Annotated in this window: 90 protein-coding genes and 4 tRNA genes; 70 read left to right on the top strand and 24 right to left on the bottom strand. The window is 57.8% G+C overall.

Annotation, left to right across the window (positions count from 1 at the left end):
• Positions 1 to 173 precede the first annotated feature (173 nt).
• The 50 genes from birA (at position 174) to bfr (ending at position 36,760) form a co-directional block, all read left to right on the top strand.
• Positions 174 to 1,133, top strand: a complete 960-nt coding sequence (gene birA, locus BZL43_RS01150; protein ID WP_095630598.1) for a bifunctional biotin--[acetyl-CoA-carboxylase] ligase/biotin operon repressor BirA — start codon at positions 174 to 176, stop codon at positions 1,131 to 1,133.
• The gene (locus BZL43_RS01145; RefSeq protein WP_095630597.1) at positions 1,123 to 1,872 is read left to right on the top strand and encodes a pantothenate kinase; all 750 of its coding nucleotides are present in this window, start codon (positions 1,123 to 1,125) and stop codon (positions 1,870 to 1,872) included. Before birA ends, BZL43_RS01145 begins: the two co-directional genes overlap by 11 nt.
• Before the next feature lie 7 nt (positions 1,873 to 1,879).
• Positions 1,880 to 2,317, top strand: coding sequence for a hypothetical protein (locus BZL43_RS01140; RefSeq protein ID WP_095630596.1), 438 nt, complete (start codon positions 1,880 to 1,882; stop codon positions 2,315 to 2,317).
• Positions 2,318 to 2,459: 142 nt separating this feature from the next.
• A tRNA-Tyr gene (locus tag BZL43_RS01135) sits at positions 2,460 to 2,544 on the top strand.
• Between the two features lie 24 nt (positions 2,545 to 2,568).
• Positions 2,569 to 2,642, top strand: a tRNA-Gly gene (locus BZL43_RS01130).
• Positions 2,643 to 2,668: 26 nt separating this feature from the next.
• A tRNA-Thr gene (locus BZL43_RS01125) sits at positions 2,669 to 2,744 on the top strand.
• Between the two features lie 84 nt (positions 2,745 to 2,828).
• Positions 2,829 to 4,022 carry an elongation factor Tu gene (tuf, locus tag BZL43_RS01120; RefSeq protein ID WP_007896619.1) on the top strand — a complete coding sequence of 398 codons (1,194 nt, stop codon included), beginning with the start codon at positions 2,829 to 2,831 and terminating at the stop codon, positions 4,020 to 4,022.
• 53 nt (positions 4,023 to 4,075) lie between these two features.
• Positions 4,076 to 4,151: transfer RNA gene (locus BZL43_RS01115), tRNA-Trp, on the top strand.
• Between the two features lie 45 nt (positions 4,152 to 4,196).
• Positions 4,197 to 4,565 (top strand): preprotein translocase subunit SecE, encoded by a 369-nt coding sequence (secE, locus tag BZL43_RS01110; RefSeq protein ID WP_007896620.1) that lies wholly within the window; start codon positions 4,197 to 4,199, stop codon positions 4,563 to 4,565.
• Between the two features lie 9 nt (positions 4,566 to 4,574).
• Positions 4,575 to 5,108 (top strand): transcription termination/antitermination protein NusG, encoded by a 534-nt coding sequence (gene nusG, locus BZL43_RS01105; RefSeq protein WP_007933727.1) that lies wholly within the window; start codon positions 4,575 to 4,577, stop codon positions 5,106 to 5,108.
• A 117-nt stretch (positions 5,109 to 5,225) separates the two neighbouring features.
• Positions 5,226 to 5,657, top strand: a complete 432-nt coding sequence (gene rplK, locus BZL43_RS01100; protein WP_008008888.1) for a 50S ribosomal protein L11 — start codon at positions 5,226 to 5,228, stop codon at positions 5,655 to 5,657.
• Positions 5,657 to 6,352 (top strand): 50S ribosomal protein L1, encoded by a 696-nt coding sequence (gene rplA / locus BZL43_RS01095; RefSeq protein ID WP_007896626.1) that lies wholly within the window; start codon positions 5,657 to 5,659, stop codon positions 6,350 to 6,352. Before rplK ends, rplA begins: the two co-directional genes overlap by 1 nt.
• Positions 6,353 to 6,549: 197 nt before the next feature.
• Positions 6,550 to 7,050: a 50S ribosomal protein L10 gene (rplJ, locus tag BZL43_RS01090; RefSeq protein ID WP_007896629.1), complete on the top strand. Its 501-nt coding sequence runs from the start codon at positions 6,550 to 6,552 to the stop codon at positions 7,048 to 7,050.
• A gap of 80 nt (positions 7,051 to 7,130) precedes the next feature.
• Positions 7,131 to 7,496: a 50S ribosomal protein L7/L12 gene (gene rplL, locus BZL43_RS01085; protein ID WP_084319630.1), complete on the top strand. Its 366-nt coding sequence runs from the start codon at positions 7,131 to 7,133 to the stop codon at positions 7,494 to 7,496.
• 220 nt (positions 7,497 to 7,716) lie between these two features.
• Positions 7,717 to 11,790 carry a DNA-directed RNA polymerase subunit beta gene (rpoB, locus tag BZL43_RS01080; RefSeq protein WP_095630595.1) on the top strand — a complete coding sequence of 1,358 codons (4,074 nt, stop codon included), beginning with the start codon at positions 7,717 to 7,719 and terminating at the stop codon, positions 11,788 to 11,790.
• 64 nt (positions 11,791 to 11,854) lie between these two features.
• The gene (rpoC, locus tag BZL43_RS01075) at positions 11,855 to 16,054 is read left to right on the top strand and encodes a DNA-directed RNA polymerase subunit beta' (RefSeq protein WP_095630594.1); all 4,200 of its coding nucleotides are present in this window, start codon (positions 11,855 to 11,857) and stop codon (positions 16,052 to 16,054) included.
• Positions 16,055 to 16,270: 216 nt separating this feature from the next.
• The gene (gene rpsL, locus BZL43_RS01070) at positions 16,271 to 16,642 is read left to right on the top strand and encodes a 30S ribosomal protein S12 (RefSeq protein WP_003186084.1); all 372 of its coding nucleotides are present in this window, start codon (positions 16,271 to 16,273) and stop codon (positions 16,640 to 16,642) included.
• Positions 16,643 to 16,759: 117 nt separating this feature from the next.
• A complete protein-coding gene (gene rpsG / locus BZL43_RS01065; protein WP_002555493.1) occupies positions 16,760 to 17,230 on the top strand; it encodes a 30S ribosomal protein S7 in 471 nt (156 codons plus the stop codon).
• Between the two features lie 30 nt (positions 17,231 to 17,260).
• Positions 17,261 to 19,366 carry an elongation factor G gene (gene fusA / locus BZL43_RS01060; RefSeq protein ID WP_095630593.1) on the top strand — a complete coding sequence of 702 codons (2,106 nt, stop codon included), beginning with the start codon at positions 17,261 to 17,263 and terminating at the stop codon, positions 19,364 to 19,366.
• Between the two features lie 31 nt (positions 19,367 to 19,397).
• The gene (tuf, locus tag BZL43_RS01055; RefSeq protein ID WP_095630592.1) at positions 19,398 to 20,591 is read left to right on the top strand and encodes an elongation factor Tu; all 1,194 of its coding nucleotides are present in this window, start codon (positions 19,398 to 19,400) and stop codon (positions 20,589 to 20,591) included.
• Between the two features lie 156 nt (positions 20,592 to 20,747).
• Complete coding sequence (gene rpsJ / locus BZL43_RS01050; protein ID WP_003186070.1) at positions 20,748 to 21,059, top strand: 30S ribosomal protein S10; 312 nt, start codon at positions 20,748 to 20,750, stop codon at positions 21,057 to 21,059.
• A gap of 80 nt (positions 21,060 to 21,139) precedes the next feature.
• Positions 21,140 to 21,775, top strand: coding sequence for a 50S ribosomal protein L3 (gene rplC, locus BZL43_RS01045; RefSeq protein WP_003186059.1), 636 nt, complete (start codon positions 21,140 to 21,142; stop codon positions 21,773 to 21,775).
• A 12-nt stretch (positions 21,776 to 21,787) separates the two neighbouring features.
• On the top strand, positions 21,788 to 22,390 hold the full coding sequence (gene rplD / locus BZL43_RS01040) for a 50S ribosomal protein L4 (protein ID WP_095630591.1): 603 nt from the start codon (positions 21,788 to 21,790) through the stop codon (positions 22,388 to 22,390).
• The gene (rplW, locus tag BZL43_RS01035; protein WP_002555488.1) at positions 22,387 to 22,686 is read left to right on the top strand and encodes a 50S ribosomal protein L23; all 300 of its coding nucleotides are present in this window, start codon (positions 22,387 to 22,389) and stop codon (positions 22,684 to 22,686) included. The genes rplD and rplW overlap by 4 nt, the downstream gene beginning before the upstream one ends.
• A 14-nt stretch (positions 22,687 to 22,700) precedes the next feature.
• The gene (gene rplB / locus BZL43_RS01030; RefSeq protein ID WP_095630590.1) at positions 22,701 to 23,525 is read left to right on the top strand and encodes a 50S ribosomal protein L2; all 825 of its coding nucleotides are present in this window, start codon (positions 22,701 to 22,703) and stop codon (positions 23,523 to 23,525) included.
• 16 nt (positions 23,526 to 23,541) lie between these two features.
• Complete coding sequence (gene rpsS / locus BZL43_RS01025; protein ID WP_002555486.1) at positions 23,542 to 23,817, top strand: 30S ribosomal protein S19; 276 nt, start codon at positions 23,542 to 23,544, stop codon at positions 23,815 to 23,817.
• 11 nt (positions 23,818 to 23,828) lie between these two features.
• A complete protein-coding gene (gene rplV / locus BZL43_RS01020) occupies positions 23,829 to 24,161 on the top strand; it encodes a 50S ribosomal protein L22 (protein WP_003103908.1) in 333 nt (110 codons plus the stop codon).
• A gap of 13 nt (positions 24,162 to 24,174) precedes the next feature.
• Positions 24,175 to 24,861, top strand: a complete 687-nt coding sequence (gene rpsC, locus BZL43_RS01015) for a 30S ribosomal protein S3 (RefSeq protein WP_003176422.1) — start codon at positions 24,175 to 24,177, stop codon at positions 24,859 to 24,861.
• Between the two features lie 12 nt (positions 24,862 to 24,873).
• A complete protein-coding gene (gene rplP / locus BZL43_RS01010) occupies positions 24,874 to 25,287 on the top strand; it encodes a 50S ribosomal protein L16 (RefSeq protein ID WP_007896757.1) in 414 nt (137 codons plus the stop codon).
• The gene (gene rpmC / locus BZL43_RS01005; protein ID WP_002555481.1) at positions 25,287 to 25,478 is read left to right on the top strand and encodes a 50S ribosomal protein L29; all 192 of its coding nucleotides are present in this window, start codon (positions 25,287 to 25,289) and stop codon (positions 25,476 to 25,478) included. Before rplP ends, rpmC begins: the two co-directional genes overlap by 1 nt.
• 2 nt (positions 25,479 to 25,480) lie before the next feature.
• The gene (gene rpsQ, locus BZL43_RS01000; protein ID WP_003176419.1) at positions 25,481 to 25,747 is read left to right on the top strand and encodes a 30S ribosomal protein S17; all 267 of its coding nucleotides are present in this window, start codon (positions 25,481 to 25,483) and stop codon (positions 25,745 to 25,747) included.
• Between the two features lie 23 nt (positions 25,748 to 25,770).
• Positions 25,771 to 26,139: a 50S ribosomal protein L14 gene (gene rplN / locus BZL43_RS00995; protein ID WP_002555479.1), complete on the top strand. Its 369-nt coding sequence runs from the start codon at positions 25,771 to 25,773 to the stop codon at positions 26,137 to 26,139.
• Positions 26,140 to 26,150: 11 nt separating this feature from the next.
• Positions 26,151 to 26,465 carry a 50S ribosomal protein L24 gene (gene rplX, locus BZL43_RS00990; protein WP_003186046.1) on the top strand — a complete coding sequence of 105 codons (315 nt, stop codon included), beginning with the start codon at positions 26,151 to 26,153 and terminating at the stop codon, positions 26,463 to 26,465.
• 20 nt (positions 26,466 to 26,485) lie between these two features.
• A complete protein-coding gene (rplE, locus tag BZL43_RS00985; protein WP_003176415.1) occupies positions 26,486 to 27,025 on the top strand; it encodes a 50S ribosomal protein L5 in 540 nt (179 codons plus the stop codon).
• A 13-nt stretch (positions 27,026 to 27,038) separates the two neighbouring features.
• Entirely contained in the window at positions 27,039 to 27,344 is a 306-nt protein-coding gene (gene rpsN, locus BZL43_RS00980; RefSeq protein WP_003176414.1) for a 30S ribosomal protein S14, read from the top strand.
• Between the two features lie 210 nt (positions 27,345 to 27,554).
• A complete protein-coding gene (rpsH, locus tag BZL43_RS00975; RefSeq protein WP_095630589.1) occupies positions 27,555 to 27,947 on the top strand; it encodes a 30S ribosomal protein S8 in 393 nt (130 codons plus the stop codon).
• Between the two features lie 12 nt (positions 27,948 to 27,959).
• Positions 27,960 to 28,493, top strand: coding sequence for a 50S ribosomal protein L6 (gene rplF / locus BZL43_RS00970; RefSeq protein ID WP_003176412.1), 534 nt, complete (start codon positions 27,960 to 27,962; stop codon positions 28,491 to 28,493).
• Positions 28,494 to 28,503: 10 nt separating this feature from the next.
• Positions 28,504 to 28,854 carry a 50S ribosomal protein L18 gene (gene rplR / locus BZL43_RS00965; protein WP_003186037.1) on the top strand — a complete coding sequence of 117 codons (351 nt, stop codon included), beginning with the start codon at positions 28,504 to 28,506 and terminating at the stop codon, positions 28,852 to 28,854.
• A gap of 3 nt (positions 28,855 to 28,857) precedes the next feature.
• A complete protein-coding gene (gene rpsE / locus BZL43_RS00960; RefSeq protein WP_003186035.1) occupies positions 28,858 to 29,358 on the top strand; it encodes a 30S ribosomal protein S5 in 501 nt (166 codons plus the stop codon).
• 2 nt (positions 29,359 to 29,360) lie between these two features.
• Positions 29,361 to 29,537 carry a 50S ribosomal protein L30 gene (rpmD, locus tag BZL43_RS00955; protein ID WP_003186033.1) on the top strand — a complete coding sequence of 59 codons (177 nt, stop codon included), beginning with the start codon at positions 29,361 to 29,363 and terminating at the stop codon, positions 29,535 to 29,537.
• Positions 29,538 to 29,540: 3 nt separating this feature from the next.
• Positions 29,541 to 29,978: a 50S ribosomal protein L15 gene (gene rplO / locus BZL43_RS00950; protein ID WP_011336169.1), complete on the top strand. Its 438-nt coding sequence runs from the start codon at positions 29,541 to 29,543 to the stop codon at positions 29,976 to 29,978.
• Positions 29,979 to 31,307: a preprotein translocase subunit SecY gene (gene secY / locus BZL43_RS00945; protein WP_007896784.1), complete on the top strand. Its 1,329-nt coding sequence runs from the start codon at positions 29,979 to 29,981 to the stop codon at positions 31,305 to 31,307.
• Positions 31,308 to 31,334: 27 nt separating this feature from the next.
• On the top strand, positions 31,335 to 31,451 hold the full coding sequence (rpmJ, locus tag BZL43_RS00940; RefSeq protein WP_002555468.1) for a 50S ribosomal protein L36: 117 nt from the start codon (positions 31,335 to 31,337) through the stop codon (positions 31,449 to 31,451).
• 130 nt (positions 31,452 to 31,581) lie between these two features.
• A complete protein-coding gene (rpsM, locus tag BZL43_RS00935; protein WP_003186020.1) occupies positions 31,582 to 31,938 on the top strand; it encodes a 30S ribosomal protein S13 in 357 nt (118 codons plus the stop codon).
• A gap of 30 nt (positions 31,939 to 31,968) precedes the next feature.
• Positions 31,969 to 32,358 carry a 30S ribosomal protein S11 gene (gene rpsK / locus BZL43_RS00930; protein ID WP_002555466.1) on the top strand — a complete coding sequence of 130 codons (390 nt, stop codon included), beginning with the start codon at positions 31,969 to 31,971 and terminating at the stop codon, positions 32,356 to 32,358.
• 18 nt (positions 32,359 to 32,376) lie between these two features.
• Positions 32,377 to 32,997 (top strand): 30S ribosomal protein S4, encoded by a 621-nt coding sequence (rpsD, locus tag BZL43_RS00925; protein ID WP_003176404.1) that lies wholly within the window; start codon positions 32,377 to 32,379, stop codon positions 32,995 to 32,997.
• Between the two features lie 22 nt (positions 32,998 to 33,019).
• The gene (rpoA, locus tag BZL43_RS00920; protein WP_003186012.1) at positions 33,020 to 34,021 is read left to right on the top strand and encodes a DNA-directed RNA polymerase subunit alpha; all 1,002 of its coding nucleotides are present in this window, start codon (positions 33,020 to 33,022) and stop codon (positions 34,019 to 34,021) included.
• 42 nt (positions 34,022 to 34,063) lie between these two features.
• Entirely contained in the window at positions 34,064 to 34,450 is a 387-nt protein-coding gene (gene rplQ / locus BZL43_RS00915) for a 50S ribosomal protein L17 (RefSeq protein WP_095630588.1), read from the top strand.
• 240 nt (positions 34,451 to 34,690) lie between these two features.
• Positions 34,691 to 36,139: a catalase gene (locus tag BZL43_RS00910; protein WP_095630587.1), complete on the top strand. Its 1,449-nt coding sequence runs from the start codon at positions 34,691 to 34,693 to the stop codon at positions 36,137 to 36,139.
• 156 nt (positions 36,140 to 36,295) lie between these two features.
• Complete coding sequence (gene bfr, locus BZL43_RS00905) at positions 36,296 to 36,760, top strand: bacterioferritin (protein ID WP_007896795.1); 465 nt, start codon at positions 36,296 to 36,298, stop codon at positions 36,758 to 36,760.
• 64 nt (positions 36,761 to 36,824) lie between these two features.
• Here bfr and uvrA read toward each other — a convergent pair whose 3' ends face one another.
• Positions 36,825 to 39,659 carry an excinuclease ABC subunit UvrA gene (gene uvrA / locus BZL43_RS00900; RefSeq protein ID WP_095630586.1) on the bottom strand — a complete coding sequence of 945 codons (2,835 nt, stop codon included), beginning with the start codon at positions 39,657 to 39,659 and terminating at the stop codon, positions 36,825 to 36,827.
• A 191-nt stretch (positions 39,660 to 39,850) separates the two neighbouring features.
• Here uvrA and BZL43_RS00895 point away from each other — a divergent pair, with 191 nt between their 5' ends.
• Entirely contained in the window at positions 39,851 to 41,248 is a 1,398-nt protein-coding gene (locus BZL43_RS00895) for an MFS transporter (RefSeq protein ID WP_095630585.1), read from the top strand.
• A 9-nt stretch (positions 41,249 to 41,257) separates the two neighbouring features.
• Positions 41,258 to 41,779 carry a single-stranded DNA-binding protein gene (locus BZL43_RS00890; RefSeq protein ID WP_063342384.1) on the top strand — a complete coding sequence of 174 codons (522 nt, stop codon included), beginning with the start codon at positions 41,258 to 41,260 and terminating at the stop codon, positions 41,777 to 41,779.
• A gap of 63 nt (positions 41,780 to 41,842) precedes the next feature.
• Here the strand turns inward: BZL43_RS00890 and BZL43_RS00885 are convergent, their stop codons facing one another.
• From BZL43_RS00885 to BZL43_RS00845, 9 genes are all read right to left on the bottom strand, one after another.
• Positions 41,843 to 44,047 (bottom strand): OsmC domain/YcaO domain-containing protein, encoded by a 2,205-nt coding sequence (locus BZL43_RS00885; RefSeq protein ID WP_095630584.1) that lies wholly within the window; start codon positions 44,045 to 44,047, stop codon positions 41,843 to 41,845.
• A gap of 107 nt (positions 44,048 to 44,154) precedes the next feature.
• The gene (locus tag BZL43_RS00880) at positions 44,155 to 45,312 is read right to left on the bottom strand and encodes a glutathionylspermidine synthase family protein (protein WP_095630583.1); all 1,158 of its coding nucleotides are present in this window, start codon (positions 45,310 to 45,312) and stop codon (positions 44,155 to 44,157) included.
• Between the two features lie 12 nt (positions 45,313 to 45,324).
• On the bottom strand, positions 45,325 to 46,050 hold the full coding sequence (locus BZL43_RS00875; protein WP_095630582.1) for a DUF1190 domain-containing protein: 726 nt from the start codon (positions 46,048 to 46,050) through the stop codon (positions 45,325 to 45,327).
• Positions 46,051 to 46,069: 19 nt separating this feature from the next.
• The gene (locus BZL43_RS00870) at positions 46,070 to 46,498 is read right to left on the bottom strand and encodes a DUF350 domain-containing protein (protein ID WP_095630581.1); all 429 of its coding nucleotides are present in this window, start codon (positions 46,496 to 46,498) and stop codon (positions 46,070 to 46,072) included.
• 14 nt (positions 46,499 to 46,512) lie between these two features.
• On the bottom strand, positions 46,513 to 47,187 hold the full coding sequence (locus BZL43_RS00865; RefSeq protein WP_095630580.1) for a DUF2491 family protein: 675 nt from the start codon (positions 47,185 to 47,187) through the stop codon (positions 46,513 to 46,515).
• Positions 47,174 to 48,208, bottom strand: a complete 1,035-nt coding sequence (locus BZL43_RS00860; RefSeq protein WP_095630579.1) for an ion channel — start codon at positions 48,206 to 48,208, stop codon at positions 47,174 to 47,176. Before BZL43_RS00860 ends, BZL43_RS00865 begins: the two co-directional genes overlap by 14 nt.
• A 419-nt stretch (positions 48,209 to 48,627) precedes the next feature.
• Positions 48,628 to 49,326 carry a PspA/IM30 family protein gene (locus BZL43_RS00855; protein WP_095630578.1) on the bottom strand — a complete coding sequence of 233 codons (699 nt, stop codon included), beginning with the start codon at positions 49,324 to 49,326 and terminating at the stop codon, positions 48,628 to 48,630.
• 24 nt (positions 49,327 to 49,350) lie between these two features.
• Complete coding sequence (locus tag BZL43_RS00850) at positions 49,351 to 49,932, bottom strand: YjfI family protein (RefSeq protein ID WP_177409303.1); 582 nt, start codon at positions 49,930 to 49,932, stop codon at positions 49,351 to 49,353.
• Positions 49,933 to 50,255: 323 nt separating this feature from the next.
• A complete protein-coding gene (locus tag BZL43_RS00845; RefSeq protein WP_095630576.1) occupies positions 50,256 to 50,804 on the bottom strand; it encodes a cysteine hydrolase family protein in 549 nt (182 codons plus the stop codon).
• A gap of 101 nt (positions 50,805 to 50,905) precedes the next feature.
• Here BZL43_RS00845 and BZL43_RS00840 point away from each other — a divergent pair, with 101 nt between their 5' ends.
• The 3 genes from BZL43_RS00840 to BZL43_RS00830 all read left to right on the top strand — a co-directional run bounded on the left by BZL43_RS00840 (position 50,906) and on the right by BZL43_RS00830 (position 53,973).
• A complete protein-coding gene (locus BZL43_RS00840) occupies positions 50,906 to 51,901 on the top strand; it encodes a GlxA family transcriptional regulator (RefSeq protein ID WP_095630575.1) in 996 nt (331 codons plus the stop codon).
• A gap of 214 nt (positions 51,902 to 52,115) precedes the next feature.
• Positions 52,116 to 53,225, top strand: coding sequence for a DUF3182 family protein (locus BZL43_RS00835; RefSeq protein WP_095630574.1), 1,110 nt, complete (start codon positions 52,116 to 52,118; stop codon positions 53,223 to 53,225).
• Entirely contained in the window at positions 53,215 to 53,973 is a 759-nt protein-coding gene (locus BZL43_RS00830) for a S9 family peptidase (protein WP_095630573.1), read from the top strand. The genes BZL43_RS00835 and BZL43_RS00830 overlap by 11 nt, the downstream gene beginning before the upstream one ends.
• A 112-nt stretch (positions 53,974 to 54,085) precedes the next feature.
• Here BZL43_RS00830 and BZL43_RS00820 read toward each other — a convergent pair whose 3' ends face one another.
• The 5 genes from BZL43_RS00820 to BZL43_RS00800 form a co-directional block, all read right to left on the bottom strand.
• Positions 54,086 to 55,072 carry a lysylphosphatidylglycerol synthase domain-containing protein gene (locus BZL43_RS00820; protein ID WP_095630571.1) on the bottom strand — a complete coding sequence of 329 codons (987 nt, stop codon included), beginning with the start codon at positions 55,070 to 55,072 and terminating at the stop codon, positions 54,086 to 54,088.
• Between the two features lie 2 nt (positions 55,073 to 55,074).
• Entirely contained in the window at positions 55,075 to 56,355 is a 1,281-nt protein-coding gene (gene clsB / locus BZL43_RS00815; protein ID WP_095630570.1) for a cardiolipin synthase ClsB, read from the bottom strand.
• Positions 56,352 to 57,149 (bottom strand): endonuclease/exonuclease/phosphatase family protein, encoded by a 798-nt coding sequence (locus BZL43_RS00810; protein WP_095630569.1) that lies wholly within the window; start codon positions 57,147 to 57,149, stop codon positions 56,352 to 56,354. The genes clsB and BZL43_RS00810 overlap by 4 nt, the downstream gene beginning before the upstream one ends.
• The gene (locus tag BZL43_RS00805) at positions 57,146 to 58,072 is read right to left on the bottom strand and encodes a DUF72 domain-containing protein (RefSeq protein WP_095630568.1); all 927 of its coding nucleotides are present in this window, start codon (positions 58,070 to 58,072) and stop codon (positions 57,146 to 57,148) included. Before BZL43_RS00805 ends, BZL43_RS00810 begins: the two co-directional genes overlap by 4 nt.
• Before the next feature lie 396 nt (positions 58,073 to 58,468).
• Positions 58,469 to 62,794: a DNA glycosylase AlkZ-like family protein gene (locus BZL43_RS00800; RefSeq protein WP_095630567.1), complete on the bottom strand. Its 4,326-nt coding sequence runs from the start codon at positions 62,792 to 62,794 to the stop codon at positions 58,469 to 58,471.
• 300 nt (positions 62,795 to 63,094) lie between these two features.
• On the opposite strand from BZL43_RS00800, the gene BZL43_RS00795 reads away from it, so the two are divergent.
• Together BZL43_RS00795 and BZL43_RS00790 are read left to right on the top strand one after the other, a co-directional pair.
• Entirely contained in the window at positions 63,095 to 63,979 is an 885-nt protein-coding gene (locus tag BZL43_RS00795; RefSeq protein ID WP_095630566.1) for a sugar nucleotide-binding protein, read from the top strand.
• Positions 63,972 to 64,901, top strand: a complete 930-nt coding sequence (locus BZL43_RS00790; protein ID WP_095630565.1) for an NAD-dependent epimerase/dehydratase family protein — start codon at positions 63,972 to 63,974, stop codon at positions 64,899 to 64,901. Before BZL43_RS00795 ends, BZL43_RS00790 begins: the two co-directional genes overlap by 8 nt.
• A gap of 156 nt (positions 64,902 to 65,057) precedes the next feature.
• Here the strand turns inward: BZL43_RS00790 and BZL43_RS00785 are convergent, their stop codons facing one another.
• The 5 genes from BZL43_RS00785 to BZL43_RS00765 form a co-directional block, all read right to left on the bottom strand.
• Entirely contained in the window at positions 65,058 to 65,756 is a 699-nt protein-coding gene (locus BZL43_RS00785) for an OmpW family protein (protein WP_095630564.1), read from the bottom strand.
• A 184-nt stretch (positions 65,757 to 65,940) separates the two neighbouring features.
• Positions 65,941 to 66,459, bottom strand: coding sequence for a DUF3299 domain-containing protein (locus BZL43_RS00780; RefSeq protein ID WP_095630599.1), 519 nt, complete (start codon positions 66,457 to 66,459; stop codon positions 65,941 to 65,943).
• A gap of 11 nt (positions 66,460 to 66,470) precedes the next feature.
• Positions 66,471 to 67,736, bottom strand: a complete 1,266-nt coding sequence (locus BZL43_RS00775; protein ID WP_095630563.1) for an ABC transporter permease — start codon at positions 67,734 to 67,736, stop codon at positions 66,471 to 66,473.
• Position 67,737: 1 nt separating this feature from the next.
• The gene (locus BZL43_RS00770) at positions 67,738 to 68,448 is read right to left on the bottom strand and encodes an ABC transporter ATP-binding protein (RefSeq protein ID WP_095630562.1); all 711 of its coding nucleotides are present in this window, start codon (positions 68,446 to 68,448) and stop codon (positions 67,738 to 67,740) included.
• Positions 68,449 to 68,604: 156 nt separating this feature from the next.
• On the bottom strand, positions 68,605 to 69,201 hold the full coding sequence (locus BZL43_RS00765) for a DUF2796 domain-containing protein (protein WP_095630561.1): 597 nt from the start codon (positions 69,199 to 69,201) through the stop codon (positions 68,605 to 68,607).
• A 135-nt stretch (positions 69,202 to 69,336) separates the two neighbouring features.
• On the opposite strand from BZL43_RS00765, the gene BZL43_RS00760 reads away from it, so the two are divergent.
• Positions 69,337 to 69,678 (top strand): hypothetical protein, encoded by a 342-nt coding sequence (locus tag BZL43_RS00760; protein ID WP_095630560.1) that lies wholly within the window; start codon positions 69,337 to 69,339, stop codon positions 69,676 to 69,678.
• Between the two features lie 88 nt (positions 69,679 to 69,766).
• Here the strand turns inward: BZL43_RS00760 and trxA are convergent, their stop codons facing one another.
• The 3 genes from trxA to BZL43_RS00745 all read right to left on the bottom strand — a co-directional run bounded on the left by trxA (position 69,767) and on the right by BZL43_RS00745 (position 71,931).
• Positions 69,767 to 70,639, bottom strand: coding sequence for a thioredoxin (trxA, locus tag BZL43_RS00755; RefSeq protein WP_095630559.1), 873 nt, complete (start codon positions 70,637 to 70,639; stop codon positions 69,767 to 69,769).
• Between the two features lie 174 nt (positions 70,640 to 70,813).
• Entirely contained in the window at positions 70,814 to 71,470 is a 657-nt protein-coding gene (locus BZL43_RS00750; protein WP_095630558.1) for a methyltransferase, read from the bottom strand.
• Positions 71,467 to 71,931: a YbaY family lipoprotein gene (locus BZL43_RS00745; protein WP_095630557.1), complete on the bottom strand. Its 465-nt coding sequence runs from the start codon at positions 71,929 to 71,931 to the stop codon at positions 71,467 to 71,469. Before BZL43_RS00745 ends, BZL43_RS00750 begins: the two co-directional genes overlap by 4 nt.
• 117 nt (positions 71,932 to 72,048) lie before the next feature.
• Between BZL43_RS00745 and nrdR the strand changes: the two genes are divergently transcribed.
• From nrdR to BZL43_RS00685, 12 genes are all read left to right on the top strand, one after another.
• A complete protein-coding gene (gene nrdR, locus BZL43_RS00740) occupies positions 72,049 to 72,513 on the top strand; it encodes a transcriptional regulator NrdR (protein ID WP_007906838.1) in 465 nt (154 codons plus the stop codon).
• A complete protein-coding gene (gene ribD / locus BZL43_RS00735) occupies positions 72,510 to 73,643 on the top strand; it encodes a bifunctional diaminohydroxyphosphoribosylaminopyrimidine deaminase/5-amino-6-(5-phosphoribosylamino)uracil reductase RibD (protein WP_095630556.1) in 1,134 nt (377 codons plus the stop codon). The genes nrdR and ribD overlap by 4 nt, the downstream gene beginning before the upstream one ends.
• 47 nt (positions 73,644 to 73,690) lie before the next feature.
• Positions 73,691 to 74,356 carry a riboflavin synthase gene (locus tag BZL43_RS00730; protein WP_095630555.1) on the top strand — a complete coding sequence of 222 codons (666 nt, stop codon included), beginning with the start codon at positions 73,691 to 73,693 and terminating at the stop codon, positions 74,354 to 74,356.
• A 31-nt stretch (positions 74,357 to 74,387) separates the two neighbouring features.
• Entirely contained in the window at positions 74,388 to 75,479 is a 1,092-nt protein-coding gene (gene ribBA / locus BZL43_RS00725) for a bifunctional 3,4-dihydroxy-2-butanone-4-phosphate synthase/GTP cyclohydrolase II (protein ID WP_007906834.1), read from the top strand.
• Positions 75,480 to 75,570: 91 nt separating this feature from the next.
• Positions 75,571 to 76,047, top strand: a complete 477-nt coding sequence (gene ribE / locus BZL43_RS00720; protein WP_003228649.1) for a 6,7-dimethyl-8-ribityllumazine synthase — start codon at positions 75,571 to 75,573, stop codon at positions 76,045 to 76,047.
• On the top strand, positions 76,044 to 76,544 hold the full coding sequence (gene nusB / locus BZL43_RS00715; RefSeq protein WP_007970164.1) for a transcription antitermination factor NusB: 501 nt from the start codon (positions 76,044 to 76,046) through the stop codon (positions 76,542 to 76,544). The genes ribE and nusB overlap by 4 nt, the downstream gene beginning before the upstream one ends.
• A gap of 28 nt (positions 76,545 to 76,572) precedes the next feature.
• Positions 76,573 to 77,538: a thiamine-phosphate kinase gene (thiL, locus tag BZL43_RS00710; protein ID WP_095630554.1), complete on the top strand. Its 966-nt coding sequence runs from the start codon at positions 76,573 to 76,575 to the stop codon at positions 77,536 to 77,538.
• Positions 77,535 to 78,038 carry a phosphatidylglycerophosphatase A gene (locus BZL43_RS00705; protein ID WP_095630553.1) on the top strand — a complete coding sequence of 168 codons (504 nt, stop codon included), beginning with the start codon at positions 77,535 to 77,537 and terminating at the stop codon, positions 78,036 to 78,038. Before thiL ends, BZL43_RS00705 begins: the two co-directional genes overlap by 4 nt.
• A 23-nt stretch (positions 78,039 to 78,061) precedes the next feature.
• Entirely contained in the window at positions 78,062 to 78,796 is a 735-nt protein-coding gene (locus BZL43_RS00700) for an ABC transporter substrate-binding protein (protein ID WP_095630552.1), read from the top strand.
• A 298-nt stretch (positions 78,797 to 79,094) separates the two neighbouring features.
• Positions 79,095 to 79,712 (top strand): GTP cyclohydrolase II, encoded by a 618-nt coding sequence (gene ribA, locus BZL43_RS00695; RefSeq protein WP_052967080.1) that lies wholly within the window; start codon positions 79,095 to 79,097, stop codon positions 79,710 to 79,712.
• Positions 79,709 to 80,128: an MFS transporter gene (locus tag BZL43_RS00690; RefSeq protein WP_095630551.1), complete on the top strand. Its 420-nt coding sequence runs from the start codon at positions 79,709 to 79,711 to the stop codon at positions 80,126 to 80,128. Before ribA ends, BZL43_RS00690 begins: the two co-directional genes overlap by 4 nt.
• Complete coding sequence (locus BZL43_RS00685) at positions 80,128 to 80,964, top strand: cobalamin-binding protein (protein ID WP_095630550.1); 837 nt, start codon at positions 80,128 to 80,130, stop codon at positions 80,962 to 80,964. The genes BZL43_RS00690 and BZL43_RS00685 overlap by 1 nt, the downstream gene beginning before the upstream one ends.
• A gap of 103 nt (positions 80,965 to 81,067) precedes the next feature.
• Here BZL43_RS00685 and BZL43_RS00680 read toward each other — a convergent pair.
• Positions 81,068 to 82,499, bottom strand: a 1,432-nt coding sequence (locus tag BZL43_RS00680) for a TonB-dependent receptor domain-containing protein (RefSeq protein ID WP_143517819.1), incomplete at its 5' end; no start/stop codon positions are given.

The following is an 82,499-nucleotide window of genomic DNA, read 5'->3' as shown; positions in this document are numbered from 1 at the left end:
GTGGGGTTTCCCCATGTGAGAGTAGGTCATCGTCAAGATCAAATTCCGAAACCCCTATCTGCATCTGCAGGTAGGGGTTTTGTTTTGTCCGCAGGAAAATCTCGCTTGTGGGTTTCTATGCAACAGCCTGGGGCATGGCTATCATGCGGGCCTCATTGTGAGGCGAGACTTGCATGCTGACGTTGTTAAAGCTTCTTAAGGATGGTCGATTCCATTCGGGCCAAGCCCTCGGCACTGCCTTGGGGGTCAGTCGTAGCGCTGTATGGAAGCAGCTTCAGCACTTGGAAGCTGAACTCGGCTTATCCATACACAAAGTACGCGGTCGCGGCTATCAATTGGCTGCGCCGTTGACACTGCTTGATCCTGCGCAAATAAGCGCGCGGGCGCCTTCTTGTGAGTGGCCCATTCTAGTCTTCGATTCAATTGATTCTACAAATGCTGAGGCTTTGCGTGCTATTGAGCGTGGTCAGTCGGCACCCTTTCTGGTGCTGGCTGAGCGGCAAACGGCCGGTCGCGGGCGGCGAGGACGCAAATGGGTGAGCCCATTCGCGGAAAACATCTATTACAGCCTGGTGCTGCGCATTGATGGTGGGATGCGCCAGCTGGAGGGCTTGAGTCTTGTCGTCGGGCTTGCCGTGATGCAAGCCTTGCGGCAGCTTGGTGTTTCAGGCGTTGGGTTGAAGTGGCCAAATGACGTTCTTGTGGGGCAGCAGAAGATCGCCGGGATACTGCTTGAGTTAGTGGGGGATCCTGCTGATGTATGTCATGTGGTGATTGGGGTCGGAATTAATGTGAACATGCAGATGACCGATGAGGTTGATCAGCAGTGGACATCCATGAGGCTCGAGTCAGGTAAGGCGGTTGATCGCAATCATCTGGTTGCGGAGCTAGGGCTAATGCTTAAGACCTACTTAAATCGTCATCAGGCGGGCGGATTTTCGGCTATCCAGGCTGAGTGGGAGCAAAATCATCTATGGCAGGGCCGGGCGGTGTCATTGATTGCCGGTGTTCATCAGATAGATGGGGAAGTTCTGGGTATCGACAGTCAAGGTGCCTTGCGCTTAAAGGTGGATGGTGTGGAAAAGGTTTTTAGCGGTGGCGAGCTCAGTCTGAGGTTGCGTGATGATTCTTGAGCTCGATTGTGGAAACAGTTTCATCAAATGGCGCGTGCTCGGCGAGGATGTCCGGCGGGTAGTTGGCGAGGGGGTCGTTGATTCGAATTTCGCATTACTGGAGAGCTTGAAAGGGCTTAAGGGTCTCGCTCTCATGCATTGTCGTTTGGTCAGTGTCAGAACCTCCGAAGAAACCAATGCGCTGATATCACTGCTGACCGACGCTTTTGGCGTTTCCGTGGTGTGCGCGGCACCGGCTCGTGAGATGTCCGGGGTTCGAAATGGCTATGAGGAGTTCGAGCGGCTAGGGCTTGATCGGTGGCTTGCAATGCTCGGGGGCTTTCATCTGGCTTCGGGTGCTTGTTTGGTGCTCGACTTCGGTACGGCTGTTACGGCTGATTATATTGCAAAGGATGGTGAGCATCTCGGAGGATTTATCTGTCCGGGAATGCCTTTGATGCGCAACCAATTGCGCACCCATACCCGTAGAATTCGCTATGGAGATCTTGCTGCCGAGCGCGCGTTGGAGAGTCTTGTTCCAGGGCGCACAACCGTTGAAGCGGTCGAGCGAGGTTGTTTGCTAATGTTGAGGGGGTTTGTCCTGACTCAGCTAGAGTTGGCGCGCAATTATTGGGGAGAGGATTTCGCAGTCTTTCTGACTGGAGGAGATGCTGAGCTGGTCTCCGAAATTGTGCCCGAGGCCAGAGTGGTTCCAGACCTGGTATTTGTAGGTTTGGCGATGGCGTGTCCCTTATCCTGAGGTTTTTATGCGTTGGTTGTTCCTGCTGTTGCTTGTTCTCAATGTGTTCTATTACGTCTGGCACCAGCAGGAGGCTCCACTTCGCGCGAAAGATGTAACCCCCTTGAGTTTATATCGTGGTTCGCAGCAGGATATTCGTTTATTGAGCGAGGCAGCCGAGGCTCGAGACAAAGGAAAATCTGCGCAGACGGATAGCAATTGTTTCTATCTGGGAGGGGTTGCTCGACAGGATGTCGCCCAGGTGATTGAGCGTCGATTGAGTGACATGGATATCAAGTTCCAGCCCCTGCCGAAGGATCGCCCCGAATATCCTGGTTACTGGGTGCGTATATCCCCGGAAAGCGGGCGTTTGCTGGGTGACTCGCAGTTGCAAAACCTTTCTAGAGAATTCAATGAGTTAAAACATAAAATAATGCCATGCGAGGGGGTTGCACCCGTCGAATAGTTTGCATAGAATGGCGCCCGCTCCGCAGTGAAGACCTTTAACGGTCAGCAGTGCGAAGCGAGGTCAACGCAGCTAACCTCAGGTTTTTAATGAGAAAATGCTTGACAGAAGGCTGGCATGATATAGAATGCCGGCTCGCTTAGGAGGGGTTCCCGAGCGGCCAAAGGGATCAGACTGTAAATCTGACGTCTACGACTTCGAAGGTTCGAATCCTTCCCCCTCCACCATTTTTAGCGAGAGCTGCAAGCTCCGCGGGTATAGTTTAGTGGTAGAACCTCAGCCTTCCAAGCTGATGATGCGGGTTCGATTCCCGCTACCCGCTCCAAGTTTGCAGGTCCTGCAAAGTGTTACGCTCTTGTAGCTCAGTTGGTAGAGCACACCCTTGGTAAGGGTGAGGTCAGCGGTTCAAATCCGCTCAAGAGCTCCATATAACAAGGCAGATATGAAAATATCTGCCTTTGTTTTAATGGCTGATAGTACTTGCTTAATTCTTCTGCTAGGGGTGATTTCGATGGCTAAGGAAAAGTTCGAGCGTAACAAGCCGCACGTCAACGTTGGAACCATTGGTCACGTAGACCACGGCAAGACAACTTTGACCGCCGCTCTGACTCGAGTCTGTTCCGAAGTGTTCGGTTCGGCAAAGGTTGACTTCGACAAGATCGATAGCGCCCCGGAAGAAAAGGCTCGTGGTATTACCATTAACACTGCTCATGTTGAGTACGATTCGGCTGTGCGTCACTATGCGCACGTTGACTGCCCAGGCCACGCTGACTATGTGAAGAACATGATCACCGGTGCTGCGCAGATGGACGGTGCGATCCTGGTTTGCTCGGCTGCTGATGGCCCAATGCCGCAAACTCGTGAGCATATCCTGTTGTCCCGTCAGGTTGGCGTTCCATACATCGTTGTCTTCCTGAACAAGGCTGACATGGTTGATGATGCTGAGCTGTTGGAGCTGGTTGAAATGGAAGTGCGCGATCTGCTGAGCACTTACGATTTCCCGGGTGACGACACTCCGATTATTATTGGTTCGGCGCTGATGGCGTTGAATGGTCAAGACGACAACGAGATGGGCACCACCGCCGTCAAGAAGTTGGTCGAGACTCTGGATAGCTATATTCCGCAGCCTGAACGTGCTATCGATAAGCCGTTCCTGATGCCGATCGAGGATGTGTTCTCGATCTCTGGTCGCGGTACTGTTGTGACTGGTCGTGTTGAGCGTGGCATTGTTCGCATTCAGGAAGAAGTTGAGATTGTTGGTCTTCGTGACACTGTCAAAACTACTTGCACTGGTGTTGAGATGTTTCGCAAGCTGCTCGACGAGGGTCGTGCGGGTGAGAACTGCGGCGTTCTGCTGCGTGGCACCAAGCGTGATGATGTTGAGCGTGGCCAGGTTCTGGTCAAGCCGGGCACCGTCAAGCCGCACACCAAGTTCACTGCTGAGGTTTACGTTCTGAGCAAGGAGGAGGGTGGTCGTCATACGCCATTCTTCAAAGGCTACCGTCCACAGTTCTACTTCCGTACGACTGACGTGACTGGTAACTGCGAGCTGCCAGAAGGTGTTGAGATGGTGATGCCGGGTGATAACGTTCAGATGACCGTTACCCTGATCAAAACCATCGCGATGGAAGATGGTCTGCGTTTCGCTATCCGTGAAGGCGGTCGTACCGTCGGCGCTGGTGTCGTTGCAAAAGTCATCGAGTAAGTTGTTGTAATGTCTTTTTCGGGCCGGCATAATGGTCGGCCTGATTTTGTTTTAGGTCAGTAGCTCAATTGGCAGAGCGACGGTCTCCAAAACCGTAGGTTGGGGGTTCGATTCCCTCCTGACCTGCCAGATTCACTCGGTGTGTCTGGCTTTCTTTTCACAGGATCTTCATAGATGACTCCTAAAGCTGAAGCTCAAGGCTCTCGCTTCGATCTGCTCAAGTGGCTAGTAGTAGTCGCTTTGGTGGTTGTTGGCGTTGTTGGCAATCAGTATTACTCTGCTTCGCCGATCCTGTACCGCGTACTCGCTTTGCTTGTCATTGCTGCTGTAGCTGCCTTTGTAGGCCTGCAGACAGTCAAGGGCAAGTCTTTCTTTGTACTGGTTAAGGAAGCTCGCACCGAGATTCGTAAAGTCGTTTGGCCAACTCGCCAAGAAACCACGCAGACCACGCTGATCGTTGTGGCTGTTGTTCTGGTTATGGCGTTGCTGTTGTGGGGGCTTGATTCCCTGCTCGGTTGGCTTGTTTCCTTGATTGTCGGCTAAGGGTGTCCCGTGGCTAAGCGTTGGTACGTTGTGCATGCTTACTCCGGTTACGAGAAGCATGTCATGCGCTCGTTGATAGAGCGCGTAAAGCTGGCTGGCATGGAAGATGGCTTTGGCGAAATTCTGGTTCCCACTGAAGAAGTGGTTGAAATGCGTAATGGCCAGAAGCGCAAAAGCGAGCGTAAGTTCTTCCCAGGTTACGTGCTGGTTCAGATGGACATGAATGAGGGGACTTGGCACTTGGTCAAGGATACTCCTCGGGTGATGGGTTTTATCGGCGGTACTGCTGATAAGCCTGCGCCAATCACAGATAAAGAGGCAGAAGCGATTCTGCGTCGCGTTGCTGATGGTAGCGACAAGCCGAAGCCGAAGACGCTGTTCGAGCCAGGTGAGTCGGTACGCGTCAATGACGGGCCGTTTGCTGATTTTACTGGCACGGTTGAAGAAGTTAACTACGAGAAGAGCCGGATCCAAGTGGCAGTGCTCATTTTCGGTCGCTCTACTCCGGTAGAGCTAGAGTTCAGCCAGGTCGAAAAGGTCTAGCTGAGCAAGCATCCCAACCCCACAGCCCCAGGCTGTGGGGTTTTGTCGTCACTGGGATAAACGCGCAAGTAACCGGGGAGCCTTTCGAGGCGTTCGAACCCGTAATTGGAGTGCCTCATGGCCAAGAAGATTACCGCTTACATCAAGCTGCAAGTGAAGGCCGCTCAGGCTAACCCAAGCCCACCCGTTGGTCCTGCTCTGGGTCAGCACGGCGTGAACATCATGGAGTTCTGCAAGGCTTTCAACGCCCGTACTCAGGGTATTGAGCCAGGTCTGCCGACTCCAGTGATCATCACTGTCTATAGCGACCGTAGCTTCACTTTTGAAACCAAATCCACACCTGCTTCGGTTCTGCTGAAGAAGGCTGCTGGTCTGACTAGCGGCTCCGCTCGTCCGAACACCGTTAAGGTTGGCACCGTGACCCGTGCTCAGCTGGAAGAGATCGCGAAAACCAAAAACGCGGATCTGACTGCAGCTGATATGGAAGCAGCCGTGCGTACTATCGCCGGTTCTGCTCGTAGCATGGGCCTTAACGTGGAGGGTGTGTAATGGCTAAGTTGACCAAGCGTCAAAAGGCTATCGCCGGCAAAATCGAAGCAGGCAAGTCCTACAATTTTGTAGACGCTGCCGCTCTGCTGGCTGAGCTGTCGACTGTCAAGTTCAGCGAGTCGTTCGACGTTGCTGTAAACCTGGGCGTTGACCCGCGTAAATCTGACCAGGTTGTTCGTAGCGCTACTGTGCTGCCACACGGCACTGGCAAGACCGTTCGCGTAGCTGTGTTCACCCAGGGTCCAGCTGCCGAGGCCGCTCTGGCTGCCGGCGCTGACCGTGTAGGTATGGATGACCTGGCTGCTGAAATGAAAGGCGGCGACCTGAATTATGACGTAGTTATCGCATCCCCGGATGCAATGCGCGTTGTAGGTCAGTTGGGTCAGATCCTCGGTCCACGTGGTCTGATGCCTAACCCTAAAGTCGGCACCGTAACTCCAGACGTAGCTACCGCGGTTAAAAACGCCAAGGCTGGTCAGGTTCGTTATCGCACCGACAAAAACGGCATCATCCACACCTCCGTTGGCAAAGTTGGCTTCGATGCCGTCAAGCTGAAGGAAAACGTTGAAGCCCTGATCGCTGATCTGAAGCGTATCAAGCCAGCTTCCTCGAAAGGTATTTACGTCAAGCGCGTTACCCTGAGCACTACCATGGGTCCAGGTCTGGTCATCGACCAAGGCTCGCTCGACGCGTAAGACACAGGTTGGCGCAAGCGATTGCGCCAATGAAAGATTGGGGTCCCTGCCTGGCGGGGGCTATCCAAGACCGTAGGCGACGCAAGTCTTAAACCACAAGCCTACGCAGATGGTGCTCCCGGTTCCTTACCGAATCAGACACCAAAACGACATCCGGCTTCGGTTGGATGAAACGGTAACAAGCAGGAGTTAAACCCGTGGCAATTAAACTCGAAGACAAGAAGGCCATCGTCGCTGAAGTCAACGAGGCTGCCAATGTTGCCCTGTCTGCTGTTGTGGCTGATGCCCGCGGCGTGACAGTTGGCGCTATGACCGGACTCCGTAAAGAGGCTCGTGAAGCTGGCGTTTACGTACGTGTTGTACGTAACACCCTGCTCAAGCGCGCCGTTGCTGGCACTCAATATGACGTGCTCAACGACGTGTTCACCGGCCCGACCTTGATTGCATTTTCGAAAGAACATCCGGGCGCTGCTGCTCGTATCTTCAAAGAATTCGCAAAAGGTCAGGATAAGTTCGAGATCAAGGCAGCTGCGTTCGAGGGCAAGTTCCTCGCAGCTAATCAGATCGACGTACTGGCAAGTCTGCCGACCCGTGACGAAGCAATTTCTCAGCTGATGAGCGTGATTCAAGGCGCAACCAGCAAATTGGCTCGTACTCTGGCGGCCCTTCGCGACCAGAAAGAAGCTGCCGCAGCCTAAGGCTGAGCGACTCCTTTCAGCGTTTATTGTTTATTTCGATGGCCGCGTAGGCTGTCACCCCAATACAGGAATTTATAGTCATGTCTCTGACTAACGACCAAATCATCGAAGCAATCGGCGAAAAATCCGTTCTGGAAATCGTTGAGCTGATCAAGGCCATGGAAGAGAAGTTCGGCGTTTCTGCTGCCGCTGCTTCCGCTGGTCCAGCTGCTGTTGCTGCCGTTGTTGAAGAACAAACTGAATTCAACGTCATGCTGACCGAAGCTGGCGAGAAGAAAGTTAACGTGATCAAGGCTGTACGTGAACTGACCGGTCTGGGCCTGAAAGAAGCCAAGGCTGTAGTTGACGGCGCTCCTGCCATGGTTCTGGAAGCTGTTGCCAAAGACGCAGCTGACAAAGCCAAAGCAGTTCTGGAAGAGGCAGGCGCTAAAGTCGAGCTGAAGTAAGCATCGACTTTGCTCCTCCAGCCCGAGCGTTAAGCGACAGGCTGATGGCTGGTGGCTCTTGCCACCGGCCTTTTTCCGTTATTGGCAGCCGACTCGGTCGGTGCCCATAACGTGCTGTAACCACCCGATGCGGTGGCGCAAACCATGGGGTTTGCACGATTTTCTGGCTGCTCCCGTCGGGAGGGGCCAAACAAGCAGGTGACCAAGCTGGGGAACGCTGATGGCTTACTCATATACTGAGAAAAAACGTATCCGCAAGGACTTTAGCAAGTTGCCGGACGTCATGGATGTGCCGTACCTCCTGGCCATCCAGCTGGATTCGTATCGTGAATTCTTGCAAGCGGGAGCGACTAAAGATCAGTTCCGCGACGTGGGCCTGCATGCGGCCTTCAAATCCGTTTTCCCGATCATCAGCTACTCCGGCAATGCTGCGCTGGAGTACGTCGGTTATCGCCTGGGCGAACCGGCATTTGATGTCAAAGAATGCGTATTGCGCGGTGTAACTTACGCCGTACCTTTGCGGGTAAAAGTGCGTCTGATCATTTTCGACAAAGAATCGTCGAACAAAGCGATCAAGGACATCAAAGAGCAAGAAGTCTACATGGGTGAAATCCCCCTGATGACTGAAAACGGTACCTTCGTAATCAACGGTACCGAGCGTGTAATCGTTTCCCAGCTGCACCGTTCCCCGGGCGTGTTCTTCGACCACGACCGTGGCAAGACGCACAGCTCCGGCAAACTGCTGTACTCCGCGCGCATCATTCCTTACCGCGGTTCGTGGCTGGACTTCGAGTTCGACCCGAAAGACTGTGTGTTCGTGCGTATCGACCGTCGTCGCAAGCTGCCTGCATCGGTACTGCTGCGCGCACTGGGCTATACCACTGAAGAAGTGCTCGACGCGTTCTACACCACCAACGTCTTCCACGTGCAAGGTGAAAACCTCAGCCTGGAACTGGTGCCTCAGCGCCTGCGTGGTGAAATTGCTGTCCTGGATATCCTGGATGACAAAGGCAAGGTTATTGTCGAGCAAGGTCGCCGTATTACTGCTCGCCACATCAACCAGCTGGAAAAAGCAGGGGTCAAAGAGCTGCAAGTGCCTCTGGACTACGTCCTGGGTCGCACTACCGCCAAGGTCATCGTGCATCCGGCAACCGGCGAAATCCTGGCAGAGTGCAACACCGAGCTGAGCACCGAAATCCTGGCAAAAATCGCCAAGGCCCAGGTTGTTCGCATCGAAACTCTATATACCAACGATATCGACTGCGGTCCGTTCGTCTCCGACACTCTGAAGATCGACTCCACCAGCAACCAACTGGAAGCGCTGGTCGAGATCTATCGCATGATGCGTCCTGGCGAGCCGCCAACCAAAGACGCTGCCGAGACTCTGTTCAACAACCTGTTCTTCAGCCCTGAGCGCTATGACCTGTCTGCGGTCGGCCGGATGAAGTTCAACCGTCGTATCGGTCGTACCGAGATCGAAGGTTCGGGCGTGTTGTGCAAGGAAGACATCGTTGCGGTACTGAAGACTCTGGTCGACATCCGTAACGGTAAAGGCATCGTCGATGACATCGACCACTTGGGTAACCGCCGTGTTCGCTGTGTAGGCGAAATGGCCGAAAACCAGTTCCGCGTTGGCCTGGTACGTGTTGAGCGTGCGGTCAAAGAGCGTCTGTCTATGGCTGAAAGCGAAGGCCTGATGCCGCAAGACCTGATCAACGCCAAGCCAGTGGCTGCGGCGGTGAAAGAGTTCTTCGGTTCCAGCCAGCTTTCCCAGTTCATGGACCAGAACAACCCGCTGTCCGAGATCACCCACAAGCGTCGTGTCTCTGCACTCGGCCCTGGCGGTTTGACTCGTGAGCGTGCTGGCTTTGAAGTGCGTGACGTACACCCGACTCACTACGGTCGTGTATGCCCGATTGAAACGCCGGAAGGTCCGAACATCGGTCTGATCAACTCCTTGGCTGCCTATGCGCGCACCAACCAGTACGGCTTCCTCGAGAGCCCGTACCGTGTGGTGAAAGACGCCCTGGTCACCGACGAGATCGTGTTCCTGTCCGCCATCGAAGAAGCTGATCACGTGATCGCTCAGGCTTCGGCCACGATGAACGACAAGAAAGTCCTGGTCGACGAGCTGGTAGCTGTTCGTCACTTGAACGAATTCACCGTCAAGGCGCCGGAAGACGTCACCTTGATGGACGTATCGCCCAAGCAGGTAGTTTCGGTTGCGGCGTCGCTGATCCCGTTCCTCGAGCACGACGACGCCAACCGTGCGTTGATGGGTTCGAACATGCAGCGTCAAGCTGTACCAACCCTGCGCGCTGACAAGCCGCTGGTCGGTACCGGCATGGAGCGTAACGTAGCCCGTGACTCCGGCGTTTGCGTCGTGGCTCGTCGTGGCGGCGTGATCGACTCCGTCGATGCCAGCCGTATTGTGGTTCGCGTTGCTGATGATGAAGTTGAAACCGGTGAAGCCGGTGTCGATATCTACAACCTGACCAAGTACACCCGCTCCAACCAGAACACCTGCATCAACCAGCGTCCGCTGGTGAGCAAGGGTGATCGGGTTCAGCGCAGCGACATCATGGCCGACGGTCCGTCCACCGATATGGGTGAGCTGGCTTTGGGTCAGAACATGCGCATCGCGTTCATGGCGTGGAACGGCTTCAACTTCGAAGACTCCATCTGCCTGTCCGAGCGTGTTGTTCAGGAGGACCGCTTCACCACGATCCACATCCAGGAACTGACCTGTGTGGCACGTGACACCAAGCTTGGGCCAGAGGAAATCACTGCAGACATCCCGAACGTGGGTGAAGCTGCACTGAACAAACTGGACGAAGCCGGTATTGTTTACGTAGGTGCTGAAGTTGGCGCAGGCGACATCCTGGTCGGTAAGGTCACTCCGAAAGGCGAGACCCAACTGACTCCGGAAGAAAAACTGCTGCGTGCCATCTTTGGTGAAAAAGCCAGCGACGTTAAAGACACTTCCCTGCGTGTGCCTACCGGTACCAAGGGTACTGTCATCGACGTACAGGTCTTCACCCGCGACGGCGTTGAGCGTGATGCTCGTGCACTGTCGATCGAGAAGACTCAGCTCGACGAGATCCGCAAGGATTTGAACGAAGAGTTCCGTATCGTTGAAGGCGCCACTTTCGAACGTCTGCGTTCCGCTCTGGTCGGCCACAAAGCCGAAGGCGGCGCCGGTCTGAAGAAAGGTCAGGACATCACCGACGAAATTCTCGACGGTCTTGAGCATGGTCAGTGGTTCAAACTGCGCATGGCTGAAGATGCTCTGAACGAGCAGCTCGAGAAGGCTCAGGCCTACATCGTTGATCGCCGCCGTCTGCTGGACGACAAGTTCGAAGACAAGAAGCGCAAACTGCAGCAGGGCGATGACCTGGCTCCAGGCGTGCTGAAAATCGTCAAGGTTTACCTGGCAATCCGTCGTCGCATCCAGCCGGGCGACAAGATGGCCGGTCGTCACGGTAACAAGGGTGTGGTCTCCGTGATCATGCCGGTTGAAGACATGCCGCACGATGCCAATGGCACCCCGGTCGACGTCGTCCTCAACCCGTTGGGCGTACCTTCGCGTATGAACGTTGGTCAGATCCTGGAAACCCACCTGGGCCTCGCGGCCAAAGGTCTGGGCGAGAAGATCAACCGGATGGTCGAAGAGCAGCGTAAAGTTGCCGAGCTTCGCACTTTCCTGGACGAGATCTACAACCAGATCGGCGGCCGTAACGAAGATCTGGATAGCTTCTCCGACCAGGAAATCCTGGATCTGGCGAAAAACCTGCGTGGCGGCGTACCAATGGCCACTCCAGTGTTCGACGGTGCCAAGGAAAGCGAAATCAAGGCCATGCTGAAACTGGCAGACCTGCCAGAAAGCGGCCAGATGCAGCTGACCGACGGCCGTACGGGCAACAAGTTCGAGCGCCCGGTTACTGTTGGCTACATGTACATGCTGAAGCTGAACCACTTGGTAGACGACAAGATGCACGCTCGTTCTACCGGTTCGTACAGCCTGGTTACCCAGCAACCGCTGGGTGGTAAGGCACAGTTCGGTGGTCAGCGTTTCGGGGAGATGGAGGTCTGGGCACTGGAAGCATACGGTGCTGCTTACACTCTGCAAGAAATGCTCACAGTGAAGTCGGACGATGTGAACGGTCGGACCAAGATGTACAAAAACATCGTGGACGGCGATCACCGTATGGAGCCGGGCATGCCCGAGTCCTTCAACGTGTTGATCAAAGAAATTCGTTCCCTCGGCATCGATATCGATCTGGAAACCGAATAACACGTGACGCGAATCGAGAGCGGGGCAGGATTGCCCGCTCTCTGCTCCGCCAGGAGGAAAGGCCTTGAAAGACCTACTGAATTTGCTGAAAAACCAGGGTCAAGTCGAAGAGTTCGACGCCATCCGTATTGGATTGGCATCGCCTGAGATGATCCGTTCGTGGTCGTTCGGTGAAGTTAAAAAGCCGGAAACCATTAACTACCGTACGTTCAAACCTGAGCGTGACGGCCTGTTCTGCGCCAAGATCTTTGGCCCGGTAAAGGATTACGAGTGCCTGTGCGGTAAGTACAAGCGCTTGAAGCACCGTGGTGTGATCTGCGAGAAGTGCGGTGTTGAAGTCGCGCTGGCAAAAGTTCGTCGTGAGCGCATGGCGCACATCGAACTGGCCTCGCCGGTTGCCCACATCTGGTTCCTGAAATCGCTGCCGTCCCGTATCGGCTTGCTGATGGACATGACCCTGCGTGATATCGAACGCGTTCTCTACTTCGAGAGCTATGTCGTTATCGATCCAGGCATGACCACCCTTGAAAAGGGTCAGTTGCTCAACGACGAGCAGTACTTCGAAGCGCTGGAAGAGTTCGGCGACGATTTCGATGCCCGCATGGGTGCCGAAGCTGTCCGCGAACTGCTGCACGCTATCGACCTGGAGCACGAGATTGGTCGTCTGCGTGAAGAAATTCCGCAAACCAACTCCGAAACCAAGATCAAGAAGCTGTCCAAGCGTCTGAAGTTGATGGAAGCCTTCCAGGGTTCCGGCAACCTGCCAGAGTGGATGGTGCTGACCGTTCTGCCGGTTCTGCCGCCAGATCTGCGTCCACTGGTCCCGCTGGATGGCGGTCGCTTCGCGACTTCCGACCTCAACGACCTGTATCGTCGAGTGATCAACCGTAACAACCGCTTGAAGCGTCTGCTCGATCTGTCCGCTCCGGACATCATCGTGCGCAACGAAAAGCGTATGTTGCAGGAAGCTGTCGACGCACTGCTCGACAACGGTCGTCGTGGTCGCGCTATCACCGGTTCCAACAAGCGTCCTCTGAAATCCCTGGCTGACATGATCAAGGGTAAGCAGGGTCGTTTCCGTCAGAACTTGCTCGGTAAGCGTGTTGACTACTCCGGTCGTTCGGTAATTACCGTTGGCCCGACCCTGCGCCTGCACCAGTGCGGTCTGCCGAAGAAGATGGCTCTGGAGCTGTTCAAGCCGTTCATTTTCGGCAAGCTGGAAATGCGTGGTCTTGCTACCACCATCAAAGCAGCCAAGAAGATGGTCGAGCGCGAACTGCCAGAGGTTTGGGACGTTCTCGCTGAAGTGATTCGCGAACACCCGGTTCTTCTCAACCGTGCACCGACTCTTCACCGTCTGGGTATCCAGGCGTTTGAACCGGTACTGATCGAAGGTAAGGCTATCCAGCTGCACCCTCTGGTCTGTGCTGCGTACAACGCCGACTTCGACGGCGACCAAATGGCCGTGCACGTACCGCTGACACTGGAAGCCCAGCTGGAAGCGCGTGCGTTGATGATGTCGACCAACAACATTCTGTCGCCAGCCAACGGTGAGCCAATCATCGTTCCGTCGCAGGACGTTGTATTGGGTCTGTACTACATGACTCGTGAAGCGATCAACGCCAAGGGCGAAGGTCGTGTGTTTGCGGATCTGCAGGAAGTTGACCGTGTGTTCCGTGCTGGCGAAGCCGCACTGCACGCTAAAGTCAAAGTGCGGATCACCGAAACCGTCAACGACCGCGATGGCGGCAGCGTGACCAACACTCGTATCGTCGACACCACTGTTGGCCGTGCGCTGTTGTTCCAGGTTGTGCCAAAAGGTCTGTCATACGACGTCGTCAACCTGCCGATGAAGAAAAAGGCGATCTCCAAGCTGATCAACCAGTGCTACCGCGTGGTTGGTCTGAAAGAGACTGTGATCTTCGCTGACCAGTTGATGTACACCGGTTTTGCTTATTCGACCATCTCCGGCGTTTCCATCGGTGTTAACGACTTCGTTATCCCGGATGAAAAAGCTCGCATCATCGGTGCAGCCACCGACGAAGTGAAAGAGATCGAAAGCCAATACGCCTCCGGCCTGGTAACCCAGGGCGAGAAGTACAACAAAGTGATCGACCTTTGGTCCAAGGCGAACGACGAAGTTTCCAAGGCGATGATGGCCAACCTCTCGAAAGAGAAAGTCATTGACCGTCATGGCGTCGAAGTCGACCAGGAGTCGTTCAACTCGATGTACATGATGGCCGACTCGGGCGCACGGGGTTCTGCTGCGCAGATCCGTCAGCTCGCCGGTATGCGTGGCCTGATGGCCAAGCCGGACGGCTCCATCATCGAAACGCCGATTACTGCGAACTTCCGTGAAGGTTTGAGCGTACTTCAGTACTTCATCTCTACTCACGGTGCTCGTAAAGGTTTGGCGGATACCGCGTTGAAAACTGCGAACTCCGGTTACCTGACTCGTCGTCTGGTAGACGTGGCGCAGGATCTGGTAGTAACCGAGATCGATTGCGGCACCGAACATGGCCTGGTAATGACTCCGCACATTGAAGGCGGTGACGTTGTTGAGCCGTTGGGTGAGCGCGTATTGGGCCGTGTCATTGCCCGTGACGTGTTCAAGCCGGGTACCGAAGAAGTCATCGTTCCTGCCGGTACTCTGGTAGACGAAAAGTGGGTCGAATTCATCGAGCTGAACAGCATCGACGAAGTGATCGTGCGTTCGCCAATCAGCTGCGAAACCCGCTACGGCATTTGCGCCAAATGCTATGGCCGTGACTTGGCTCGTGGTCATCAGGTGAACATTGGTGAAGCGGTCGGTGTTATCGCTGCCCAGTCCATCGGTGAGCCGGGTACCCAGCTGACCATGCGTACGTTCCACATCGGTGGTGCGGCAAGCCGGACCTCCGCGGCCGACAGCGTTCAGGTGAAGAATGGCGGTACCGTCCGTCTGCATAACCTGAAACACGTTGAGCGAGTCGATGGGTGCCTGGTTGCTGTGTCCCGTTCCGGTGAGCTGGCGATCGCTGATGACTTCGGTCGTGAGCGCGAGCGTTACAAGCTGCCGTACGGTGCTGTGATTTCGGTTAAAGAAGGTGACAAGGTCGACGCTGGCGCAATCGTGGCCAAGTGGGATCCGCACACTCACCCAATCGTTACCGAAATGAAAGGTACCGTGACCTACGTAGGCATGGAAGAAGGCATCACGATCAAGCGTCAGACTGACGAATTGACCGGTATGACCAACATTGAAGTACTCGACGCCAAAGACCGTCCAGCTGCCGGTAAAGATATCCGTCCTGCTGTGAAGATGGTTGATGACAACGGCAAGGATCTCTTGCTGCCGGGTACCGACGTAATCGCTCAGTACTTCCTGCCTGCTAACGCCCTGGTTGGTGTAGCGGATGGTGCGAAAATCGCGATCGGTGATGTTATCGCTCGTATTCCGCAAGAGACTTCGAAGACCCGTGACATCACCGGTGGTCTGCCGCGTGTTGCCGACTTGTTCGAAGCCCGTCGTCCGAAAGAAGCCTCGATTCTGGCTGAAGTCAGCGGCACCATCGCGTTCGGTAAAGAAACCAAAGGCAAGCGCCGTCTGGTTATCACCCCGAACGACGGCAGCGATCCGTACGAAGAGCTGATTCCGAAGTGGCGTCACCTGAACGTCTTCGAAGGCGAACAGGTAAACCGCGGCGAAGTTATCTCCGACGGCCCGAGCGATCCACACGACATCCTGCGTCTGCTGGGTGTGAGTGCGCTGGCCAAGTACATCGTGAACGAGATCCAGGACGTTTACCGTCTGCAAGGCGTGAAGATCAACGACAAGCACATCGAGACCATCCTGCGTCAGATGCTGCGTAAAGTTGAAATCGCTGAATCCGGCGATTCCAGTTTCATCAAGGGCGACCAGATGGAATTGACTCACGTTCTGGTAGAGAACGAGCGTCTGGCTGGCGACGAGAAATTCGTTTCCAAGTTCACTCGCGTACTGCTGGGTATCACCAAGGCGTCGTTGTCCACCGAATCGTTCATCTCGGCGGCTTCCTTCCAGGAAACCACTCGCGTATTGACCGAAGCGGCGGTAACCGGCAAGCGCGATTACTTGCGCGGCCTGAAAGAAAACGTAGTCGTGGGTCGTTTGATCCCGGCGGGTACCGGTCTGGCTTACCACAGCGAGCGCAAGCGCCGCCGTGATGCTGACAAACCGTTGCGCGTAAGCGCCAGTGAAGTGGAAGCTGCACTGACCGAAGCGCTGAACTCGAGCGGTAACTGAGTTTTGCGGTAAATGAGCGTAAGGCCCTGGCTGTTCCGTTCATCGAATCGAGACAATTTGTCGAGGTTGGATGAGCGGGGAGGTCGGGGCCTTTCCTTGACTGGGGGCAAGATCCTCTTTAGACTCTTGTACCCCTAAATTTGGCGGGAATTCGTTCCTGCCATTTTGCTTTTCTTGCAAGACAATAGCGTCGCAAGACAACAGTGGAGCTAGTAGATGGCAACTATCAACCAGCTGGTACGTCAGCCGCGTAAGCGTATCGTCGAGAAATCCGACGTGCCTGCGCTGCAGAACTGCCCGCAACGTCGTGGCGTATGCACCCGTGTGTATACCACCACGCCGAAAAAACCTAACTCGGCACTGCGTAAAGTATGCCGTGTGCGTCTGACCAACGGTTTCGAGGTTTCCTCGTACATCGGCGGTGAAGGCCACAACCTGCAAGAGCACAGCGTGGTACTGATCCGCGGCGGTCGTGTAAAAGACTTGCCAGGTGTTCGTTACCACACCGTTCGCGGTTCTTTGGATACTTCCGGCGTTAAAGGTCGTAACCAGGGTCGTTCGAAGTACGGTACCAAGCGTCCGAAGTAATGGTCGCGTGCTGCAAAAACTGATTTTTATTTTTCTGAGTCGATAAGAGTAAGGTCGGAGGCGTCCCGAAAGGGCACCGATTCCGAGCGAACCTGAAGACCGTTTGAGGGCTTATCCATGCCAAGAAGACGCGTAGCAGCCAAGCGCGAAGTGCTTGACGATCCAAAATACGGAAGCCAAATCCTGGCCAAGTTCATGAACCACGTGATGGAGAGCGGCAAGAAAGCCGTTGCCGAGCGTATCGTTTATGGCGCGCTGGAAAAGGTTAAAGAACGCAAGAACAGCGACCCCCTGGAAATCTTCGAGAAAGCTCTCGACGCCATCGCTCCGCTGGTCGAAGTAAAGTCGCGCCGTGTAGGCGGTGCTACTTACCAGGTTCCGGTTGAAGTTCGTCCGTCCCGTCGTAACGCTCTGGCAATGCGCTGGTTGGTAGACTTCGCCCGTAAGCGCGGCGAGAAGTCTATGGCTCTGCGTTTGGCTGGCGAACTGTTGGACGCTGCCGAAGGTAAAGGTGCTGCAGTTAAGAAGCGTGAAGACGTGCACCGTATGGCTGAAGCTAACAAAGCTTTCTCGCACTACCGCTTCTAATTTTAGCGTCACTAATTTTGCGAGGGCTTTATGGCTCGTACTACACCGATTAATCGCTACCGTAACATTGGTATCGTTGCTCACGTGGATGCTGGTAAAACCACCACCACCGAGCGCGTCCTTTTTTACACTGGCAAAAGTCACAAGATGGGCGAGGTGCATGACGGCGCCGCGACCACAGACTGGATGGTTCAGGAGCAGGAGCGTGGTATTACCATTACTTCTGCTGCTATTACCGCCTTCTGGCAGGGTTCTGCGAAGCAGCACAAGGACCAATACCGCTTCAACGTCATCGATACCCCGGGTCACGTAGACTTCACTATTGAAGTTGAGCGTTCCCTGCGTGTACTCGACGGCGCTGTGGTTGTGTTCTGTGGTACTTCCGGTGTTGAGCCTCAGTCCGAAACCGTATGGCGTCAGGCCAACAAGTACGGTGTTCCACGTATCGTTTACGTGAACAAGATGGACCGTGCCGGTGCGAACTTCCTGCGCGTGATCGCTCAGATCAAGCAGCGTCTGGGTCACACTCCGGTGCCAATCCAGTTGGCTATCGGTTCCGAAGACAACTTCCAGGGTCAGATCGATTTGATGACCATGGAAGCGGTTTACTGGAACGATTCCGACAAGGGCATGACTCCGCGTCGCGAAGCTATCCCTGCCGAATTGCAGGAGCTGGCTGAAGAGTGGCGAAGCAACATGGTTGAGGCTGCTGCCGAAGCCAGTGAAGAGCTGATGAACAAGTACCTCGAGGGCGAAGAGCTTTCCATCGAGGAAATCAAGGCCGCTCTGCGTCAGCGTACTATCGCTGGTGAGATCGTTCTGGCTGTTTGCGGTTCTTCCTTCAAGAACAAGGGTGTTCCCCTGGTTCTCGACGCCGTTATCGATTACCTGCCTGCACCAACTGACATTCCTGCCATCAAGGGTACTGACCCCGATGACGAGGAAAAGCAGATGGAGCGTCACGCAGACGACAACGAGCCGTTCTCGGCTTTGGCGTTCAAGATCGCTACCGACCCATTCGTGGGTACCTTGACCTTCGTTCGAGTTTACTCGGGCGTGTTGGCCTCCGGCGACGGCGTGATCAACTCGGTTAAAGGCAAGAAAGAGCGCGTGGGTCGTATGGTGCAAATGCACGCAAACGCCCGTGAAGAGATCAAGGAAGTTCGCGCTGGCGACATCGCGGCCCTGATCGGCATGAAGGACGTCACCACTGGTGAGACTCTGTGCAACGCTGACAAGCCAATCATCCTGGTTCGCATGGACTTCCCGGAGCCGGTTATCTCGGTAGCCGTAGAGCCTAAGACCAAGGATGACCAGGAAAAAATGGGTATCGCTCTGGGCAAGCTTGCTCAGGAAGACCCGTCTTTCCGCGTCAAGACTGATGAAGAGACTGGTCAGACGATCATCTCTGGCATGGGCGAGTTGCACCTGGACATCCTGGTTGACCGGATGCGCCGTGAGTTCAACGTCGAAGCCAACATCGGCAAGCCTCAGGTTTCGTACCGTGAGCGCATCACGAAGAGCTGCGAGATTGAAGGCAAGTTCGTTCGCCAGTCCGGCGGTCGTGGCCAGTTCGGTCACTGCTGGATTCGTTTTGCTCCTGCTGACGAAGGTCAGGAAGGTCTGCAATTCCTGAACGAAGTAGTGGGTGGTGTGGTTCCTAAGGAATACATCCCGGCTATCCAGAAGGGTATCGAAGAGCAGATGAAGAACGGCGTTGTTGCCGGCTATCCGCTGATCGGCCTGAAGGCTACCGTGTTTGATGGTTCCTACCACGACGTCGACTCCAACGAGATGGCGTTTAAAGTGGCTGCCTCCATGGCTACCAAGCAACTGGCCCAGAAGGGCGGTGGTGAGTTGCTTGAGCCGATCATGGCGGTAGAGGTTGTTACGCCTGAAGACTATATGGGTGACGTGATGGGCGACCTTAACCGTCGTCGCGGCATGATCCTGGGTATGGAAGACACGGTCTCCGGCAAAGTGATTCGCGCCGAAGTTCCGCTGGGTGAGATGTTCGGTTATGCGACCGACGTCCGCTCCATGTCCCAAGGTCGCGCAAGCTACTCTATGGAATTCAAAAAATACAATACAGCTCCGTCGCATATCGTCGAAACTGTTACCAAAAAACAAGGCTGATTCAGCCCCTTTAGGCTAGGAGTTAATTGTCGTGGCTAAAGAAAAATTTGACCGTACCCTCCCGCACGTCAACGTTGGCACCATCGGTCACGTCGACCACGGTAAAACCACGCTGACCGCTGCTCTGACTCGCGTCTGCTCCGAAGTTTTCGGTTCGGCCGTTGTTGCTTTCGACAAAATCGACAGCGCTCCGGAAGAAAAAGCTCGTGGTATCACCATCAACACCGCGCACGTTGAGTACAACTCTTCGATTCGTCACTACGCTCACGTTGACTGCCCAGGTCACGCTGACTACGTGAAGAACATGATCACTGGTGCTGCCCAGATGGACGGCGCGATCCTGGTTTGCTCGGCCGCTGATGGTCCGATGCCACAAACCCGTGAGCACATCCTGCTGTCCCGTCAGGTAGGCGTACCGTACATCGTTGTCTTCCTGAACAAGGCTGACATGGTTGACGACGCTGAGCTGCTGGAACTGGTTGAGATGGAAGTGCGCGATCTGCTGAGCACTTACGACTTCCCGGGCGACGACACTCCGATCATCATCGGTTCGGCTCTGATGGCTCTGAACGGTCAAGACGACAACGAGATGGGCACCACTGCCGTCAAGAAGTTGGTTGAAACTCTGGACAGCTACATCCCGGATCCGGTCCGTGTTATCGACAAGCCGTTCCTGATGCCAATCGAAGACGTATTCTCGATCTCCGGTCGCGGTACTGTTGTAACTGGCCGTATCGAGCGCGGTATCGTCAAGGTTCAGGATCCACTGGAAATCGTTGGTCTGCGTGAGACTACCGTCACCACCTGCACCGGTGTTGAAATGTTCCGTAAGCTGCTCGACGAAGGTCGTGCTGGCGAGAACTGCGGCGTTCTGCTGCGTGGTACCAAGCGTGACGACGTTGAGCGTGGCCAGGTTCTGGTTAAGCCGGGTTCGGTCAAGCCGCACACCAAGTTCGAAGCTGAAGTCTACGTTCTGAGCAAGGAAGAAGGCGGTCGTCACACTCCGTTCTTCAAAGGCTACCGTCCGCAGTTCTACTTCCGTACTACTGACGTGACTGGTAACTGCGAACTGCCAGAAGGCGTTGAAATGGTAATGCCGGGCGACAACATCAAAATGGTTGTCACCCTGATCAAGACCATCGCAATGGAAGACGGTCTGCGTTTCGCTATCCGTGAAGGCGGTCGTACCGTCGGCGCTGGCGTCGTAGCCAAAATCATCGAGTAAGCTCTTTTTGAGTAAGCTTCGATGAATTGAAAAAGCCCCCGCTTAGCGGGGGCTTTTTTATTGGGTTGACACCTATATGGGGCGTCTATAGAATTGCGCCTCCTTTTAACGGGCGTATTGCGCTCGGTGGGAATAGCAGCCGGAGTCTGAAATCCAATGCAAAATCAGCAAATCCGTATCAGGTTGAAGGCTTTTGACCATCGCCTGATCGACCAATCCACCCAGGAAATCGTGGAAACCGCGAAACGTACTGGTGCTCAAGTGCGTGGTCCAATTCCACTGCCTACCCGTAAAGAGCGGTTCACCGTTCTGGTCTCACCGCACGTCAACAAAGACGCGCGTGACCAGTACGAGATCCGTACTCATAAGCGCGTTCTGGACATCGTCCAGCCAACGGATAAAACCGTTGATGCACTTATGAAGCTTGATCTTGCGGCCGGTGTGGAAGTGCAGATCAGCCTCGGCTAAGACTCGGTCTTGGTCGTGTAACGCTCTGAAATGGGCGGCCATAGCGGGTGAAAGCCCCGTACACTCATGAGGTTTACAACATGACTATTGGTGTAGTCGGTCGTAAATGCGGTATGACCCGTATTTTCACCGAAGAAGGTGTCTCCATTCCGGTCACGGTCATTGAGATCGAGCCGAATCGCGTCACCCAGTTCAAAACTGAAGAGACCGATGGCTATCGTGCAGTGCAAGTCACTGTAGGTGAGCGTCGTGCTTCGCGTGTTACAGCTGCTCAAGCTGGTCACTTCGCTAAAGCGAACGTTGCCGCTGGTCGTACCGTAATGGAATTCCGCCTTGAAGAAGGCGAGTACCAGGCCGGCGATCTGATCAACGCTGAAATCTTCGCTGCTGGTCAACTGGTTGATGTAACCGGTCAGTCCAAAGGTAAAGGCTTCCAGGGTACGATCAAGCGTTGGAACTTCCGCGGGCAAGATAATACCCACGGTAACTCCGTGTCCCACCGCGTTCCAGGCTCTATCGGCCAGTGCCAGACTCCTGGTCGTGTATTCAAGGGCAAAAAAATGTCCGGTCATATGGGCGCTGAGCGCGTGACCGTGCAGTCCCTCGAAGTAGTGCGCGTGGACGCTGAACGCAATCTGTTGTTGGTCAAGGGTGCTGTTCCTGGCGCTACTGGCGGCAACTTGGTTGTACGTCCAGCAGCCAAGGCTCGCGGTTAAGGGGAAGCTGACATGCAATTAAATGTAAATGACGCTCAAGCGATCGAAGTTTCCGAACTGACATTTGGCGGCGAATTCAACGAGACGCTGGTTCACCAAGCAGTCGTGGCCTACATGGCTGGCGGCCGTCAAGGTAGCAAGCAGCAAAAAACCCGTTCCGACGTTCGTGGTGGCGGTAAGCGCCCATGGCGTCAGAAAGGTACTGGCCGTGCTCGTGCCGGTACTATCCGTAGCCCAATCTGGCGTGGCGGCGGTACCACTTTTGCAGCTCGTCCTCAGGATCACACCCAGAAGCTGAACAAGAAGATGTATCGCGCAGCAATGCGTTCCATCCTTGCTGAGCTGGTGCGTACTGATCGTCTGGTTGTGGTTCAGGACTTCGCTGTTGATGCACCGAAGACCAAAGACCTGCTGAGCAAACTGACCGGCATGGGCCTGACTGACGTCTTGATCGTGTCTGAAGTGGTTGATCAGAACCTGTACCTGGCTGCTCGCAACCTGCCACACGTTGATGTACGTGACGTGCAAGGTTCCGATCCAGTTAGTCTGATCGCATACGACAAGGTGTTGATCACCGTGTCGGCCGTGAAGAAATTCGAGGAGCTGCTGGGATGAACCAGGAACGCGTATTTAAAGTTCTGCTCGGCCCGCACGTTTCCGAGAAGGCTACGGTTCTGGCTGACAAGAAAGGCCAGTTCGTTTTCAAGGTTGCAACTGATGCAACCAAGCTGGAAATCAAGAAGGCCGTCGAAAGCCTGTTCAGCGTGAAAGTAGAGCGTGTTACTACCCTGAATGTTCTGGGTAAGAGCAAGCGCACTGCTCGCGGTCTGGGCAAGCGTAATGACTGGAAGAAGGCAGTTATCTCCCTTCAGCCAGGCCAAGATCTCGATTTCAGCAGCAGTGCTGAGTAAGGAAGGGGTGCATCATGGCAATCGTTAAATGCAAACCGACTTCCCCTGGCCGCCGTTTTGTGGTCAAGGTGGTCAACCAGGAGCTGCATAAAGGCGCTCCTCACGCACCGCTGCTCGAGAAAAAATCGAAGACTGGTGGTCGTAACAACAATGGTCGCATTACCACTCGTCACGTCGGTGGTGGCCATAAGCAGCATTATCGTCTGGTCGATTTCCGTCGCAACGACAAAGATGGCATCTCTGCCACTGTCGAGCGTATTGAATACGATCCAAACCGTACTGCTCACATCGCTCTGCTGCTGTACGCAGATGGCGAGCGTCGCTACATCATCGCCCCTAAAGGCGTGAGTGCTGGTGACCAGCTGATCGCAGGTGCTTTGGCGCCGATCAAGCCGGGCAACGCTCTGCAACTGCGTAACATTCCAGTTGGTAGCACCGTACACGGCATCGAATTGAAGCCAGGTAAAGGCGCGCAAATCGCTCGTTCTGCTGGTGCTTCGGCTCAGCTGATCGCTCGTGAAGGTGTCTACGTGACCCTGCGTCTGCGTTCTGGTGAGATGCGTAAAGTGCTGGCTGAATGCCGTGCGACCCTGGGTGAAGTCTCGAACTCCGAGCACAGCCTGCGTTCGCTGGGTAAAGCTGGTGCCAAACGCTGGCGTGGCGTTCGCCCAACCGTTCGTGGTGTTGCCATGAACCCGGTTGACCACCCACATGGTGGTGGTGAAGGTCGTACCTCTGGTGGTCGTCATCCGGTATCGCCATGGGGCTTCCCGACTAAGGGCGCGAAGACTCGTGGTAATAAGCGTACCGACAAAATGATCGTCCGTCGTCGCAAGTAAATAGAGGGATACGACAGTGCCACGTTCTCTGAAAAAAGGTCCTTTTATCGATCTTCACCTACTGAAGAAGATCGAAGTGGCGGCGGAAAAGAACGATCGCAAACCAGTTAAGACCTGGTCGCGTCGTTCCATGATCCTGCCACAAATGGTCGGTCTGACCATCGCAGTACACAACGGTCGTCAACACGTCCCAGTTCTCGTTAACGAAGACATGGTCGGCCACAAACTGGGCGAGTTCGCCGGTACCCGCACTTATCGTGGGCACGTGGCAGACAAGAAAGCCAAGCGTTAAGGGGTTAGGAAATGGAAGTAGCCGCTAAGTTGTCGGGCGCTCGAATCTCCGCCCAGAAAGCCCGCTTGGTCGCCGACCAGATCCGCGGGAAGAAGGTGGGCGAAGCGCTCAACCTGTTGGCTTTCAGCAGTAAGAAAGCCGCCGAGATCATGAAGAAAGTGCTGGAGTCGGCCGTAGCCAACGCCGAGCATAACGAAGGCGCAGACGTTGATGACCTGAAGGTCAGCACCGTTTTCGTCAACGAAGGGCGTTCGCTGAAGCGCATCATGCCACGCGCCAAAGGCCGTGCTGATCGCATCGTCAAGCGGTCTTGCCATATCACTGTCAAGGTTGCTGACAAGTAACGGAGTCGAAGAGATGGGTCAGAAAGTACATCCCATTGGCATTCGCCTGGGAATCGTCAAGGAGCACACCTCCGTCTGGTACGCAGACGGTCGGACTTATGCGGACTATTTGTTCGCTGATCTGAAGGTGCGTGAATATCTCCAAGACAAACTAAAAAGCGCGTCCGTAAGCCGTATCGATATCCATCGTCCGGCTCAGACTGCACGCATCACCATCCACACCGCTCGTCCAGGTATCGTTATCGGGAAGAAAGGTGAAGATGTTGAGAAGCTGCGTCAGGACCTGACCAAGCAAATGGGTGTGCCTGTGCACATCAATATCGAAGAGATCCGTAAGCCGGAGCTCGACGGTATGCTGGTTGCGCAGAGCGTAGCTCAGCAGCTGGAGCGTCGCGTAATGTTCCGTCGCGCTATGAAGCGCGCTGTTCAGAACGCCATGCGCATTGGTGCCAAAGGCATCAAAATCCAAGTGAGCGGTCGTCTCGGCGGTGCTGAAATCGCACGTACTGAATGGTATCGCGAAGGTCGTGTGCCACTGCACACCCTGCGTGCCGACATCGACTATGCCAACTACGAAGCTCACACCACTTATGGTGTGATCGGTGTAAAGGTTTGGATCTTCAAAGGCGAAGTAATTGGTGGTCGCCAAGAAGAACTGAAACCACAAGCACCAGCGCCTCGTAAAAAAGCTGCTAAGTAAGGGGTACGCCAAATGTTGCAACCAAAGCGTACGAAGTTCCGCAAGCAGATGACAGGCCACAACCGTGGTCTGGCTCAGCGCGGTAGCAAAGTCAGCTTCGGCGAGTTCGCGCTGAAGTCTGTAGCTCGTGGTCGTCTCACCGCTCGTCAGATCGAGTCAGCGCGTCGTGCTCTGACCCGTCACGTTAAACGTGGCGGCAAGATCTGGATCCGTGTATTCCCGGACAAGCCTATTTCCAAAAAGCCACTCGAAGTTCGGATGGGTAAAGGTAAGGGTAGTGTGGAGTACTGGGTTGCCCAGATTCAGCCAGGCAAAGTCCTGTATGAAATCGAGGGTGTTTCTGAAGAGCTGGCGCGTGAGGCTTTTGCCCTGGCTGCTGCAAAGCTGCCGCTCGCCACCGCCTTTGTTAAACGGACGGTGATGTGATGAAAGCGAATGAACTTCGTGAAAAATCCGCACAGCAGCTGAACGAGCAACTGCTCGGCTTGCTGCGCGACCAGTTCAATCTGCGTATGCAGAAAGCAACTGGCCAGTTGGGGCAGTCTCATCTGCTCTCGCAAGTTAAGCGTGACATCGCTCGCGTGAAGACTGTGCTCAACCAGCAGGCAGGTAAGTAATCATGGCTGAAGCCGAAAAAACTGTCCGTACGCTGACTGGCCGTGTTGTCAGCGACAAGATGGACAAAACCATCACCGTTCTGATCGAGCGTCGCGTTAAGCACCCGATCTACGGTAAATACGTTAAGCGTTCGACTAAGCTGCACGCGCACGACGAAACCAATCAGTGCCACATCGGCGACAAAGTCACTATTCGTGAAACTCGTCCTTTGGCCAAGACCAAGTCTTGGGCGCTGGTTGATGTTCTCGAACGCGCTGTGGAAGTCTAAGGACTAGGGGTCGGAGAAATTATATGATTCAGACTCAATCCATGCTCGATGTGGCCGATAACAGCGGCGCTCGCCGTGTTATGTGCATCAAGGTGCTGGGTGGCTCCCATCGTCGTTACGCTGGTATCGGTGACATCATCAAAGTTACCGTGAAGGAAGCAATTCCTCGCGGTAAGGTGAAAAAAGGCCAAGTGATGACTGCTGTTGTGGTCCGCACTCGTCACGGTGTTCGCCGTGCTGATGGCTCCATTATCCGCTTTGATGGCAACGCTGCTGTTCTTCTGAACAACAAGCAAGAGCCGATCGGCACCCGTATCTTTGGGCCAGTGACCCGTGAACTTCGTACTGAGAAGTTCATGAAGATCGTCTCGCTCGCCCCAGAAGTGCTGTAAGGAGATCCGACATGCAAAAGATTCGTCGTGACGACGAGATCATCGTGATCGCCGGCAAAGACAAAGGTAAGCGCGGTAAGGTGCTTAAGGTTCTCGCTGACAACCGTCTGGTTGTTGGTGGTCTGAACCTGGTCAAGCGTCATACCAAGCCTAACCCGATGTCGGGCGTACAAGGCGGTATCGTCGAGAAAGAAGCGCCACTGCACGCTTCCAACGTTGCCATTTTCAACGGCGAAACCAACAAGGCTGATCGCGTTGGTTTTAAAGTAGAAGACGGCAAGAAAATTCGTGTCTTCAAGTCGACCCAAAAAGCGGTTGATGCTTGAACACTGCTAGGTAGAAGACCATGGCACGACTAAAAGAGATTTACTGGAAGGAAATCGCACCGAAGCTTAAGGAAGAACTTAAGCTTTCGAACGTGATGGAAGTTCCACGCGTTACCAAAATCACCCTGAACATGGGTCTGGGCGAAGCGGTCGGTGACAAAAAAGTCATCGAGCACGCTGTTGCCGACCTGGAAAAGATCACCGGTCAGAAAGTCGTTGTGACTTACGCTCGGAAATCCATCGCTGGCTTTAAAGTCCGTGAAGGTTGGCCGATTGGCGTCAAAGTGACTCTGCGCCGTGAGCGTATGTATGAATTCCTGGATCGTCTGCTGTCGATCTCCCTGCCTCGGGTTCGCGACTTCCGCGGCCTGAATGCCAAGTCCTTCGATGGTCGTGGTAACTACAGCATGGGCGTTAAAGAGCAGATCATCTTCCCGGAAATCGACTACGACAAGATCGATGCTCTCCGCGGTCTGGACATTACCCTGACCACCACTGCCAAGAACGATGATGAAGGTCGCGCTCTGTTGCGCGCTTTCAAATTCCCGTTCCGCAACTGATTGGAGTAGGAAAATGGCCAAGATGAGCATGAAAAACCGCGAGCTGAAGCGTCAGCTCACGGTTGCCAAGTACGCCAAGAAGCGTGCAGCACTGAAAGCTATCATCGTTGATCTGAACGCAAGTCCAGAAGCACGTTGGGAAGCTACAGTAGCTCTGCAGAAGCAGCCACGTGACGCAAGCGCTTCGCGCATGCGTAACCGCTGCCGCTTGACCGGTCGTCCACACGGCGTTTACCGCAAGTTCGGCCTCGGCCGTAACAAGCTGCGTGAAGCTGCGATGCGTGGTGACGTGCCTGGTCTGGTTAAAGCCAGCTGGTAAGCACTGTCAAAGTCTCGGTGTTCGGGGTCGCAAGATCCTGACCATCGGTGACCTTGAACTTGAATCAAGCCCCTATTGGGGCTTGATTCATTTGTGGGGTGTGTCTAGAATACCCGGCTCGCCTGAGCCCGTGCTTTTGTTGCGCGGATGTACTCGGCGACACGTAGTAGCCGCAAGGCTAATTTTTTGTGTATTAGGAGCGTCTAGCCCATGAGTATGCAGGACCCGTTAGCGGACATGCTAACTCGAATCCGTAATGCCCAGATGGCTGAAAAGTCCGTCGTAAGCATGCCATCTTCTACTTTGAAGGTAGCTGTTGCCAAAGTCCTGAAGGACGAAGGTTACATTGCGGATTATCAGATCAGCAGCGAAATCAAGCCACTGCTGTCCATCGAGCTGAAGTACTTCGAAGGCCGTCCGGTCATCGAGGAAGTGAAGCGCGTTAGCCGTCCAGGCCTGCGTCAGTACAAGTCCGTCGATGATCTGCCAAAAGTTCGTGGCGGTCTCGGTGTGTCTATCGTCTCCACCAACAAGGGTGTGATGACGGATCGTGCTGCGCGCGCTGCCGGTGTCGGCGGCGAAGTTCTTTGCACTGTGTTCTAAGGGGGGATAAGCATGTCACGCGTCGCTAAGAACCCCGTTAAGCTGCCAGCCGGTGTCGAAGTCAAATTCGCAGGCCAACAGCTTTCGGTGAAGGGTGCCAAGGGCACTCTCGAACTGAACATCCATTCGTCCGTTGAGATCGTTGAAGAAGCTGGTGAGCTGCGTTTCGCTGCTCGCAATGGCGATCAACAAACTCGCGCAATGGCTGGTACCACTCGTGCGTTGGTTAACAACATGGTCCAAGGCGTAAGCCAAGGCTTCGAGCGCAAGCTCCAGCTGGTCGGTGTTGGTTACAAAGCGCAAGCAAAAGGCACAGTGCTGAACCTGGCTCTTGGCTTCTCGCACCCAGTGGATTATGAACTGCCGGAAGGCATCACCGCTGAGACTCCTAGCCAGACCGATATCCTGATCAAGGGCATCGATAAGCAGCTGGTAGGTCAAGTGGCCGCCGAGATCCGCGACTTCCGTCCACCAGAGCCGTACAAAGGCAAAGGTGTGCGCTACGCGGACGAAGTCGTCCGTCGTAAAGAAGCCAAGAAGAAGTAGGGCATAGCAAATGACCGACAAAAAAGTTACTCGACTGCGTCGCGCTCGCAAAGCACGCCTGAAAATGCACGAACTCGAAGTCGTGCGTCTCTGCGTGTTCCGCTCGTCGCAGCACATCTACGCCCAGGTCATTTCGGCCGACGGCAACAAAGTCCTGGCAAGTGCCTCGACTTTGGATAAAGAACTGCGTGATGGCGCCACTGGCAACATCGACGCGGCCACTAAGGTTGGCCAGCTGGTCGCTACGCGTGCTAAAGCCGCTGGCGTCTCGCAGGTGGCTTTCGACCGCTCTGGCTTCAAGTACCACGGCCGCGTCAAGGCGCTGGCTGATGCTGCTCGTGAAGCTGGGCTGGAGTTCTAAGTTATGTCAAATAACGACCAAAAGCGCGACGAAGGCTACATCGAGAAGCTGGTTCAAGTTAACCGCGTAGCCAAAACCGTTAAAGGCGGCCGTATCTTCACTTTCACCGCGTTGACCGTGGTTGGTGATGGTAAAGGGCGTGTTGGCTTCGGCCGTGGCAAGTCGCGTGAAGTGCCTGCTGCGATCCAGAAGGCAATGGAAGCTGCTCGCCGCAACATGATCCAAGTTGATCTGAACGGCACCACTCTGCAGTACGCAATGAAGTCCGCCCATGGCGCTTCGAAGGTGTACATGCAGCCTGCTTCTGAAGGTACCGGTATCATCGCTGGCGGCGCTATGCGTGCTGTCCTCGAAGTTGCTGGCGTTCAGAACGTTCTGGCCAAGTGCTACGGCTCGACTAACCCGGTAAACGTGGTTCACGCCACTTTCAAAGGTTTGAAAGCTATGCAGTCTCCTGAATCCATTGCCGCCAAGCGTGGCAAAAGCGTCAAGGAGATCTTCTGATCATGGCTACCGTTAAAGTTACGCTGATCAAAAGCATGACCGGCCGCATCCCTAACCACAAACTGTGCGTTAAGGGTCTGGGTCTGCGTCGCATCGGTCACACTGTAGAAGTACTTGATACTCCCGAGAATCGCGGGATGATCAACAAGGCTTACTACATGCTGCGTGTCGAGGGTTAATCGATGAAACTCAATGATCTGAGTCCAGCGCCGGGTTCCCGTCGCGAAAAGCATCGTCCGGGCCGTGGTATCGGTAGTGGTTTGGGCAAGACCGGTGGCCGTGGCCACAAAGGTCAAACCTCCCGCTCCGGTGGCACCATTGCTCCAGGCTTTGAAGGCGGTCAACAGCCGCTGCATCGTCGCCTGCCGAAGTTCGGTTTCGTTTCCCTGAAGGCCATGGATCGCGCAGAAGTGCGTCTGTCCGAGCTGGCTAAAGTGGAAGGCGACATCGTCACCGTGCAGTCCCTGAAAGATGCCAACGTGATCAACGTCAACGTACAGCGTGTGAAAATCATGCTGTCCGGCGAAGTTGCTCGCGCTGTCACCATCGGAAAGGGAATCGGCGCCACCAAAGGTGCGCGTGCGGCTATCGAAGCAGCTGGCGGCAAGTTCGAGGAATAAATGGCTAAGCAAGGTGCTCTCTCTGCGCTCGGCAAAGGCGGTATGTCTGAACTCTGGGCTCGTCTGCGTTTTCTATTCTTGGCGATTATCGTCTACCGAATAGGCGCACACATCCCGGTTCCAGGTATTAACCCGGACCGACTCGCGGACCTGTTTCGACAGAATGAGGGGACCATTCTTAGCTTGTTCAACATGTTTTCCGGCGGTGCGCTGGAACGGATGAGCATCTTTGCACTGGGGATCATGCCGTATATTTCGGCATCGATCATCATGCAACTGATGACCGCCGTCAGCCCGCAGTTGGAGCAGTTGAAGAAGGAAGGTGAAGCTGGGCGTCGCAAGATCGCTCAGTACACCCGCTACGGCACTGTCGTCCTCGCTCTCGTCCAGGCAATTGGCATGTCCATTGGTCTGGCAGGGCAGGGCGTTGCGTTCACTGGTGACTTTGGCTTCCATTTCGTCGCGGTATCCACGTTTGTGGCTGGTGCGATGTTCATGATGTGGCTGGGTGAGCAGATTACTGAGCGTGGTGTTGGCAACGGTATCTCGATGTTGATTTTCGCAGGTATCGTCGCCGGTCTTCCGAGAGCGATCGGGCAGTCTTTCGAGTCTGCGCGTCAGGGTGATATAAACATTTTTGCCCTGGTTGCCATCGGTTTGCTGGCAGTAGCGATTATCGGTTTCGTGGTGTTCATTGAGCGTGGTCAGCGTCGCATTGCTGTTCATTACGCCAAGCGCCAGCAGGGCCGCAAGGTCTTTGCTGCGCAGACTAGCCACTTGCCGTTGAAGGTGAACATGGCCGGTGTTATTCCGGCCATTTTCGCGAGCAGCATTTTGCTGTTCCCGGCTTCGTTGGGTACCTGGTTCGGTCAGTCTGAAGGTATGGGCTGGCTGCAGGACATCTCGCAGTCGATCGCTCCTGGTCAGCCGTTGAATATTCTGCTGTTTAGTGCAGGGATTATTTTCTTCTGCTTCTTCTATACGGCGTTGATGTTCAATCCGAAAGACGTAGCGGAAAACCTGAAGAAGTCCGGTGCCTTTATTCCGGGCATTCGTCCAGGTGAGCAGTCTGCGCGCTATATTGATGGCGTTCTGACTCGTTTGACCCTGTTCGGTGCTCTATATATGACGGCCGTGTGTCTGTTGCCCCAGTTCCTGGTGGTTGCGGCAAACGTTCCGTTCTACCTTGGCGGGACCTCGTTGCTGATCGTCGTCGTGGTTGTGATGGACTTCATGTCCCAAGTACAATCGCACCTCGTTTCGCACCAGTACGAATCCCTGATGAAGAAAGCCAACCTGAAGGGTTACGGCAGCGGCATGTTGCGCTGAGTACCCATAAGGTTCGAGGAGTTGGTGATGAAAGTTCGTGCATCGGTGAAAAAGCTGTGCCGTAACTGCAAGATTATTCGCCGCGAAGGTGTTGTTCGAGTAATTTGCAGCGCGGAACCGCGTCACAAACAGCGCCAAGGCTGAGTGTGATTGTGCTTCAAGCCCGGCAGCTAGTGCGCTGCCGGGTTGATTATTTGTTATTACAGCGATATTATCTCGCGCCCTATTTCTTGGCTTCCGGGGCGTAGGTAGCTGTCAATTGGAGTCCCACTGAATGGCCCGTATTGCAGGCGTTAACATTCCAGATAACAAGCATACTGTTATCTCGCTGACCTACATCTATGGTGTTGGTCGCACTACTGCACAGAAAATTTGTGCAGTGACTGGGGTAAACCCAGCCGCAAAGATCAAAGATCTGAGCGACGAGCAGATTGAACAGCTGCGTGGCGAAGTGGCGAAGTTCACCACTGAAGGTGACCTGCGTCGCGAAATCAACATGAAAATCAAGCGTTTGATGGACCTCGGTTGCTATCGCGGTCTGCGTCATCGTCGTGGTCTTCCAGTGCGCGGTCAGCGTACCAAGACTAACGCGCGTACCCGTAAAGGTCCGCGTAAGCCGATCCGCAAGTAATCGCCCCAGCGAATCGACAGGAAATTAATCATGGCTAAACCTGCTGCTCGTCCTCGTAAAAAAGTTAAAAAGACAGTGGTTGATGGCATCGCCCACATCCATGCTTCTTTTAACAACACAATCGTGACCATCACCGACCGTCAAGGCAACGCTCTTTCCTGGGCTACCTCCGGTGGTTCGGGTTTCCGCGGTTCCCGCAAGTCCACCCCGTTCGCTGCTCAGGTAGCTGCTGAACGTGCTGGTCAAGCTGCGCTGGAATACGGCCTGAAAAACCTCGACGTTAACGTCAAAGGTCCAGGCCCAGGTCGTGAATCCGCAGTCCGCGCTTTGAACGGCTGTGGCTACAAGATCGCCAGCATCACCGACGTGACGCCAATCCCGCACAACGGGTGCCGTCCGCCGAAGAAGCGCCGCGTGTAATCCAGGAGATTGTAAAGAATGGCTCGTTACATTGGTCCAAAATGCAAACTCGCTCGTCGCGAAGGCACCGATCTCTTTCTGAAGAGCGGCGTGCGCGCGATCGAATCGAAGTGCAACATTGAAGCAGCACCTGGTATCCACGGCCAACGCCGCGGTCGCCAGTCCGATTACGGCACCCAACTGCGTGAAAAGCAGAAGGTCCGTCGTATCTACGGCGTTCTCGAGCGTCAATTCAGCGGCTACTACAAAGAAGCAGCTGGCAAGAAAGGCGCAACCGGCGAAAACCTGTTGCAACTGCTCGAATGCCGTCTGGACAACGTTGTATACCGTATGGGTTTTGGCTCTACTCGTGCCGAATCCCGTCAGCTGGTATCGCACAAGTCGATCAGCGTTAACGGTCAGACCGTAAACGTTCCGTCTTACCAGGTTCGTGCTGGTGACGTGGTCGCAGTTCGCGAGAAAGCAAAGAACCAACTTCGCATTGTCCAAGCTCTCGATCTGTGTGCCCAACGTGGCCGCGTAGAATGGGTAGAAGTAGACACTGAGAAGAAGTCGGGCGTTTTCAAGAACGTTCCTGCTCGCAGTGATCTGTCCGCCGACATCAACGAAAGCCTGATTGTCGAGCTCTACTCCAAGTAAGGGCTAGAAAATAGGTGCATCCATGCAGATTTCGGTAAATGAGTTCCTGACACCCCGCCATATTGATGTGCAGGTTGTCAGTCCAACCCGCGCCAAGATCACTCTCGAGCCTCTCGAGCGTGGTTTCGGCCACACCCTGGGCAACGCGCTGCGCCGCATCCTGTTGTCCTCAATGCCCGGCTGTGCAGTAGTCGAGGCCGAGATTGACGGTGTGCTCCATGAGTACAGCGCCATCGAAGGTGTACAGGAAGACGTAATTGAAATCCTGTTGAACCTTAAAGGTCTGGCTATCAAGCTGCACGGTCGAGACGAAGTTACGCTGACCTTGTCGAAGAAGGGTTCGGGGGTGGTTACCGCTGCCGATATTCAGCTGGATCATGATGTCGAGATCGTTAACCCCGATCACGTAATCGCTAACCTGGCGTCTAATGGCGCCCTGAACATGAAGCTCACCGTAGCTCGTGGTCGTGGTTATGAACCGGCAGACTCGCGTCAGAGCGATGAAGACGAAAGCCGCAGCATCGGTCGCTTGCAGCTTGACTCTTCGTTCAGCCCGGTTCGCCGTATCGCTTACGTGGTGGAAAACGCCCGTGTCGAACAGCGTACTAACCTGGACAAGCTGGTTATTGATCTGGAAACCAACGGTACCCTGGATCCTGAAGAAGCTATTCGCCGTGCTGCAACCATCCTGCAACAGCAGTTGGCTGCGTTCGTCGATCTCAAAGGTGACAGTGAGCCAGTGGTTGTCGAGCAGGAAGACGAGATCGATCCGATCCTGCTTCGCCCGGTTGACGATCTGGAACTGACTGTACGTTCGGCTAACTGCCTTAAGGCGGAAAACATCTACTACATCGGCGACCTGATTCAGCGCACCGAAGTAGAGCTGTTGAAGACTCCGAACCTTGGCAAGAAATCCTTGACTGAAATCAAGGACGTTCTGGCCTCCCGCGGTCTGTCCCTCGGCATGCGCCTCGACAACTGGCCGCCTGCAAGTCTTAAGAAGGACGACAAGGCGACTGCCTGATCGTCGTAATCACCGAACGTTGTGTTTGGTAAGGAATGAACCATGCGTCATCGTAAAAGTGGTCGTCACCTGAGCCGCACCAGCTCGCACCGCAAGGCCATGTTTCAAAACATGGCGGTGTCGCTGTTCGAGCACGAGCTGATCAAAACTACACTGCCAAAAGCCAAAGAACTGCGTCGCGTTGCTGAGCCGCTGATCACTTTGGCCAAGACAGACAGTCTGGCTAACCGCCGTCTGGCTTTCGACCGTACTCGTTCGAAAGCTATCGTTGGTAAGCTCTTCAACGACCTGGGCAAGCGTTACGCTACCCGTGAGGGTGGCTACCTGCGCATCCTCAAGTGCGGCTTCCGCGCTGGCGACAACGCGCCTATGGCGTACGTCGAGTTGGTTGATCGTCCTGTCGGCGGTGAAGCTGTATCCGCTGAGTAAGACGTCAGTCTGAAACAAAAAACCGGGCCTAGTGCCCGGTTTTTTGTGCGTGCAAGAAAACGCGCTATTTGTACAAGCTTCCTGGCAGTTCATGCCTTCAATATATGAGCAGGATAGTGGGTAGTATTTTTCTATTGATGTCTGCAAATTAATGAATTTGTAGGTGCCATATCGATGATCAATACTCCCACCCACGCCGATTAACCGGCAGCTCAAAAAATTGACAGAGGACGAGATCGCATGAGCCAAAACAAAACGCTTACGACCGCCAGTGGCGCTCCTGTCGCCGACAACCAGAATTCCCGCTCCGCCGGCCCACGTGGCCCTTTGCTGCTCGACGATTTCCACCTGATCGAGAAGCTTGCACACTTCAATCGTGAAAATATTCCTGAGCGTCGTGTACACGCCAAAGGTTCGGGTGCTTACGGTACGTTCACCGTGACTCGCGATATCACTCAGTACACCAGTGCCAAGCTGTTTGAGTCCGTCGGCAAACAAACTCCGACTTTCTTGCGATTCTCCACTGTAGGTGGTGAGCGCGGTTCGGCCGACACCGAGCGTGATCCACGCGGTTTTGCCCTGAAGTTCTACACAGAAGAAGGCAACTGGGACATCGTGGGGAACAACACACCGGTGTTCTTCATTCGTGATCCGCTGAAATTCCCTGACTTCATCCATACCCAGAAACGCCTGCCGCAAAGCAATCTGAAAAGCGCGCAGATGATGTGGGATTTCTGGTCGCACTCGCCTGAGGCGTTGCACCAGATCACCATTTTGTTCTCGGACCGCGGTATCCCTGACGGCTATCGCCACATGCATGGCTTCGGCAGCCACACCTACAGCCTGATCAACGCCAGCGGCGAGCGTCACTGGGTGAAGTGGCACTACAAAACCAGGCAGGGGATCAAGAACCTCGCTCCGGCAGAAGCGGCACGCCTGGCGGGTACCGATCCGGATTACGCGCAACGTGACCTGTTCGGCGCCATTGAGCGCGGCAATTTCCCGAAATGGAGTGTCAATATCCAGATCATGACCGAGGCCCAAGCCGAGGCTCACTATGAGAACCCGTTCGACGTGACCAAGACCTGGTCGCAGAAAGAGTTTCCATTGATCGAGGTGGGTGAGCTGGAACTGAACCGCAATCCGCTGAACTACTTCGCGGAAGTCGAGCAGGCGGCGTTCGGTCCGAGCAATATGGTTCCGGGTGTCGGTCTGTCGCCTGACCGCATGTTGCAAGGTCGCGTGTTTGCCTACGCTGATGCTCATCGCTACCGTGTTGGCACCAATCACCAGCAACTGCCGGTGAATGCGCCTCGTAGCCCGGTCAACACTTACCAGCGTGACGGCTCCATGGCGTTTGGCGCCAATGGGGGCGCAACACCGAATTACGAGCCGAACAGTTACGTAGAATCACCGAAACAGGCGCCGCGCTACGCGGAACCTGCTTTGGCCTTGAGCGGCGCGGCTGGTCGTTACGATCATCGCGAAGACACTGACTACTACAGTCACGCCGGTGCATTGTTCCGTTTGATGAGCGAAGAGCAGAAACAACTGCTGATCGACAATATTGCTGGTGCAATGGCAGGCGTTTCCAGCGATGTGGTCGATCGCCAACTGCAGCATTTCTTCAAGGCTGACCCAGCGTATGGAGAAGCAATCGCAAAGGCACTCAACGTACAGCTTAACTAAGTCTAAACGATAAGCAGAACCGCCCTCATTTGGGCGGTTTTTTGCGTTATTTAAGCTGCTTTTCTAAGAATATCTTCGCTTTTATAGCGTCGGGCGAGTGACCTTCCGGTCAGGTTGGTTCAAACTACAGACTTTCAAGCAGGGAGATGTAGGGCGATGCAAGGTCACCCAGACGTAATCGATTACCTCAACACGTTGCTGACAGGCGAACTGGCAGCCCGTGATCAATATTTCGTCCATTCGCGGATGTATGAGGACTGGGGTTTCACCAAGCTCTACGAACGTATCAACCACGAGATGGAAGAAGAAGCCGGGCATGCTGATGCCCTGATGCGTCGAATTCTGATGCTCGAAGGCACGCCTCGCATGCGACCGGACGACCTTGATGTTGGCACCACTGTGCCGGACATGCTCGCCGCTGACCTGCGCCTGGAATACAAAGTACGCGCCGCGCTCTGCAAGGGCATTGAGCTCTGCGAGCAGCATAAGGACTACGTCAGCCGTGAGATGCTGCGGGTTCAGCTGCATGACACCGAAGAAGACCACACCTACTGGCTTGAAAAGCAAATGGGCCTGATCAAGTTGATCGGTCTGGAGAACTACCTGCAATCACACGCCTGATTGCACCGATACAAAAAGCCCCTGTCACTGAGCAATGACAGGGGCTTTTTTGTTAGCTCCGGATTCAGGCCCGATCACGCTCCAACAGCGGTTTTAGATAGAAACCGGTGTGAGACTGCTTCATCTCGGACACTTCCTCTGGCGTACCGACGGCAATGATCTGCCCGCCCTTGGACCCCCCTTCCGGCCCCAGGTCCACCAACCAGTCGGCAGTCTTGATCACGTCCAGGTTGTGTTCGATCACTACCACGGTATTACCGTGATCGCGCAGCCGGTGCAGTACGTCGAGCAGTTGCTGGATATCCGCAAAGTGCAGGCCGGTGGTCGGCTCATCGAGGATGTACAGCGTCTTGCCGGTATCACGCTTGGACAACTCACGAGACAGTTTCACCCGCTGGGCTTCACCGCCGGACAATGTCGTCGCCGATTGCCCCAGCTTGATGTACGAAAGGCCTACGTCCATCAGCGTCTGAAGCTTGCGCGCCAAAGCTGGAACGGCGTCGAAGAACTCTCGTGCTTCCTCGATCGTCATCTCGAGGGTTTCGTGGATGCTCTTGCCTTTGTACTTGATCTCCAGCGTCTCGCGGTTGTAGCGCTTGCTTTTGCAGACGTCGCACGGGACATAGATGTCCGGCAGGAAGTGCATTTCCACCTTGATCAGGCCATCGCCCTGACAGGCTTCGCAACGACCACCCTTCACGTTGAAGGAGAAACGCCCCGGTCCGTAACCGCGGGAGCGGGATTCCGGCACGCCGGCGAACAACTCGCGAATCGGCGTGAACAGCCCGGTATAGGTCGCGGGGTTGGAGCGCGGTGTGCGACCGATCGGGCTCTGGTCGATGTCCACAACCTTGTCCAGATGTTCCAGGCCTTTAATGCTGTCGTGAGCAGCCGCTTCCAGCGTCGTTGCCCCATTGAGTGCGGTAGCGCTCAAAGGAAACAGTGTGTTGTTGATCAGCGTTGACTTGCCTGAACCGGAAACACCCGTCACGCAGGTCAACAGGCCGATCGGAATCTCCAGATCGACATTGCGTAAATTGTTGCCGCGAGCGCCCTTGAGGGCCAGCGACAACTTCTTGTTACGTGGCGTGCGTTTGGCTGGCACTGCGATCTTCACCCGCCCCGACAAGTACTTACCGGTCAGTGAATCAGGGTGAGCCATGACCTCGGCCGGCGTACCTTCGGCGACGATATGCCCACCGTGTACACCCGCGCCCGGGCCGATATCCACCACATAGTCGGCCAGACGAATCGCGTCTTCGTCGTGCTCGACCACGATCACGGTGTTGCCGATGTCCCTCAGGTGTTTGAGGGTGCCCAACAACCGATCGTTGTCCCGTTGATGCAGACCAATCGACGGCTCATCGAGGATGTACAGAACCCCCACCAGGCCGGCGCCGATCTGGCTGGCAAGGCGGATACGCTGGGCCTCACCGCCGGATAGTGTGTCGGCACTACGATCCAGTGACAGATAGTCCAGGCCAACGTTGACCAGGAACTGCAAACGCTCGCGGATTTCCTTGAGAATCTTGTCGGCGATCTCGCCACGGCGACCGGTCAGTTTCAGTATGCCGAAATAGTCACAGGCGTCGCCAATTGGCAGATTGGTTACCGCCGGTAAAGTCTTCTCGCCGACCCATACGTGCCGCGCCTCGCGACGCAGACGGGTGCCGCGGCAATCCGGGCAGGGCTGGGTGCTAAGGAATTTGGCCAGTTCTTCACGGACCGAAGCCGATTCGGTTTCGCGGTAGCGGCGTTCCAGGTTCGGCACGATGCCTTCGAACGGATGCGAACGTTTGACGATGTCGCCACGGTCGTTCAGGTACTTGAAGTCGACGTTCTGCGAGCCACTGCCATGCAGAATGAATTTCTGCTGATCGGCTGGCAGCTCGTTGAACGGCACTTCAAGGCTGAACTTGTAGTGCGAGGCCAGCGATCCGAGCATCTGGAAATAATAGACGTTGCGCCGGTCCCAGCCGCGAATCGCACCTTCGGCCAGGGTCAGTTCACCATTCACCAGTCGTTTGGTGTCGAAGAACTGTTTAGCCCCCAGGCCATCGCAAGTCGGGCAGGCGCCGGCCGGGTTGTTGAAGGAAAACAGCTTGGGTTCCAGCTCGCTGATGGCGTGGCCGCAGATCGGGCAGGCGAAACGCGCGGAGAAGATGATTTCTTCGCCGGGCTCGTCGTCCATTGGCGCCACCAGCGCAATACCGTCCGCCAGTTTCAGCGCGGTCTCGAACGATTCGGCCAGGCGCTGTTGCAGATCGGCCCGGACCTTGAAGCGGTCAACCACAACATCGATCGAGTGCTTTTTCTGCTTATCCAGCTTCGGCAACTCGTCCAGTTCACAAAGCCTGCCGTTGACCCGGGCCCTGACAAAACCCTGGGCGCGCAGTTCTTCGAAGACCGAGAGGTGTTCGCCCTTGCGCTCGCGGATCACCGGGGCCAGCAGCATCAGTTTGCTGCCCTCCGGTTGTGCCAGCACCAGGTCGACCATCTGGCTGACGGTCTGGGCTTCCAGCGCAATGTCGTGATCCGGGCAGCGCGGAATACCGACGCGAGCGTAGAGCAGGCGCAGGTAGTCGTAGATTTCGGTAATGGTGCCAACCGTCGAGCGCGGGTTGTGCGAGGTCGACTTCTGTTCGATGGAGATCGCTGGCGACAGACCTTCAATGGTGTCGACGTCAGGTTTTTCCATCATCGACAGGAATTGCCGGGCGTAAGCCGACAGCGATTCGACATAACGGCGCTGGCCTTCGGCGTACAACGTGTCGAAGGCCAGGGACGACTTGCCGGATCCGGACAGGCCGGTGATAACGATCAGTTTGTCCCGTGGCAGGGTCAGGTCGATGTTCTTCAGGTTGTGGGTTCGGGCCCCACGAATCAGGATCTTGTCCAAAGTGGCCTCGCTCGGCGGGCGTCGAAAACGTAGGAGTATACGGCCAAATACTGGATGGATGCACACTATCAAATGCGGGGTGCGCGGCCTTGGATGAAGACTGCGTCATCTGTGCGCGTCATAGCGTCGCGATATACCCCGTCAATCGATGGGACTGGTAGAATCGCCGCCGGTTCACATGAGGTTTTTCCATGCACGATCCCCACAGCGAACGCATGAGTGGCAGTGAGACCCGCGCAGCAAGCGGTCTGGCCCTGGTGTTCGCCTTCCGTATGCTTGGCATGTTCATGGTGTTGCCGGTTCTGGCGACCTATGGGATGGACCTGGCGGGAGCGACCCCGGCCCTGATCGGGCTGGCGATTGGCGCTTACGGCCTGACCCAGGCGTTATTCCAGATTCCATTTGGTTTCATTTCCGACCGAATTGGTCGCCGTCCGGTGATTTACCTGGGGCTGATCATCTTTGCCTTGGGGAGTGTGCTGGCGGCCAATGCCGATTCGATCTGGGGCGTTATCGCCGGACGTATCCTGCAAGGTGCCGGGGCGATTTCCGCGGCAGTCATGGCGTTGCTGTCAGACCTGACCCGGGAACAGCATCGGACCAAAGCCATGGCCATGATCGGCATGACGATTGGTCTGTCGTTCGCTGTCGCCATGGTTGCAGGGCCATTGTTGACCCGTGCCTTTGGCCTGTCCGGGTTGTTCTTCGCCACCGGCGGGATGGCGCTGGTCGGTATTGTCATCGTGATGTTCATGGTGCCGCGCGCAACCGGGCCGTTGCAGCATCGTGAATCAGGCGTCGCGCGCCAGGCGCTGATACCGACCCTCAAACATCCGGACCTGCTGCGCCTGGACCTGGGTATTTTTGTGTTGCACGCGATGTTGATGTCGAGCTTCGTGGCATTGCCCCTGGCCCTGGTCGAAAAAGCCGGGCTGCCCAAAGAGCAGCATTGGTGGGTGTACCTGACCGCGCTACTGATTTCTTTTTTCGCCATGATCCCGTTCATTATCTACGGCGAGAAGCGACGCAAAATGAAACGAGTTTTTCTCGGCGCCATCGTGACGCTGATGCTCACTGAGCTATTCTTCTGGCAGTTTGGCGATAGCTTGCGGGCGCTGGTGATGGGTACGGTGGTCTTCTTCACCGCGTTCAATCTGCTGGAAGCCTCCTTGCCCTCGCTGATCAGCAAGGTTTCACCGGCAGGCGGCAAAGGCACGGCAATGGGGGTTTATTCCACCAGTCAGTTCCTCGGTTCGGCACTGGGCGGAATCCTCGGCGGCTGGATGTTCCAGCACGGCGGTTTGTCGGTTGTCTTCCTCGGATGCGCCGGCCTGGCTGCCCTCTGGCTGGCCTTTGCTGTTACCATGCGCGAACCACCTTACGTCACGAGCCTGCGCTTGCCGTTGTCGCCCGAGGCGATCCGCGAAGCGGGTCTGGTCGAGCGCCTGAAGGCCGTCGTAGGGGTAACAGATGCAGTGATCGTCGAAGACGAAGCGGCGATTTACATCAAACTGGATACAGAACTATTGGATCGCACCACCCTTGAGCGCCTGGTGAACAACCCGGCCGGGGCAGCGTGCGTAGCCTAGGAGAACGTTATGGCCCGTGGGGTTAACAAAGTCATATTGGTCGGCACTTGCGGCCAGGATCCCGAAGTTCGCTACTTGCCTAACGGTAACGCCGTGACCAACCTGAGTCTGGCGACCAGCGAACAGTGGACCGACAAGCAAACCGGTCAAAAGGTCGAGAAGACCGAATGGCACCGTGTTTCGATGTTCGGCAAGGTTGCCGAAATTGCCGGCGAATACCTGCGCAAAGGTTCGCAGGTGTATATCGAAGGCAAGCTGCAGACCCGCGAGTGGGAAAAAGACGGTATCAAGCGTTACACCACTGAAATCGTGGTCGACATGCAAGGCACCATGCAATTGCTGGGCGGCCGTCCACAGCAGGGCGACCAACAAGGCGGGGGCAATAACTACCAGCAGTCCGCCCCGGCTCCACGCCAACAGGCTCCGCGTCCGCAGTCGGCACCGCAACAGTCGCGCCCGGCTCCACAGCAGCAGGCCGCACCGCAGCCGGCTCCGGATTTCGACAGCTTTGATGACGACATCCCGTTCTAAAAAACAGTAAGCAATAAAAAAAGCGAAGCCAGTGATCTGGCTTCGCTTTTTTGTGGGCGTTGTTTAACTGAATAAAGGGGTCACATTGGCCCGTGCCGAGTGCAGTTTCTTGTAGCTGTCGATCAACCGCAGGTGCCTGTCGAGCCCCTCCAGTTTCATGCTGGTCGGCGTCAAGCCATGGAAGCGCACGCTGCCGTCTACCGATCCGATCGCTGCATCTGTACGCTCGTTGCCAAACATACGGCGGAAATTGGCCTCGTAGTCTTCCAGTTCCAGGTCCTCGTCCAGCTTCATCTCCAGCACCACATTGACGGCCTGGTAGAACAAGCCACGCTCGACCGTGTTGTCGTTGTACTGCAGGAACATTTCCACCGCTTCTTTCGCCTCTTCGAATCGCTGCAAGGCGAGATAAATCAGCAGCTTCAGCTCCAGGATCGTCAGCTGACCCCACGCGGTATTGTCGTCAAATTCGATGCCGATCAAGGTGGTGATGTCGGTGTAGTCGTCCAGCTCGCTTTCCACCAGGCGCTCAACCAGCGCTTGCAGTTCTTCATCGTCCAGGCGATGCAGGTTCAGGATGTCGGTGCGGAAGAACAGCGCTTTGTTGGTGTTATCCCAGATCAGATCGTCGGCGGGATAGATTTCCGAGTAGTTCGGCACCAGGATGCGGCACGCCTTCGCGCCGATATGCTCGTAGACCGCCATGTACACTTCCTTGCCCATGCCTTCGAGAATGCCGAACAAGGTCGCGGCTTCCTCGGCGTTCGAGTTTTCACCCTGGCCGGAGAAGTCCCACTCCACGAATTCGTAATCCGATTTGGCACTGAAGAAGCGCCACGACACCACGCCGCTGGAGTCGATAAAGTGCTCGACGAAGTTATTCGGCTCGGTCACCGCATGCCCTTCAAACGTCGGCTGAGGCAAGTCGTTGAGGCCTTCGAAGCTGCGGCCCTGCAGCAATTCGGTCAGGCTGCGTTCCAGCGCCACTTCCAGGCTTGGATGCGCGCCGAACGAGGCGAACACACCGCCGGTACGCGGGTTCATCAACGTGACGCACATCACCGGGAATTCACCACCCAGGGACGCATCCTTCACCAGCACCGGGAACCCTTGCGCTTCCAGCGCCTGAATCCCGGCCAGTATCCCGGGGTACTTCGCCAGCACCTCGGCCGGCACATCCGGCAAGGCAAATTCACCTTCGATGATTTCGCGTTTGACCGCGCGCTCGAAGATCTCCGACAGGCACTGCACCTGGGCTTCGGCCAAGGTGTTACCGGCACTCATGCCGTTGCTCAGGAACAGGTTTTCAATCAGGTTGGACGGGAAATACACCACCTCGCCGTCCGACTGGCGCACGTACGGCAGCGAGCAGATGCCGCGTTCTTCATTGCCCGAGTTGGTATCGATCAGATGGGAGCCACGCAACTCGCCGTCGCGGTTGTAAATCTTCAGGCAGTACTCGTCGAGAATCTCGGTGGGCAGCTCATCTTTACGACCAGGCTTGAACCAGCGTTCGTCCGGATAATGCACAAACGTTGCGTTGGCGATGTCTTCGCCCCAGAACTGATCGTTGTAGAAGAAGTTGCAGTTGAGGCGCTCGATGAATTCGCCCAGCGCCGAGGCCAACGCGCCTTCCTTGGTCGCACCCTTGCCGTTGGTAAAGCACAGCGGCGAATGCGCATCGCGGATATGCAGCGACCACACATTGGGCACGATATTGCGCCACGAGGCGATTTCAATCTTCATGCCCAGGTCCGCCAGAAGGGCCGACATATTGGCGATGGTTTGCTCCAGTGGCAGGTCCTTGCCGGCGATATATGTGCTCGTCTCTGAACGGGACGCAGGCATCAGCAACGCCTGGGCATCGGCGTCGAGGTTTTCGACTTCCTCGATCACAAACTCAGGCCCGGCTTGCACCACTTTTTTCACGGTGCAACGGTCGATGGAACGCAGGATGCCCTGGCGATCCTTGTCGGAGATGTCCGCCGGCAATTCGACCTGGATCTTGAAAATCTGGTTGTAGCGGTTTTCCGGATCAACAATGTTGTTCTGCGACAGGCGGATGTTATCCGTGGGAATACTGCGCGTGTCGCAGTACAACTTCACGAAATAAGCCGCACACAACGCCGACGAAGCCAGGAAGTAATCGAACGGACCCGGTGCCGAGCCATCGCCCTTGTAGCGGATAGGTTGATCGGCCACCACCGTGAAGTCATCGAACTTGGCTTCAAGTCGAAGGTTGTCGAGAAAGTTGACCTTGATTTCCATGGGGGATTACCAGAATAACGGCTAAACGAATGGCCGCCATTATCCGGTATTTCAGCCGTAAGTCTTGCGGGCATCTTGATTATGTCCACCCATCGGCGATGGACGGGTCAGTCGAGTATCAAGTGCGGCAAGAACCGGCTCGAATCCTTGGTGATCAAACTGTTGTCTTCGCGCACGCCAATACCGGCCGCCTGATCGCCGATGACCCAGGAGCCAATCAGCGTGAAGCTGTCGCCAAACTTCGGCAGCGGGGCGAATTCCTGAAGGATAAATGGTGCGTCGGTGTAGGGCCCGTCCTCTTTTACGATCAGACCCTCAGCGGTTTGCAACTCGATGTTGGCGCCTTCCCGGGAGAAGAACGGTTTGCGCACCCAACCTTTGGGTACCGCTTTGCCTGGGTCGACATCCAGGTGCGCCGCGAGCAGGTTCGGGTGACCTTTGTTGAACTCCCATAGCAGCGGCAAGATGCCCTTGTTGGAAATAATCGATTTCCAGGCCGGCTCGAAAAACTGGGTGTCGCTCTGGGCAATCGCTGCACCAAAGGGCTCGTGGAAGATGAACTCCCAGGCATGTAGCTTGAACAGGTGAGGAATCCAGCGATCTTCCAAATCGACGAAACGTCCTTCAGGAGTGAGGCCGATGTCTTCGATATCGATGTGCCGTGATTCGATGCCGACCTTTTCCGCGATCAGGCGCAAATAGTCGGTGGTGCCTTTGTCTTCGACCGAGTCTTTCATCGAGGCGAAATAGAAGGGGTGTTTGAGCTGCAATTGGGCAAAGGCCTGATGCAGCTTGGTGTCGATGCTGTTGAACTGGTCGGCATGCTTGGGCAGCAAGCCGCGTTCGATGCATTGCTCCAGCCAGCCCCATTGAAACGCCGCCGCCTCGTACAGACTGGTCGGCGTGTCGTAGTTGAGTTCCAACAGCTTGGCGGGTCCGCTGCCGTTGTAGGAGAAATCCATGCGTCCATACAGGTGCGGATGGCCTTCGAGCCATGACGTGCGAACCATGTCGAAGAATGACGCCGGAATGCTCAGGCGCTCCAGCAGCTCCTCGCTCTGCACCACGCGGGCCACCAGGTCCATGCACATCTCATGAATCTCGGTGGTCGGGTCTTCGAGATCGTTTTCGATCTGTTTGAGCGTGAACTGGTAATACGCGCTCTCGTCCCAATAAGGTTCGTCGTCGATGGTATGGAACAGAAAACCAAGAGATTCGGCGGTCTGTTTCCAGTCGTGACGCTCGGCGCAGAGGATCTTCTTCATGGTGTCCGTTCCTTAACTGCTCGATCGGCCAGCGCTGCTCGAGCCGCCCCAACCGCTGCGGGCGCTGGCTTTGCTGCCGAAGCCGCCACGGGAGGTGGACGAGTCCACCGACATCGGCTTGCTGGTGGAACGGATTGAATTGGCGTAGCTGCTGCTGCCGTACCTCGCCTGATTGGACTTGGCAAAGGTTGAGCCTTTGGAAATCCGCTGGTTGAGCGTCGAGGAACCGTAATTGCCGCGATCATCGCGGTAGCGGTAGACCGGCTCGGAGTAGTAGCTGTTGCGGTTGCTGCTCAGCATGTTGCCAATCAGCAGGCCGGTCAGCAGGCTGGTGCCGGAGAACCCGGAGCCTCCACTGTTCGCTTCCGAGGCTGGTAATTGAGCCTTGGCTGCGTCCACTTGCGATTGTGTTACCTCGCCATCGGCAGTCAGTTCGAAACCACCCAGCTTGGGAATGAACTTGCCGGCCGAATCCTGTTGGCACCAGTCGGCGACAAAGTCGGCATCGCAATCGGCCTGGTTGTCGTAAACCGGCGCGATGCGGCGGTGCTCGGCCATGGCGCTCATGTAGGCGTCAGAGCAGACGTCCACCGGGAGCTTTTCATCGGCGCACTGCTGAACGGACTGGAAGTTGTATTTCTTCTGCACCGGGTAGGTTTTTTCCGCTTGCCCGCAACCTGATATCGCCATGGCGACCGACGCGGCCAGCGAGAGTTGAACGTACTTGCTTCGTTTCATCGGGATCTCCGCGGCGCGATCAGTTCTGGGAAGGGGTCATGCAGGCGGCGTTCAACATGCCCACGCTGATGGCAACTGCCGCGATATAGATACCCGCAGCGATTTCGCCTTTTTTAATCCGTTCGGAGGCGCCTTTAAGCACCAGGCTGGTCACCAGAAACGCCAGCAGTTGTACGAAAGCGGCAATCACTGCCCAAACGACGAAGTCCAGAATGCTGATCGAGTAGGCGATCACATTGCTGGCCGGAATGGCAAAACCGATGATGGCGCCACCCAGCGCGATCGCGGCCGCAACGTTGCCCGAGCGGATCAGTTCGAACTCTCTGTGCGGGGTGATTCGGGTGTAGATGAACTGGAACAGCGCAAACAGCACGGTGGCGCCGAGGATGTACAACACAAACCCGAGCACGGCGGCTTTGTTCAGGGAGACGGAGAGCGCTTCAAGCATGGACTTCTTCCTTTTTAAAAAGTGTTCAGGTCAGTGGTGTACAACGAAATGCCCAGCGAAGTGCTCAAGCTGATGGTGCCTTCGGCGTCTTCTTCGACGGAAAACAGCAGGAATTCCCGGCGATCGGTCAGACCGGTTTCGCGGGCATACAGCATCGAACGGTGCTCGATGCTGTAGGAGTCATCCGGGTTTTTCAGGTGTTCGCTCAGTGCCACCAGTTCTGTCTGGCCGTTCTCGGTGCCCCATTCGCGGGTGTATTCGACACCGTTGTGGGTGTAGCTCGGCAGGCCGATCAAGCTTTCAGGACCGGCCAGCCGACGTAGCTCCGATTCACTGTTGATGGTGATGTAGCTGAGGTAATTGAACAGGATCACCGACTCGACTTGCCCGGCGACGTCGCCGGTGGTGTGCACTTGCAGCCAGTAGTCTTCGTCGTTCATGTAATAACGTGACAGCCAGGTCGACTGCCCGAGATCAACAGTGCCAGCGCTCCAGATCTGTTGGGAGCCGGGGATGACCACATGGGTGTTGCCATCGAGCAGCAATTTCAGGGTCGTGTCGAACATCACGCCTTTGCCCAATGCCAGGCCCAGCGGGCCGATGGCGGGCAGGGTTTCGTTGGCTGTCCATTTCGATTCCGTATTCGCTTTCGGGGCCTCAAGCCCCATCAATTGTTTAAACCATCCCATTGGTGATTTCCTTGAGGCGAGTGGAGGCGATGTAGAAGAGTTCGCCGCCCTCAACGCGAGTGGTGCCAGGCGGGTTGATCCAAGGCTGTCGGGCGTCTTTGGCGCGGTAGCCGATCAGGGTCGCGTTGTGCTGTTCTTTCATCTGTGCGTACAGATCGCCGAACGTGGCTTCAAAGGTCTCGGGTAGCCTCATCAGGTATTGGGTGGCGCCTTGGCCCACGCACAGCAATTCATTGATGACCGCGGATGAGCCCGGATCCTGAGAGGCGCGTACCAGCATTTCGATGGCCATGCTCGAGGTGCATTCCAGGCTGGGCGCGTAGGCGCTGGCAAGGGCGGCGATTTCGCTTTCATTGAAGTGGGCGACCACATGGCCGACCGGGCTCAATTGATTGATCGCCAGCACGGTGGCCAGGGTCAGGTCGTCTGAATGAGTTCGCACCAGCACGCGTTCGGCACCGGGGACGCCGGCCCGCAGCAACAGTGCGGCAGAGGACAGGCTTTCGCCTTTGATAAAGTCCGCTTTACCCGGCATGGGGTTTTCTTCGAGGTCGCAATCGCAAATGACGATCAGGTTGTCATTGGAGGTTTCGTCTTGCAGCAATAATTCAATGACCCGCTCGCTGGAGGCGCCTTCCCAGCCGATGAGAACGGTATGGCCGACCTTGCCGCTGAAATCGCCTTTGCCCTTCATGCCTTTTCTCCATACATCGATAACACTGCTGGTGGTTTTGCCGATGGCTGCCGTCAGCAGCGCAATGCCCCCGAGCATGACCCAGGTAGCCACGAAAATTCGTCCCGCCGCTGTCTGTGGCGCGAGATCGCCATAGCCGACGGTGAGTGTTGTGGTGAGATAGAAGTAGGTAAACGTGGCGGGGGCGGTGAGGTGTTGTTCGCCCAAAAGCACCAGGCCGAGATAGGCCGTGCTCAGGTGTATGCCCAACGCAATGGCCAGGCCTGCCCAGCCGAACCGATGGAAGAAGGACGAGGCGTACGTGCGCAGCAAAAGGAAAATCGACATTTACATCCCTGACTCCGTGGGGGGCTCGTTCCTGGCGACTTAATCGCTTTGGCGTCTGAGCTCAAGCGCGTTACGGGATGGCATTAAACCTGCTGCGCGGCGTAGATAACAGTGCCTTGGCTGCAATAAATCCCATTGAGCCATTACAGCGCGACCATGAAGAAGGCCACGCCTGCAATTGTCTTGAAACCCTTCAGGGCATCCATCCACGACCTCGACTCGGCAAAAAGAAGGCAGTGCAAGGAACACAAAAACCTGCGGCAAGGGGACTTGCCCCCTCGGGATGCGAAGCGGCCCCAAGACCATTGCATGGGGGGTGTCAGACACACCCCATGCCGTGGTTTACGACTGCTTCGCAGCCGAACGGGGGCAAGCCCCCTCGCCACACAGCGTTCGTCGCGTTTGTTGCCCGGGCCGGTTTACTCAGCCGATTTTTTCTTCAGGCGTTCCAGAATCGCATTGGCGCTGCCTTCGTTCGGCGTGATGCCGGCATCGCGCAGCTTGCGCTCCAGGTCGTTGCCGGTCGACGCATCGGCCAGTTGGTCCTGGGCTTCCAGTTCCGCGGCGCGTTGCTGTTGCTTGGCTTGCAGGCGGTTCAGCGTACCGACGGCGGTTTCCAGCTTGCCGTTGGCGCCGCCACTGGCGATCGAAGCACTGACCTGGGCTTTCTGCACGCTTTCACGCGCCTTGGCCATGTCCACTTGCTGACGCAGGCTTTTGATGCGGCTTTCGGCTTTGGTGATGTCTTTACGCATGTTGTCCGCGTAACCGCCGAATTCGGTGGCCTGCTTTTGCTCGACCTCCAATTCATTGGTCAGGGTCGAAATGGCTTCGGCCACTTCCAGTGCCAGGTCTTCGCGGTTGGCCTGGATCGCAGCCAGGGCCTTGGATTCCAGATCCTTGATCTTGGCGTTGTACTCGCTGACGCGATCAGCCGACAGCTTGTGCTTGGCCATAATGGTGACCAGCTCACGCTTGGCGTTGGCCAGCGCGCTGTCAGCATCGCGAATTTCCTGGTCAAGAATGCGCAGGGCCTGTTGGTCGACGATCGATTCGCCGACTTCGTTGGCACCGCCACGCAGCGCGGTGAACAATTTGCTCCAGATGGACTGAGTCATTGGATATATCCTGTTCCCGAAAAATTAGATGAAGAAACGTTCAAAGGCTTCGCTGGCGCGCTGGACGTTATCGACGAGGGTTTTGACCTCGGTCACGACGTTGGTCAGGCTGGAGTCGGAGCTGAGCGCGCCGAACATGCTGTAAACGGTCTGCCCGTTGGGCATGGACTCGATACCGATCGAGGACAGCGGGAACATTTCCCGGCTGCGCAGAACGGCATCGTTGAATGCCGGTACGTCGTTGATGGACTCGATATCGACCAGAACGGTATCGACGATGATCTGATCGCCAACCACCGCGATGTAAATCGGCAGGCCACCGAACTCGTTCATGTCCAGCTTGATGCTGGACTCGGCGCCTTGAACCAGGGAGAGGGTGATGTCGTTAGAAACCACTTCGTCGAGGGCCTGAAGGGCGCTGTAGAGGCGATCGATGTTCCAGTTATTACCTGCGCTCATGTAATTCTCCGACATGAATGAGCCAGCCAGGATCGGTTGGCGTAGCTGTTTCTCCATCTGCTTGAGCAGGCTTCGATTTTCGGGAAGCACCCAAGTCTCGTGTTTCACATAACCGGCGGCACCCAGGCCCGCACGCATCTGCTTCATGTAGAAGCTGGATGGTTTTTTCGCGGACGGTTTCGAGCGCTCTCCCTTTTGGCTCGCTGAATCGGTAACAGATCCGGTAGGCGGATCTGATGGAGAGCTGCTTTTCATACTGGTGACTCCGTAGTGAAAATCTCACGCGTGAGAAACACTACAGGCAATATTCGGGACCCTCAATAGCTCACGCGTGAGATTTTTTTCGGCTGTTATGTCTACCGAGCAATCCTGTGGGAGCGGGCTTGCCCGCGATAGCGATGTAACAATCAACAAAGATGTTGGATGTGATGACCTCATCACGGGCAAGCCCGCTCCCACAGGTTCTTCATCTAGCCAGCCAGAAAGTCGTCAGTGGACACCACGCTGGCATAGGCAAAACCCAAGGCCGCCATGAAGGCGGCGTGCACGTGGGCGGCCGGGACGGTGATGCCGTTGAATTCCAGGTCACGGGTGGCGCAGGCGTCGTGAATCACCGTGACGGTATAGCCCAGGTCGGCCGCGGCGCGGGTGATGCCATCGATGCACATGTGGCTCATGCTCCCGACCACCACCAGGTGCTCGATGCCTTGCTGGTCGAGGATGGCCTCCAGTTCGGTTTCGCGGAACGAGTTGACGAAATGTTTGAGCACCACGGGCTCGTCGGCGCGGTTGAGAACTTTGGGATGCAGCTTCGCGCCGTCGGAACCCGGGGTGAAAAATGGCGCGGCATCGGAGGTGAATTCGTGGCGAATATGCACCACCGGATCAGCGGCCTCGCGAAATGCCTGAATCATCCGTGCGGCGTTGTCTGCTGCGGCATCGGCGCCGACCAAAGGCCACTTGCCCTGGGGGAAGTAGTCGTTCTGGATATCGACTACGATGAGTGCTTGCTTGGCCATGGGTGTTTCCTCGAAGTGTTTGTTGGGTGTGAATCAAGTATTAGGTTTTGCTGGCCGTTCGAGGATTGGCCGCACCGACAATAGAAGGGGGAAAACTGACAATGGGTGTTGAAAAGACAGTCGCCGAACTGGGCGTGCTGATCTATCCCGGTGCGCAGATGGCGGCGGTGCATGGGCTGACGGACCTGTTCGGCGTGGCCAACCGGATCGCCGCCGAGCATCAGTCGGCGCAGCTGCCGTTGCTGCGGGTCAGTCACTGGCAGGTCGAGGGTGATCAAGTGCCCGAGCGGGTGTACGACACTCATCCCGGCCCGACCGGCGCATTGGTTGCCGTGTTGATCCCGCCCTCGATCGGAGGTTTTTCCGAGGGGCAGGCGCCCCAAGGGTTGATTCGCTGGCTTCGTCAGCAACATGCCAGCGGTGCGACCCTTGGCGGGGTCTGCGTGGGTTCTATTCTGTTGGCTGAAAGCGGTTTGCTCGATGGCCGCAGCGCGACGACCCACTGGACCTCGGCCAAGGCTTTCGCCGAGCGTTACCCGGCGATCAAGCTCAAGGCTGATACGCCGATTGTCGACGACGGCGACCTGATCACCACCGCGGGTTTGATGGCCTGGTCAGAGCTGGGATTGCGGTTGGTGAACCGCTTGCTCGGGCCGAGCATCGCCACCGGCACGGCGCGGTTTCTGGTGGTGGAACACAGCGACAGCGCGGGCGAGTGCGGCAGTAATTTTTCCCCGATTCTCAGCCATGGCGATGCGTCGATTCTCAAGGTCCAGCATTGGCTGCAAAGCACTGGAGCGACCGATGTCTCATTGACGGCAATGGCCGAGCGGGCGGGGCTGGAAGAGCGCACTTTCCTGCGGCGATTCCGTGCGGCGACCGGGCTGAAACCTACCGAGTATTGCCAGCACCTGCGTGTCGGCAAGGCGCGAGAAATGCTTGAATTCACCAACGGCACCATTGATCACATTGCCTGGACCGTGGGTTATCAGGACCCGAGTGCGTTTCGGGCAACGTTCAAGAAGATCACCGGGCTGGCGCCGAGTGATTACCGGGGACGGTTCGGTGTGTCTGCGACTGCGGCAACGGCTCGGTAGCAAGCACTGCAGATCTGAAAATGTGGGAGGCGGCAGGTTTGGGTCGTGCAAAATGCCGGGAGCATTGAAAGGTGTCGTGCAGAATAAAGCAGGCCTTGTGCTACTAACGATTTCCCAATGGGCTGATTTGAAACCCGTTTTCGGCCAGACGTCGTTGGCCTGATCTCTGCACCGCCTTCAGCTACATTTATCAAACGCAGATCAAGGGGGACGCATGACCCCAAAAAACCGCAAGAAACTGGTGCTCGCCCATTCGGTGCGACCCGACGCCTCGCTGCACGAAGTCGAAACCAATCGCGCGTTGGCCCGTTGGCTGGCGCAGGTCGTCGGGCTCGAATATGGCGGCAGTTACGACCCGCAGCTGCATAGCGGCCGGGACATCTATCTGGTGCCGACCCAGACGCTGGTGGGCGTTGCTGCCGCCCGGCAGTTGGGCGTCAAAGGGCCGGAGGATTTGTGGGGTGGTTACGTCGACCACGCTTTCATCTGCACCAAAGCCATCAGCCATGGGTTGTTGAACAAGTATGCGTTCGCGCCAGAAGGCTGGTCGTCGCTGTTTTCCGAACGGGTGCGCAGCGTTGTGCTCGATGGCCTGAGTGTGTTTTCCCTGGAGGATGCTCGCCCGGCAGCGGAGCATCTGCTCTACAGCGGTCCGATCCGCATGAAGCCTATTCATGCTTGCGCCGGACGCGGCCAGGAAGTGATCAAAAGCCTCGACCAGTTCGACGCCATCCTCACGCGCCCCGATGCCAAAACCTTGTTCACCGAAGGCGTGGTGCTGGAACAAGACTTGACCGAGGTGGTCACCCATAGCGTCGGCCAAAGCTTCATCGGCGACAAGGTGCTGAGTTATTGCGGTGATCAATACTTGACCGAAGACGGTCAGGGCGAGCAGGTTTATGGCGGGTCCAACCTGCTGGTGGTGCAAGGCTACTACGAGGACCTGCTGGCGCTGGAACTACCGGACGACACGAGGCTGGCGATTCGGCAGGCACAGGTATTCGACAGCGCCGCCGATGAAGCCTACCCCGGTTTCTACGCCTCGCGGCGCAATTACGACATCGCCCAGGGGCTGGATTGCGATGGCAAACAACGCAGCGGCGTGCTCGAACAATCCTGGCGCCTGGGCGGTGCCAGCAGTGCTGAAGTCGCGGCGCTGGAGCGTTTCATCAACGACCCTGGCTTGCGTGCGATTCGCGTGTCGTCGGTCGAAACCTATACCGATCAACCTCTGCCGGCCAACGCCATCGAGGTCTACCGTGGGCCAGCGGAACACAGTGACTTTCTTCTCAAGTACGTAACGGTCAAATCCTATGACGGCTAGAAGCGAAACCATTGCGATCGACATCGACGATGAACAGATGAGCGGAACCTTCCTCAGCCCCAAGTCGAAAGTCCCGGGTGTGCTTTTCGTTCATGGCTGGGGCGGTAGTCAGGAGCGCGACCTGGAGCGTGCCAAAGGCATCGCCGCGTTGGGTTGCGTGTGCCTGACATTCGACTTGCGCGGCCACACCGGCGGGACCGGTATTCCGTTGTCCCGGGTCACCCGCGAAGACAACCTGCGTGATCTGCTGGCGGCCTACGATCGACTGCTTGCCCATCCGGCGCTCGACACCTCGGCGATCGCTGTGGTCGGCACCAGTTATGGTGGTTATCTGGCGGCGATCCTGACGTCCTTGCGCCCGGTGCGCTGGCTGGCGCTACGGGTGCCGGCGTTGTATCGCGACGACCTTTGGCACACACCCAAGCGTGATCTGGACAAGCTCGATCTGCGCGATTACCGCAGCACGCGGGTCAGTGCCGACAGCAATCGCGCACTGCATGCCTGTTCGCAATTCACCGGGGATGTGTTGCTGGTGGAGTCCGAGACGGACGCCTATGTGCCTCACGCGACCATCATGAGTTACCGCGCGGCGTGTCAGCAGACCCACTCGCTGACTCACCGGATTATCGACGGTGCCGATCACGCCCTGAGCGATCCGGTGTCGCAACAGGCGTACACCTCGATCCTGGTGGGCTGGATCACGGAAATGGTGGTAGGCGAGCGATTGAGCATCATTCAGTCGAGTTGAGATTTGCCGTGTTCTTGCGATTATTCGCAGGCAAGCCTCGCTCCTACGGGTTGCGTGTGCCCCTGTGGGAGCGAGCCTGCTCGCGATGGCGGCATCCGCTTCGCCATCATTCTCAAGGAGACTTCTTCGAAATCCGCAACGACTTCGCCTTGGCTTCCAGCACCAGGTACATCACCACGGTAATCAGCAGTGGCAGGAGGAAATAGATCGCCCGATACGCCAGTAAACCCGCCACCAGACTTCCTCGCGAGGCCTCGTGTTGCAGCAGCGCCACGAACACCGCCTCCAGCACCCCGAGCCCGGCCGGAATGTGGGTGATGACTCCGGCAATGGCGCTGATCAGCAACACGCCAAGCACCAGCGGATAATCCAGTTTGCTCGGTAGCAGGGTGAAGATCACCGCCGCCATCAGCGACCAGTTCAGTGCGCCGAGGGCCAGTTGCAGGACCGCCATGTGCAGTGACGGCAGGTTGATTTCCACGCCGCGAATCGACCATTCCCGTCGCCTGGAAAACCGACAGGCCGCCAGATAGCCCGCGCTTAACAGCAGCAATAACACGCCCACGCCTTGCAGGGCTCCGCTGCTCAGTTTCCAGCCTGGCGGCATTCGCACCAGTCCGCTGCTGAACACCGCGCCGGCAATCACCATGTAGCCGAACCAGTTGGTCGCCAGGCTCAGCCCGAGGATTTTCGCGATGTTGCTTTTGCTTACGCCGAGCCGCGAATACAACCGATAACGCATCGCCACCCCGCCGACCCAGGCGCTCAGGTTAAGGTTGAAGGCATAGCTGATGATCCCCACCGGCAGGATCTGTCGCCAGGTCAGGTCCTGCCGGATGTAGGTGCGACCGATCAGGTCGTAACAGGCGTACACCAGAAAACTCAGCAACGTCAGGCCGGACGCGATAACCAATGTACGCACTTTGAAATCGGCGAGGTTATCGAACACTTCGCCCCATTCGATGCGTTGGGCAAGCATCGTGAACAGCACGATCAACGCCAGAAAAAACAGCATCGTCAGCGGCTTTTTCCAGCGGTGCCAATGGGATTTTCGTGGCGTGTCGGAGTGAGGGGCAGGCTGTGCATCAGAATGCCTCATGCCTAATCGCTCCCGGTTGGATGGATGAAGGGTTTGAGGCGCGGTTTATGCGCCGGTAGCCACCCGGCCCATGCCGGGAAATGGCGCAGGAAGTGAAACACCAGAAAACCGATGGTCATGTGCCAGATCCGTCCGCGCGGAGCCTTGTCCACCGACATGACCTTACAGTGGTTGTGGCTCAATTCGTCGAGCCGCTCGAACAGGTCGCGGTTGAAGGCGCGGTCGCGGATCAACACATTGGCCTCCAGGTTCAGGGCCAGGCTCAACGGGTCGAGGTTGCTTGAGCCGACGGTGCTCCAGTCCTCGTCGACCAAGGCGACTTTGCCATGCAGGGGACGGTCGCAATATTCGTAAATCGCTACTCCGGCTCGCAGCAGATAATCGTAGGTCATGCGCGCGGCAAGTCTGGCCACCCGCAAATCCGGCTGCCCCTGAAGAATCAGGCGCACTTCGACCCCTCGGCGCGCCGCATTGCGGATCTCCCGCAGCAGCCGATAGCCAGGAAAGAAATAGGCGTTGGCGATGATCACGCGATGCCGGGCGCCGCGCAGCACCTGCAAATACTCCTCTTCGATATCGCCCTGGTGTTCGCCATTGTCGCGATACACCAGACGAACCTGGCCATCATGATCACTGACCGCCAGTTCCGCGCGCCGCTGTCTGCGGCGTTGCCACCAGTATTTGGCCCGGGCCGGGCGACCGCTTTGCAGCAAGGCGAAATGATGGATATCGGCCACCGCCGGGCCTTGCACTTCAACCGAATAATCCTGTTTGGCTTCAGGGCCGAAGTCGGCCAGATGGTCGGCGGAAAAATTGATTCCGCCGAGAAACGCAATCGTGCCATCGACCACCACAATCTTGCGGTGCATGCGGCGGAACCAGTTGGTGCGGATACCGAAGTGACGCGGCGCGGGGTCGAATATTTGCAGGCGCACACCTGCATTGCTCAGCGTCGCGAGGTACTCCGTGCTCAGTTCGCCACAGCCAAAACCGTCGAGGTTGACAGTGATGCGCACCCCGCGTTGAGCCGCTTCAATCAGGATTTTCTGCAGCTCATTGCCGACCTTGTCTTCGAACACAATGAAAGTTTCCAGCAGGATTTCACTCTGGGCCTGGCGTAGCACTTCAAACACCCGTGGAAAGTAATCCTCGCCGTTCTCCAGCAATTGGACCCGGTTGTTACTGTGCCAACCGTAGACGACGCCAGTGACCGCCGGTTCACGCACGGGAGGAGGGGTGGAAACGTGTTCGATCCTGGTTTTTTCCATCAATGGGCCGGTCATAGCTCGATCTCCACCGATAACGGTGCATGGTCGGAAAGGTGTGACCAGGGCCGTGCCGCCAGTACTTGCTGATGGCTGGCCTTGAGGTTGCGCACGTAGATGCGGTCCAGGCGCAATGCCGGCCAGCGCGCCGGGAAACTGCGCGCCGGTTTGCCATACAACTGGGCAAAGACTTCATGCAAGCCGCAGGGCTTGAGCTGCGCATCAGCGCGCAGGCGCCAATCGTTGAAGTCGCCGGCGACCACCACCGGGGCATCTTCCGGCAACTCTTCCATACGCTGGATCAGCAATTTGAGTTGTGCCTTGCGATGACTTTCGCGAAGCCCCAGATGGACGCAAATGGCATGCACTTCGCGACCATCGCCGGGCATCCGTAGCACGCAATGCAGGATTCCACGGCTTTCATGGCCGCTGATGGACACGTCGAGATTGTCATGGCGAATGATCTGGAATTTGGACAACAGCGCATTGCCGTGATCGCCTGCCGGGTAGACCGCATTGCGCCCATAGGCAAACTGTGGCCACAAGGTATCGGCAAGGAATTCGTATTGCGGCATCGCCGGCCAATTGAGGTAGCGCCGTGGATGATGCTCGTGGGTGCCATGGACCTCCTGCAAAAACACCACGTCGGCGGACACACTGCGTACCGCTTCGCGCAGCTCGGGCAGGATGAAGCGCCGGTTCAGCGCGGTGAAACCCTTGTGGGTGTTGACCGTCAGCACAGTAAATCGGCTCACGGCACTGACCAAGGGTTGCTGTTCATCCGTGGCGCCGACCGGTTCGGGAACACTCATGGCAACACTCCTTCGGCCACCGGCTCGCCGGGGGCGGTGGCCAGGTCCTTGTCGAGATGAAAACGCTCAAGCAGGCGACGGGCATCGAAGGGCGCCCGGACTTTGATGTCGTTATCGAAATAGCAGAATATTTCCCGGGGTCTGCGGGTCTTGGGTTTTTGCCGAGGCGCGATCAAGTGCGGATCTGCCGGTTGCTTGCCGTGATACCAGGCTTCAATCCGGTCACCCCAGCGTTTCAGCGCTTGTGGGGTATAACCGCTGGCGTAGAGCTCCTCGGCACCGTGCAGGCGCAGATAGACGAAGTCGCTGGTGAGGTCTTCGCGATACGGCCATTTGCCGGCGGTGTCAGCGATGACCAGCGCGGTGTTATAGCGTTTGAGCAGGCGGACGAAGGCGGGATCGACAAAGCTTTCGTGGCGAATTTCCACGGCATGACGCAGCGGTTTCTTGCCGTAAGCCTTCATGCTGGCGTGACCGTTCAGGCGCGGCTCATGCTGGCGGGCGAGGGCGGCGGCCTGTTCCGTGTCGTGGGGTAATTGTTCGAGAAAGCTTTCGAACAGTTCCGGGTCGAATTTGAAGTTGGGTGGAAACTGCCACAGGATCGGGCCGAGTTTCTCCTTGAGTTCCAGAACCCCGGAGGCAAAGAAATTCGCCAGCGGCTTATGAATGTCCCGCAAGCGCTTGATGTGGGTGATAAAACGCGGCGCCTTGACGCTGAATACGAACCCGGGCGGGGTTTCGGCATACCACTGGGCGTAACGTTCGGGCCGTTGCAGGGCGTAGAACGATCCATTGATTTCAATGCTGTTCACTGCCCGTGAAGCGAATTGCAGTTCGCGCTTCTGGGTCAATCCCTTCGGGTAGAACTCCCCCCGCCAAGGCGTGTAGCGCCAGCCTGAAATACCGATATGAATCGCCGCCATGTCGCCTCCCGTTGAACGTAGCCCTCGGACAGCCTCTGTCTTTTGATGACTGCCGGGCGGGCGAGAAAGTTTCGACGGGGCTATGGACGGTACGCAAAGTGTCGGCGTTGGGGCGTGCGGAAAAATACAGGGATGAGCATTTGATATTTGCGTGCAGGACAAATATCAAGTGGCGAATGAAACCCTGTGGCGAGGGGGCTTGCCCCCGTTCGGCTGCGCAGCAGTCGCAAAGCCATACAGCCCGGTATATCTGAGAGGAATGGATTTGCCGGTTTTAGGGGCGCTTCGCACCCCAATAGCACCACGATCCCTGTAGGAGCGAGGCTTGCCTGCGGAGAACGATGACGCGGTCTCGCTGCTACACCGCGGCGCTCCCTTCGCGGGCAAGCCACGCTCCTACAAGGCGCTATGACGCGTCAGCTTATTGCGTACCTCGCCACTGGCCTGCGGATCGAGCTCCAGCCAGAACTGCTGCTTGCCGGCGATCTCGGCGGCGGCCGGAATGCCGTCGCGATACACCAGTCGATTACTCGCCAGCGCCGGCACTTTGGCGCCTGGCAACAGGGTGCCGGCGAGGTTCAGCGGGTCCACCCCGCACACCGCGATCAGACTCCCATCGTGCGGTCGTCGCCTGACTTCGCGCAGCAATGGAATCGCCTCCGCAAGCGCAAATTGTTCCCCCGCCAGGCCACTGACAAACCGCCCGCCACGAATCTCGCCCCGGGCCTCGAGCCGATGAAATGTGCTCAGCAATTCCCGCCAACTCGGCAACCAGTCTGCCTCACGTTCCAGCAAGCGCCAGAACACCACGCCGTAACGGCGCAGCAAGGTCATGGCGATGTGTTCCAGGGTTTCGCCGGGCGTAGGCGCGGGACGTTGCTTATCCACAATCGGCGCGGCAGCACCGCGGCGCAGCAAAGCCCAGCGTCCGGCATCGTCCATCCCGCCCACATAGGCGCCGCGCCCACGTCGACTGCTGCGATTCTGGCGTTTGCTGGCCGGGGTAATCAGCGCCCGCAGGCCGGCGAAACTGTCGGCGTTTACCAACCCGGCACCCACCAGTTCCTGCAGGGCAATTTCCAGTTCCGAGCGCAACAGATGGGCTTCGTGGATCAGCTCATCGAAAAACAGTGCGCCATGCTGGCTGAGCGCTGCATGGACTTTTTGGGTTTTGGGCGACAGTTCGCTGACCGGCGTTTGCTCGGCCAAGCCGCTCCACAACCCGACCTGATTGCGCGGCAGCAATAAAATCGGCGTGCTGCGCAATGCCGTGCTGGCGCTCTTGTTGCGCGTGGTCAGGCGGGTCCAGACCAGTTTGCCGCTGCGGCACAACTCATCCAGCCAGCTCGCCGAATAGTCTTTGAGCCGCGCCGGCAGAATGTCGCTGTCCCACGCCGAAGCAGCGGCGGGGTAGCCTTCGAGCTGGCTGATAATCGCCGGCAACACCGCGCGACCCTGGCCTTGGTTCGCGGCGGACAGGTGCTGCCAATCGAACAGAAAACGCATGAAATCCTGCAACGCCACCGGCTCGATTTCCCGACGCAGCCGTTTGACCGTGTAGCGATGAATCCGCGCCAGCAGATGCCGTTCACACCATTGTTCATCAGGGGCGCCTGGAGTGAATTGCCCGCGCAGGACATAGCCTTCGCGCTCCAGTTGGGCCAAGGCTTGAGTGACTTGAGCCGCCGGTAAGCCCAGCGGTCCGGCAATTGCTTTCAGCGGCAATGGCCCAAACGCGCTGAGCCGTGCGCGGATCAGTTCCAGCACCGCTTCGTCCGGCTCCCAGGTTTCATCGAAACCGGGCAATGCCGCCAACGGTGGAACCCATATGGCTTGTGGATAAATCGCCCGCAGGCAGGTCAGTCGCTCCAGCGCCAACCACAGCGATTGCACAGCGTTGATCTGCAAGCGGCTGGCGCGGCCGCTGTCGGCCAAGGCATTCAGCCAATCAAGCCAATCCGGGTTGGCCTGAGCTTCGGTCTCGGTAATGCACGCCAGGCTCATCAACGCTTCATGCATTTCATCAACGCTGGTTGGCGTAGGCCAGGCTTCATCACGCACTGCAGTGATCGCGTCGGCGTCCAGCGCACCGAGATCATCGGTGGACTGCGGATCACTCCAGCGGCGGTTGAGCACTGCCTGAGTGCGGCGTTCTTCCAGCGGCGCATCGTCGAGGAACGTGTAGGGGCGGGCGCTGAGGATTTCCGCTGCCAAGGGCGAGGGGGCCGGAAGATCGCGGCTGATCAGTCGAATGTCACCCTGTTCCATGCGCCGCAACAACGCGAGCCAGCCTTCGCTGTCCATGGCGTCGTGCAGGCAATCGTCGAGAGTTTGTTCCACCAGTGGATGGTCGGGTATCTCGCGCTCGCCGGCGAGGTTTTCGACGCAGGCGAGCTGATCGGGAAACACGCTGGCGATCAAGTCTTCGCTTTTCATCCGCTGGATTTGCGGCGGCACTTTGCGCCCACCGCTAAAGCGCGGCAACGCCAGGGCGACCCCGGCGTTCCAGCGCCAGCGCACACCGAACAGCGGCGCCTCGAGCACGGCTTGAATCAAGGTATGTTCGGCACTGTTGCTGTGCAGGTAACGCCAGACATCCTCCAGCTCGAAGCTGTGACCGGTGGACAGCGACAGCACGATGGCATCCTCGCTGGCGGCGGCCTGCAATTCGAAATTGAAGGTGCGGCAGAAACGCTTGCGCAAGGCCAGGCCCCAGGCGCGGTTGATGCGGCTGCCGAATGGCGAATGGATGATCAGTTGCGTACCGCCGGACTCGTCGAAAAACCGCTCCATCAGCAGCGTGTCTTGCGACGGCAAGGCGCCGAGGGTCTGGCGCGCCCGGGCCAGGTAATCCACCAGTTGCTCGGCGCTGGCGAGGTTCAAGCCCAGTACCTCGGTCAGCCAGTCGACGGCGGGCTGCAAGTTGCCGGGCGTGGCGCCGAGCCGCTCATCGAGTTGCGCTTGCAGGCGGGCGACGGCGAACGACAGTTCATCGCTGCGCCCCGGCGCTTCACCGAGCCAGAACGGAATGGTCGGCGGCTGACCCTGGGCGTCTTCGACCCGTACCTTGCCGGTTTCGACCCGCAAGATTCGATACGACGTATTGCCCAACTGAAAGATATCCCCGGAAATGCTTTCCACCGCGAAGTCTTCATTGACGCTGCCGATGTTCAGCCCTTGGGGCTCCAGCAGAACGCTGTAGTCGGCGTTGTCCGGAATCGTCCCGCCGCTGGTCACGGCGGTCAGCCGGGCGCCTCGACGGCCGCGCAGGGTGCGGCTTACGGCGTCCCGGTGCAAATAAGCGCTGCGGATACCCAGGCGGCCGTTGTAGCCCTCGGCGAGCATTTGCAGCAGGGCCTGATAGTGCTTTTCGTCGAGCGCGGCGTAAGGCGAGGCTTTGCGCAGCATCTCCAGTAGCGACTGTTCCTGCCATTCCTGGCAACTGACTTCGGCGATGATCTGCTGGGCCAGCACGTCCAGTGGCGCTTCCGGGATCTGCAGCGTGTCCAGTTCACCACGGCGCACGCAATCGAGCAGGGCGGCGCATTCGATCAGGTCGTCGCGGGTGGTGGCAAACAACCGGCCTTTGGGCGTGCCGCCGACCTGGTGCCCGGAGCGACCGACCCGTTGCAGAAACCCGGCAATCGAGCGCGGCGAAGCGATCTGGCACACCAGGTCGACATCACCGATATCGATCCCTAACTCAAGCGAGGCGGTGGCGATCAGCACCTGCAACTCGCCGCGCTTGAGCCGCTGTTCGGCGTCCAGGCGAAACTCCTTGGCCAGGCTGCCATGGTGGGCGGCAACGGCGTCTTTGCCGAGGCGTTCGCTCAAGTGGCGACTCAGACGTTCGGCCAGACGTCGGGTGTTGACGAAAATCAGCGTGGTCCGGTGTTCGCGGGCGAGGATGGCGAGGCGATCGTAGACCAGCTCCCACACGTCGTTGGCCATCACTGCCGACAAGGGAACGGGCGGCACCTCTATATCGAGATCCCGTGGGCGGGCGTGGCCGATGTCGATGATTTCGCAGTCGCGATCACGGCCAACCAAAAAACGCGACACCGCTTCGATGGGTTTTTGCGTGGCAGACAGACCGATACGCACCAGCGGTTGCGAGCAGAGCGCCTGCAGACGCTCCAGGCTCAGGGCCAGATGACTGCCGCGTTTGCTGGCGGCAATGGCGTGAATCTCATCGACGATTACTGTGTGGGTGGTGCCGAGCATTTGCCGGCCGGAGTCGGAGCCGAGCAGCACGTAAAGGGATTCCGGAGTGGTCACCAGAATGTGCGGTGCTGTTTTACGCATGGCCGAGCGTTCTTTTTGCGGCGTATCGCCGGTGCGCACGGCGGTGCTGATCGGCACGTCGGGCAGCCCCATCACCCGCAACTGTTCGGTAATGCCGGCCAGCGGATTTTGCAGGTTGATCCGAATGTCGTTGGACAGTGCCTTGAGCGGCGAAACATAGACCACCAGGGTTTCGTCCGGCAGGCCGTCCGGGCTTTCCAGGCCACGATGAACCAGATCGTCGAGCACGGCGAGAAATGCCGTGAGGGTCTTGCCGGAACCGGTGGGCGCGGCAATCAGGGTCGAACGGCGCTGGCGGATCAACGGCCACGCCCGGGCCTGTGCGGCGGTGGCCGTTGCGAAGGTGTTACTGAACCAGGCGCTGACGGCGGGGTGAAAGCCTGCCAGAGCAGCGTCCGTGGGGATGGGCAGATTCATGGAGTAATTTATGCGGGTGGGGGCGGGAAGTTGCAAGTACCGCTCAGGATCTGTGTCGGTGCTGAGGGCTCCTTCGCGGGCAAGCCTCGCTCCTACAAGGACAGCGTTAAACCTGCAGGCGCAAGACTTGCCCGCGAAGAGGCCCTCACAAGCACCACAAATCCCTGGGATCTACACTTTACGGATGACGGTTGCGCACTAAACCCGCAAAATGCAACGATTCCGGAAATTATTGAGGGCATCGCCTGCGGGCGCTGTCGATAAAGCCATCGTTCCAATCAGACTGGGCCTGCTGACTCTATGCGAATGCGCCTTATGTTACTGGGCGGCGGAAATGCCCTTGGGCAGGCGCTGATTCGCCTCGGTGCGGAAGAAGACATCGGTTTCCTCGCCCCCCGCCCCCCGCAAGACGGCTGGGACGCCGCGAGCCTCACGCAACTGCTCGACGATACCCGTCCGGATGCGTTGATCAATCTCGCCTATTACTTTGACTGGTTCCAGGCGGAGACTGTCAGCGAACAGCGTCTGGCCGGGCAGGAGCGAGCCATCGAGCGACTGGCCGAACTGTGCCAGCATCACAACATTGTGCTGCTGCAACCGTCGAGTTATCGCGTGTTCGATGGCTCCCGGGCGACCGCCTACAGCGAGAAAGACGAACCGGTACCACTGGGACTGCGCGGTCAGGCCTTGTGGCGAATCGAACAAAGCGTGCGCGCCACCTGTCCGCAACACGTGCTGTTGCGGTTTGGCTGGCTGCTCGATGACAGCCCCGACGGCACCCTGGGGCGGTTCCTGGCCCGGGCCGAGAAAGCTGAAGAACTGCTGATGGCCGATGACCGTCGCGGTAATCCGACGCCGGTGGACGACGCCGCCCGGGTGATCATTTCGGTGCTCAAGCAACTCGATTGCGCGGCGCCACTGTGGGGTACCTACCACTACGCCGGGCATGAGGCGACCACGCCGTTGGCACTGGGGCAAGCGATTCTTGCCGAAGCACGCGCCCTGCACCCGTTGGCTGTCGAAGCGCCGACCGCACAGGCTCACGCCGCGCGATCCGACGCCGCTGAAGAACCGCAACATGCGGTGCTGGCCTGCAAGAAAATTCTGCACACTTTCGGGATCAAGCCCCGCGCCTGGCGCGCGGCACTCCCAGGCTTACTGGATAGGTTTTATCGTCATGGCTGAAGGCCCTGTTTTAATCACCGGCGGCGCCGGTTTCATCGGTTCGCACCTGACCGATGCCTTGCTTGCCAAAGGTCACTCGGTGCGTATTCTCGATGATCTCTCTACCGGCAAACGCAGCAACCTGCCGCTGGACAATCCCCTCCTCGAATTGATCGTGGGCGACGTAGCAGATGCTGCATGCGTGGCGCAGGCGATGGTCGGTTGCAGCGCGGTAGCGCACCTGGCTGCGGTGGCCTCGGTGCAGGCTTCGGTCGACGATCCGGTGAAGACCCATCAGAGCAATTTCATCGGTTCGCTGAGTGTCTGCGAAGCCATGCGTCAGGCGGGCGTCAAGCGGGTGCTGTTCGCGTCCAGCGCGGCGGTCTACGGCAACAATGGCGAAGGCGAGTCGATTGACGAAGACACGCCCAAGGCACCGTTGACCCCGTACGCGGCAGATAAGTTGGCGAGCGAGCATTACTTCGATTTCTATCGTCGCCAGCATGATCTGGAACCGGTGATTTTCCGCTTCTTCAACATCTTCGGCCCGCGTCAGGATCCGTCCTCGCCCTATTCCGGGGTGATCAGCATATTCAGCGAACGCGCGCAGAAAGGCTTGCCGATCACCGTGTTCGGCGATGGCGAACAGACTCGGGATTTCGTCTACGTCGGGGATTTGGTGGACGTGTTGGTGCAAGCCATCGAGAAGCCGCAGGTCGAAGTCGGGGCGGTGAATGTCGGCTGGAATCAGGCGACGAGTCTCAAGCAAATGCTTGAAGCCCTTGAAACGGTGGTCGGTACGTTGCCGCCCGTGAGCTACGGCCCGGCGCGTTCCGGTGACATCCGCCATTCTCGGGCGAACAACCGGCGTTTGCTGGAGCGGTTTACCTACCCGCAGCAGACTCCGATGAGTGTTGGCCTGGCGCGGTTGCTGGGGCACTGAGGTTAGATCGTTCCCATGCTCCGCGTGGGAATGCAGCGAGGGACGCTCCGCGTCCCAAGAGCGGACGCGGAGCGTCCGGTGAGGCATTCCCACGCGGAGCGTGGGAACGATCAATGAAAAAGGCGCCTGTCGAGGCGCCTTTTTTTTGCAGTGGGTTTAAAACTTGTAACCCAAACCTACCATGTAAATGAACGGGTCCACATCAACGTCGACCTTGGCCCGGGTGCCCGGTGCGACGGCGTTGTTTTCCACGGTCGCGGTGGTGTCGATGTCGATGTAACGCACTTGGGCGTTGATCATCACGTTGTCGGTCAGCATGTAGTCGGCACCGACCTGCCAGGCCAGACCCCAGGAACTGTCCGCCTTGAAGTTACTGAAACCGTTGGCGGCGGCTTCGCTGCTCACGTGTTCGTCGTAGATCCAGGTGTAGTTGATACCGCCGCCGATGTACGGCTGGAACGCGGACTTGGAATCCAGTGGGTAGTAGACCAGGCTCAGGGTTGGCGGCAGGTGTTTGAGCGTGCCGAGCTTGCCGTTGGCGGCGCCGAGCGCGGTGCCTTTGAGCTTCACGTCATGCTCGAACGGCGTGGCCGCCAGCAGTTCAATCCCCAGGTTGTTGGTGATCATGTAGGCGAAGTTCAGGCCCAGTTGCGTGTCGCTGCTCATGGTGGCCTTGCCACCCAGATCGGCGCCTTTCAGCGGGCCCTGATCAACCTTGACGCTGGAGCTGTCAGCCTCAGGGTTGACGGTGATCGCACCGGCCCGAATGAGGATGTCACCGGCGGTGTGGGCATGGGCGAGCGGGGCTGAGAGCGCGAGGCCGAACAGCGAAGCGCAGAGCAAGGACTTGTGCATGGGAGCTCCAAAGGACGTTAAAAATGTTCGATGTCCAATGGTAGGGATCCAACTGATACGGTCTTTTGACTCAGCTCAATGAAACAGTGAAGGCCCGGATTTTTGCGGAACCTTTGATGGCCTCTTCGCGGGCAAGCCTCGCTCCTACAAGGAGACGTCCTCTCAATCAACATATAACCACCGGTCACTCCGGCAATTCATACGCATAAATCTTGTCTGCCTCCATTTGATACCCGGCATCCGCCAACTCGCTGGTGGATGCTTTCACCTGCAGCGCACCTTCGATCCAATACGGCTGATACAGCTCATCGAGCTTCACGCCGACTTCGCTTTTGACATGCACGATCTGGTTCGACGGAGGAGGCGGTACGTGGATGCAGGCGCCGAAATACGGCACCAGCAAAAACTCCGTGGTGCGGCCTTCTTCACTGACTTCCAGCGGCACGATGTACCCCGGTAAACGAATGTTCTTGCCGTCGAGACTGTTCACCACCGGCGCGTTTGGCATGTCCTGTTTGGCGGCTGGTGCTGATTCTGCGGACAACGCGTCACTCATCTTCGACAGGTCATGCAGCGGCGTCATGTTCGGCACTTCTGGCGCGGCATCCGGCGGGATCATTTCCGACCAGGTCAGGTCTTTCGGCTCGACCGCCCACAGCGGAAGGGCAACCAGCATCAATAGCGCAAGCACAGCGCGGGGCATCATTAAGGTCCTCATAGTCGGATCGACAGGCCATCGGCCAAGGATTGGCGATAAGCACGCCAGGCCGGCACGCTGCCCATCAGCAGCGCGGCGATCAGGATGCCACCGAGCAGCGTCCATTCATATTCACTCGGCCAGGCCAATGGCAAGTACAAGCCGTAGTTCGCCTGCACGTAACCCTGCGCCACCGCGATGCCCACATACAGCAGCGCCACGCCGGCAATCACTCCGGACAACGCCAGGGCAAAGGCTTCCAGCACCAGCAAGGTCGCGATGTGCCACGGCCGAGCGCCGACCGAGCGCAGAATCGCCATCTCGCGGCGCCGCTCGTTGAGGCTGGTGAGGATCGCCGTGAGCATGCCGATCAACCCGGTCAGCACCACGAACAGCGAGACGACGAACAAGGCTTTTTCCGCCGTGCTCATCAAGCTCCACAGCTCCTGCAAGGCCACACCGGGCAGGATCGCCAGCATCGGTTCGCCACGGAATTCGTTGATCTCCCGTTGCAGTGCAAACGTCGAAATCTTGCTGTTGAGGCCGAGCATGAACGCAGTAATCGCTTGTGGCGTCAGGTCCATGTTGCGCGCTTGGTCGGCACTGATCCGCCCGTTGCCACGTGCCGGCACGCCGTTGTGCCAGTCGACGTGAATCGCTTCCATCCCGCCAAGGCTGATGTGCAGCGTGCGGTCCACCGGGGTGCCGGTGCGTTTGAGAATACCGACCACGGTGAACGGTTTGTCGTCGTGTTTGACCAGGCTGATCACCGCCACGCCATGGGCCAGCACCAGTTTGTCGCCGAGCTTGTAGTGCAGCGCATCGGCCACTTCGGCGCCGAGCACCACCTCGAATGGATCGGTGGCGAAGGCGCGGCCCTCGGCCAGTTCGAGGTGCTGCCGATGGCCGTACTGGTAATGCTCGAAGTACGCCTCGGTGGTGCCCATCACCCGATAACCGCGATGGGAATCGCCGAGAGACATCGGGATCGCCCACTTCACGTTCGGGTTGTTGGCAAAATGTTCGAAGCTGTCCCAGCGGATGTTGTTGGTGGCGTTGCCGATGCGGAACACCGAATACAGCAGCAGATTCACCGAGCCGGAGCGCGCGCCGACGATCAGGTCGGTGCCGCTGATGGTGCTGGCGAAACTGGCCTTGGCCTCGGTGCGCACCCGCTCCACGGCCAGCAACAGGCAGACCGACAGGGCGATGGCGAACGCGGTGAGGATCGCGGTGAAACGACGGTTAGCCAGGCTGGCCATGGCTAGACGAAACAAATACATCTCAAACCTCGGACGGGGTGGCGGCGCGATTGAGATCGGCCAGCGACAGATGGCGATCGAACAGCGGCGCGAGGCTCTGGTCATGGCTGACGAACAACAGGCTCGAGCCGGCTTCGCGGCATTCGGCGAACAACAGGCGAATGAAGTTCTCCCGGGCATCGTAGTCCAGGGCCGAAGTCGGTTCGTCGGCGATCACCAGTTCCGGCTGACCGATCAACGCACGTGCGGCGGCAACCCGTTGCTGCTGGCCGATGGACAGCGAGTCGGCGCGGCGACTGAGGATGTTTTCATCCTTCAGGCCCAAGTGGGCGAGCAGGGTGGCCGCGGCCTGATCGACGCTGCCGTGGCGCTGTTTCGCCCGTTCTGCGCGCAGTCTGGAGAAGCGGCAGGGCAACTCGACGTTCTCGCGTACCGAGAGAAACGGCAGCAAATTGAACTGCTGGAAGATGTAGCCGGTGTGATCGACGCGCAAGTGGTCGCGGGCACCGGCAGAGAATTCGGTCAACTCCCGGCCCAGCAGGCGAATGCTGCCCCGGTCAGGCTTTTGCACGCCGCCGAGCAGGCCCAGCAGGGTGGTCTTGCCACTGCCGCTGGGGCCTTTGAGGAACAGGGTCTCACCGGGTTCCAGGCGGAACGAGGGGATGTCCAGCAATGGCGGATGACCGGGCCAGCTGAAGCTCAGGTCGGACAGTTCGATGAGTGCTTGGGTCATGGCGCCGATTTCATGGTTTTGTCTCAATTTCACATTCAACACCAACCCCTGTAGGAGCGAGGCTTGCCCGCGAAGGCGTTCTCACAGTCAACATCCCTGTTGGATGTGACGACCTCTTCGCGGGCAAGCCTCGCTCCTACAGGGGGTGGTGGCGGATCAGAATTTCAGGGCCGCTGCCTTGGCCGTCACTTCAACTCCTTGCTGCCCGCTCGGGCTGATCAGTTGTACCTGAATCTTCTGGGTGGCCGGGAATGTATTGAAGATATTCGCCAGGTCCAGGGTCTTCAGCGCGCCGGGAGCCGAGCAGCTGAATTGGTAATGGGCGTGGATTTCGCTGTGATCAGGGTGATGCTCGTGATCGTCCTTGTCCGTTTCGTCGTGGTCATCGTCGGCGTCCGGCTTGTCGCCGAACAACGGGCTTTCCAGTTCCTGAGTCGCGACCACGCAACCGGCGGCTTTGGGCAGGTTGAACAGCACCAGGGGTTTTTCCAGCTGCGCGCGGACGGCGGCGACTTTGGCTTTGTCGGCGTCGGTGCTGGCGGCGTGTTCGAAACCCACCAGATTCATCGCCGGGCTTTCCAGCTCCAGTTCCAGAGTCTGGCCATCCAGCGCCGCGTTCAGGCGACCGACGCCATGTTCGTGGGCGCTGAGGCTGCCGTGCTCTTCATCATGAGCATGATCATGCTCGACCGCCGCATGGGCGACAGCCAGCGGCAACAAGGCAAACGGCAAAGCGAGCAGCAAACGACGCATGGCGGGTCTCCGAACAGCAAAATGAAAAGTTTGTTATGTAATCTTATAACGAAAGTGCGGAGAGTTTGACCGTCTGCTTGGCGTTGCGCAAGACCCATGGGAGCATGCGAGTCAGGTATGGGCAGGAGCAGACTTATGTTGCGAATACGCGGAAGCATCGGTGACTGGCCGGTGGATTTGACACTGGAGCTCGATGACGGTGACTGGGCGCAGCTCGGTGCGCAGCTGCAGGCAGCAAAACCCGAAGCGAGTGTTGCGCCCGCCAAACCGGTGAATCAGGACGATGCACTGTGGCAGATCGCCCAGGAGTTGCTACGCAAGGCCGGACAATTGAGCGGGCCGGACTTGCTGGAGCAACTGGAAGGGCTGACTGGCAGCGCGGCGGCGGGTAAGCGCTTGTTGGTGCGCTTGCGCCACTGTGCAAACGTCAAAGTGGTGAGCGGCGGGGATACACCGCTTTATAGCTGGATCGAGTAAGCCGCAAAAAAGATCGCAGCCTGCGGCAGCTCCTACGCGGGATCTGTATTCCCCTGTAGGCGCTGCCGAAGGCTGCGATCTTTTGATCTTAATAGAGCGCAGCGAACAACTTGCGACGGTACGTGGTCACCAGCGGGTGATCGTTGCCCAGCAGTTCGAACACCTGCAGCAAGGTCTTGTGCGGCAAGCCTTCGCTGTAGCTGCGATTGCGGATGAACAGTTTCAGCAAGGCATCCAGCGCCGCGTCGTATTGCTGGCGGGCCAGTTGCTGGATCGCCAGTTGATAGACCGCTTCATCGTCCTGCGGATTTTTCGCCAGACGCGCTTTCAGGTCTGCCGCATCCGGCAAATCCCTGGCCTGGCCGAGGAACTGGATCTGCGCCTTGGCGCCGGCCAGCGCGGCCTTGTGCTCATCGGTCTTGACCGCGTCGAGCACGATTTGCGCTTCACCCAGTTCGCCACGCTCGGTGAGGCAGCGGGCATAGAGAATCAGCGCCTTGGCGTTGGTATTGTCTTCAGCCAGCAGCACTTTGAGCGTGGCTTCGGCATCGGCGAAACGGCCGTCATCGAACAGCGCTCGCGCCTGTTCGAGCGGGTCCGCCGCAGCGGGCGGCGGCATTTGTACGTGAGGTTCGAGCATCGCGCGCACAGCCGATTCCGGTTGTGCACCGGCAAAACCATCCACCGGCTGACCGTCCTTGAACAGCACCACTGTCGGCAGGCTGCGAATGCCGAAGCGCGCAACAATGTCTTGCTCGATATCGCAGTTGACCTTGGCCAGCAACAACTCGCCCTGATAGCTCTCGGCGATGGTTTGCAGCATCGGCATCAAGGCCTTGCACGGCGCACACCATTCGGCCCAGAAATCCACCAGCACCGGTTTGTGGAAAGAGTTCTCGATCACCGACTGGTCGAAATCGGCAGTCGTGGCGTCGAAAATGTACGGCGTTTCCTGACTCATGGGGGATCTCTTTGGAAGCGTGAATATGCTCACTATAAGGGCTGGCGCAAAAGATCGCAGCCTTCGGCAGCTCCTACAGGATCGGGTTCACACGCGCACGACGCGGAACGCATACGGCCGGGGTAAGACGCGAACGGCGTAGGAGCTGCCGAAGGCTGCGATCCTTTGGCGACTTCAAGCCCGCCGCGCGTGATAGAGGCTCACATGCCGAAACTCTTCGGGTTCGGCCAGATCCGGCAAGGTCATTGCTTCAAGCATCTCGATGCGCCGATACAGCGGATGGCGGAAATCCCTCACCCGCGAATCCGCCACCAGCGCTTCCCGGCCACGGCTGAGAAACTCGTCGAGCAACGGCAGGTTTGCCCGGTCGTACAACACATCGGCCACCAGAATCAGATCAAACCGATCCGCCTCGGCGAAAAAGTCTGTCGAGTAACTGAGTGGCACGCCATTGAGTTCGGCATTCGCCCGACACGCGGCAATGGCCAGCGGGTCCAGGTCACAGGCCACCACTTCCAGTGCCCCGGCTTTCACCGCCGCAATCGCGGCCACCCCGGAGCCGGCGCCGAAATCCAGCACCCGTTTGCCTTCGACCCATTGCGGGTGCTCGGCGAGATAGCGAGCCACCGCCAGCCCACTGGCCCAGCAGAAACTCCAATAGGGCGGCTCGTGAAGAATGCGCCGGGTTTCTTCCGGGCTGAAGGCGCGATCCATGTTGTCGCCGTCGATCAGCCACAGCTTCAGTTCGGTGCCTGGTAACTCACAGGCTACAAGCTGTGCATCACCAAGCAATTGACCCAATGCCTGCTGCAAGTCGAGCGGTGCAATCATGGTGCTTTGACGAATTGCAGCTGACCCAGCGCCTGGGTGGTTGGCTGTGTGATTATTTGCGCCGGCAGATTCAGGATCAACTGCCCGGACTGGCTCACACGGCCACGCAGTTCGACACGAGCGCCGGTCGGGAAGGATTCGGGATTGAACCGCAGACGAAACGGCAAGACCTGATTGGTGCCGATCAGGCTGGAACTGGCGAGCAATTGTTGCGGACGATCCTTTGCGTCGACCACCAGCAACGCCAGTTCAACTTCAGATCCGGCGGGCGCGCCCTGCAAAGTGCCGCTCAATTCACGTTGATGCGCCGGCAACGGACCGAGCTCGGCCGCCGCCTTGGCTTTCTTCTGCGCCTGTTGCGGTGCAGGGCCTGGTGTCGGTGGCTGGGATTTGGGCGCATCGCTGCCACAGGCCACTAGCAGGCTGAAAAGACTGAGCAAAACGAGCGGTCGTAACGGCATTGGCGGCTCCAGAAAATGAAATCCATAGACAGCCAGTCTGTATACCGCAAACCCTATGGCTTGTCTTGCCACGGGGATGCGCTACCATGGCCCTCCCATTTTTTGTTGCCTGCCACCATGCACTGTCCCTTCTGCGGTGCCAACGACACCAAGGTCATCGACTCGCGTCTGGTCGCCGAGGGCGAACAGGTGCGCCGCCGGCGTGAATGCCTGGCCTGCGGCGAACGTTTCACGACGTTTGAAACCGCTGAACTGGTGTTGCCGCGCCTGATCAAAACCGACGGCAGTCGCCAGCCGTTCGACGAAGAAAAACTCCGTGCCGGCATGCAGCGGGCGCTGGAGAAGCGCCCGGTGAGTGTCGAGCGCCTCGAATCGTCGCTGGTGCACATCAAACACAAGCTGCGCGCCACCGGTGAACGCGAGGTCAAATCCCTCGTGGTCGGCGAACTGGTGATGGCCGAGCTGAAGAAGCTTGATGAAGTTGCCTATATTCGCTTCGCTTCGGTGTATCGACGCTTCCAGGACCTCAACGAGTTCCGCGAAGAGATCGATCGCCTCGCTCGAGAGCCGGTGAAAGAATGACCACCTCCCCCGAACAAGCCATCCTCGACGCGCATTACATGGCCCGGGCCCTGGAACTGGCGCGCAAAGGTCATTACACGACGCATCCCAACCCACGGGTTGGCTGCGTGGTGGTGCGCGACGGGCAGATTGTCGGCGAAGGCTGGCATGTGCGCACCGGCGAGCCACATGCCGAAGTCCACGCCTTGCGCGTTGCCGGCGACAAGGCCCGGGGCGCCACGGCTTACGTGACGCTTGAGCCCTGCAGCCACCACGGTCGTACGCCACCCTGCGCCGATGCGCTGGTGAATGCCGGTGTCGCCCGCGTCGTTGCAGCGATGCAAGACCCGAACCCGGAAGTCGCCGGTCGCGGTCTGCAACGTCTGGCCCAGGCCGGTATCGCCACCGAAAGCGGCGTGCTGGAAGGCGAGGCGCGCCAGCTCAATCAAGGCTTCCTCAAACGCATGGAACATGGCTTGCCGTTCGTGCGGGTCAAGTTGGCGATGAGCCTCGACGGTCGCACGGCGATGGAAAGCGGCGAGAGCCAGTGGATCACCGGCCCGGCGGCGCGTTCGGCGGTACAGCGTTTGCGCGCCCAGGCCAGCGTGGTGCTGACCGGTGCCGACACGGTGTTGGCGGACAACGCGCGTTTGACCGTACGTGCCGACGAGTTGGGCCTGGACCCTGAGCAAACAGCCTTGGTCATGAGCCGTCCACCACTGCGTGTGCTGATCGACGGCCGCCTGCGGGTGCCGCTGAACGCACCGTTCTTCAAGGCCGGTCCGGCGCTGGTCGCCACGTGTGTCGCGGTGGAAGAACAGTACGCCAACGGTCCGGAATGCCTGATCGTGCCGGGCGACGATGGTCAGGTCGATCTGCATCAGTTGCTGGTCGAACTCGCCAACCGTGGCGTCAATGACGTGCTGGTCGAAGCCGGCCCGCGACTGGCTGGCGCGTTTGCCCAGCTCGGGCTGGTGGATGAGTTTCAGATCTTCATCGCCGGCAAGTTTCTCGGTTCCACGGGGCGGCCGTTGCTGGACTGGCCACTGGCGCAAATGAAAGACGCGCCCGAGCTCAAAATCACCGAAATCCGCGCGGTTGGCGATGACTGGCGAGTCACTGCCATTCCTGTGCCATCGGCGAGCGTATAATTCCCGGCCATTGCTCTAGCGCTGGCTCTGTTCTCGAGGAGGACTCCATGTTTACCGGCATCATCGAATCCATCGGCAAAATCCGTGCATTGACCCCAAAAGGCGGGGATGTGCGGGTTTACGTCGAAACCGGCAAGCTCGACCTGAGCGACGTCAAACTGGGCGACAGTATTGCCGTCAATGGCGTGTGCCTGACGGCGGTTGAATTGCCGGGCAATGGCTTTGCGGCGGACGTCAGTCGCGAAACCCTCGATTGCACCGCCATGAATGACCTGAAAAACGGCAGCCCGGTCAATCTGGAAAAAGCCCTGACCCCGACCACCCGTCTCGGCGGGCATCTGGTCAGCGGTCACGTCGATGGCGTGGGTGAAGTGGTTGCCCGTACCGAAAACGCCCGCGCCGTGGAGTTCCGCATCCGCGCCCCGAAAGACCTGGCCAAATACATCGCCCATAAAGGCTCGATCACTGTCGACGGCACCAGCCTGACTGTGAACGCCGTCGATGGTGCCGAGTTCTTGCTGACCATCATTCCGCATACCCTGAGCGAAACCATCATGGCGTCGTATCAGCCGGGTCGCCGGGTGAATCTGGAAGTAGATTTGCTTGCCCGTTATCTGGAACGCCTGCTGTTGGGCGACAAGGCCGCAGAGCCAGCAAAGTCCGGAAACATCACTGAAAGCTTTCTGGCCGCCAACGGCTACCTCAAATCCTGAAGCTCAAATTTCGAAAGAAGGGGGGTGCCTTGTGGCGCTCAATAGCATCGAAGAACTGGTTGAAGACATCCGCCAAGGCAAGATGGTCATCCTTATGGATGACGAAGACCGCGAGAATGAAGGCGACCTGATCATGGCCGCCGAGTGCTGCCAGCCTGAACACATCAACTTCATGGCCAAGCACGCCCGCGGCCTGATCTGCATGCCGATGAGCCGCGAGCGCTGCGAACTGCTCAAGCTGCCGTTGATGGCGCCGCGCAACGGTTCCGGTTTCGGCACCAAGTTCACCGTGTCCATCGAAGCTGCCGAAGGTGTCACCACCGGTATCTCCGCCGCCGACCGTGCGCGCACCGTGCAAGCCGCTGCCGCCAAAGATGCCAAGGCTGAAGACATCGTCAGCCCCGGCCACATCTTCCCGCTGATGGCCCAGGCCGGCGGTACGCTGGCCCGCGCCGGTCACACCGAAGCGGCCTGCGACCTGGCGCGCATGGCCGGTTTCGAGCCCAGCGGTGTGATCTGCGAAGTGATGAACGATGACGGCACCATGTCCCGTCGCGCCGAACTCGAAGCCTTTGCCGCCGAACACAACATCAAGATCGGCACCATTGCCGACCTGATTCACTACCGGATGATCCACGAACGTACCGTTCAGCGGATTGCCGAGCAGCCGCTGGACAGCGAATTGGGCCAGTTCAACCTGGTGACCTACCGTGATTCGGTGGAAGGCGACGTGCACATGGCGCTGACCTTGGGCACCGTGTGCGCCGAAGAGCCGACGCTGGTGCGGGTACACAACATGGACCCGCTGCGTGACCTGTTGATGGTCAAGCAACCGGGCCGCTGGAGCCTGCGCGCCGCCATGGCTGCGGTTGCCGAGGCTGGCAGCGGCGTGGTGCTGTTGCTCGGTCACCCGCTCGATGGCGACGTGTTGCTGGCGCACATTCGCGAAACCGCGGATCACAGCGCCGTGAAAAAACCGACCACTTACAGCATCGTCGGTGCCGGTTCGCAGATTCTTCGCGACCTGGGCGTGCGCAAAATGCGCTTGATGAGCGCGCCGATGAAGTTTAATGCGATATCCGGTTTCGATCTGGAAGTTGTAGAATACGTGCCCTCCGAATAATGACCGGCAGTTTGCGGGCCTGTATTCGCGGTTAACACATCACTGAGGGGCGCGTAGAAAACGCGTCCCGGCTCTTTAAGAGATCTAACGAATGACCCTGAAGACCATCGAAGGTACCTTCATCGCCCCTAAAGGCCGCTACGCTTTGGTAGTGGGCCGTTTCAACAGCTTCGTCGTTGAAAGCCTGGTCAGCGGTGCAGTTGATGCCCTGGTTCGCCATGGCGTGAGCGAAAGCGACATCACCATCATCCGTGCGCCTGGCGCCTTCGAAATCCCGCTGGTTGCGCAAAAAGTCGCTCAGAAGGGCGAGTTTGCGGCAATCATCGCCCTGGGCGCAGTCATTCGTGGCGGTACTCCGCACTTCGAATACGTGGCGGGCGAATGCACCAAGGGCCTGGCCCAGGTGTCCATGGAGTTCGGCGTACCGGTCGCTTTCGGCGTACTGACCGTTGATTCCATCGAACAAGCCATCGAACGTTCCGGCACCAAGGCCGGTAACAAAGGTGCTGAAGCTGCCCTGTCCGCTCTGGAAATGGTCAGCCTGCTGGCGCAGTTGGAGGCCAAGTGATTAGCGACGATAGCGATCGTTTCAACCCGCGCGATCCAAAGCCTGCGGATGCCGGCAAGCCATCGAAAAGCGCCAAGCGCCGCGAAGCCCGTCAGCTCGCGACTCAGGCACTGTACCAATGGCACATGGCCAAGCAGTCGCTGAACGAGATCGAAGCGCAGTTTCGGGTCGATAACGATTTCAGCGATGTCGATGGCGCCTACTTCCGTGAAATCCTGCATGGGGTTCCGCAGTTCAAGACCGAGATCGACACCGCACTCAAACCTTGCCTGGACTTGACCATCGAAGAGCTGGACCCGGTTGAACTGGCCGTTCTGCGCTTGTCCACCTGGGAACTGCTCAAGCGCGTAGACGTGCCATACCGCGTTGTGATCAACGAAGGTATCGAGCTGGCCAAGGTCTTCGGCTCCACCGACGGCCATAAGTTCGTCAACGGTGTGCTCGACAAGCTGGCCCCGCGTCTGCGTGAAGCTGAAGTGAAGGCGTTCAAGCGCTGATTGGCGCTTGGAATGTCGACACGAAGCCATGGGCGAGTTTGAGCTGATCCGCAATTTCTTCGCCGCCGCGCCTTGTGCGCAGGGCGGCGAAGGCGTTGCCCTTGGGATCGGCGACGACTGCGCCTTGCTGGCTGTTCCCCCCGGGGAGCAGTTGGCGATTTCCACCGACACGCTCGTGGCCGGTGTGCATTTCGCAGACCCCTGCGACCCGTTTCTGCTCGGTCAGCGCTCGCTGGCCGTATCGGTCAGTGACCTGGCCGCCATGGGCGCTGCTCCCATTGCCTTTACCCTTGCCCTGACCTTGCCGACGGTGACCACCGATTGGCTGGAAGCCTTTGCCCGTGGTTTGAACCTCATGGCGCAAAAATGCGGGGTGGCGCTGGTGGGTGGCGATACCACTCGCGGGCCATTGAGCCTGACCATGACCGTATTCGGTCGGGTGCCAACCGGTCTGGCGTTGACCCGCAGCGGCGCACAGCCTGGCGATCTGCTCTGCGTGGGCGGTGAGTTGGGGAACGCTGCGGGCGCATTGCCGTTGGTGCTCGGTCAGCGAATGGCTGATGCGGCCATCGCTGACCCGTTGCGTGCCCATTACTGGTCGCCGCAACCGCAGCTGGGCCTGGGCATGGCGTTGCGCGGCAGAGCCACGGCGGCGCTGGACATTTCCGACGGCCTGCTCGCCGACTGCGGGCACATTGCCCTGGCGTCGAAAGTCGGGGTGCAGGTAGAGCGCAGCAAGCTGCCGTTGTCGAAGGCGCTGCTGGCTTTCCTGGGTCAGCCTGGCGCTGAGCAAGCGGCCCTGAGCGGCGGTGATGATTACGTACTGGCCTTCACCTTGCCGCCCGCCGAGTTGCCGTCGTTGCTGGCGGACGGCTGGCCGATCCATGTGCTGGGGCAGGTGGTTGCAGGGCAGGGCGTGACATTGCTGGACGCCGACGGACACGACATCACCCCGCCAGTGCGGGGTTATCAACATTTTCGGGAGACACCGTGACAGATCATCCCAAACAGGTCCCGGCGGAGTTCGTACCGCCGTCGGTCTGGCGCAATCCGTGGCATTTCCTGGCATTCGGTTTCGGCTCGGGAACCTTGCCAAAAGCGCCGGGCACCTGGGGTTCGTTAGTGGCGTTACCCTTCATTCCGTTGTGGCAGATGCTGCCCGATTGGGGCTACTGGCTGATGCTCGGTATCACCATGCTGTTCGGCTTCTGGCTGTGCGGCAAGGTCGCCGATGATTTGCGCGTGCACGACCACGAAGGCATCGTCTGGGACGAAATGGTCGGGATGTGGATCACTCTGTGGCTGGTGCCGGAAGGTTGGCATTGGTTGCTGGCGGGGTTCCTGATGTTCCGCTTCTTCGACATTCTCAAGCCCTGGCCGATTCACTGGATCGACCGGCATGTGCACGGTGGGGTCGGGATCATGCTCGACGACGTGCTGGCAGGCGTATTTGCGTGGTTGGCGATGCAAGGGCTGGTGTGGTTTTTCGTCTGAGGCGTCCAGTGAGAGAGCGGGGAATGGCGCGGCGGTTGCTGCTGATGGTTTTTGCGATGTTCTGCTCGCTCGCCCGGGCGGAGGATGCGCCGACGAAGCCGTCCGTGATTCATCTCGCCAGTGAAGCCTGGGAAGATTACACCGCCGCTGATGGTCAGGGTTTGGGCTGGGACGTGTTGCGCAAAGTCTTCGAACCGGCGGGCGTAAAACTGGATATTCGAACCGAGCCTTATACGCGCGCCATGGGCCTGGCACAGCGTGGCGAAGTGGACGCTTGTGTCGGTTCTTATCGGGATGAGGCGAGCGACCTGCTCTATCCTCGCTGGAATTTCGATACCGATCATATCTACGCATTGGGCTTGGCCAGCAGTCCGGCGCCGACCCTGGATACCTTGGGCCGCTACCGATTGGCCTGGGTACGCGGCTATAAATATCAGGCGTATTTACCCAATGTGCAGCGCTATAACGAAGTCGTGCGGCGGACGGGAATTGTGTCGATGCTGACCCACAGTCGCGCCGATTACTACATTGATGCGCTGACTGAAGTCGATTATGTCCTTGGCCTAGCCAAGGATACGTCGCAGTTTCGCCGCACGCATATCGCGGAATTGCCGCTTTACCTGTGCTTCGCCGATACTCCTCGGGCCCGCACGTTGAGGGCGCTGTTCGATCAGCGCATGGACGTGCTGGTAAAAAACGGCCAGTTGAAACCGATTTTCGCAAAGTGGAAGCAACCCTATCCGTTTGTCTCGAACTGAGCACAGTTCTTGTAGCAGCTGGCGAAGCCTGCGTTCGGCGGCGCAGCCGTCGTAAATTCAGGCGCTGCGGTGTGTCAGATTGACCGAGTCGACAGGTTTCACGACGGCTGCGCCGCCGAACGCAGGCTGCGCCGCCGAACGCAGGCTGCGCCAGCTGCTACAGGGATGCATCGTGTGGACCCGATGATCAAACTTATTGATCGTTATGCCCCATAATTCAGCGTAAGCGTCTGCAGGAACGTGCTGTTACAATGCCGCCTCTGCGAATCTTCAGTATCTATAGATCAGGAGCACACCGGTGCCTGTCGTTTTTGTCGCCGCTTCCAAGCTGCCAACGCCTTTTGCGCAATTCACCATGCATGGCTTTCTCGATGAAGAGAACGGGCGCGAGCACGTCGTACTGAGCCTGGGTGATTTTGCCGACGGAGCTCCGGTGCTCGGCCGGTTGCACTCCGAATGCCTGACCGGCGACGCCTTGTTCAGCCAGCGGTGCGACTGCGGTTCGCAACTTGAGGCCGCCTTGCAGGCGATCGCCCGTGAAGGCCGTGGCGTGTTGCTTTACCTGCGTCAGGAAGGTCGCGGCATTGGTTTGTTGAACAAGATCCGCGCCTATGAATTGCAGGACGGCGGCGCCGACACCGTTGAAGCCAATGAGCGCCTGGGTTTTGCCGCCGACCAGCGCGACTACGCCATGTGCCTGCCGATGCTGGAGCACTTGGGCGTGAAGTCCCTGCGTCTGATGACCAACAACCCACGCAAGGTCAAAGCCTTGACCGACATGGGCATCGTGGTGGCCGAGCGCGTGCCGTTGCACACTGGGCACAACCCGCACAACAAACTCTATCTGGCCACCAAGGCCAGCAAGCTCGACCATATGATGGGGAACGAGCATCAGGGCGAGGTTGACCGGGCGTGACCCGCGGTCAGGTACGGCGGCGATTGACCGTCAACTGGTGGCAATACCTGGCCCTGGCCTTGGTGCCGCTGTTCGTGATCAATGGCGTATTCGGCCAGAGCGAGGCGATTCTGCCGGTGCTGGCCATGCCACTGTTCATCGCTGGTATGGCTTCGATGTTCGTCAGCCTGAAGTTCTTTGGCGGCTACAAGCACGCCCTGATCGCCACCCAAAAAGCGCTCGACACTCCTGAAGAACCCAGCGCCTGGATCGCCCTGGCCGCGAAACGCCGTGCTGCGTTTCTGGTCGCCGGCCTGCCCGCCTGGATCGGTGCGCTGGCGGTATTCGTCGGTCTTGAAGCCGTACCGCTGATGCTGCTGGCACTGTCGACCACGGTGCTGTTCTACCTCTACCGTATCCCGCGTCAACTCGGCTGATGCGCAGCGTCTGGCTGGCGGTGTTGCTGCTGGCCGTCAGTGGCTCGGCGGCTGCGGTCGAGCGGGTCATCAGCCTGGCGCCCTCGCTTTCCGAGATCGTCGTTGAGCTGAACTCGGCTGACCTTCTGGTCGGTGTGCTGGATGCCGGCGAACGTCCCGCTGAGCTCAAAGACATTCCATCCGTTGGCAGCTACGGCCAGTTGGACATGGAGCGACTGCTCAGCCTCAAGCCCGATTTATTGCTGTTGTGGCCGGGCAGTGTGGGGCCGGCCCAGCGTGAGCAGCTCAAACGGCTGAACATTCCCACCTATGTCGCCGAACCTCATAACCTCGAACAACTTGCCGCCCAGATCGAAGCGATCGCTACGCAGCTCGGAAGACCGGAGCGTGGTGTTTCATTGGCCGCCAATCTGCGTCAACGACTCGATTCCCTGCGCCAGCGTTATCGACGGGATGAACCGTTAGGGGTGTTTTATCAAGTCTGGGACCGGCCTCTGTACACCGTAGGCGGCGGGCAAATCATCAGCGATGCGCTGCAGGTATGCGGGGCGCGCAATGTATTTGCCGACCTGACACAGCCTGCTCCGCAGATCAGTGTGGAGGCGGTGTTGCAGCGCAATCCCGAGGTGATTCTGGCCAGTGACCAGGCGCAGCTCGATGCGTGGAAGAGCTGGCCTCAGATAACGGCGGTGGCGCGGGGGCAATTGCTGCTGGTGACGGACAAAGGCCTGGAGCGGCCGAGTGGGCAGATGATCGAAGCGACGGCCAAGTTGTGCCAGTTGATCGCACCCTGTGGCGAGGGGGCTTGCCCCCGTTCGGCTGCGCAGCAGCCGTAATTAGGTTGATGGGAATGTCTGATAAAACACGGTTGCTGGACCTGGGGCCGCTTCGCAGCCCAACGGGGGCAAGCCCCCTCGCCACAAATGACCGAGTTGGTTTTTAGATTTTTGGCGTCCAGGTCACTCCGAACATCCACGCCCGGCCTTCCTCGCGATACCCATACTGACTGCCGTCATGGCTGTACAACGCCCGGCTGTAATCCTTGTCCAGCAAATTGTCGAGCTTCAACTCCAGCCTGATCTCTCGATTCAGCGCCCAACTGCCGCGCAACCCCAACAATGCATACCCGCCCAGCGGCTGTTGATTGTTTTCGTCGTCATAACTGCTGCTCACCGCTTGCCAACTGGCACCGACGCCGAGCCGATCAAACTGCCGATCCAGATCCAGGCTCAAGGTCCGCCGTGCACGACGGGCGAGGGTATGGCCACTGTCGCGATCCCGTGGGTCGATGATCGCCACGCCGAGGTTGCTCTGCCAACCGAACAGCTCTTGTTTCAAAGCCGCTTCAAAACCGTTGATCCGCGCCGAGGCGACATTCGCCGGGCGGTTATTGCTGCCGAAAATAATCGCGTCTTGCAGATCGGTGCGGTACAGCGAAGCTTCCAGGCGACTGGTGTCTGTCAGCTGACTGCGCCATTGCAGCTCATAACTTTTCGAGGTTTCGGGTTTCAAATCCGGGTTGCTGAAGTCCGGGTAGTACAGGTCGTTGAAGGTCGGCGCGCGAAAGCCTTCGCTGTAAGTCAACAGCACATCGTTGTCCGGGTTCAGCGGCAGGGTGAAGGTGCCGCTCCAGCTGTTCTGGCTGCCGAACTGCTGGTTCTGGTCGCGGCGCAGGCCCAGTTCGGTTGAGAAACTGTCGGTTTGATAGCGATGCTGGATAAATGCCGCACGGTTCCAGCGGCTGTCTTCGTCGAACGCGGTACTGCTGTTGATTCGGTCCTGGTACCAGTCGCCGCCGAGGATCAGGCTGTTGCGTTCATCCAGGGTGAGGTCGTTCTGCCAATTCACCGAATCGCGATAGGTGTTGAACACGCTGCGCTCGTCGCTGAGCTTGTCGAGCGTCTTCTCGCGGTTTTCGCTATGGCCGAATTCGACGCGGGTTTTCCAGGCGTCGTTGATCTGCGCGTCGACGTAACTGCTGACGCTGCTCACAGAAAACTCGCTGTAGGGCTGCTGCTGGACCGATTCGAAGGTGTCCATGTCGAAGCGGCCGAAGGGGTTGTCGAAGGCACTTTTGCCCTGGTTATCCAGCAGATTGGCGCCGACTTCGATGTCATCGCTGAGGGCGTGACTCAGGCTTAAGCTGACCGACTTATTGCGGTATTCATCGTGATCGCCATCGCTGGGCCAGGACTCATGAGTGCGATTGATGCCTGCCGTTTCATCAAGGCTGGCGCCCAGGTTGAAGCGGGTCTGCGCGTCGCCGCCAGACACTCCGAGGCTGCGTTCCCAGGTCTGATGGCTGCCAACCCCCACGTGCATGCGCGGTTGCAGGCCTTGTTCGCCGCCACGGCGGGTGAAGATCTGGATC

It is taken from the genome of Pseudomonas sp. PICF141, from assembly GCF_002286815.1.
GTDB lineage: Bacteria > Pseudomonadota > Gammaproteobacteria > Pseudomonadales > Pseudomonadaceae > Aquipseudomonas.
Note: the sequence above shows the minus strand (reverse complement) of the source record. Positions and strands in the feature narration are given on the sequence as shown.

Coding starts and splice junctions, on each gene's coding strand:
- birA (WP_095630598.1), top strand. CDS start 174: ATGCTGACGTTGTTAAAGCTTCTTAAGGATGGTCGATTCCATTCGGGC.
- BZL43_RS01145 (WP_095630597.1), top strand. CDS start 1,123: ATGATTCTTGAGCTCGATTGTGGAAACAGTTTCATCAAATGGCGCGTG.
- BZL43_RS01140 (WP_095630596.1), top strand. CDS start 1,880: ATGCGTTGGTTGTTCCTGCTGTTGCTTGTTCTCAATGTGTTCTATTAC.
- tuf (WP_007896619.1), top strand. CDS start 2,829: ATGGCTAAGGAAAAGTTCGAGCGTAACAAGCCGCACGTCAACGTTGGA.
- secE (WP_007896620.1), top strand. CDS start 4,197: ATGACTCCTAAAGCTGAAGCTCAAGGCTCTCGCTTCGATCTGCTCAAG.
- rplK (WP_008008888.1), top strand. CDS start 5,226: ATGGCCAAGAAGATTACCGCTTACATCAAGCTGCAAGTGAAGGCCGCT.
- rplA (WP_007896626.1), top strand. CDS start 5,657: ATGGCTAAGTTGACCAAGCGTCAAAAGGCTATCGCCGGCAAAATCGAA.
- rplL (WP_084319630.1), top strand. CDS start 7,131: ATGTCTCTGACTAACGACCAAATCATCGAAGCAATCGGCGAAAAATCC.
- rpoB (WP_095630595.1), top strand. CDS start 7,717: ATGGCTTACTCATATACTGAGAAAAAACGTATCCGCAAGGACTTTAGC.
- rpsL (WP_003186084.1), top strand. CDS start 16,271: ATGGCAACTATCAACCAGCTGGTACGTCAGCCGCGTAAGCGTATCGTC.
- rpsG (WP_002555493.1), top strand. CDS start 16,760: ATGCCAAGAAGACGCGTAGCAGCCAAGCGCGAAGTGCTTGACGATCCA.
- fusA (WP_095630593.1), top strand. CDS start 17,261: ATGGCTCGTACTACACCGATTAATCGCTACCGTAACATTGGTATCGTT.
- rpsJ (WP_003186070.1), top strand. CDS start 20,748: ATGCAAAATCAGCAAATCCGTATCAGGTTGAAGGCTTTTGACCATCGC.
- rplC (WP_003186059.1), top strand. CDS start 21,140: ATGACTATTGGTGTAGTCGGTCGTAAATGCGGTATGACCCGTATTTTC.
- rplD (WP_095630591.1), top strand. CDS start 21,788: ATGCAATTAAATGTAAATGACGCTCAAGCGATCGAAGTTTCCGAACTG.
- rplW (WP_002555488.1), top strand. CDS start 22,387: ATGAACCAGGAACGCGTATTTAAAGTTCTGCTCGGCCCGCACGTTTCC.
- rplB (WP_095630590.1), top strand. CDS start 22,701: ATGGCAATCGTTAAATGCAAACCGACTTCCCCTGGCCGCCGTTTTGTG.
- rplV (WP_003103908.1), top strand. CDS start 23,829: ATGGAAGTAGCCGCTAAGTTGTCGGGCGCTCGAATCTCCGCCCAGAAA.
- rpsC (WP_003176422.1), top strand. CDS start 24,175: ATGGGTCAGAAAGTACATCCCATTGGCATTCGCCTGGGAATCGTCAAG.
- rplP (WP_007896757.1), top strand. CDS start 24,874: ATGTTGCAACCAAAGCGTACGAAGTTCCGCAAGCAGATGACAGGCCAC.
- rpmC (WP_002555481.1), top strand. CDS start 25,287: ATGAAAGCGAATGAACTTCGTGAAAAATCCGCACAGCAGCTGAACGAG.
- rpsQ (WP_003176419.1), top strand. CDS start 25,481: ATGGCTGAAGCCGAAAAAACTGTCCGTACGCTGACTGGCCGTGTTGTC.
- rplN (WP_002555479.1), top strand. CDS start 25,771: ATGATTCAGACTCAATCCATGCTCGATGTGGCCGATAACAGCGGCGCT.
- rplX (WP_003186046.1), top strand. CDS start 26,151: ATGCAAAAGATTCGTCGTGACGACGAGATCATCGTGATCGCCGGCAAA.
- rplE (WP_003176415.1), top strand. CDS start 26,486: ATGGCACGACTAAAAGAGATTTACTGGAAGGAAATCGCACCGAAGCTT.
- rpsN (WP_003176414.1), top strand. CDS start 27,039: ATGGCCAAGATGAGCATGAAAAACCGCGAGCTGAAGCGTCAGCTCACG.
- rpsH (WP_095630589.1), top strand. CDS start 27,555: ATGAGTATGCAGGACCCGTTAGCGGACATGCTAACTCGAATCCGTAAT.
- rplF (WP_003176412.1), top strand. CDS start 27,960: ATGTCACGCGTCGCTAAGAACCCCGTTAAGCTGCCAGCCGGTGTCGAA.
- rplR (WP_003186037.1), top strand. CDS start 28,504: ATGACCGACAAAAAAGTTACTCGACTGCGTCGCGCTCGCAAAGCACGC.
- rpsE (WP_003186035.1), top strand. CDS start 28,858: ATGTCAAATAACGACCAAAAGCGCGACGAAGGCTACATCGAGAAGCTG.
- rpmD (WP_003186033.1), top strand. CDS start 29,361: ATGGCTACCGTTAAAGTTACGCTGATCAAAAGCATGACCGGCCGCATC.
- rplO (WP_011336169.1), top strand. CDS start 29,541: ATGAAACTCAATGATCTGAGTCCAGCGCCGGGTTCCCGTCGCGAAAAG.
- secY (WP_007896784.1), top strand. CDS start 29,979: ATGGCTAAGCAAGGTGCTCTCTCTGCGCTCGGCAAAGGCGGTATGTCT.
- rpmJ (WP_002555468.1), top strand. CDS start 31,335: ATGAAAGTTCGTGCATCGGTGAAAAAGCTGTGCCGTAACTGCAAGATT.
- rpsM (WP_003186020.1), top strand. CDS start 31,582: ATGGCCCGTATTGCAGGCGTTAACATTCCAGATAACAAGCATACTGTT.
- rpsK (WP_002555466.1), top strand. CDS start 31,969: ATGGCTAAACCTGCTGCTCGTCCTCGTAAAAAAGTTAAAAAGACAGTG.
- rpsD (WP_003176404.1), top strand. CDS start 32,377: ATGGCTCGTTACATTGGTCCAAAATGCAAACTCGCTCGTCGCGAAGGC.
- rpoA (WP_003186012.1), top strand. CDS start 33,020: ATGCAGATTTCGGTAAATGAGTTCCTGACACCCCGCCATATTGATGTG.
- rplQ (WP_095630588.1), top strand. CDS start 34,064: ATGCGTCATCGTAAAAGTGGTCGTCACCTGAGCCGCACCAGCTCGCAC.
- BZL43_RS00910 (WP_095630587.1), top strand. CDS start 34,691: ATGAGCCAAAACAAAACGCTTACGACCGCCAGTGGCGCTCCTGTCGCC.
- bfr (WP_007896795.1), top strand. CDS start 36,296: ATGCAAGGTCACCCAGACGTAATCGATTACCTCAACACGTTGCTGACA.
- BZL43_RS00895 (WP_095630585.1), top strand. CDS start 39,851: ATGCACGATCCCCACAGCGAACGCATGAGTGGCAGTGAGACCCGCGCA.
- BZL43_RS00890 (WP_063342384.1), top strand. CDS start 41,258: ATGGCCCGTGGGGTTAACAAAGTCATATTGGTCGGCACTTGCGGCCAG.
- BZL43_RS00885 (WP_095630584.1), bottom strand. CDS start 44,047: ATGGAAATCAAGGTCAACTTTCTCGACAACCTTCGACTTGAAGCCAAG.
- BZL43_RS00880 (WP_095630583.1), bottom strand. CDS start 45,312: ATGAAGAAGATCCTCTGCGCCGAGCGTCACGACTGGAAACAGACCGCC.
- BZL43_RS00875 (WP_095630582.1), bottom strand. CDS start 46,050: ATGAAACGAAGCAAGTACGTTCAACTCTCGCTGGCCGCGTCGGTCGCC.
- BZL43_RS00870 (WP_095630581.1), bottom strand. CDS start 46,498: ATGCTTGAAGCGCTCTCCGTCTCCCTGAACAAAGCCGCCGTGCTCGGG.
- BZL43_RS00865 (WP_095630580.1), bottom strand. CDS start 47,187: ATGGGATGGTTTAAACAATTGATGGGGCTTGAGGCCCCGAAAGCGAAT.
- BZL43_RS00860 (WP_095630579.1), bottom strand. CDS start 48,208: ATGTCGATTTTCCTTTTGCTGCGCACGTACGCCTCGTCCTTCTTCCAT.
- BZL43_RS00855 (WP_095630578.1), bottom strand. CDS start 49,326: ATGACTCAGTCCATCTGGAGCAAATTGTTCACCGCGCTGCGTGGCGGT.
- BZL43_RS00850 (WP_177409303.1), bottom strand. CDS start 49,932: ATGAAGCAGATGCGTGCGGGCCTGGGTGCCGCCGGTTATGTGAAACAC.
- BZL43_RS00845 (WP_095630576.1), bottom strand. CDS start 50,804: ATGGCCAAGCAAGCACTCATCGTAGTCGATATCCAGAACGACTACTTC.
- BZL43_RS00840 (WP_095630575.1), top strand. CDS start 50,906: ATGGGTGTTGAAAAGACAGTCGCCGAACTGGGCGTGCTGATCTATCCC.
- BZL43_RS00835 (WP_095630574.1), top strand. CDS start 52,116: ATGACCCCAAAAAACCGCAAGAAACTGGTGCTCGCCCATTCGGTGCGA.
- BZL43_RS00830 (WP_095630573.1), top strand. CDS start 53,215: ATGACGGCTAGAAGCGAAACCATTGCGATCGACATCGACGATGAACAG.
- BZL43_RS00820 (WP_095630571.1), bottom strand. CDS start 55,072: ATGAGGCATTCTGATGCACAGCCTGCCCCTCACTCCGACACGCCACGA.
- clsB (WP_095630570.1), bottom strand. CDS start 56,355: ATGACCGGCCCATTGATGGAAAAAACCAGGATCGAACACGTTTCCACC.
- BZL43_RS00810 (WP_095630569.1), bottom strand. CDS start 57,149: ATGAGTGTTCCCGAACCGGTCGGCGCCACGGATGAACAGCAACCCTTG.
- BZL43_RS00805 (WP_095630568.1), bottom strand. CDS start 58,072: ATGGCGGCGATTCATATCGGTATTTCAGGCTGGCGCTACACGCCTTGG.
- BZL43_RS00800 (WP_095630567.1), bottom strand. CDS start 62,794: ATGAATCTGCCCATCCCCACGGACGCTGCTCTGGCAGGCTTTCACCCC.
- BZL43_RS00795 (WP_095630566.1), top strand. CDS start 63,095: ATGCGAATGCGCCTTATGTTACTGGGCGGCGGAAATGCCCTTGGGCAG.
- BZL43_RS00790 (WP_095630565.1), top strand. CDS start 63,972: ATGGCTGAAGGCCCTGTTTTAATCACCGGCGGCGCCGGTTTCATCGGT.
- BZL43_RS00785 (WP_095630564.1), bottom strand. CDS start 65,756: ATGCACAAGTCCTTGCTCTGCGCTTCGCTGTTCGGCCTCGCGCTCTCA.
- BZL43_RS00780 (WP_095630599.1), bottom strand. CDS start 66,459: ATGCCCCGCGCTGTGCTTGCGCTATTGATGCTGGTTGCCCTTCCGCTG.
- BZL43_RS00775 (WP_095630563.1), bottom strand. CDS start 67,736: ATGTATTTGTTTCGTCTAGCCATGGCCAGCCTGGCTAACCGTCGTTTC.
- BZL43_RS00770 (WP_095630562.1), bottom strand. CDS start 68,448: ATGACCCAAGCACTCATCGAACTGTCCGACCTGAGCTTCAGCTGGCCC.
- BZL43_RS00765 (WP_095630561.1), bottom strand. CDS start 69,201: ATGCGTCGTTTGCTGCTCGCTTTGCCGTTTGCCTTGTTGCCGCTGGCT.
- BZL43_RS00760 (WP_095630560.1), top strand. CDS start 69,337: ATGTTGCGAATACGCGGAAGCATCGGTGACTGGCCGGTGGATTTGACA.
- trxA (WP_095630559.1), bottom strand. CDS start 70,639: ATGAGTCAGGAAACGCCGTACATTTTCGACGCCACGACTGCCGATTTC.
- BZL43_RS00750 (WP_095630558.1), bottom strand. CDS start 71,470: ATGATTGCACCGCTCGACTTGCAGCAGGCATTGGGTCAATTGCTTGGT.
- BZL43_RS00745 (WP_095630557.1), bottom strand. CDS start 71,931: ATGCCGTTACGACCGCTCGTTTTGCTCAGTCTTTTCAGCCTGCTAGTG.
- nrdR (WP_007906838.1), top strand. CDS start 72,049: ATGCACTGTCCCTTCTGCGGTGCCAACGACACCAAGGTCATCGACTCG.
- ribD (WP_095630556.1), top strand. CDS start 72,510: ATGACCACCTCCCCCGAACAAGCCATCCTCGACGCGCATTACATGGCC.
- BZL43_RS00730 (WP_095630555.1), top strand. CDS start 73,691: ATGTTTACCGGCATCATCGAATCCATCGGCAAAATCCGTGCATTGACC.
- ribE (WP_003228649.1), top strand. CDS start 75,571: ATGACCCTGAAGACCATCGAAGGTACCTTCATCGCCCCTAAAGGCCGC.
- thiL (WP_095630554.1), top strand. CDS start 76,573: ATGGGCGAGTTTGAGCTGATCCGCAATTTCTTCGCCGCCGCGCCTTGT.
- BZL43_RS00700 (WP_095630552.1), top strand. CDS start 78,062: ATGGCGCGGCGGTTGCTGCTGATGGTTTTTGCGATGTTCTGCTCGCTC.
- BZL43_RS00685 (WP_095630550.1), top strand. CDS start 80,128: ATGCGCAGCGTCTGGCTGGCGGTGTTGCTGCTGGCCGTCAGTGGCTCG.